Consider the following 112,486-nt stretch of genomic DNA (forward strand, 5'->3'; position numbering starts at 1 on the left):
GGCTGCCTCCCACTTCACACGACCCGCTACGACGGGCCATCGGCGAAGGCCTTTCACCTCCGCACGGTCAAACAGCGCCTCGTGGCGCACGCCGCGCCGCTTCCGGTGCTCGGGCGCCCGTGGCCCTGCGCTCCGGGTCGGCTTGCCGCCGGAGCACGGTGGCGCAGGTCCCGCTCAGGTGCTGTACAGCAACGCCTATCCGCTCGCGCCTGGCCCGCCGTACTTCGCTCCAGGTCTTTGAGGCTGAAGAGCGGCGCGTCAGCCCCGCTTGTTGTAGAGGTGGAGGGCGAGCGGCGCGCATACTGCGGTGATGGCAGCGGTCGCGATGAGCGACCAGGCGACAGATCCGCCGGTGCCGCCGGCGTTGTTCATCAGGCCCCTGGCTGCTGCGGCGACGTGACTGAGCGGGTTGACCTCGACGAAGGCTTGGAGCCAGCCGGGCATGGTGCTGGGCTGGACGAAGATGTTGCTGGCGAACGACAGCGGCATCAGCACGACGTTGGCGATGCTGATGACCACGGCCGGGTCGGGAATGATCAAGGCGACCACGGCCCACAACAAGGTCAGGGAGAGCCCGAAAGCGACAACCAGGGCTACCGCGGCGAGCACACCAGGTAGGCCACCATCGGGCCGATAGCCCATGATCAGTCCGAGGGCCACCACGATGCCGGAAGCGAACAGGTAACGTGCGGCATCGCTCAGCAGGCCACCGAGCACGAAGGCGCCGCGCCAGACGGACAGGGAGCGGAAGCGATCGAAGGCTCCCGTTGTCACATCCTTGGCGAGACGGGCACCGCCGTACATAGTGACGATGGCGATGCTCATACTCAGCGTGCCGGGCAGGAGGAACATGAGGTAGTTGCCTGGCGAGCCGCTGATAGCGCCGCCGAACAGGTAGGTGAACAGCACGGTGAACAGGATCGGGATGGCGACCGAGTCCACAAGCTGTTTGGGGTCGTGCTTGATCTTGAGCATGGCTCGCCGGCCGAAGGTTGCGGAGGCGGCGAGTGCCCCGGCACGGCGGCGTGCTGGGCTTGTGGTGAGCAGGATGTCGATCCGGTCGGTCTCCGCCGCGGCGGGGCGCGTGATGGCGGCGGGGGTGCTCATGCGTTCACGTCCTGGTGGCCGGTCAGGCTGAGGAAGGCCTCGTCCAGGCTGGGCTGGCCGAGAGTGATCTCGGCGACACCCACCCGGGCCTCGGCGAGCTGGGTCAGGGCGTGCCCGACGAGTCGGCCCATGTCTGTCGCGTCAGCCGGAGTGGCGAGCAGCATGGACAGGGCGAGCGGGTCGGTGGCGGGATGGACCGTTCCTTCCAGGGCGCCGGCCAGGACCTGTTGCGCTTGCCGACGCTGCTCGCCGTCGAGGAGCCGGACGTGCAGGGTGCCCGAGCCGACTCGGGATTTGAGCTGGGCGCTGGTGCCTTCGGCCACGATCCGGCCGTGGTCGATGACGGCGATCTGATCGGCGAGTTGGTCGGCCTCCTCCAGGTACTGGGTGGTGAGCAGCACCGTGGTGCCGGCCGCGGCGATGTGGCGGACCAGCTCCCACACCTGGCTACGGCTGCGCGGGTCGAGCCCGGTGGTCGGCTCGTCGAGGAACAGCAGGTCGGGGGTCACGATCAGGCCGGCCGCGATGTCCAGCCGACGGCGCATCCCGCCCGAGTATCCGCCTACCGGGCGGCCGGCCGCGGCGGTCAGATCGAAGGCGGCCAGCAGGTCATCGGCTCGCCGTTTGCCGGCGGCGCGGGACAGGCCGTGGAGGCGGCCGAGGATGTTCAGGTTCTCGTACCCGGTCAGGTCCTCATCCAGGGCGGCGAACTGGCCGGTCACGGCCGCCCGAGCCCGGATCGCATCCCGCTCGCTGATCACGTCGTGACCGAGGACACGGGCGGTGCCGCTGTCAGGCCGGGTCAAGGTGGCCAGGATGCGGATCGTGGTGGTCTTGCCCGCTCCGTTGGGGCCGAGGAACCCGAACACCTGACCACGCCGGACCGTGAGGTCGATCCCATCCAGTGCTCGGTTCTCGCCGTAGACCTTGACCAGGCCGTACGCCTCGATCGCCGGCTGGTCGCCGTCCATGCTGTTCTTTGACATGCCGTAAGACTTATTTATCTCTTACGGATTGTCAAGGTTATGGCTGAGCAGATAGCATCGCTGCGATGGTTGACACACTCGACCCCGCCACGCCGGCCCGCCGTCGGCGGTCCGACGCTCGGCGTAGCATCGACGCCATCCTCAACGCGGCCCGCATCGTGCTCGGCGAGCGATCCGACGCCAGCATGGAAGAGATCGCCACCACGGCCAACGTCACCCGCCAGACCGTCTACGCGCACTTCCCCTCACGCGACGCCCTCATTGCCGCCCTCATTGAGGCCGCAGCCGCCGAATACTCCGCCCTGCTCGACGCCGCCTGCCTCGAGACCGCCCCACCCGCCGACGCGCTGGCCCAGTTCCTCGACGCCGGCTGGCGGTTCCTGCGCCGCTACCCCCTCCTGCTTGACCCCACCACGACCTCGATCCATCGGCCCAAGAGCAACGACCCCCACGACGTGGTGCCACCGCGGCTCGAACGGCTCATCCGGCGAGGCCAGGGCACGGGCGACTTCGACCGGTCGCCCCCGGCTGCCTGGCTCGCCGCCGCCGTCATCGGACTCCAGCACGCCGCCGCGGCAGAAGTCGCCGACGGGCGCCTCACTGCCGGTGAGGCGGCGGCTCTGTGCCTGGAAAGCACGCTGCGCCTCTGCGGCCGGCCGACTGCGAGCCGCTAGGTCGTGTTTTGCGGATCTCAGCTGAGCCATAGCAGCAGGCAGGCGATGGTGACAGCTGAGGGGTAGTGGGCGGCGAGCTTGTCGTAGCGAGTGGCGATGCCCCGGAACTGGCTCCGCATCTCGATGGTCGGATTCCGAGGGTCCGGATCGTTGGCCCTACCACGAGACGCCCGAGTACTGGGCGCAAGCCATCTTGGAACAAACCGGCTAAGGCAGCCTGCAAGTCTGAAGCCTTGGTAGTCGATCTTGCTACCGGATCTGCTGACAACGACTCTGGATGACCATGGATTGAGGTGGACAGACCAGCGGCGACAGCACTGTGACGCTCGCAAGGACTTCCATGGACGACGTTGACCCTGCTACGGATCAGCAGGTTACGGGTACGACTCCTGTCGGCCGCGCGCCAGCTCAATGGCTCATTCCGATCATCGGAATGGGCCTTTCTGGTATCCCTACAGCAACGGGTTCTGACGACCGTGCGCATCGACGATCTCTTCTCGGCCGGGGACCGGGTGGCCGTGGCTTTCACGTTGACCTACACGCACGACCGTACGAGGAAGGACTTGACCATGACGGGGGTCAAGTCGTACCGACTTCAGACGGCAGGATTGTCGAGTTCTGGGGTGAGACCGACTTGTACGGTCTCCTCCGTCAGGCAGGCCTCGTCCCCGAGGAAATCCCTGGCTTCTAGGGTTACCCGGGGCCCCGCGGCTCCAGAGGCTTCCAGCGGCCTGTATCGAGTCTGGTGGTGCGGGCGGAAAAATGCTTCGCAGGTGCTCGGGGACATCGTCGAGGATGGCCCTCGTGACCCATGTACTCGAATCTCCCCATGCCGACGATGCCGCGACTCTCGGCCCTCTGCAGTTGAGGGTCTGGCTGGAGACGTATCCCTGCGAGGACGCGGGAATCGATGAAGCCTGGATCCATGAGCAGCATGGCTCCTCCGCCACCACGGAGGGAATCGCCGGGTGGCGGGACTTCATCGAGGCGGCGAGGCGGCAGCCGGACCTGCTGTTCTGCCGTGTCGTCCGCTCCGGGACGGAGATCGTCGGCTTCCTCTGCGGCCGACGGGACGAGGCGGTCACCCTCGGGCCGATGTACCTACTGAACGAAGCCCAGGGCCGAGGCATCGGCGACCGAATGATGCGCGAGTTCCTCGCGTGGGCGGGAGACGCTCCGATGCGCCTGTGGGTCACCGACTACAACAAACGTGCGATCCGCTTCTATGAACGCTACGGATTCGAGGCCACGGGCGAGCGAGAGCTCTGGCGAGGAAAGCTGCCGAACATACGCATGGTCCGCGACACCACGTTGAGCCACACTCCCAGTTGAGTCGGCATGGGGCCAGATCGCCCGCTGAGAAGATCTCCGTTGGCCGTAACGCGCGTGCGGCGAGGTCGGCGGTGTCGACCTGCGCGGCGCCCGAGGGACCCGCTCGTCGAGCGACCCGACGAATCAGGAGGTGCTCAGCAAGCCGCGTGACTATTCCTGCTGCGGAGATATCGCGGCTATCTGGGAGACTGGGTGTCTGTGACGCGCTCTGACCTAGCTCGCAGAATTCATTCCGCAGCCCACCTCACTGGCCACTTCGTGCTCCGCTCAGGACAGATCGCCACCGAGTACTTCGACAAGTACAAGTTCGAGGGCGACCCCATTCTGCTGGATGACATCGCTCGGGCGATGACTCCCCTGGTTCCGGGGGATACCGAGGTGTTGGCCGGGCTCGAGATGGGCGGGATCCCTGTGGTCACTGCCCTCGGTCGGCATACCGGCTTGCCGTGCGCGTTCGTTCGTAAGCAGGCCAAGACGTACGGGACCTGCCGCCTGGCCGAGGGTGCCGATGTGGCGGGACGGCGGGTTCTGGTCGTTGAGGACGTCGTCACCAGCGGCGGCCAGATTGTCCTGTCCACCGCCGACCTGCGTGGGCTGGGGGCCCAGATCAGCGAGGCATTGTGTGTCATCGACCGCGAACAGGGAGGTGTGGCAGCGCTGGCCGCAGAAGGCATCCGCCTTTCGTCATTGTTGACGGCCACCGACCTGCGCACGTCCAGTTGATCCACAGCGGTTGGCCGCGTCGGCTCTGGCGGATGTGGGCGCGAAGTATCCCGCACGTCCAATCGGACGGGTGTGGATCGGGATACGTGAACCGGAGGTCCCCGAAGGGGGTGCCGCTTGGCGAACAAGAGGTGGTGTTCGATGGCTTCGCCGTACCACGTGATGATGTACGGCCTGCAGTGACGTGAGGTTCTTGGCGGCGATGCCCGTTGATCGTGGCGGGGCGGTCATTGAGGAGTCTCCGTGCGGAATGCGAACGCGACATGGCTGTCTCAGGCGGTACGAGGCCGTAGCCATCTTGGCTGCGGCCTCGTAGTTCTGCCTGGCCCCCGTCGCCAGCGCCCACGCCTGCTCTCGACGGGCTTCCGAATCCGCCGGGGCACCGCGAGGGCGCTGAGCCCCAGCCTTGGCACACGTCCAGGTCACGGTTGTCTTCACCGTGTCCAGAACGTGCGTGGCGGGCTGGGTTTCTCAGCGCGGTCGTGCGCCGGTGGAGCTGGGGCTCAGGGGGTTTTGCTGTAGCCGAGGGCTTCGATGATGCGTCCGTCGCGGATGTGCATGAGGTTGACGCCGGCCACCGAGGTGGACTGCGCGTGCGCGTCGCCGAACACTTCGTTCACCTGACCGTGCTGGAAGTTGACGTGCCACTTGATGACCGCCCGGTCCCCGAAGACGAAGACCTCGTCGGGGGCGAAGCTGGTGTTCTGGTGGGCGGCGAGTTCCTGCCAGAAGGTCAGGCAGGCGTCCTGGCCCTCGTACCGGGCGCCCTCGGGTGCCGGCTGGACGCTGACCATGACGCAGTCGTCGGCGACCAGCCCGGCGAGCAGCGCCGGGTCGTGCTGGGTGAACGCGTCGTTGAACTGGGCGATGACCTGGGCGGTCGTTCTGATATCCGACATGGGATGCTCCTTTTGAGTGAGGTGACACATTCAGCGGCGGGCGGTTCTGGTGCCCCAGACCGCCAGCGAGGCGAGGACGCTGAGGGCCGCGCCGAACCAGAGGACGGCGGTGAGGGCCACACTGTCGGCGACGATGCCGCCGAACAGCGCCCCCAGGGCGATGGCCAGATTGAACATCGAGGTGTTCAGCGCGGTGGCGGCTTCTGTGGAGCCGGGGGCTGCCTTGAGAATCCAGGTCTGGACACCGACCGGCACCCCGCCGAAGGCCAGGCCCCAGGCGATCAGCAGGGCCACGCCGCTGACCGGGCTGCCGCCGGCGATCGGGAACAGGGCCAGGAGTACGGCGAGCAGCACGCTGATGGTGGCGATCGTCGCCCGGATGTTGCGCCCTGCGGCCGCGCCGGTGACGAAGTTGCCGACGATCCCGGCCAGGCCGAAGGCGAGGAGTACCGGACCGATCATGCCCTGGTCGATGCCGGCGATGTTCTGCATGATCGGGCTGACAAAGGTGAACGCGGCGAAGTGGCCGCTGACCAGCAGGAACGTAACCAGCACTCCGGCTCGTACGACGGGATTGCCGAACTGCCCGGCCAGCGTGCGCAGCCGTACGGGATCTGTGGCGGGCATCTGCGGCAGCAGCAGAAGCAGCGCGACGACCACCAGCAGGCCGAGCCCGCCCAGAATCGCGAACGCGACCCGCCAGTCGCTGAGCTCGCCGATCAGTGTCCCCGCAGGGACGCCGAGCACGTTGGCGGCGGTGGCCCCGCCGAAGGCGATGGCGGTGGCCTGAGGGATGAACCTCTCGGGCACCATGCGTACGGCGATACCGGCGGCCAGCGCCCAGAACCCGCCGATGCTGACTCCGACCAGGAATCGCGAGGCGAGGAGTACGGCGAAGTTGGGGGCGACGGCCGACAGCACGTTGGCCGCGACCATCAGGCTGATCAGGCCGAGCAGGACGACGCGGCGGTCCAGGCGCCCGATCGCCACCGGGAGGACCGGCGCGGCGGCGGAGGCGACCAGGCCGGGCACGGTCACCATCAGGCCGGCCGTACCTTTTGAGACCTCCAGCGCACCGCCGACCGACGTCAGCAGGCCCACGGGCAACTGCTCAGCGGTCACCACGGAGAAGGTCCCCACGGCCACCGCGGCGACGGCGAACCACCTCTTGAGCGGCACATGGTCGGATGCCTGTGCCAGGGGTTGGGCGACGCTGGCCACGTCCATCACTCCTTCATTAAGAATATTAATGTTAAGTAGATGAACGTTGAGGTTATTCCGGGCGAGCGAAGTGTAACGTTCTGTAGCGGATCGCACTCGACCTGTGTACAGAGCGCCCTTACAGCGCAGTGATCATGTCGGCCGCCAGGGCGGGCTTGGTGGCGGTACGCCACGGGGCGCCGGGCGCGGCGGTGAGCAGGACGTGGTCCCGCTCTCGGCCGGCGGCGGCAGGGCTGGCTGTCTGGCGGATCTACTGTCTGCGCATCAGCAGACGGCCTTGGCGGAACCGCTCGTCTTCGTGGGGCTCGCGCAGCATTCGCCCTACTTCGACCAACCCTGCCTTGCGCGCCAACTCGGCGAGGTCTTCGATCGGCCACCGGTAGGCAGGCGTTACCTTGTGATCGAATGCCACCACCGGCTCGCCCTCAGATTCGAAGAAGCCGAGCAGGAGGTAGCCGCCCGGGGCCAGCAGCCTGCGGAACTCGGCGAAGTACGGCGGCAGTTCTTCCGGCGGAGTGTGGATGACGGAGTACCAGGACAGGATGCCGCCCAGCGCACCGTCGGCCAGGTCGACGGCGTCCATCGAACCGACCTCGAAGCGCAGGTCAGGGTAGGTCTCACGGGCAAGCTCGATCATCACAGGGGACAGGTCGACGCCAAAGGCGTCCAGCCCCAGATCCCGAAGGTGCGCCGTCATGTAGCCGGGGCCGCATCCGACCTCGGCGACCAAGGGCCCGGCGCCGCCGGTCCGCACGAACTCTGCGAACGCGGCGAGCACTGCGCGATCCAGAGGCTGGCGGTCGAGTGCGCCTCGGACAAACTCGGCGTAGCGGACGGCGACGGCATCGTAGGCCTCTGCCGTCGTAGTCAGATAGGAGGGGGTTTCGGTCACGGTGGATGACTCTAGAGCTCGACCGGCGCCGCCGTACGACTCCCGGAGGCCAGAGGACGGGACTGGACTCCCGGGGCACCCAGTTGGGGCTCACCCACCCCAGACGTCTGCGGACCGGCGCACTCGTCCGCAAGTTGTACGGCCAGCCGTAAGGCTGCGCAGTGAGGCGCCTGTGAGGGCCAGGTAGGCCGCTCACCTCGCCCACGCCGGCGTTCTGAGCGGGAGATCTGAACCGCCAGCCAGGCGTGTTGGGTGGCGCTCGGTCAGTCCCAGCCGGTCATGGTGGAGGTACTCGTCACACAGAACTCGTTTCCTTCTGGATCACGCATCACCGTCCAGGTGTCGGGGTTGTCCAGGAAAGCCGGATCTTGCCGCACTTCAACCAGCTGGGCTCCAGCCTCAACCAGCCGTGATACCTCGGCCTTCATCGAGCCTGAAGTCACCAGGTCAAGGTGTAGCCGATTCTTGCCCACCTTGGGCTCGGGCACCTTCATGAAGTACAGCGATCCGCCGACACCACCTGGGTCGCTGACTTGGAATTCGTCGGGATTGCGCTGGTTGACCTTGTACGCCAGCGCCTGCGCCCAGAATTCGGCCTGGCTGCGCGGATCGTGGCAATCAACGACAACAGTCAGCAATGAAACCGACACTCTGACCACCCCATCAACAACTGGGTACTCTGCCAAGTGTAATCAGGCGCAAGAAATCACGCGTAGCGCCTACGCCGCCCCCGAGGAACGCCAGGGGCAGCAAGTCGGGGTACCAGCGGGACTCATAGGAGAGGTCGCAGGTAGCGGCTTGAGCGGTTTTCACGCGCGGCCGTGATCGGGCCGCGGTTCTGCGCGTGAACTAACATCTCCCGCGTGACCATCCCTCAGGTCGTCAAGGTGATCGGTTCGTTTATGGTATGGACAGTCGGCGCCTACCTGGGTGCTGTCGTGTTCCAGATATTCGTCAAGGGCCTACCGATCACAGCTGCGCTCATCGCGTCGGCAGAAGTGCTCCCTGGGGCGTTCATCGGCGGGACCATACTCGCCATCCTTATGGCCATCCGAAGCCGTCGAACCAGCCTCCGGCGGGGGCCTCAGGCTCCGAGATGATCGCTCGAGAGGGGCGACATCGGAGGTAACTGAGGCGCCAAAGGCGCATGATCTGTCCGTGCAATATATGCGCGGAGGAATTCGCTATGAGCTTCGGCTGACCGCGTGACGGGCTGGGCGCAAGTAGGCTGCGCACGTGAGTCGGGACGTGCGGGTGGTGGTCCGGTATCGCAGGGCTGTGACGTACGGCGTGCACGCGCTGCTGGCCGCGCTGCGGACCGCCGGGGTCGACGGCGAGGTACGGCTGGGCGCGACGCCGGAGGAGACCGCGGCGCACATCGCCGAGCCGGGCGCCGACCGGGTGCTGGTGTTGTGGTCGTTCTACTCGCCCGACGCCGAGGCGATGGCCGCCGAGCTGGCCACGGTGAGGCGGCTGGGCGGCGACGGCGGGCACGTACTGCACATCGCGGGCGGGGTGCACGCGACGGCCGAGCCCCAGCAGGTCATCGACGCCGGATGGGACCTGGCCGGCATCGGCGAGGGCGAGTCCACGATCATCGCCCTGGTCGAGGCGCTGCGAGAGGACGGCGAGCTCACCACCGTGCCCGGCCTGGCGATCAAGGACCATGACGGCGTCGCACTGCGTACCCGGCCCGTGCCGCAGCTGCCGCTCGACGCGTTCCCCTCGTTCCCCTACGCGAAGGGACGCTTCGGGCCGATCGAGATCACGCGTGGCTGCCGGTACACCTGCCGCTTCTGCCAGACGCCGTTCATGTTCGGCGGCCAGTTCCGCCACCGCTCCGTCGCCAGCGTCCGCGAGCACGTCCGGGCCATGGCCGAGCACGGCCTGCGCGACGTCCGCTTCATCACACCCACGTCTCTCTCGTACGGCTCGGCGGGTCCGGATCCCGATCTCGACGCGGTCGAGGAGCTGCTCGCCGGGGTGAAGGAGGAGCTGCCGCCACGCGGCCGGGTGTTCTTCGGCAGCTTCCCCTCCGAAGTGCGCCCCGAGCACGTCACGCCCGAGGCGATGAAGTTGCTCAAGCGGTACGTCGCCAACGACAACCTGATCATCGGAGCTCAGTCGGGTTCCGACGCGATCTTGGCGGCCTCGGGGCGCGGGCACGGCACCCAGCCGGTCCGCGACGCCGTGCGGATCGCCACCGAGCAGGGCTTCCGGCCGAACGTGGACTTCATTTTCGGCATGCCCGGCGAGTCGGAGCAGGACCAGGCGGCCTCGATCCAGCTCGCCGCCGACCTCGCCGACCTGGGCGCCCGCATCCACACCCACACCTTCATGCCGCTGCCCGGCACCCCATGGCGCGACGCCGAGCCCGCCTTCATCCCGCTCACCACGATGCGCGAGCTGGACCGCCTGGCACAGCGCGGCGACGCCTACGGCCACTGGCGCAAGCAGGCAGAACACTCCCAGCGCCTGGCGGAAACGGCCAAGGCCTACCCTCGCCGCACCCAACGCCGCCGAACCACCTAGAACCCTGCGAAGGCGCGCTTCCCTGCCATGGGGTCCGCGATCAGCCAGGAGGCGGTACGGCAGGCCTGCCGTTCGAATACCAACAGCGTCCCGAGCGAGGGCGCGTGCCGAAGGCATAGAGCTGTGGGGAGATGATGGCCAACAATGGGGGTGTGAGGGAGCTCGTCGAACTCGTGGGTACGGGTGGGGTGGTGGTGCTCAGCGGCGCCGGGCTGTCCACCGAGTCGGGCATCCCGGATTACCGGGGGCCTACGGGGCGGGCCAGGCGGGCTACGCCGATGACGTATCAGCGGTTCACCGGGTCATCCGAGGAGCGGCGGAGATACTGGGCGCGCAGCCACGTCGGCTGGCGGCAGATGGGCCTGGCACGGCCGAACTCCGGCCACCGGGCCGTGGCCGAGCTGGAACGCTGCGGCCTGCTGTCCGGGATCGTGACGCAGAACGTGGACGGGCTGCACCAGGCCGCGGGTGCCCGCCGGGTGATCGAGCTGCACGGCGGCCTGGACCGGGTCGTGTGCCTGTCGTGCCGCCGCCGGACGCGCCGCGCCGAGCTGGAGACGCGGCTGCGGCTGGCCAACCCGGGCTGGGAGGCGAGCGGCCTGATCAACCCGGACGGCGACGCGGTGCTGACCGACGAGCAGGTCGCGGGTTTCACCGTGGTCGACTGCGCCGCCTGCGGCGGCCTGCTCAAGCCCGACGTGGTGTTCTTCGGCGAGAACGTACCCCGGCCCCGGGTCGACGAGTGCTACGCGATGATCTCCAGGGCCAGGGCGCTGCTCGTGCTGGGCTCGTCGCTGTCGATCAGGTCGGGGCTCCGGTTCGTGGAACGGGCCGCCGAGCTGGGCATCCCGGTCGTGATCGTGAACCAGGGACCCACGGGCGGCGACGGGCTGGCCGTACTGACCATAGACGCCCCGCTCGGGGAGACGCTGACAAGCCTGGCCAGAGCGACGGCACCCGGTGCGGCCGTGTGATCGCGGCAGGAGCGCCAGCAGGCCGGTCGCCCGGGCAGGTGATCATGCCTGATGGGCGAGTTACGCTGGCCTTATACGGAATGCCGCTTCTTGGAGGCAGGCCATGCCGAGCGATCCTGACCACGTGCTCGACGCCATCGACGGCGCCGTCGAAGACTGGGAGGCGCTGAGCGCCGACGCCATGCGGTGGGCGCCTCCGGAGAAGAGACGCGACGACCTGCTGGGGGAGATGACCGACATCTTCGGCCCGCTGGCCAACGCCCTCACCCAGGCGTTTCGCCCTATGGGTGAGGCGCTGATGCGATCCATCGAGAGCTCACCGGTGGGCCGCCTGCTGGAGTTGACCAGTGGCGAGGAGGAGGACGACGAGCGCTAGGACGACTTGGTGTGCCACCAGCCGGTGCACCGCCACGAGCCGCCCACGTTCTTGATGCACGCCCGGAAGCTGCGGCCGCCCGGGTCGTCGACGCCGAAGCTGGTGACGCTGTCGTTCCCGGGCTTCACCGTGGCGTGGCAGGCGTGGTAGACGCCACGCCGGTCGGACCAGTCGAGCGACACCTTGTCGCCGCCGCGCAGCCCGGAGCCCCATACCCACCAGACGTCGCGGTATTTGTACGCGTCGCCGACCGTGTACAGGTGCGCGGCGCCCCTCCGGCCGCCGACGCTCGTCATCCGCTGCCACTGGCTCTTCGGCATGCTCTGGGTCGGCCGCAGCGCCGGACCGCAGGAGAAGTTCACCGGGCCCTGCGCGTTGGCGGCGGTAGCGGGGATGGCCAGCCCGCCGGCCACGGCGGCCGCGGCCACGAGCACCTTCAGCGTGGACATGAGCACCTCGTTTCGTCGCATGCCGCAGACGCTAAGCCGCCCCTTGTTGAGGATCTGTTGAAGATCCGTTGGATGGGGCTTCCTGTGCTCGTCGAGCGCGGCATCGAGCCGTACCGGGGCGCGCGCCCTGCCCGTCGGTTTCCTCCGCGACCGGGAGCTCGCGGAAGAGGCCGGCCTGGCCGAGGTGCACCTGGAGCAACTGGCGGTGTACGGCGAGCCGGGGCCCGGGTGAGGGCAGGACCGTTTGGCGAAGCTGGCGGACGCGACCGGTGGGGTCTTTGGCTAGGCGGGGACGGAGATGCCGAGGCCGCCCTTGGTGTGGGCGCCGAAGCGGGCCTTTTCTGTGGCGATGTCCAGGGGGCGGATGCCCTTGCGGGCCTTGATGATGTCGTCCGTGAGGAGCGAGGCGGGCACCAGCCAGGAGACCTCGAACTCCAGGCCGTCCGGGTCCTGGGCGTAGAGCGCCTTGGTGGTGGAGTGGTCCGAGGCGCCGACGAGGGCGCCGAGCTCCGAGAGCTTGATGGCGATGCGCTCGAGCTCGTCGAGTGTGTCGACCTCCCACGCCAGGTGGTACAGGCCGACCGTGGACCTGCCCGCACCCGAGGGGCCCGCCTGGTCGCCGATCTGGAAGAGGCCCAGGTCGTGATCGTTGGTGGAGCCGGAAGCCTGCAAGAACGCCGCCCCTGGCATGCCCATGACGACCTCGAAGCCGAGGGCGTCGCGGTAGAAGGCGACGCTGCGCTCCACGTCGCGCACGTACAGGACCGCGTGGTTGAGCCGCTGGACCGGCATGGTGATCCCCTTTCAGCAGAATCACCACCAAGTATATGAGAGTTCAAGTAAAATGCGAGCATGACCCGATGGCTGGACGCGGACGAGCAACGCACCTGGCGCACCTTCCTGGCCGCCACGCAGCTGGTGAACGAGGCCCTCGACCGCCAGCTCCAGCGCGAGTCGGGCATCCCGCACACCTACTACATGATCCTCGTGGCGCTGTCGGAGGCGCCTGAGCGCGCCATGCGGATGAGCGAGCTGGCCTGGAAGGCGCAGAGCTCGCAGTCGCGCCTCTCGCACGCCGTCGCGCGCCTGGAGGAGCGCGGCTGGGTCCGCCGCGAGCGCTGCCACTCCGACGGCCGCGGCAACATCGCCGTACTCACCGACGAGGGCTTCGCCGCGCTGGCCGCCGCCGCGCCCGGCCACGTCGAGGAGGTACGGCGCAGCCTCTTCGACGCCCTCACCCCCGCTCAGGTCCGCCAGCTGGATGAGATCTGTACGGCGGTGCGGAACACGCTGGAGCCGTAGCGCGAAAACTGTCGCCGTGGCGTCGTACGGTTCTCCCCGGAGTCGAACAAGGAGACGGGGATGCACGACACGAATGAGGCGCTGTTCAGGACCGTCCATGGGATCGCGGGTCGGATGGCGGGTCAGCCGGTGCCCGTGGTGATGGACGCGTTGCTGCGTCACCTGCCCAAGGCCCCCGGTCTGGAGGCCACTGAGATCCGCCGCATCGCCGAGGAGATCAGCGTCGGCCGCGACCCCTCCGGCCTGTAACCCCGACCCCGACCCCGACCCCGACCCCGGGTGCTTTCGGGAGGCACCCGTACACCTTCTCGCCGACGCGGCGCCGGGGCGCGGCCAGAGAAAGTCGCCTCGCTCCCGCAGATGCAGGGGTTGCCTCGCTGGGTAGCAGGCACCGGACTCCGCGGGACGCCTGTGCGCTGACGTGATGCCCTGTGCGGCGTGCCGGGTTGGTGGGCGCCCGCATGGCGGCCGGGCGGTTCGTGAGGGGAGCGTGGGGAGATCCTGCGGGTGGTGGGTGTGGGTGGGTCTCGGGGCTCCCGGAGGGGGGTAGGGGGCGGCGTTGCGGTGGTCGGCTGTCTTCGCCGGAGAAGCGTCTCCCTGGACAGGGTCCGGCCGAAGTGCGGTGACTGGCGGTGGGGCGGCTTGCCGTACAGCAGTCGAGTGCGCCAGAGCCGTACAAGTGAGTGCGACAGAGCCGCACAAGAGAGCCCGGAAGCAGAGAGTCGGGGTAGGGGTGGCCTCAGGGTCAGATCGGGGGAGGGCCGGATGTCCCGCAGAGGGGCGCGGCGGCAGGGTGGAGATATGACCGCAAAGAGGCTCTATCCCCTCCTCGCCTGCGCCGCGATAGCCGTCGCGGTGGCGGCGCTCGTCGTGGGCCAGCTGGACGCACAGGACCTGCTGAACACCGGCGTGGGGGATGGCGTCCCGATGGCGGTGCTCGGCCTGGGTTCTGTGGCGTTGCTCGGGGGATTGCGGGCCGCGGGGGCGCCCGTAAGGGGAACGCCGGAGAGGCTGATGCTCGTGTGGGCCGTGACGATCGGGGTGAGCGCGTTCGCGCCCGTCCCGCTGGAGATCGTGGCCTTCGGGAGTCTGGCCGGGGCAGCGGCGCTGCTGGTGCCCCGGCTTCGGGCCGACGAGGCGTGGCGGGGGATCGCCAGGGCCGTCGAGTGGCTGGCGCTGGCCGGCGGGCTTGGGGTCCTGGCGTTCACCTACGTGGCGCTGCCCGGGCAGGGCGTGCTGATCGGGCTGGTGGAGCGCGCGCTGCTGGTGTCCGGCGTGGCCCTGCTGGCCGTGCTGGCCGGCTGGTTGACCAGAGTCGTGTGGGCGAAAGCTGTCAATTTCCCGACTTATCACAGATTTATCGCTAGTGGATCTTAACCACACCAGTTTCGGTGCTAGTCTCTCCCGCGATCTTCTATCCGGGAGCAAGGTATGGCAACGGGCAGATCCATCAGATTCAAGATCCTGACGCTGCTCGTCATCCCACTGATCTCCCTCGTCGCGCTGTGGGGCTTCGCGGCCAGCACCACCTTCGGTGACGCGCTCAAGCTCCTCAAGGTGCAGACGATCTGGACGGGGATCATCAACAACGCCGACGGCCTGGTGTCGGACCTCCAGGGAGAACGGCTGGCCTCCGCCGAGAAGCTGGCGGGCGCGGGAGGTGACCCGACCGCGCTGGCCAGCGCCCGCGTCAAGGCCGACAAGATGCGCACGACGCTCGTCGAGCAGGCCAACTCCGAGGACGTGCAGGCGGCGCTCACGCCGGAGATGAAGGCGCAGGTGCAGCAGGCCCTCGGCGCGATCGACCGGCTGTCCGACATCAGGCAGCAGGTGGACGATGGCAAGCTGAGTGCCTCCGGCCTGGTGGGCGCCTACTCCGCGATCTCCGACGCGGTGCACCGCATGTACGGCTCGTTCGCCATGAGCACCGACGTCGACCTGTTCCGTCAGGCCCGCGGCCTGATCACCGCCGACGAGGTGCGCGAGCTGCTCAGCCGCGAGCACGCCCTGGTGGTCGCCTCGGGCGGCAGATTGTCGATGGGCGACATGCACCTGCTCGCCCGCCTCGACGGCGCCAGGACCTACCTGTTCCCCAAGGTCCTGGCCGACCTGGACGACGACCTGCGCGCGCCGTTCGCCAAGCTGGCCGCCTCGCAGCACTACACGTCGATGGAGCGGATGCTGCAGCAGTACATCGGCGGCGAGCGCGTCGACATGCAGCTGTGGCGCGGCACGGCCGACCCCGCGCTGAAGGAGTACACGCAGGGCATCTGGGCCGCCGGCGACGGGCTGCTGGGCAAGATGCAGCCGGCCGGCATGGCCATCATCGTGCGCGCCGCGATCGCCGGGGCGCTGGGCCTGATCGCGGTCGTCTTCTCGGTGTTCGTCTCGATCCGGGTGGGCCGCCGCATCACCCGCGAACTGGCCACGCTGCGCAGGAGCGCCCTGGACCTGGCCGAGATCAGGCTGCCCGACGTGGTGACCAAGCTGCGCAGGGGCGACGAGGTCGACATCGAGGCCGAGGCCCCGCCGATCATGGTGGTGGCGGGCGCCACCAGCGAGGTCACGGACCTGGCCAGCGCCTTCGACACCGTGCAGCGCACCGCGGTCGACGCGGCGGTCGAGCAGGCCAGGCTGCGCGAGGGCGTCTCGGAGGCGCTGCGCAACCTGGCCAGGCGCAGCCAGTCGCTGCTGCAGCGCCAGCTCAAGCTGCTCGACGACATGCAGCGCCAGACCGAGGAGCCGGATGCGCTCGAGCGGCTGTTCAAGCTCGACCACCTGACGACCCGCATGCGCCGCCACGCCGAGGGCCTCGTCCTGCTCTCGGGCGGCTCGGCTGGCCGCAGGTGGCGGGGCACGATCCCGATCGAGGACGTGCTCAACGGGGCGGCGGCACAGGTGGAGGAGTACACCAGGATCCGCGTCTACCCGATGCCCGAATGCGGCATCTCGGGCGCGGCGGTGGCCGACCTCATGCACCTGTTCGCCGAGTTGATGGAGAACGGGGCCGCCTTCTCCTCACCCGGCAACGAGATCTCCGTCCGGGGAGAGCTCGTCGGCCGGGGCTTCGCGGTGGAGGTGGAGGACCGCGGCCTGGGCATGCCCCAGGCCGAGCGCGACGAGGTCAACCGGCGCCTGTCAGGGCCACAGGAGTTCGACCCGTCGCAGACGGAGCGGCTCGGCTTCGCCGTCGTCGGCATGCTGGCCGCCAGGCACGGGATCAGGGTCACACTCAAGCCCTCCCCGTACGGCGGGACCACGGCGATTGCGCTGATCCCCGCCACCCTGGTGCAGCAGGTGACGCCGCCGGAGGTGTCCGTCTCGGTCATCCGCACGTCGGAATCCGAGTTGCCGCGCCGGGTCCGCTCGGCCAAGCGCAGTCCCGAGCAGTCCTCGGAACTGCCCCGCCGTGTACGGCAGACCAACCTGCCGCAGCGGCTCAAGCAGACGCCGCCTTCCCAGCCCCAGAGCGATGAGCGCTCTCCCGAGGAGACCAGGGCGTTGCTGTCCTCGCTCCAGTCGGGCTGGCAGCGCGGGCGGCAGGACAGCGATCAGGATGGGGGATCTCAGTCGTGAGTCGCGAGCCCGAGTGGGTGGACGAGGAGGCAGGGCCTGTCGTACGGCCCTACGCGGTCGCCCGCGGACGCACCAGGTCCTCCTCGACCGCGCTCGACCTGCTGGCGACCGTGGTGTCCACGGGGTCGCCCGTGCCGGCACAGGCGGAGCTGAGCGGCCAGCACCGGCGCCTGCTCGGCGTCCTGGACGGCAGGACCCGGCCGGTCGCGGAGGTGGCCTCGGAGCTGGACCAGCCGGTGGGGGTGGTCAGGGTACTGCTGGGGGACCTGCTCGACCACGGGCTGATTCGGGTACGGCCGCCGATGGACAAGACGAACTCTCCCACGGAGAGCCTGCTCCGCGAGGTGATCAACGGGCTGAGGGCGCTCTAGCCGGTCGCGGTCAGCGTCCGCAGCGAGTGCTCCACCAGGGTGATCATGACCTCCTTGGCGGAGGTGCGGCGCCGCACGTCGCACAGCATCACCGGGACGTCGTCGTCCAGGTCGAGCGCGATGCGCACGTCGTCGATGCTGTGCGTGGCGGCCCCGTCGAAGCAGTTGACGGCCACCACGAACGGGGTGCCGCGCTGCTCGAAGTAGTCGATCGACGGGAAACAGTCGGTCAGCCGCCGCGTGTCGGCGATCACCACGGCGCCCAGCGCGCCGTGGGACAGCTCGTCCCACATGAACCAGAACCGCTCCTGCCCGGGGGTGCCGAACAGGTAGACGACCAGCCCGTCGCGGATCGTGATGCGGCCGAAGTCCATCGCCACGGTCGTGGTGGTCTTGCCCTCGACGCCGTCCAGGTCGTCGATGCCGACGCCGCGGTCCGAGAGCACCTCCTCGGTCTTGAGCGGCTTGATCTCGCTGATCGATCCGACCAGCGTGGTCTTTCCGACGCCGAAGCCCCCCGCGATGAGGATCTTCAGTGCGACGGGGTCCTCAGAGAGCCCGGAGTCCATTGATCACTTCCTTGAGAATGCGCTCGCTCGGGCGCGGCCCGGCCGCGCTGGGGGATGTCACCGAGATGAGGCCCTGGTCGCGCAGGTCGCCCAGCAGTACGCGGACGACGCCGACGGGCAGGTCGAGCTCGACGGCCACGTCGGCTACCGAGATCGGGGTACGCGCCGCCCACAGGATCCGCTGCTGCTCGGGGCCGAGGTGGGCACGAGTCTCCCCGACAGCGCTCACGGTCGCGATGAGGTCGAGGAGCTCTCCCGACGACCTCGTGCGCCCGCGGGTGAGAGCGTAGGGCCGCACGAACGGCCCCGCGTCCTCATCCAGCCACTGCGGGGTGTCGCTCATGACGCTCTCGGGTTCGTCGTGATGTGCTGTCCGACCCGCTTGACCAGCATCGCCATCTCGTAGGCGATGTGGCCGACGTCCACGTTGGCGTCGGCGATCACGGCCAGGCACGTGCCCTGTCCCGCCGCGGTGACGAACAGGAACGCCGACTCCATCTCCACGATGGTCTGCCGCACGTCCCCGCCGCCGAAGTGGCGTCCTGTGCCTCGGGCCAGGCTCTGGAACCCGGCCGCCACGGCCGACAGGTGCTCGGCGTCCTCGCGGGTCAGGCCATTGGAGTAGCCGACCGCCAGGCCGTCGGTGGACAGGATGACGGCCTGCCGTACCGCGGCCACCCGGCTCGTCAGGTCGTCGAGGAGCCAGTTGAGCTCCCCGTTGGTCGTTTGCACGCTCATGCGTCGTCCCCCTTGTGGTCGGCTTCTTGTCGGGCACGCTCTGTTCCCCGTTGGAACGCGGAGAACAGGTCGCGTACCTCGTCGGGAGATCGTTCTTGCGGTGGTTCAGGGGGCTCCTTGAGCTGGGGCGGCAGGTTGGTCTGCCGTACCCGTTTGGGGAGTCCCGCGTGGGTTCCGCCGCTCACCACGGCGAGCGGTTTCTTCCTGTTACGGCTCGGCAGCGCCGGCATGTCGTCGTCCGCGGCCGGCAGGGCGACCTGCTCGGCCACGAGCGCCCTGGGCACCAGCACGATGGCCGCGGTGCCGCCGAACGGCGAGCGGCGCAGCAGCACCTGGATGCCGTGGCGCTGCGCCAGCCTGGCGACCACGAACAGCCCGAGCCGGTCGCTGTCGGCCAGGTCGAACTCGGGGGGGTTGGCCAGCATCGCGTTGAAGGACGCGTACTCCGACTGCGACAGCCCGAGCCCGCGGTCCTCCACCTCGATCACGTAGCCGTTGCTGACCAGGTCGCCGCGGATCTGGACGGTGGTGGTGGGCGGCGAGTAGATCGTGGCGTTCTCCACCAGCTCGGCCACCAGGTGGGTGACGTCGGCGGCGGCGCCGCCGTCCAGCGAGCCGTTCGGCATCGACTCGACGGTGACCCTGGTGTAGTCCTCGACCTCGGCGACGGCCGCCCTGACCACGTCGACCACGGGCACCGCCTTGCGCCAGGAGCGCCCGGGCACCGAGCCCGACAGGATGATCAGGCTCTCGGCGTGCCTGCGCATGCGGGTGGTCAGGTGGTCGAGCTTGAACAGCTCCTCCAGCCGGTCGGGGTCGTGGGTGCGTCGCTGCATGCTGTCGAGCAGCGCCAGCTGGCGGTGCAGCAGGCCCTGCTTGCGCCTGGCCAGGTTGAGGAAGACCTGGCCGATGCCGCGCCGCAGCGCCGCCTGGCCCACCGCGGCGCTGACGGCCGTGTTCTGCACCGAGCCGAAGGCCCTGGCCACGTCGGTGATCTCGGCGGAGCCGCTGACCCGCAGCGGCTTGCCCTCGGCCTTGACGTCGACCTCCTCGCCGCGGCGCAGCTTGGCCACGATGGCCGGCAGCCGGCGCTCGGCCAGCTCGAGCGCGACCGTACGCAGCCCGGCCAGCTCGCCGGCCAGCCGGCGGCCGAACCGCACCGAGATGATGATCGAGGCGAGCACCGCGATCAGGCCGAGGACCCCGGCGACGCCCATCTTGATCAGCGTCCCTGTGGCCCCGTCGGTGGCGCGCGTGGCCAGCGCCTGCGAGGAGGCCACGCCCAGCTTGTCCAGCTGCGCGGCGAGCCTGTCGACCGTGGAGTTCCACTCGCCGGCGTTCGCGGGTGGCGTCCCGGTCCTGACGATCCGGTCCTCCATCGCGCTGAAGTCGCGGAACGGCTCGTCGTCGAAGATCTTCTCGTACGGCCGGCGGAGCTCGTCGTCGAGCCCGGCCAGCCCCCGGGAGTCCAGGAACTTCCTGGTGGCCACGTACTCGGTGAAGGCGCCGACCTCGGGATCGGTCATCCGGCCGTCCAGCAGGGCGCCGCCGACCAGGGCGCTCTCCCTGGCGAGGATCTCGCGGGCGTTGCCCATGGCCTGCAGCGCGGAGGCCTGCTGGAACAGCTGCAGGTCGGGCACCGAGACCAGGTGGTCGTAGAGGCGGAACAGCGAGTCGAGGATCCGGTTGTACTCGTTGAGCGTGGCCAGCCGGCTGATCATGCCGCCGTCGATGGAGATCCGGATGGAGCTGAGACGGTCGAGCTCGGTGGTGAGCGTGTCCAGCGATCCGCGCATGTCGGCGGTGATCGCGCCGCCCGCCTTCACGGCGGACTTCTGGAAGGCGGTGACCGCGACGTCGGTGCGGGCACGCTGCGTGCTCAGATCCTGGGCGGACTTACGGGTCGTGATGGCCATGGAGGTGCGAGCGCGCTCGGCCTGCAGCTGAAGTCCCAGGTCGGTGGAGGTCACACCGATCGTCTGGTACAGCGTGTTGGCCCTCAGCAGGGCCTGGCCGTCACCCACGGTGAGGTTGAGGGCGAACCCCCAGAGCGCGCTCAGAGACAGGAGAGGTAGCAGCAGCAATAAGAAGATCTTGAACCGAATTGACCGGTTTCGAGCGCCCATGTCCCAACCTCGGAGTCGAGGCCGATTTCCACACTTTGTGTAAATAGCCTCCGGAAGATCGCACAGGAGACTAGCACCCATTAAGGTTCCGGCGCAGTGGGAGGAACGCGATGATTAGCGTGATTACTGGGGCCAGTGCGGGGATCGGAGCGGCAGCCGCTGCCGAGCTGTCCCGCCGTGGCCATCACCTGGTGCTGGTCGGCCGCGACGCGCGACGGCTCCAGAGCGTGGCGGAAGGGCTTCCGGGTTCCGGGGCCGACGTGCTGACCTGCGATTTCGCGCGGCTGGATGACGTGCGCCGGTTGGCGTCCCAGCTGCGCGAGCGGTACGACCGCTTCGCCGTACTGGCCAACAACGCCGGAGTGATGAGTCCTCGCAGACACATCACCGTGGACGGGAACGAGCTCATGGTTCAGGTCAACCATCTAGCGCCGTTCCTGCTGACCCATTCTCTGACAGACCGCGTTGACAGGGTGGTGACGACGAGTTCACGCGCGGGAGGCAGCGGGCGGATCGATCCCGGCGACCTGTCCCGCGAGCGGCGGCGCTGGAACGGCTGGCTGCAGTACGGCGACACCAAGCAGGCCAACGCCCTGTTCACGGTCGCCCTGGCGGCCCGCGGGACCACCGCGACCTGCTTCCACCCCGGCGTGATCCGCACCGGCTTCGCCGGAGAGACCTGGCTGATGCGGCTGTTCCTGATGGTGCCCGGCTACGCCAAGCCGCCGGAGTACGGCGCGCGGACGCTGGTCGAGCTGGCCGAGACCGAAAAGCCGGAGCCGTTCTACGCCGAGGGCAAGGCTAGGCAGGCCCCTGGGCGAATGGCGGACCCGGCGCTGGCCGAACGGCTGTGGGAGGCGAGCCTGCGGGCCGTGAACAGATGACCCGCAGTACAGCAGCGAGACCAGGGCTTCACGCCTGGAGCTCGCCCACGGCTCGGAAGGCGGCGGTGATGGCCGCGTCGGCGTAGGCGGCGGGGACCGAGTCGGAGTTGGCGATCGCGATCCGGCCGAACCGCCTGCGCGCCAGATCGGCCGGGAAGGGGCCGTCGGGGTAGAAGGCGTGCCAGGGCCTGCAGTACTCCGGCGCGTACCCGTGGCCCCACCGGTTGACCGTGATCGCCTCGATGTCCCTGGCCGGATCGAACCCGGCGCTCCCCAGCAGCCGCGCCAGCTGGTCCCTGATTGAATACTCCATATACGAAAAATCCGTCTTTATCAGGACGTGTCGCCCGGCGATCGCCCCATCGCTCGGACCCAGCTCCGACTGACACGGCGTGGCGATCATGTGCACGTTGATCGGCTCGCTCGGATCCTTCGGACACTCGTACCCGGGCATGCTCACCGGGTAGTCCAGCTCCGACACGCACCAGTACGCCCCGGTCCACCGGACGTGGTTGACGCCGATCTTCCGCCAGGCCTGCCAGTTACGCAGCTGCACCATCGCATACAGCAGCGGAAGCTTGACCGCCTCACGCATCGCCTTCTTCTGCGCGGTGGGCAGCTCGGGCGTCAGATACGGGATGACCATGTTCCAGCAGGCCATCACCACCGCCCCCGCGCGGACCGTGCGGATCCTGTGCCCATCGAAGTAGCCGACCGTGGCCGTCGTCGCCGTGTCGGGTGAGCCGTCGTTGTTCACCGACACAACCGGGCTCGACAGCCGGAACCTGACCTGGTTGATGGGCAGGTCCAGCCGGCCGTAGTCGAAGGAGGCGGTGGTGATGCCGTCCATGTCCACCGAGGAGGCGAACCCGGGGACCATCCGCCCCACCATCATCCTGACCAGTGCCTGGTTGCCCTCGGGGAAGTGGTAGATGTACGGGTCGTCGGCGCTCCACTCCTTCTTCATGCTCGGCGAGTTGAAGCGCGAGGGCTTGTCCGAGTTGAGCTTCAACCCCTGGAAGCCCGGATAGTTCCAGCCCTCGGCGCTGCCCCAGGCGTCGATCGCGCCGAAGGCCCTGGTGTCGTAGGCCCACTCGTCGCTGGACTGGGTCCGCAGGAAGCGCTCCGCGTCGGGATGGACCTTGCAGACCTTCAGCAGGAAGTCGGAGTAGGTCATCCCGGCCAGCCGCTCCTCCTTGCCCTCCTGTCCGAGCCCGGGGAACCAGTCGGGCGGGTTCCCGTAGAGCATGAGCAGGTCCTTCTTGGCCCGCTCCGCGATCGGCAGCCCGGCGACCCACTGCTCGGCCCTGATGCCCGGGGCGTAGCGGATGAGCGTGTCGCCGGAGAAGGTCTCCTTGTCGCACATCACGCCGTCGGACATGCCGAGCCGGGTGTAGAGCCCCTGGTCGAAGTACTTGTCGAACCTCTTGACCTGCACACCGAGCTGGTGCAGCAGGTCCTTGCCCTCCGGCGTCCACACCGACGGCGCCTCGATCGACTGCGAGCCGCCGTAGCCGATCAACGGCACCCCGCGGCCCGTGGGCTTGAACTCGTTGCGCCGGGCGTGGCCGCCGATCTCGTCGTGGTTCTCCAGGATCAGGATGCGGGCGTCGGGACGGCGCCGCAGCCACTCGAAGGCCGCGCTCACCCCGCTGATGCCGCCGCCCACGACCACCAGGTCGTAGTTCTCGCCGGTGGGCTCCGGCGTCCCGGCGTACTGCCAGAACCGGTCGTCGCGCATCGCGTGCGGCACGCTGAGCGCCGCGGCGGTGTTGCCCTGCAATCCGGTGAGCACGGGCGGGAAGTTCGCGTCCTGGGGCACCTCCAGAGTCGGCGTGCCGACCATGCCCGGCTCGCCCCGGTCCGGCCCGCAGCCCGCGACCGCGCCCAGAGCGGCGATCCCGGCTGTCACGGCGACCCCGTCGAAGAAGTCGCGGCGCGTTATGGGCCTGTCCATCCCGAGATCGCGTGCCCTGCTCATGGCGCGATCATCGGCAGTGTCCGAAAATGCCACACTGGGGCGCGCAGCGGATGGAGAAACATTTTGCGCGCCCTATTACCGCGAATGCCGTATTGGAGTAGCGTCCGGAATATCGCGACGGGGGGAGTCCAGTGGTTGGAAAGCAGGGCAGGGTCACGGGGAAGGTGGGCCCTGGTCTGGTAGGCGAGGTCATGGTTCCGGTCAGAGGCGGCGTCGAGGCCTTCTACGCTCATCCGACCCTGCCGGACGAGGAGATCCCCGTCGGATCCATCGTGATCGTCGTGGAGTATTTTCCTCCCCGAACGGTCTATGTGGCCCGTGCACTCGTCTAGCGCGTTGGAGGACCCGTGTCCCCTGAGCTCTACTTTCTCGGCGGGGGCATCCTCGTCGCCGTCGTCGTCATCATCCTGCTGTTCAAGGCCTTCTGGCGGGTCGCCGAGCCCAACGAAGCGCTGATCATCTCCGGCCTCGGCGCGCGCAGGCGCGACGCCGGGGTCGACAGCTTAGGATTCAAGATCATCACGGGTAAGGGCACCGCGGTGCTGCCCGGCTTCCAGACGTCCAGGCGGCTGCGCCTGGACACCAGGGCCGCCAACCTCCAGGTCGCCTGCGTCACCCAGCAGGGCATCCCCGTGTCCATCAGAGGCGTGGTGATCTACAAGGTCGGCGACGACCTGGCCTCGATCGCCAACGCCGCCCGGCGCTTCCTGGACCAGCAGGACTTCATGACCGGCGCCATCCACGAGCTGTTCACCGGCCACCTGCGCTCCATCGTCGGCAACCTCACCATCGAGGACCTCATCCTCAACCGCGAGCGGCTGACCAGCGAGACCAGGGCCTCGGCCGCCGACGAGATGAGCAAGCTGGGCCTGATCGTCGACTCGCTGCAGATCCAGGAGATCGACGACGAGACCGGCTACATCACCAACCTCGGCAAGCCGCACGCCGCCAAGATCGCCGCCTCCGCGCGCATCGCCGAGGCCCAGCGCGACCAGGAGGCCACCGAGGCCGAGCAGATCGCCGCCGCCAACAAGTCCGCCGCCTGGCGCGACTCCCAGATCAAGCAGGCCGCCTACCAGGCCGAGATCGACCGCGCCCAGGCCACCACCCGCCAGGCGGGCCCGCTGTCCGAGGCCACCGCCCGGCAGGAGGTCGTCGTCCAGGAGACCAAGGCCGCCGAGCTCGAGGCCAAGCTGTCGGAACAGCGGCTCCAGTCGCAGGTCCGCAAGCCCGCCGACGCCAAGGCCTACGAGACAGTCACGCTCTCCCAGGCCGAACGCGACGCCCGCATCGCCCAGGCCGAGGCCGAGGCCAGGGAGACAGAACTGCGCGCCACCGCCCAGGCCTCGCAGGTCAAGCAGGCGGCCGCCGCCGACGCGGAAGCCGTACGGCTGCGTGGAGAGGCCGCGGGCTCCGCCACCAAGGTCGCCGGCCAGGCCGAGGCCGAAGCCGCCAAGGCGCGCGGCCTGGCACAGGCGGAGGCCACCAAGGCGATCGGCCTGGCCGAGGCGGAGGCCGAGCAGGCCAAGGGTCTGGCCGAGGCCAAGGCCATCAGGGCCCGCGCCGAGGCGCTCAAGGACAACCAGGAGGCGGTCATCGCCCAGCAGCTGGCCGAGAGGTGGCCCGAGGTCGTCGAGGCGGGCGCCAAGGCGTTCGGCAACGTCGACCACATGGTCGTACTCAACGGCGCCCAGGGCGTTGAGGAGCTGCTGGCCAAGGCGCTCACGCTGGGCGGCACGGGCCTCGGGCTGGCCCGCGCGCTGCTCAACGGCGGCTCTCCGAACGGAGCCGAACCGGAGGTGCGCAAGACGACCTGAGCGGACGTATCTTCGTCACTAGGTGAGCCGGGAAGTCTGGTCGGCATTTCATGAAGAATCCCGACATAGGGAGCAGCCATGGACCTGGTTCTCGCCGGTGTGATCGCAGCCATCGCGGTCGTCGTCATCGTCGCCTTCAAACTCATCTGGCGCGTCGCCGAACCGAACGAAGCGATCATCATCTCCGGCTTAGGAGCCCGAGGCAGGGACACACTCGGATTCAAGATCGTCACCGGTAAGGGCGCCCTGGTCCTGCCGGGATTCCAGAGCGCACGCCGCATCTCGCTCGACAGCCGGGTCTCCGAACTCGAGGTCCGCTGTGTGACCCGGCAGGGCATCCCTGTCCACGTACGCGGCGTGGTGATCTACAAGGTCGGCGACGACCTGGTCTCGATCGCCAACGCCGCGCGCCGCTTCCTGGGTCAGCAGAAGACCGTGGACGACAAGATCCACCAGCTCTTCTCCGGGCACCTGCGCTCGATCGTCGGCAACCTCACCGTCGAGGACCTCATCATCAACCGCGACGCCCTCACCAACGAGATCCGCACCACCTCCGCGGACGAGATGATCAAGCTCGGCATGATCGTCGACTCGCTGCAGATCCAGGAGATCGAGGACGCCACCGGATACATCGCCAACCTGGGCCGCCCGCACGCCGCCGCCGTCGCCTCGGCCGCCAGGACCGCCGAGGCCCAGCGCGACCAGGAGGCCACCGGAGCCGAGCAGGAGGCCGAGATCAAGAAGGCGGCAGCCGTACGGCAGGCCAGGATCCAGCAGGCCGGCTACCAGGCCGAGATGGACCGCGCGGCGGCCAAGGCCGGCCAGGCGGGACCGCTGGCCGAGGCGGCGGCGCGCCAGGAGGTCGTGGTCCAGCAGACCTCGGCCGCCGAGCTGGAGGCCCAGCTGGCCGAGAAGCGGCTGGAGGGCGAGGTCCGCAAGCCCGCCGACGCCCGCGCCTACGAGAAGGTCACGCTGGCCGACGCCGACAGGCGCGCATCCGTCGCCGAGTCCCAGGCCGAGGCCGAAGGGATCAGGCTGCGCGGCGAGGCCGAGGCGGAGGCCACCAGGCTGCGCGGCATGGCGGAGGCCGACGCCGCCAGAGCGCTGGGCCTGGCCGAGGCCGACGCGATCAAGGCCCGCGCCGACGCGCTCGCGCAGAACCAGGAGGCGGTCGTCGCGCAGCAGCTGGCCGAGAAGTGGCCGGAGATCGTCGAGGCGGGCGCCAAGGCGTTCAGCAACGTCGACCACATGATCGTGCTCAACGGCGCCCAGGGGATCGAGGAGACGCTGGCCAAGGTTCTCACGCTCGGCGGCACCGGACTCTCGGTGGCGCGCTCGCTCCTCAACGGATCCGTTAATGGTGCAGATGCGGAGGCAATTATCAAATCCACTGAATCCCGCGAATAGCGACGTTACTCGGCTCCTTGCTCTCCACTTCCTCTAGCGTTTCGAGGAAATACCGCCAGAGCGAATTGGAGAATTCATGCTTAAGGCCGTTTCCGGGATATGTCTGAGCATGATGGTGATCGCGGGGTGCTCCTCCGGCCACGCCGCCGAGAAGGCCGCCTCGCCATCACCCACCCCCACCCCCGCGATCAACCTGCGCGCCGCCCTGCTGCAGGCCCCCAAGGGCATGCACGTCTCCTACGGGCCGGAAACCGGAGCCTTCGGCTCACTCAAATCCACCCAGCAGGGCCTGCAGGCCATGCACCAATCACTCCTCGACCACCCCGAATGCGCCGGCGCGGCCCAACTCGACGCGACCCAGCCCGCGATCGCCAAGTCCCCCGCCGCCGTCGTCGCCTTCTCCTCCGCCAACGGCTCGATCACGCAGGCGCTCGTCTCGCTGCCCACGACGACCTTCCCCGGCGCCTTGCCCAGCCAGTGCCGCCGCTACCAGGCCACCGTCCAGGGCGCCAAGGTCACCTACACCACCAAGGAACTCGCGATGCCCCAGCAGGGCGACCAGTCGCGCGCCTTCCTCACCACGGCCACGGGCGGCAAGAACAACGCCCAGATCGGCTCGGTCATCATCCGCCGCGGCAACGTCGTCATGAGCCTGCTGGTGGTCGGCCGCCGCGTCAAACAATCCGGCCTCTTCCAACTCGGCCACCAGGCCGCCACCTCCCTCTCCCGCATCGTCCACTGATCCGTCTTCGTCGCCCCCTCCTGTGTTCTGAGCGCCCTTGAGCGGCGTGCTCTCGTCCGGCGGGCGCTCTTGCACGGTGAGTGCTCTTCTACGGCCAGCGCTCTCGTCCGGTAGGTGCTCTCGTTCGATCAGTGCTCTTGTACGGCGAGCCGCCGCCACCGGCCGCCCGCCGTCGTGCGCTGAGGGCCCGCGACCGGCGCTTCCGGCGAGTCGGTGCCACTTCCCGCCGTCACGGCGCTTCGTGAACCACGTTCCCGGCCCCCGGGTCCCTCGCCGTACAGGGCGCCGCCGTCCGCCGACCCGCGTCTCGCCGCCCCGGCGCCTGGAGGGTGGGGTCGTGGGTCTGGGGGTCTGGGGGACTTGCTGGGGTTGTCGGTGGTCGCGGATCCGGTTCGCGAGGTCTTCGTGATCGGCGTCCCTCGTGGCGGCGAGCAACAGTCCTCGACTCGCCGGAAGCGCCGGACGCGGGTCCTCAGCACACGACGGCGGGCGGCCGTAGGGGGCGGCCCGCCGTACATCTGAAGCCGGTGCAGCCAAAGGGGCCGTGCAACAGAGGACCGTCCCATCGAGAGCCCTGCAGCGCCGAGGGCCGTTCAACCGAGGCCTGCCGTGCAAGCGAGGCCCGCCGTGCAAGCGAGGCCTGCCGTGCAAGCGAGGCCCGCCGTGCAAGCGAGGCGCGGGAAGAAGGAGATCAAGTGTGTTGGAGGAGGGGTGGGATGGTGCCGGGGCAGGGGGGGTGGTTGTGGTGGGGGCTGAGGGGTTGGCGGGTGTGGGGGGCGGGGTGGCGGTGGCGGAGGGACGCGAGGGCCGCGCCCGCCGTGAGGGCGATGACCGCGAAGCCGTAGCCGTAGGCCGTGGGGAAGAGGCCGACCCGGGTGACGGCGATGCCGGCGGCGACCGCCGGGAGGCTGAGCGCCAGGTAGGACACGACGTAGATGGCGGCGATGACCTGGGCTCGGGAGGCGGCCGGGGAGAGGCTGGTCAGGGTGCGGAGGGCGCCGGAGAACGACGGGCCGAAGCCCGCGCCCGCGACGACAGTGCCCGCGAAGAAGAGCGCGGTCGAACGGGTGGCCAGCGCCAGGAGTGCCACGGTCACGCCGGTGACGAGCAGGGCCGAGCCCGCGTACAGGCAGCGCTCGGGCGACCAGTCGCGGCCGAGCAGGGTCATGGTGACGCCGCTGCCGTTCAGCGCGAGGATGACCAGCCCGCCGATCAGCCGGCCCGGCGAGTGCGTGAGCGTGCCCACGATGGACGGCCCCAGCGACAGGTAGAGTCCGCCCAGGGCCCAGCAGGCCACGATCGACGGGATCAGCGCCAGGAAGGCGCCGCGCACCTGCACGGGTACGGTCGCCCGCGGGCGCAGCGAGGAGCGCCAGGCGCCGTCAGGGGAGACGGTCTCCGGAAGTACCGCGGTCAGCGCCACCAGCACGGCGAACGCGGCCAGCAGCAGCCAGAAGATCAGGTGCGTCGGCGCAGGACCGAACTGCACGAGCAGCCCCGACACCAGCGCACCTAACGCGATACCGCCCGAGGCGGACATGTTCGTGACGATCGACGGCAGCTTGGACGAGGCGCCCCTGAAGTCGATCATCATCGCGCTGATCGCGCCCGACGCGATGCCGGTGGCGATCCCCTGCAGGATCCTGCCCGCGGTCAGCCAGGCCACGTCGCGCGCGGCCACGAACACGGCCATCGCCGCGAGCTCGATCACGGCCGCCGCCAGCAGCACGGGACGGCGCCCCACGTGGTCCGACAGCGAGCCCACGAACAGCAGCGTCACCAGCAGCGCCAGCGCGTTGGCCGCGTACACCGTCGTCAGGACGATCGGTGAGAAGTGCCAGGCCTGCTGGTAGAGCCCGTACAACGGCGACGGCGCCGACGCGGCGCTCTGGATCAGGCACAGCAGTACGGCAAGCGACCAGAAGGCCCCCGTGTTCGAAAGCCGGAACGGTGCGGCCATCGCGGATCCCCCTTCGACCAAGAGGAGATCTCAACATGATGTGCCGCGAATATCAACGTTCACCTAGATAAGTACGTGATCGGCCGGATGCCCCACGAAGGAGAACTGCGCGTTCCTGGTCAGCTTGATGTGGTCGGCCTGCCAGGTGTGCATGGAGGTGTCGGCGCTGCGCCAGTAGACGAAGTTGAAGCGGTCGGCGGAGTAGATCTTGACCCCGTCCTCCTTCAGCCGGCGCACCAGGTGGGTGTCCTCGCCGCGGGTGATGTCGGCGAAGCCGTAGGAGCGGAACATGTCGGCCTTGCCGAGGAACGTCCCGCCCTGGACCAGGAACGAGTACCGGTGCTCGAGCCCGGGTAGGCGGAGCATCGTGGTGTTGGCGCCCTCGAAGTAGCTGTAGTGGGCGCCCTTGCCGACCAGTTCGGCCTCGGTGTAGTCGAAGGCGCGGGCCAGGTCCGACAGGTAGTGCTCGCCGTACAGGTTGTCGTCGTCCATCTTGGCGATCAGCTCGCCCTCGGCGGCGGCGATGCCGAGGTTCATGCAGGCGCCCAGCGACAGCTCCGGCGAGGCGGGCAGCACGGTCACGTCGGAGATCCCGGCCATGCGCGCCTTGTCCGCCACCACGACGGGGTCGATGTCGAGGCCGTGCAGCACCATGACGAGCTGGAGCGGGCGGTGGATCTGCTTGGCCACCGAGGAGATCGCGTGCTCGATCTGGGAGGCCCGGTTGGTGGGCAGCACGACCGAGATCGACCGCTCCCTGGCCACCACCGGCCGGCCCAGTGCCTGCAGGATCTGGTCGACCCGGTGCGAGAACAGGTGCTTGTCGAACACCTCGCGCATGGCCAGATGGCCCATCCTGGCCCGCAGCTCCGGGCTGTTGATCAGGTGGAGCACCTGGTTGTAGGACTCGACCGGCTCTCTGGCGATCGGGACCAGCTCACCGAACGTCTCCTCGATCGCGCGCGACCACCCCGACACGACCGGCGTCGAGCAGGCCGACAGCTCGAAGACCCGGCGCGCGCACATGGTCGGCGAGTCCAGCACCGAGTTGACGTTGAGGAAGACCTTGTACATGCGGTACGCGGCCAGCATCTGGTCGTAGGGCAGCTCGCCCACGATGTGCGGCCGGTACTTCTCCGGCCAGGCGTACTTCTCGTCCACCTCGCCGTTGCGGGCGAAGATGTGCAGCCCGAGCTCCCTGATCGGGTCGATCACGGTCTCCATCTGCTCGCGGCGCTCGGGGTGCTTGTCGCGGAAGTACATCCCGGCGAACACCACGTCGTGCAGGCGGCCCTGCTTCTGCTGGATCGGGTTGTGCACGCGGGGCTGGGCGGCGAACTGCAACGCATCGACCCGATCATGACCCAGTACTTCACGATATTTCGGGATCATGTCGCCGTCGCACGTGAACACGTAGTCGAACAGCCTGGCCGTGTCGATGAAGAAGTCGAAGTTGGGCGGGTCCTCCTTGTTCCAGAAGACCGTGGGGATGCCCTCGGATTTGCACCAGGCCACCAGCTCGCGCAGCGGCTCCTTGGGGGCGTTCGTCCCAGTCATCTGGTAGCGCCAGCGGCCCTGGTTCCCGTGCCAGGCGGACTCGCAGAACAGCAGGTCGGGACGCCGCTCGGCGAAGATCTCCGGCCAGTCCTTGAGCCCGAACTCGATCTGGTCCCACTCGTAGCGGAAGGCCATCCGCGAGAAGTCGTCCAGGATCACCGCGACCTTCAGATCGGGCCGGTTGACGGGCCCCAGCGGCCACTTCACCGCCGGAACCTCCACCAGCGGCGGCCGGTGGTTGGCGATCTCCGTCGCCTCGCTCACCGGCACAGGCGCCTTGGGTGCCTTCTCCTTGGACCGGACCGCCTGGACGATCTTCCCCGGCGACTTGGAACCCAGCGCCTCGCCCAGCTTGAAGGTCCGCTTGGCCTGCGTGGCCTCCAGCTTCCACGTGGCGTAGGCGGCCTTGGCCTCGGCGATCTCCAGGCGCCGCCGCAGCTCCCTGACCTCGGCCTCGTAACGCTCGACGAGCTTGCGCTCCTCCGGCAGCCAGTTGACGGGTCCGAGCCGCTGGTACTTGGGCTCTTCGGGGGTTTCGGCCATGCTGCTCGCCTATCGCTCAGGTCTGTGCATCGTACGGCTCAGCCGTACCGACATGTCGGGAAATGGGCTATTCGGCCCTGGTGCCCTGGGAGGCAGGCGACAGGTTGTCGCCCTTGAGCCACGAGGCGATCACGCGGGCGATGCGCGGCCCGGCGGCGCCGTCCCAGAGCGGAGGCAGCTCGCCGGAGGGTGTCGCGGCCCCGTCGGCCAGCGCCTTCCCCGCGGCCGCAGGCAGCAGCGCCGGGGTGACCAGGCGGTTCGTGCCGTGGGTGATCGTGACGGGGCGCTCGGTGTTGGGCCGGACCGTCAGGCAGGGGACGCCGAGCATCGTCGTCTCCTCCTGCACGCCGCCGGAGTCCGTCACGACCAGGGAGGCGCCGCGTACCAGCGACAGGAAGTCCACGTACCCGAGCGGGTCGACGACCTTGACCGTCGAGCCGTCGACCAGGCCCGCCTCCGCAAGGCGGGTACGGCCGCGCGGGTGGATCGGCACCACGATCGGGATCTGCCGCGAGACGTCGAGCACCGCGTCGACCAGCTCCTTGGCCGCCTCCGGGGTGTCCACGTTGGCCGGGCGGTGCAGCGTGGCCACGGCATACCGAGCCGGTATGGCCAGACGCTTCACGATCGGCGCCGGGTCGAGGGCGGGCAGCGCGGAGAAGAGGCTGTCGATCATCGGGTTGCCGACGAAGTGCACCTTGTCCGGGCTCACGCCCTCGCGGGCCAGGAACGACAGCGCCTCGGGAGAAGTCGTGAACAGCAGGTCCGACAGGGAGTCGGTGACGATCCTGTTGACCTCCTCGGGCATGCCCCGGTCGAAGGACCGCAGCCCCGCCTCGACGTGCGCGGACCTGATCCCGAGCTTCGCGCACACCAGGATCGCGGCCAGCGTCGAGTTGACGTCGCCATAGACCACGACCAGGTCCGGCTCGTGCTCCTGGAACACCTCCTCCAGCCCCACGAGCAGCGCCGCCGTCTGCTTGGCGTGGGTACCCGAGCCCACACCCAGATTCGCCACCGGCTCGGGCAACCCGAGATCGGCGAAGAACACGTCCGACATCAGCGCGTCGTAGTGCTGACCGGTGTGGATGATGCCCTGCCGCACGCCGAGTTCGCCGAGTGCTCGCACCACCGGGGCTGCCTTCACGAAGTTGGGCCGCGCCCCCAACACGTGCAGGACCAGGGGGTTCTCCCTCATTGACCTCGCCTTTCATAGCGGAAGGGGAAAAACGTTGCCTATGGTACGGTCACCGCGTGGTAACCGAAGACTCCCGGAAAGTCTCGGCCAAGTCCGCACGAGCAGGCGTCGGCGGGCTCCTGAGGGGCTTCGTCCAGCACCCGATCATCGTCACCCGCGTCGTGGTGACCAAGGTCAAGTCCGACCCCGTCAGAGTGGCTCAGGCCGCGGCCGACGCGCTGCCGCCGAGCCTGCGGCCCCTGGTCGGTAGCGTCGCCTGGCCCGCCGCGCGGCAGGTCCGCCGGGTCGTGCGCAAGATCGGCATGCGGGCCGTCCAGGCACCGTGGAACGAGGCCAAGGGGCACTGGGACGCCGGCCGTATCGACGAGGCGGCCGCCGTGCTGGACGCGCACGCCAAGTACCCCTTCGTCAAGCGCCGTGCCGCCTACTACCGCGGCGAGAAGGCCGCGATCAGCCCGAACCCGATCCCGCCCGGTCCGAAGGTGGCCGTGGGCGAGCGGATTGAGGGGCGGGTGCTGCACTGCGTCACCAACGCCCTGCCGTACACGCAGGCCGGCTACACGGTCAGGACGCACCGCATCGTCACCTCGCAGCAGGCGGCCGGGCTGGACCCGCACGTGGTGACCAGTTGGGGCTGGCCGATGCTGCAGGGGCACGCGCAGGCCGCGCCGTTCGAGGAGATCGACGGGATCCCGTACTACCGGCTGCTGCCTGATGGGCGCGGCGAGGTGCCGTTCGAGATGCGCGGCCGCATGATCAAGGGCGCCGAGGGGGTCACCAAGCTCGTCAGCGAGCTTCGGCCCCAGGTGCTGCACGCGGCCACCGACCACCGCAACGGGTCCGTCGCGCATGCCGTACGGGACAGGACGGGCACGCCGTTCGTGTACGAGGTGCGCGGGTTCCTGGAGGAGACCTGGGTCTCGCGTGACCCGGAGGTGCGCACGGGCAGCCAGCGGGCGGTGCTGCAGCGCGAGCGCGAGGCGTTCCTGATGCGTGAGGCGGACGCGGTCGTCACGCTGGCCGAGACGATGGCCACGGAGATCGCGGAGCGGGGCGTGCCGCGGGAGAAGATCTTCCTGGCGCCCAACGCGGTGGACGACTCGCTGCTGACCGCTCAGTACGACGGGGAGTCTTTTAGACGAAATTTCGGGATCAAGCCCGAAGAGGTCGTCGTGGGTTCCGTGTCGAGCATCGTGGGCTACGAGGGGTTCGCCACGCTGCTGAACGCGGCGGCGATCATGCGCGACCAGGGCACCCCGGTCCGGGTGCTGATCGTCGGTGACGGCGCCGAGCGTGACAACCTGCTGGAGCTGGTCAAGGAGCTCAAGCTCAGCACCGCGATCCTGCCCGGCAGGGTGGGCCCCGAAGAGGCGCTGCAGGCCCAGTCGGCCATCGACATCTTCGCCTGCCCGCGCGAGGACCTGCGCGTCTGCCGACTCGTTACGCCATTGAAACCCGTCGAGGCGATGGCGCTCGGCAAGCCCGTGGTGCTCAGCGATCTACCCGCGCTGTCGGAGCTCGTGGGTTCGGATGGCGCCGGCATGCTGGTGCCTCCCGGCGACCCGGCCGAGCTCGCCAAGGCGCTGGCCGGGCTGCGTGAGGACCCGGAAACCCGGCGTGTGATGGGTGAGGCCGGACGGGCGGAAGTAGCGGCGAAGCGGACTTGGAGCCGCGTTGCCGAGACATATCGGTCTCTCTACCTCTCACTTACCTAATGATGACCTTCAAGTTGCCTGTCTGTTGTGACGGGTTCGGTCGCATTAGGCGTGAGCTAGGTGGACTTGAGATAACCTTTGCGACCATGAAGTGTTGTTTCCGGTCCGCCAAGGTACTCCTGTGACAGCAATCGACTTGGCTGTCATCGGCCTCGGGTACGTCGGCATGCCACTGGCCAAGGAGGCTGTGGCTGCGGGCCTGCGGGTCGTCGGCGTGGACGTCGACCCCCGCAAGGTCGACGCGCTCAACGCCGGGCAGTCCTACATCGATGACCTGACGGATGCCGATCTCGAGCACATGCTGGAGAACGGTTTCACCGCCACGCTGGACGAGTCGGTGCTGGCCAGAAGCAACACGATCGTCATATGCGTGCCCACCCCGCTGGATGAGGACCACCGCCCGGACCTGTCCGCGGTGGAAGGCGCGACCACGACCGTCGCGCGCAACCTGAGCAAGGGCACGCTCGTCGTCCTGGAGTCCACGACCTGGCCGGGTACCACCGACGAGGTGGCGCGCCCGCTGCTCGAATCCTCGGGCCTGGTCGCGGGGGAGGACTTCTATCTGGCCTTCTCGCCGGAGCGGATCGACCCGGGCAACCCCAAGTTCGGGCTGAGGAACACCCCGAAGGTCGTCGGCGGTTACACGCCGACCTGCCGTGACCGCGCCACCGCCTTCTACGGGCAGTTCATCGAGCAGGTCGTGCCGGTCTCCGGCACGCGCGAGGCCGAGATGGCCAAGCTGCTTGAGAACACCTACCGGCACGTCAACATCGCGCTCGTCAACGAGATGGCGATCTTCTGTGACGAGCTGGGGATCGATCTGTGGGAGGCCATCGAGGCCGCGGCGACCAAGCCGTTCGGGTTCCAGAAGTTCCTGCCGGGCCCCGGCGTCGGCGGGCACTGCATCCCCGTCGACCCGTCGTACCTGTCGTACACGGTCCGCAAGCTCGGCTACCCGTTCCGGTTCGTCGAGCTGGCGCAGGAGATCAACGAGCGGATGCCGTCGTACGTGGTCAACCGCGTACAGCGGCTGCTCAACAGGCACAAGAAGGCCGTGAACGGCTCGCGGGTGGTGCTGCTCGGCGTCACCTACAAGCCGGACATCGCCGACGAGCGGGAGACGCCGGCGCTGCCGGTGGCGCGTGCGCTGCTCGAGCTGGGCGCCGAGCTGTCGTTCGTGGACCCGCACGTGAAGGAGTGGAAGGTCGACGGTACCCCGGTGCCGCGTCAGGAGGAACTGGCCGAGGCTGTGGCGAATGCCGACGTGACGCTGCTGCTGCAGCAGCACGCCGCGTTCGACCTCGACATGCTCGAGGACAGGGCCAGGCTCGTGCTCGACACCCGCGGTGTTCTCACCGAGGGTGAACGCGTCGAGCGGCTGTAGCGACGGAGGGCTGCGCGCAGTGCACGTGCTCGTCATGACGGTGGTGCATCACCCCGAAGATGCGAGGATCCTGCATCGGCAGATCCGCGCGCTGGTGGATGCCGGTCATGAGGTCACGTATGCCGCCCCGTACACGGCCAGGGGCGTCGTGCCGAGGTCCTGGGTGACCGGGGTTGATCTGCCGCGTGCCGCCGAGCGGCGGCGTTTTTCGGCTGTCCTGGCCGCGCGCCGGCTGTTCAAGAAGATGCGCGACAAGGTCGATCTGGTGCTGATCCACGATCCCGAGCTGCTGTTCGCGATCTGGGGAGTACGCAGGCGGCCGCCGGTGGTCTGGGACGTGCACGAGGACACGCCGGCCACGCTGTCGCTCAAGCCGTGGCTGCCGTCGTTCATGCGCCCGCCCGTCCGCTTCCTGGCACGCATGCTGGAGGGTACGGCGGAGCGGCACCTGCACCTGCTGCTGGCCGAGACGGCGTACGCGGGGCGGTTCAAGCACGCGCACCTGATCGTGCCGAACGAGACCTGGGTGCCTGACGCGGTGGCGCCGGCCGGCGACGACCGGGTGGTGTACCTGGGCTGGCTGTCGTGGGCGCGCGGCGTGCGCGAGGCCGTCGAGGTGGCCAGGATCCTGCAGCCGTACAAGGTCGCGGTGGAGCTGATCGGCTACGCCGACCCGCAGAGCCGTCCGATGCTGAACGAAGCCGTGGCGGAGGGCGTGCTGGAGTGGCGCGACTTCATGCCGAACGACGAGGCGCTCAAGCGGCTGGACGGCGCGCTGGCGGGGCTGTCGCTGCTGCACGACGAGCCGAACTACCGTCACTCGATGCCCACGAAGATCGTGGAGTACATGGCGCACGGCATCCCGGTGATCACCACCCCGTCGCCCCGGGCGGTCGAGCTGGTCGAGCGCTACGAGAGCGGCGTCGTGGTGCCGTGGGAGGACCCCAAGGCCGTGGCGCAAGCCGTACTGACCTTAAGGGACGACATTCAGGAACGGCGCGCACAGGGAGCTCGTGGGTACGCCGCCGCCCGGGCCAACCATCACTGGCCGAGCTCAGCGAAGCGGTTCGTGGCACAACTCGAATCCTGGGCCAGCGTCAAGTAATTTCCGGCTTATCACGAGGGCGGTAGGTTCCTGAACGTGCGGTGGCTCTTTGTGCTCTTGGGCGCCCTCATCATCGCCGCCGTCGCGGCAGTGGTCGTCGTCCTGCCCCACGACAAGCCCTCGAAGACGGCGAGCCAGGCCAAGGCGACCCCCAAGCGGACCAACCCCACGCCCAAGGTCAGCGAGTTCACCGACCCCTGCGGCACCTTCGAGACCAAGGAGAAGGCGCCCTACGCCGTCACCGGTTACTGGATCATGCCGAAGTCCAACCCGTGCACCTGGCGCCGCCAGCTGAAGGAGATCCACGACCTGGGCGGCGACACCGTCATCAGGGTCGGGTACGGCCTGCAGTTCCGCACCGTCGACGACCAGGGCCGCATCAAGTCCCGCGACGGCCAGCTCGACTCGCTCTACAAGGACTGCGAGGAGAACGGCCAGAGCTGTGAGGCCGCCGCCGTGGCCGATCTGGAAGCGGCCAACCCCGGCAACAAGATCTCGCGGATCTACGCCTATCGCACCGACGAGTCGTACGGGCCGGACATCTTCCGCTGCCCCGAGCTGGAGAAGAAGATCGAGGTCGGCAAGCGGGTCTACTTCCGCCTGCTGTCGCGCACCGACGGCTCCGACGACGCCACCTGCGACTTCAGCAAGCCGGAGAAGTACGACCTGATCCTGGTCGCCGCCGCGCCCAAGGACAGCCTCAAAGAGCTGCTCGACCTGGGCGACCAGTTCGGCGTGCGGGTTTACCCCGCGCTGCCGCTGGCGCCGCGCGACCCGAAGACGCCGACCAGGGCCAACCCGCGCCACATCAACCCGCTGACGACGCTGACCAGGCGCGTCGTGCAGGACTACGGCTCGCGTTTCGCCGACAGGGAGTCGCTGGGCGGCGTCTACCAGCCGTTCGAGGTGCAGATGGCCGCCACGCTGAGCAGCAACCCGACCCTGTCGGTGTACGCGGGCCAGCACGACATCGTCCAGCAGGTGCTGCCGGGCAAGCCCATCCTGATCAGCCCGTACATGGACGCGCGCAAGCGCGTCGGGTTCGGCCAGACGCCCGCCCAGGTGGCCGAGGCGTTCAAGCTGCTGGCCCGGACCGGGGTCGGCATCATCGCCCCGCAGGACAGCCGCGGCACGGGCAAGGTCGGCCTGTTCTGGCCGGACCAGCGCGACTCAGAGGTCGACGACCGGCTCAAGCCGGTGGTCGGGGAGACGACGTACGGCGACGCCTACCACGGCTCGACGCGCGACTACTACCGCGAGATGGCCAACGCCCGCGAGCAGATGGTCCAGCAGGGCTACCAGGTGCAGCTGTGGGCCAACGTGGAGGCCTTCGAGCCGTCGGGTGAGCAGCCGTGCGCGCCGCAGGGCACCCGCGGCAAGACGGACAAGAAGCGTCTGGACCAGGCCGTCACGATGGCCGGCCGATACGTCCAGAAGGTCGTCTCCTACATGTGGAGCGACTTCTACAGCTGCGGCACGCCGTCGCTGCAGGACGAGATCGCCAAGGACTGGCAGCGCCCGATCGCCGTGGACGCCGTCCGCCAGGGCCGCGACATCCAGGACGGCGTTGAGGTGCGCGGCTACAACTTCACCGGCTCCTACGTCACGCTCGAGTGGTCGGCGGGCACCAAGGAGATCAGCGTGGCGGGCGCGGGCTGGCTGGACGAGCATCCGCAGGACCTGCCCGAGGGGATGATGACGGCCTGGGTTCCCTTCGACTGGACCCAGGTTCCGCCGGGCGAGTGGGTGAAGATCGGCGTAAAGGGACCTTCCGGGCAGGAGGCCACGGAACCCCTGCATGTACGGATAATGACCTGAGCTCGCAGCGTGTAACGTGCCTGGCATGGTTCCGAGCATCCCGGTCAGCGTTGACCTGGTCGTGCTCACCGTGCGCTGCAATGCTCTGAGCACGCTCGTGTGGCGCCGCGACAACCCTCCCTTCATGCGCCGCTGGTCGGTCCCGGGCGGTTTCATCCAGCTGGATGAAGATCTGCCCGACGCGGCCCGCCGTATCCTCTCCGAGCGTGCCGGCATGCCCACCCCGATCCACCTCGAACAGCTGCAGACGTACGGTTACCCGGACCGTGACCCGCGCCAGCGGGTGCTCAGCGTCGCCTACCTGGGTCTCGCGCCCGACCTGCCCGCCTCGGAGAAGGCGCACATGGCCTGGGTACCGGTGTCGGAGCTCACGGTGATGGCCTTCGACCACCGCCGCATCCTCCTCGACGGGATCGAGCGGGCGCGGGCGAAGCTGGAGTACACCTCGCTGGGCGCGGCCTTCTGCCCGCCGGAGTTCACGGTCGCGGACCTGCGCAGGGTCTACGAGATCGTCTGGGGCCGTTCACTGGACCCCCGCAACTTCCACCGCAAGGTCACCAAGGCCGAAGGCTTCCTGCTCGAGACGGGCGACACCACGACCAGGGACGGCGGCCGCCCCGCCAAGCTCTACCGCCGCGGCCCCGCCGAACTCCTCCACCCCCCAATGCTCCGCTCCCTCAAGGAGTAACCCCAAAGTTCCCGCGCTCAAAGGCCTTCGCTGCGCTCAGACGCTCTTCGCAGGCCCACCCGTTGCCCATCTGGGTAGTAGGCCATCTACCGCCCGCCCTGCTCTAGGGCCTTCGCTGCGCTCAGACATCGCTCCCAGTCGGGCCGGGGCCCCGACCCCTGCAGGGCTTCGCTACCGCTCAGACGTTCCTATGAGGGCGGGCTGACGCCCGCGCTTCGCCCCCATGGGCACCGCTGCCTGGAACCTTGCAAGCGACGTCACGCAAGCAACAGACGGACCTCCAGAGCATGCCACGCAGGGCCCGATAGGACCCGAGGAGGATTGAAGCTCAGGAAAGGGCGAATATATCCGCCGCCGTGATGCAAAGCGTGTCAGGCGAGGAGTGAGTGACCTCTTCTCTGGCACAGACCGCATACCTGAGGCCTTCGGGTTCGCGAGTGAGCTGCGTGGCCTTGGCCGCGAGGCCCGCCGTAATCCGTGCGGCGTTCACATTCCTGGCCCACTTCGCCTCTCCGACCAGAATGGGGCGCCGGGACCGGCCGCTGAGTGCGACCGCGTCGATCTGGTTCTGTCCGTCGGCCTGCCACCATGAGCCGATGGCCACGACTTCCGGTCCGATATCAGCCGCTCGGAATCGCAGGTGGTCCCGGAATGCCTCCTCCCACGCCATGCCGAGATGATCGTTCAAGGCCTCCATGAGTACAGGCATGATCGTGTCGCCAAGACCCCGGTCGATTTCGGGGAGGACGCGCGACAGCGTTCCCAGATAGAAGGCGAGGAAGTTGTCCGCGATGCGATAGATCTTGCGACGGGTCCGCTGGGTCTCTGTGACTGGTTGAATTCGTTCGACGAGGCGCAGGGTGAGCAGGTCGTTGAGCGTTCTGCTGGGGTCGGCGCGAATAACGTCCGCGATCTCGTTGTGTTTTGTGTAGCCCTCGGCGATGGCTTGGAGGACGGCGGCCAGGTGCACGCCTTGGCCCGCTTCGGTCGCCAGGACCAGATCTCCCTCGCGGATCATCTTGGCGTCCGGATGTCCGGCCAGCCGGGCAAGGTTTCGCTCGGTGGAGAGCTCCGGCCGCCACCATGAAAGGTAGAGGGGCATGCCGCCGACGATCCCGTATACCAGCGCGCGGTCGACTGGATCGAGTTCGGGCAGCATCTCTGCGGCCTCGTGAGGGCGGAAGGGGTGAAGTTGCATGGTCAGGTCGAAGCGTCCGTAGAGCGGAGAGCGATATTCCTGAATGGAGCGCATGATCCGGACCGCGGAGCCACACACGATGATCCTCAATTGTGTTCGACCGTGTGAGTGATCGAGAAAGGCGCGTAGGACTCCCTCCAACTCGGGGGCGTTGGTGATCAGCTCAGGAAACTCGTCGAGTATGAGAAGCAGCGGCTCGGCTTCTGCTTCCCTGGCAAGATGATCGAGCGCTTCATCCCAGGTCTGATAGGGGCGTGCCAGGAGATCACGTGTGGGAGAAGCGAGGGTGGCCGCCGCTCTGAACGAGAGTTCGGCAAGTTCTCGACGGGGGGTGCGCCCGCCTCCTGTATGAAAGATCGTCCGCTTGTTCTCAGCGAAGTGCTGAAGCAGGGCGGTCTTGCCGACGCGCCGACGCCCCCAGACGAGTGCTGGGCGAGGGTGTGTCTCCTCCCACCAGTCATTGAGGGTGAGCAGTTGCGGCCTTCGCCCGACGAATTCCATGACTTCAATGTAACCGACATCTATGTCGGCGACGTAGATGTCGCTGACATGGATGTCGGTAACCCGATAGCGGAGTGGGCGGCCGCTTGGATGGTGATGCGGGTACCGATCGGCAGCGATCACGGCTCCCGGGCAGCGAGGGGGCGCCACAGGTGGCGCTCGACGATGGCCTCCAGCAGGCCGGGCTCTGAGGTGTACAACCCTCGGCTTCGGCGAACGCAGGTCGTCGTGAGTCGGACAGTTTTCTGGTTGCCCGATCAGTTTTCTGGTCGCGCCGGGTAGTTTTCTGGTCCCTCTGATCAGTTTTCTGAGCGCCTCGGTCAGGCTTCTGGCGTCTGCTGTACCGCTCCCGTGGAAGCCCCGGCTATCCGCTCAAGGAAGCTTTCAGGTGATCACTTCGCCGGGGTGCTGGGTGTCCCAGGTCTCGCGGGACGTGGCGATTTCGTCCTTGTGCGCGCGGGACCAGTCGGCGAGGCCGGTGATCGTGGCCGCGAGGCTGCGTCCCATGGGGGTCAGGCGGTACTCCACCTGCGGCGGGATGGTCGGGTACGCAATGCGCTCGACGAGGCCGTCTCGCCACAGGCGCTTGGTGGTGAGGGTGAGCATGCGCTGCGAGATGCCGGGGATGGCGCGCTGGAGTTCGCGGAAGCGGCGCACGCCCTTGGCCAGCTCCACGACGACCAGCACGGTCCACCGGTCGCCGAGCCGGTCGAGGACGTCGCGGATCCCGCAGTCGTCGTCGCCGCAGGGGCCGTCGACCTGGGGGGTTACGGCCGTGTTCGTGACTGACACGAAAGTGCCTCCTTACGGTGGCGCCCGGGGAGCGCGAATGCTGTTGTACAAGCAGCAACACAGGGAGCGTTCTGATGATTCTGGTAACCGGTATTTCCGGCGCGCTGGGCGGCCTGGTCTTCCAGGGGCTGACGGCGATCGACGGGCTCGACGCGGTGGGCGGGACCCGGGCGGGCGGTACGGCACGCCGTATCGACTTCGACGACCCGGCGAGCCTGGCCGAAGGGTTCGCCGGGGTGGACGTGCTGGTGTTCGTCTCGGCCGGGTACGCCGAGGACGACGTGGTCCTGGCGCGGCACGGCGCGGTGGTGGACGCCGCGGCGCGGGCCGGGATCAGGCACGTGATCTACACCAGCCTGGCCGGCTCCGGCGAGCTGATGACGATCGCGCTGCCGCACCGCTGGACGGAGTCACGGCTGGCCGAGGCTCCGTTCGACGTGACGATCCTGCGTAACGGCCTGTATGCCGAGGTCCCGGCGGGGCTGGCGGCGGCGGGCGCGGGGAGCGCGGTAGAGACCGGGGTTTTCGCGGCGGCGCTCGGCGAGGGGCGGGTGTCGGTGGTGGCCAAGCAGGACCTGGCGGACGTCGCCGTCAGGGTGGCCGCCGAGGTCGAGCGGGACCTGGCCGCCCACGGCAGCAGCCGGCACGCGGGTCAGGTCTACGAGCTGGAGGGCGTCACGGCGATCGGCGGCCGGGAGATCGCCGAGGTCCTCGCCGAGGCGCTCGGCAGGCAGGTCGCCTACCAGGACATCCCGTTGTCCGGCATGCGGGCCGCGCTGGCGGGCAGCGGGCTCGAGCCGTACCAGGTGACGCACACGATCTCGCTGTTCTCCAACGCCAAGGCCGGGCTCCTGGAGGCCCGCTCCAGCGACCTGCCCGCCCTGCTGGCGGCCGAGCCCAGGCCGGTCATGGAGGCCGTCGCCGAGGCCGCCAGGGCCGGCTACCGGTCCCAGTCGGTCACCGCCGTACGCGCCGGATAACCTCCGCGAACTGCCGTATCACCCCCAGACAGAACTCGCCCCTGGGCACCTCGAGCACCCGCAGTGCCACTCCGTGGTCCACCACGACCGCCAGGGCCGCCGATAGGCAGACAGGCCAAACCCGACCCGGCGCGGAAACGTCGACGCTTCGGCCGCCAGGGCGGGTCTGCCGGGGATTCGGGCTCGGTGTCAGCCGTCGATTGCCTGGTAGAGCGTGGTCCAGAAGTCGTGGATCAGCCGCGCCGGATCCGGGACTGACATCCCGACCTGGGTGAGCAGGATTCCGGTGAGCTGGTTGTCCGGGTCGGCGTAGGTCGAGGTGCCGCTTCCGCCGTCCCAGCCGAACTGGCCGATGGGCGCGTAGTCGCCGCGGTAGGTGCGTACCGCCATCCCGAAGCCCCAGCCGCCGTGCTGTCCTTGGCCGAATGACAGATGGACGTTGTCGGTGGCCATGGCGTGTCGGGCGGCTTGCTGCTCGGGCGTGAGGCGGTTGGTGGTCATCAGCTGTACGGCGGGCCGGGACAGGATCCGTTCGCTGCCGTGCGTCCCGCCATTCAGCAGCATCTGGAAGTAGGCGTGGAAGTCATCGACGGTGGAGACCAGTCCGCCGCCGCCGCCCTGGAACGCCGGAGGCTTGCTCCAGCGTCCGCCCTTGGCCTCGTCCCACTCGTGGAACTGCCCGGTCTGCGGGTCGGGGGCGTAGAGGGTCGGCAGCCGGTCGATCTTGTCGGCGGGCACGTGGAAGGCGGTGTCCTTCATCCCCAGGGGGTCGAAGATGCGTTCACGCAGGAACGTCTCAAACGACTGGCCGGTGACCCTGGCGACGAGCACGCCGAGGAGATCGTTGCTGATGTGGTACTGCCAGCGCTCTCCAGGCTGGTGCATCAGCGGAAGCGCGCCCAGGCGGCGCATCCACTCATCCGGCTCGGGCATCGGCACCGGCAGATCGGGCGTGAGCCCCTGCTCGAAGATCGCGCCCATGATCGGAGTGCCTAGCGCCGTCATATCCATGCCGAGCCCGAACGTGGAGGTCAGCACGTCCCGTACGGTGATCGGCCGCCGCGCCGGCACGGTGTCGTCCAGCGGGCCGTCGATCCGCTTCAGCACCTGCCGGTCGGCGAGTTCGGGCAGCCACTGCTCTACCAGGTCATCCAGTCGCAGCCGGCACTCATCCAGCAGGACCATCGTCGCCGCCACCGAGACCGGCTTGGACGTGGACGCCATCCGGAAGATCGTGTCCCGGCGCATCGGCGCGCCACCGTCATGGCGCATCGTCCCGATCGCTTCGACGTGCGTCTCACCGCCCCGGCTGACCAGGGCGACAAGCCCGGGAATCTTCCCGGAATCGACATGCCGTGCCAGCACCTCACGCAGTCTGCGCAGCCCTGCTTCAGAGAAGCCGCTGTTGCCCGTTCCCATCATCAATCTCCTTACATACAGTGTTCGATCTGCGAGACCCGTCTCGACGCACGAGGGGCGGGGGTGAGCTCGTCGTGACCCAGTTCGCAGCCCTGAGGCCGCAATCGCTCAACCGTTCATGGCGTCCACCATCGCCGCCCGCTCTGATGCCGGGCCGTTGCCGTCCTGACACGGCCGCTGACACGGCAGCGCATGGTCGGCGGTAGTGGTGATGGTGATGGTGAACGACACGACCAGGTCAGCCGGTGCGGAGTCATCCCGTGATCGGGGAGATCCACTCGATGAGCTGGATCGCCACACCGTTGGGGTCGGTGAGTTGCATCAGCAGCTCACCCCACGGCTCCCGCCGGAGCGGGATGGTGGCGGTGGCGCCTTCACCGTGCAGCCGCTCGTAGGCTCTGCGTCAACCCCTGATGCACCTGGCGCAGGTCGTCGCGGAGCTGCTCACCCATCGGCGTGAGCCCTACATTGCGGCGGTCACGGGCGAAGAGCTCGACGCCGATGGGACCGTTCCTGTTTCTTGATCGCCTTGCTGACCGCCGCCACGGAGACGTGCAGCCGCTCTGCCATACGGCCGAAGTGCAGCTCCTGGGCAAGAGTCAAGAAGATCTCGATGTCGCGCAGCTCCACAGGGCACTCTCCCCACCCCCGAGTCACCCTGAAGGTCAAACCGGTTGAAATAGCTCATTTGCCGGGCAAGTCTGACATAAGTATCAAGGTCGGGTCACCGCCGTACGTGCCGGACAGCCGCCGCGAACTGCCGCATCACTCCCAGGCAGAACTCGCCCCTGGGCACCTCGAGCACCCGCAGCGCCACCCCGTGGTCCACCGCGACCACCAGGGTCACCGCAACCAGCAGCACCCACCAGCCGCAGAACGCCGCCACCCGCGCGGGCAGGGGCAACTCGGCGAACGGTTTGAAGGGTTACGGCAAAGCCGCAGCCACGCGCCGCCCGCCGCACTTCGGCTGAGGGCCTGCGACCGGCACTGCCGGCGAGTCGGGGACGCTCGCTCGCCGCCAAGCAGCACGGGATCCCGCCACCTCTGGCGCTCCTGCCCGCCGTACAGTGCAGCAGCGCCTCGAATTCCTGGGCTGAAGTCGCGCACGCCGGCTGTGCAGAAGCAGACGCCCCGTGTAGAGGTCCTGGGCAACGTTCTACAGTTGGGCCATGCCTCGTTTCCGCGCGATCCTGGACACAATGCCCGCCTACAAGCCGGGCAAGGCCGTCGTCAGCCCCGATGGGCGCTCCTACAAGCTCTCCTCGAACGAATCGCCCTACGATCCGCTGCCGTCCGTGGTCGAGGCGATCGCGGACGCGGCGCGGCAGATCAACCGGTACCCGGACGCCGGCGCGCTGAAGCTGACCGAGGCCATCGCCGAGCGGTTCGGGGTGCCGGAGAGCCACATCGCGCTGGGCGCCGGCTCGGTGACGGTGGCGCAGCAGCTGTTCGAGACCATCGGCGAGCCGGGCGCCGAGGTGATCTACGCGTGGCGGTCGTTCGAGGCGTACCCGCTGCTGGCCGACCTGGCGGGCGTCACCTCCGTCAAGGTCCCGCTCAAGGACGAGGAGCACGACCTGGGCGCGATGGCCGAGGCCATCACCGACAGGACCCGCATGATCTTCGTCTGCAACCCCAACAACCCGACCGGCACCAGCATCCGCCGCGACGACCTGGTGCGCTTCCTCGACCGGGTGCCGGACAACGTGCTCGTGGTGCTCGACGAGGCCTACCGCGAGTACGTGCGCGACGCCGACGTGCCCGACGGGCTCGAGCTGTACCGTGACCGGCCCAACGTGTGCGTGCTGCGCACGTTCTCCAAGGCCTACGGGCTGGCCGGGCTGCGGGTCGGGTTCGTGGTCGGCCACGAGCCGGTGGCGGCCACCGTACGCAAGACGATCATCCCGTTCGCGGTGAACTCCATCGCCCAGGCGGCGGCGATCGCATCGCTGAAGGCCGAGGACGAGCTGCTCGAGCGGGTCGACGCGGTGGTCAAGGAGCGCACCCGCGTGCGGGAGGCGCTGATCTCCCAGGGCTGGACGGTCCCGTCCACGGATGCGAACTTCGTCTGGCTGCGCCTCGGCGACGACACGCTCGACTTCGCCGCGGCCTGCGCGGTCGAGGGCGTCGCTGTCCGCCCGTTCGCGGGCGAGGGCGCCCGCGTCTCGATCGGCGACCCCGAGGCCAACGACACCTTCCTGACGGCCGCCGCGGCCTTCAAGAAGCGCTGAGCGGTACGGCGAGCCCCGCTGCCCAGAGCGGGGCGCTCAGGCCATCTCGTGGCTTGCGACCTTGCCGAGTGAGGTCTTCTTCTTCCTCTTGCGTTCGGTCGAGACCACCAGGACGACGCCCGCCACGATCACCAGACCGCCGATGATCATGCGGGTGGTGACCTCTTCGTTCAGGACCAGCACGCCCAGGAGCACCGCGACCACCGGGTTGACGTAGGCATAGGTGGACACCAGTGAGATGGGCGCGTTGCCGAGCAGCCACGAGTACGCGGTGAAGGCCACCAGCGAGCCGAAGACGACCAGGTAGGCCAGCGCCACCCACGACCTGGTCGACACCGCCGCCAGGTCGAGCCGCTCGTGCGTGGCCAGGCCGATCACCACCAGCCCGGCGCCGCCTGCCAGCATCTCGATCGTGCTGGCCGCGAACGAGTCCGACGGCATCGGGATCCGCGCCGACAGGAACGACCCCAGCGACCACGACACGGCCGCGATCAGCACCACCGCGATGTCGCCCGGGCTCGCCTGCCCGCCGGAGCCCAGCGAGAGGGCGGCCACGCCGCAGAACCCGACGAGCACGCCGGCCAGCGTCAGCACCTGCGGCCGGTCCCTGACCACGAGCCGCATCACCACCAGGCACAGCGGCACCGAGGCGATCAGCAGCGCCGCCAGCCCGCTCGGCATGTGCTTCTCCGCCACCGACAGCAGCCCGTTGCCGGTGGTCAGCAGCAGCAACCCGACCAGCGCGGCGCCGAAGAACTGCCGCCCGGTCATGCGGAACGGCGTCCACCCCTTGTGGATCAACCGGATCACCGCGAGCACCGCCGCCGCGATCAGGAACCGCAGCGCCCCGCCCAGCAGCGCGGGCAGCGTCTCCACCGCGATCCGGATGCCCAGGTAGGTGGAGCCCCACACCACGTAGACGATGGCCAGCGCCCCCCAGACGAGGAACGTGGCGCGGCGGTCAGTGGTGTTCGATGTCATGGCTCCTTACCATAGCCGTCCGCATAGTGAGACCACCTGCGGGTATCGGACGGCGAGGTGGCGGGATCTTAGCGCTGTACGGCTTTCGCGCCACTGTTGGCTCTAGCTGGGGAAATGTCAGGATTCTGGCATCGTAACCGACATGAGAGGAGCCCCGATGTCCGCCGTCACCGCGGTACCCGCCGCAGCCAACGCCGATGCCGTCGCGCACTTCGCCGCCCGCCTGGCCTTCGAGACCGACGTGTCCGACGTGGCGGCCGATCTGGCGGCGGGCGCGCCCGGCGTCGTGGTGGTCGACTCGCGCAGCAAGGAGTCGTGGGACCAGGGCCACATCGAGGGTGCCGTCCACCTGCCCACCGCCGAGATCGCCACCCGCGCGCGCGACCTCGTCCCGCAGGACGTGACCGTGGTGACCTACTGCTGGGGCCCCGGCTGCAACGGCGCCACCCGCGCCGCCCTGGAATTCGCCCGCCTGGGCTTCCGCGTCAAGGAGATGCTGGGCGGCTTCGAATACTGGGCGCGCGAGGGATTCACCGTCGAGACCGCCTCGGGCGTCACCAGAAACCCCGTGGACGCGCTGACGGCTCCCGTCTCGGGAATCGCCTGCGCCTGCTAGAAGCTGGCGCCCCCGTCCGAAACACGTCGATCGGGGGCGAAGAAAAACATACCCCTAACCACGGCCGTCAACCAATAACTTCACCGCACCTAACTCCAACATGTCACCACCAGACCCCCATAAACCCCCCACCCCCACCACCCCAAACCCCCCACCCGACCAACACAACACAGCCCACCCACCCAACAAGAACAACCCACCCAAAGAGCCCAAGAAACGCCCCACCCGAACGGCTCAGCCCATCCCCCGCGCGGCCAAGAAGCATCCCACCCGAACGGCTCAGCACATCTCCGGGTCATGGAGCATCCCGGCCAGGCGGCGGCTAAGCACCTCGCCCGGGCGGCCTCGGAGCGTCCCGCCCTGGGCAGCTCGGCACATCGCCCGGGCGGCCAAGGAAGTATCCCGCCCAGGCGGCCAAGATCGGAGTCGTGGCGGTGGGCAAGCGTCACCGACTCGCCAGAAGCGCCGGTCACAGGCCCCGAGCCGGAGTGCGGCGGGCGGCCGTAGGGGCGGCCCGCCGTAAAAAAATGAAGCAAGTGAAGTGGTGGTCCGCCGTCCTGGAAGGGGAAGGGGACGGCGGACCGGATCGTGGGCGGTCAGCGGGGGCCGAGTTTCTCCACGATGAGACGGTAGAGCTGGCGCGGCCGCCCGGGCTGGGGAGTCCGGTTCGGCGGGAGCGGCCACGCGAGTCCCTCGTCAACCAGCGTGCGCAGCAACCGCCTAGCCGTCCGAGGCGTGACCCCGAGCATCTTCCCCGCGCCCTCGGCATCGACCACCGTGTCGCCGCCCTCCAGCTTGGCCGCGAGCCTGGCCAGCACTTCCACGCCCTTGGGTTTGAGCGTGGTGGCGCCCGCCGGCGGCATCCTGGGCGCTGGGATGAGCGCCCGGCCCTCCCTGTCTACGGCGAAGCCCTGCGCCTGCTTGCCCGCCTGGCTACGGGCCAGCGCGGCCCTGGCGTGCGACTCGGCGTCGTGCGTCGTGCGGCCCATGCCCACGCCCACCTCGACCGCCAGCCCCAGCTCGTCGCGGATCCTGGCCGCGAACGGCAGCACGCGGAACCCGTCCGTCGCGGCGGCGATCGAGCCCCTGGTCGCGGTGACCAGGTAGCTGTGGTCGTCGATCGGCCAGACCGTGGCGTTGATCCGGTTGGCCTCCTGGACCAGCAGCCGGTGCAGCGACAGGCGCAGCTCGTCGCGCCAGTAGCGGGGCGCGGCGCGGCGCACGGGCTCGCGCAGCGTCGGCACCTCCACCAGCACCACGGTGAGCTGCGACTCCTCCAGCCGGTGATGCGCGCCGAGCAGCGCCGCCGTGTGCAGCGCGCTGCGCACCGCCGCCGAGGTAGGCCTGATGCGGATGACGGGCACGCCCGCCGCCTGCAGGCGTTCCCCCACCTGGGGCAGACACGTCAGCGCGCCGGTGGTGGCGCCCTGGCGGGCCAGCCGTTCGTGGAAGGCGGCGATCGTCCCGGTGGCGCCGGGTTCGTCGCGGCTGTGCACGTCCGTGGCGGCGATGCCGAGATCGGTGTACGCCTCCTCGACATCGGCACGCGAGACCACGTCGATGCTGACCCGCTGTGGATCGATCCGCGCGTCCAATGCTGCCTTGGCCAGCGCCGCCACCAGTGCCGCCCCGCCGAGCTGCACGTAGGTCGCGGGCATGGTGAGCACGCCCGATCGCCTGGCCAGGTCGTAGGGGACCGGGCTGGCGAACAGGCACGCGTCCACGCCGGGACCGAGCCGTGTCACCTTGTCCGGCGCCTCCTGCTCGTCGCGGTAGGCGGCTGCCACCAGGCGGCAGGGCAGGGGCGCCGCGGCGTGGCCCATCAGCATGACGCGCTCGACAAGGTCGTGCGGTCCGACCACGCCGATAGTGAGGTCCGGTGTCATGGCGCCCGGGCGTGACACTCGGGGAGTTTCTTCGGCCCTCTCGACCAATGTTCGTCCCATCCTGCCGTCCGTTTACGGTGCGAATGGTGGAGTCCGCCGCACCCTCCCGCAGACGGGGTGCGGCATCTACACCATGCTCTCTTTTGGAACGATCGCTCGCGGGGGCCGTAATGTCACGCCCGACTTTTCCGGAAAGCCGTTCTGGTTGGCCGCCCAGGAAGGTATTTCAGCAGCTCAGCGGGGTTTTCCCGGTGTTTTTCAGTGCCCGGAAATCTCTCTCGTAATGTCCGCTCCGAGTGCCCGCATTCGATCGGCGAGGTAGGCGTGGCCGCGGTCGATGAGATAACCCGACTCGATGACCGTCTCACCATTGGCCGCCAGTCCCGCCAGCACCAGAGCTATCCCGGAACGCAGATCGTGCGCGGTGACCCGGGTGCCGTTCAGCGGGGTGGCGCCGCGCACCACAGCCCGGCTGCCTTCGACCTCCACGTCGGCGCCCATCTTGTTGAGCTCTCCCGCCAGCGCGAAGCGGCCGTCGAAGATGCGCTCGTGGATGTAGCTGGTGCCGTCGGCCAGCGCCGCCACGGTCATCATCGGCGACTGCAGGTCGGTGGCGAAGCCGGGATAGGTGTCGGTGATGATGTTGATCGGGCGCAGCGGCCGGTCGCAGCGCACGTGCAGCACCGCGCCCTGCCGGGCGAAGTCGACGCCCATCTGCTCCAGCTTGTAGCGGACGACGCCCAGGTCCAGGCCGGTGCCGACGAGGCTGACGTCGCCGCCGGTGATCGCCGCGGCCATCGCGAACACGCCGGCGTCCAGCCGGTCGGGCATCACGGTGTGCTCGACGGCGTGCAGCTCGTCCACGCCCTCTACGGTGATGAAGCCGGTGCCGCCACCGCTGATCTTCGCGCCCATCTTGGTGAGCATGTCGATGACGTCGAGCACCTCGGGCTCGAGCGCCGCGTTCTCGATCACGGTGGTGCCCTTGGCCAGGGCGGCGGCCATGATGAGGTTCTCGGTGCCGGTGTGCGAGGGGGTGTCGAGGTAGAGCGTGGCGCCGGTCAGGCCGGAGGCCTTGACGTGGATGACGGTCTCCCCCTCGTCCACGATCGCGCCCAGCCGCTTGTAGCCCAGGTAGTGGAAGTCGAGGTTGCGGCTGCCGAGATTGCAACCGCCCACCCCCTCCACGATCGCCTCACCCAGCCGGTGCAGCAGGGCCGGGGTGAACAGCACGGAACCGCGGAAGCGCCGGGCGATCTCGGCCGGCAGCACCGGGCTACTGAGCCTGGAGGCGTCGATCACCAGCGTCCGCTCGGACTCGTGCAGCTCGACGTGGGCCCCGATCGCCTGGGCCAGTTCCACGGCGCGGCGGACGTCCTCGATGATCGGTACGTTGCGCAGGACTGTGCGGCCGCGGGAGGCGAGCAGAGCCGCACCGATCATGGGCAACACGGCGTTCTTCGCGCCCTGGATGAAGGCGGTTCCACGCAAAGCGTTGCCACCGCGCACGCGGTAACGGACCATTCGTGCGGCTCCTAGAAACGTATCGGTCAGGCTCGAACGGGCCAACAGTAGCCGCTAACCACACCTGACCCAGCCGATTCATCGGCTAAAGGGGACCCCCGTGAGCCGCTCGTACGCTTCCAGGTAACGGTCCCTCGTACGCCTGACCACTTCGTCGGGAAGCGACGGCGGAGGAGTTCCTCCGGATTTGTCCCATCCGGATTCGGGTGAAGTCAGCCAATCGCGGACGAACTGCTTGTCAAAGGAAGGCTGCGCATGCCCCGGCTCCCATTGGTCGGCGGGCCAGAACCGGGAGGAGTCAGGGGTGAGGACCTCGTCGGCCAGCGTGAGTACGCCGTGGGAATCCCAGCCCAGCTCGATCTTGGTGTCGGCCAGGATGATGCCCCGCGCGAGGGCGATCTCGGCGCCGCGCGTGTAGACCTCCAGCGTGATTCGCCGCAGCTCCTCGGCGGCCTTCCCCTGGGAGGCCTCGACCTCCTCGAAGGAGATGGGCTCGTCGTGCTCGCCCACGGGCGCCTTGGTGCTCGGTGTGAAGATCGGCTCGGGCAGCCGCGAGCCGTCCTCCAGGCCGGGAGGCAGCTCGACGCCCGACACGCGGCCCGTCGCGCGGTATTCAGCCAGTCCGCCGCCGGTCAGGTAGCCGCGGGCCACGCACTCGACGGGCACCATCTGCAGCGACTTGCAGATCACGCTGCGAGAGTCGGGCCCCTTGCGGATGATGTGGTTGGGCACGACGTCCGCGAGCTGCTCGAACCACCACAGGGACAGCTGCGTGAGGATGGCGCCCTTGTCCGGGATGCCAGGCTCCAGGACGTAGTCGAAGGCGGAGATCCGGTCCGAGGCGACCATCAGCAGGTCGCCCTCGTCGGTGGAGTAGAGGTCGCGTACCTTGCCGGAGTGCAGGTGTTTCATCGGGCGATGTCCGTCCTGTAGTGCGAGCCGCGCAGGCTGATCCTCGACACCAGGTCGTAGGCGTTCCGCCGGGCGGTCTCCTGGTCCGGGCCGGTGCCGACGACGCTCAGCACCCGCCCGCCGTTGGCCACGATGTCACTATTGTCCCGCTTTGTCCCTGCGTGGATGACATAGGCGGATTCAGTGGGTTCGAGGCCGGTGATGACGTCGCCCTTGACCGGGTCGCCCGGGTAGTTCTCGGCCGCGATCACCACGGTGACCGCGCACCCGTCGCGGAACGTCGGCGCGTCGGCGAGCGTGCCCGTCGCGCAGGCGTGCAGCAGCCCGCCCAGCGGCGTCTCCAGCCGGTCGAGCACGACCTGCGTCTCGGGGTCGCCGAAGCGCGCGTTGAACTCGATCACCTTCGGCCCCTTGGCCGTGATGGCCAGCCCCACGTAGAGCACTCCCTGGTACGGCAGGCCGCGACCGGCCAGCTCGTCCATCGTGGGACGCACGACCTCCCGCATGACCTGCTCGGTCAGGCCCTCCGGCAGCCACGGCAGCGGCGTGTAGGCGCCCATCCCGCCGGTGTTGGGGCCCCGGTCGCCGTCGTAGGCCCGCTTGAAGTCCTGTGCGGGCTGCAGCGGCACCGCCGTACCGCCGTCGCAGAGCGCGAACAGCGAGACCTCGGGTCCGTCCAGGTACTCCTCGATCACGACGCGCCCGCACACGCGCGCGTGCTCGAGCGCGGCCTCGCGGTCGTCGGTGACGACGACCCCCTTGCCCGCGGCCAGCCCGTCGTCCTTGACCACGTACGGCGGGCCGAAGGCGTCCAGCGCCTGCGCCGCCTCCGCGGCGGTCGTGCACACCCGGGAGTCGGCCGTCGGCACGCCCGCGGCCGTCATGACCTCCTTGGCGAACGCCTTGGAGCCCTCGATCATCGCCGCGTCGCGCGACGGGCCGAAGCAGGCGATGCCCGCCGCCCGCACCGCGTCGGCCACCCCTGCCACCAGCGGCGCCTCGGGCCCCACGACGACGAGGTCGGCGCCGAGCCGCTCGGACAGCGCCGCGACCGCGGCCGGATCGGTGGGGTCGACCGGGTGCAGGGTCGCGACGTCGGCGATGCCCGCGTTGCCCGGGGCGCAGTGGAGCTCGCTGACCTGGGGATCGAGGCTGAGGGAGCGGCACAGGGCGTGCTCGCGCCCGCCGGAGCCGATGACTAGTACGCGCACGAGACCCATTGTTGCAGGCCGCCAACTGCCGGAATGCAGGGCAATCTTTGTGGAGTTCTACCTGATCACAGGGCCAGATGACGAGTATCGTCATGTTGTTCATGTGCCATGTGGTAAGTTAGGGCGGCTTTAGGGCGTCTCTTGTGATTGGAGGTGGTCCGGGATGAAACCTGGTGATCCCAGCAGTACGTGCTCGTTCACGTACGCCCGACACAACCCGACCACTCCAATCGGCAGCCTGATCGTGCCTCCGCGCATTCTGTGAGGTGACCATTCGTCGCGCGCGGAGAGTACCAGGTCGGGCGGAAAGGGACTGCCATGCGCTCGTCCACGCTTTTCCGTCGTATCAACCGTCACCCGGTTCAGTCGCACGCCACGCGTCAGCTCACGTCGCCTGTGCGTGAGGTCTGCGTGCCACCGGTCGACTCCATCGTCGAGTACGGCGCCTACATCGAGGGCAAGAAGGTGTGCGCCCCCGGCATCGTCGAATCCCTCGACCTCGTCCGCGCGCACAACGCCCTCAGCGACGGCACCCCCGCCTTCGTCTGGGTGGGGCTGCACGAGCCGGCCGCGCCGGAGGTCGAGTGGCTGGCCGAGGTCTTCGGACTGCACCCGCTGTCCGTCGAGGACGCCGTCAAGGCCCACCAGCGGCCCAAGGTCGAGCGGTATGGCGACTCAATGTTCATGGTTCTCAAGACAGTCGCCTTCCTCGACCACGACGAGCTGACCGCGACCAGCGAGATCATCGCCACCGGCGAGATCATGGTCTTCCTCGGCGTCGACTTCGTCGTCACCGTGCGCCACGGCGAGCATTGCCCGTTGACCGAGGTCCGCGAGCGGCTGGAGGATCGGCCCGAACTGATGGACCGCGGGCCCGCCGGTGTGCTGCACGCCATCTCCGACCACGTGGTGGACCAGTACCTGCAGGTTGCCGACCTGATGCAGTTGGAGCTCGAGGAGGTCGAGGCCACCGTCTTCGCCGACGTCAGCTCCCGTGACATCAACCGGATCTACCAGCTCAAGCGGGAGATGCTGGACATGAAGCGGGCGGTGACCCCGCTGCAGGCGCCGATGGCCGCGCTGCCGCAGCGCCGGGTGATCCCGTCGGAGATGCGCGAGTACTTCCGCGACGTCGGCGACCACCTGTCCCGGGTGTGCGAGCAGGTGGAGTCCTCCAACGAGCTGTGCAGCTCGATCCTGCAGGCGGCGCTGGCCCGCTCGAACGCGCTGGCCAACGAGGACATGCGGAAGATCTCCTCCTGGGTGGCCATCCTGGCCGTGCCCACGATGATCGCGGGTATCTACGGGATGAACTTCGATTTCATGCCCGAGTTGCACACGATCTGGGGCTACCCGGCGGCCATCGGCGTGATGGTCACCGCGTGTCTGTTGCTGCACCGGGGGTTCCGCCGCAACGGCTGGTTGTAGAGGGCCTCTACACGCCCACGGGCCTGAGCGGGCCGACCGGGTCGGGCAGCGCCAGGCCGCGCTCGCGCCACAGTTCCCGCATCCTGTCGGGGTAGTCGGTGACGATCCCCGCCACGCCCAGGTCGAGCATCCTGCCCGCCAGCGCGACGTCGTTGACGGTCCACACCGCCACGTCCAGCCCGGCCGCGGCCGCCTGAGCCATCAGCTTCTCGTCCACCATGACGTGCTCGGGCGAGAGCGTGGTGCCCCCGGCCTCGCGTGCGGCGGCCGGGATGTCTTCACCCAGGCAGCCGTGCCAGTGCAGCGTGTCGCGCTCGATGAGGGCGAAGCGCCGGGTGCCCGGCGCCAGCCGGGCCGCGTGGCCCAGGATGCGCCAGTCGAAGCTCAGTAGCGCCGCGTTGTCCAGCCGGCCGTGCCGGTCCAGTTCGTCGACCACCATCTCGGTGAACAGGTCGGGGTCGGCGGTCAGCTCGGGCCTGGTCGGATCGGACTTCAGCTCCACGTGCAGCCGGACGCCCTCGGCGTCGTAGGCGTTGACCAGCCCCAGGACCGCGCCGAGTGTGGGCATCCTGGTCTCCGGCATCGCCACCTGGGTCAGCGCGAACGGGTCGTCGGGATGTCGCGGCAGCCGTACGCCCACCTCGAGGGTGCGGAGCTGGGCATAGCTCAGCGAGTTGATCGGCTTGCCCACGTAGGGGTAGTGGGGGTCGCCGGGTGTCAGCGGGCGCGTGTCCGCGCTCGTCACGGCCGAGACCGTGAGGTCATGTGTCAACACCAGGCGCCTGTCGGCGGTGAGCGCGACGTCGAGCTCCAGGGCATGCACCCCGAGCTCCATCGTGCGGCTCAGCCCCGGCAGGGTGTTCTCGGGCCACAGGCCTCTCGCTCCCCGGTGACCGTGAATCTCGACGCGCACACCCGGGACACTACCGAACGGGTCGCGTCATCCCCAGGTGCCACGCCGTGTCCTTTTTGCACCGTTAACCGGTATGTCGGAGCGTTGCCGTAGCCTGTCCGTTATGACGCAGGCTGTCAGGACCGTCCGGCCCGAAACGGTGCGGGCGTGGGTGGCCGGCTGGGTCGTCTCGCGGCAGGCGCCCGCGCCCGTCGAGGAACCCTGGGGCCTGCGCGTGGACGTCGGCCTGCCCGGCCACGTGGCCAGGCACATCCTGCCCAACCCTGACCCGGCGACGCTGCGCCACCTCGCCGAGACCATCACCACACCCGGCACCTGGCTCAAGCTCTGCGCGCCCGTCGGCGCGGTCGCCCCCTACCTGCCTGAGGGCTGGTCCATCCAGGCGCCCGAGTACATGATGACCGCGCCGCTGAAGCGCGAGCCCGTGCGGGTGCCGCCGGAGTACACGATCGCCGTCACCCCCCGGGCCAACGTCACCGTCGCCCGGCTGCTCACCCACGACGGCGAGATCGCCTCGCGCGGCCAGATCGCCATCGCCGGGCGGTACGCGGTCGTCGATCAGGTCGAGACCGCTCCCGCCCACCGCAGGCGCGGGCTGGGGCGCGTGGTGATGATGGCGCTGTCCTCGGCCGCCGCCACCCGCACCGGCCTGCTGGTGGCCACGCCCGAGGGCGCGGCGCTGTACGGCACGCTCGGCTGGACCCACGTCACCGAGGTCACCGCAGCGGTTCTTAGATGATCTTTCTTGGATGATCCTGTACGGCGAGGCCGCCCCACCGGCCGCCCGCCGACGTGCGCTGACGACCCGAGCCCGGCGCTTCCGGCGAGTCGGTGACGCTTGTTCGCCGTAACGCCGCACGGAATCGCCTCCCGCGGTCTCGGGTTTCCCGCCGTACAAGGCGCCGACTTGCGAGACGTCGTACGGCGAAAGTCGGCGCCCTTTACGGCGGGAAACCCGAGACCGCGGAAGGTGGGTTTCGGGCGCCGTTACGGCGACAAACCATCCCCGACTCGCCAGAAGCGCCGGTCACAGGCCCTGAGCCGGAGTACGGCGGGCGGCCGTAGGGGCGGCCCGCCGTACAGAATCCCTAAACGAGTGAACGAACGACCAATGTCTGGTCGCGGCCGGGGCCGACGCCGATGGCGGAGATGGGGGCGCCGCTCATCTCCTCCAGCGTGCGGACGTAGGCACGGGCGTTGGGCGGCAGGTCGTCCAGCGACTTGGCGTCGCTGATGTCCTCCTGCCAACCGGGGAACTCCTCGTAGATCGGCTTGGCGTGGTGGAAGTCGGTCTGCGTCATCGGGATCTCGTCGTGGCGCACCCCGTCGACGTCGTAGGCCACGCAGACCGGGATCCGCTCCAGCCCCGACAGCACGTCCAGCTTGGTGAGGAAGAAGTCCGTCACGCCGTTGATGCGCGTGGCGTAACGGGCGATCACCGCGTCGAACCAGCCGCATCGCCGGTTGCGGCCGGTCGTGACGCCGTACTCGCCGCCGGTCGTGCGCAGCCAATCGCCCATCTCGTCGGTGAGCTCCGTCGGGAACGGGCCCGAGCCCACGCGGGTCGTGTAGGCCTTGAGGATGCCGATGACCTTGGTCAGGCGGTTCGGCGGGATGCCCGAGCCGGAGCAGGCGCCGCCGCTGGTCGGCGAGGACGAGGTGACGAACGGGTAGGTGCCGTGGTCGAGGTCGAGCAGCGTGCCCTGGCCGCCCTCGAGCAGCACGAACTTGCCCTCGTCCAGCGCCTTGCTGAGCACCAGGGACGTGTCGGCGATGTGCGGCTTGAGGCGTTCGGCGTAGCCCAGGTACTCCTCGAGCACCTTCTCCGGTTCGATGCTGCGGCGGTTGTAGATCTTGGTGAGCACCTGGTTCTTCTCGACCAGCGCCGCCTCGATCTTCTTGGCCAGGATGCCCGGGTCGAGCAGGTCCTGCACGCGAACGCCGATGCGGTAGACCTTGTCGCCGTAGGCGGGCCCGATGCCGCGGCCCGTCGTCCCGATCTTGTTCTTGCCCAGGAAGCGCTCGGTGACCTTGTCGATCGCCTTGTGGTGGGGCATGATCAGGTGCGCGTCGGCCGAGATCAGCAGGCGCTCGGCCGAGATGCCGCGGGCGGCCAGGGTGTCGATCTCCTCAAGCAGGACACCGGGGTCGATGACGACACCGTTGCCGATGACCGGGATCACGTGCGGCGACAGGATCCCGGTGGGGAGCAGGTGCAGCGCGTATTTCTGGTCACCGATGACCACGGTGTGACCCGCGTTGTTGCCACCCTGATATCGGACGACGTAGTCGACGTCGCCACCGAGCAGGTCGGTGGCCTTGCCCTTGCCCTCATCGCCCCACTGGGCACCCACGAGTACGGCAGCCGGCATGGTTCTTGTCTCCCGTGCACAAAACGAAAACCCCTGGCGCAAGCGCGACAGGGGCTCTTGCGTAGAGATGCTACCCCACGAGGGCGTTATAGCCGGATTCGCTGCTGTCCTTGAGGAACTGCAGGCACCGTTCGGCCTCATCCTTCTCGCCGATGGCCTGGGCGGCCCTGTGCAGCGCGTACAGGCAGCGCAGGAAGCCCCGGTTCGGCTCGTGCTCCCAGGGGATCGGACCGTGTCCCTTCCAGCCGCTGCGCCGCAGATGGTCCAGCCCGCGGTGGTAGCCGGTGCGGGCGAAGGCGTAGGAGGTCACCGCGTGTCCGTTGGCGAAGTACTCCTCCGCGAGCGCGGCCCACGCCGCCGGGTAGGCGGGGAAACGGGCGGCCACGTCGGCGGCCTTGGCGCCGGATTCGAGCGCCTCTCGGGCTTCGGGCAGGTCCGGCAGATGGGTCGGGGGCGGCCCGGCGAGAAGGTTATCCATAGAAATAGTCATACCCGCCGGGCCACGCCCGTGACTAGGTGATCTTCGTCCCTGCGGACTTGAGGTCCTGGCACGCCCGCACGATGCGGGCGGCCATGCCGGCCTCGGCCGACTTGCCGTACGAGCGCGGGTCGTAGACCTTCTTGTTGCCGACGTCGCCGTCGACCTTGAGCACGCCGTCGTAGTTCTTGAACATGTGGTCGGCGATCGGCCTGGTGAAGGCGTACTGCGTGTCGGTGTCGATGTTCATCTTCACCACGCCGTAGGAGATCGCCTCGTGGATCTCCTCGAGCAGCGAGCCGGACCCGCCGTGGAAGACCAGGTCGAACGGCCTGTCCTTGCCGTACTTGGCCCCGACCGCGTCCTGGATCTCCTTCAGTACGGCCGGCCGCAGCTTGACGTGGCCCGGCTTGTAGACGCCGTGCACGTTGCCGAACGTGGCGGCCAGCATGTACCGGCCCTTGTCGCCCAGGCCCACGGCCTCGGCGGTGGCCAGCGCGTCCTCCGGCGTGGTGTAGAGCTTCTCGTTGATCTCTCCGACGACGCCGTCCTCCTCGCCGCCGACGACGCCGATCTCCATCTCCATGACGATGTTGGCGCGGTGGCACTTGTCGAGGAGTTCCTTGGCGATCTCCAGGTTCTCCTCCAGCGGCACGGCCGAGCCGTCCCACATGTGCGACTGGAAGATCGGGTCGCCGCCACGCTCCAGGGAGAGCTCGACCAGCGGGCGCATGAACCCGTCGAGCTTGTCCTTCGGGCAGTGGTCGGTGTGCAGGGCCACCGTGACCGGGTAGTTCCTGGCCACGACCCTGGCGTAGTCGGCCAGCGCCACGGCACCGGACACCATGTCCTTGATGGTGGCGCCGGACAGGAACTCGGCGCCGCCGGTGGACACCTGGATGATGCCGTCGCTTTCGGCTTCGGCGAAGCCGCGCAGCGCGGCGTTCAACGTCTGAGAAGAGGTCACGTTGATCGCCGGGTAGGCGAACCCGCCTGCTTTGGCCCGGTCGAGCATCTCGGCGTAGACCTCTGGAGTCGCTATAGGCATGGTCCATCTCTCCCTGAGAAAGTACGGCTTCGCGCAGCCCCAGTATCCCGGGTCCCTACCCGCCGTGGTAGGCACAACGCACCTGCTTGATGATCGCGCCCGCTCCGGCGCTCGTCGGCATCGCGCGCTCGTACTCTTCCCTCGAGCTCCTCCGGGTAGAGTCACGGCGTGGACTGGCTTTCGAACCTGCTCGACCCGACGTGGTGGCTCACGCTGCTCGGCGCCTTCGCGACCGTGGGCACGCTGGCCATCATCTTCGCCGAGACAGGCCTGCTCATCGGGTTCTTCCTGCCCGGTGACTCGCTCCTGGTCGCCGCGGGTATCTTCAGCTCCGCGGCCGCCGCGAAGGGGATCGGCATCGAGCCGCTGTCCTTCCCCCTGCTGCTCATCGGCGCGCCGCTGTGTGCGATCGCCGGTGCCCAGCTCGGCCATCTCATCGGGGTGAAGGTGGGGCGAAGGCTGTTCGACAAGCCTGACTCGCGGCTGTTCAAGCGCGAGTACGTGGAAAAGGCCGAGCACTTCTTCGTCAAGTTCGGCCCCGCCAGGGCGGTGACCATCGCCCGCTTCGTGCCGATCGTGCGCACGTTCATGAACCCGGTTGCCGGCGTGCTGGAGATGCCCGCCCGCAGGTTCTTCCTCTGGAACGCGGTCGGCGGCGTGCTGTGGGTCGAGAGCATGCTGCTCATCGGCCACTTCCTGGGCAACCAGGTGGACCCCGCGAAGATCGACAAGTACATCCTGCCCGGTGTCTTCATCATCGTGGCGATCTCGCTGATCCCGATCATCGTCGAGGTCGTCAAGAGCCGGAAGGCGGGCAAGAAGCCGCCCACGCCGACGGGCAAGCATCACAGGGTCACGGACACTCACCGATAAGGGTTACTGGCGGGTACGCTCCCTCTGTGGGACGCCACAGGTCAGATCCGATGGGCCTCGCCCGCCTCGCGCTCGTCGTCCTGGCGGTCGCCGGCCTCGTGACGCTCCTGGTCATCGGTGGGCGGGCGCTGATCAGCACGCTCGACACGCGGCAGACGCCCGCGGCCGAGCCCTCCTCAGCCGCGCCCTCGACCAGCGCCCAGGTGCCGACGGTCCGCATCGAGTGCGTGGCCGACACCTGCCCGCTGGTCACCGTCCGCGTGCCCGGCGGTGACGTGCTGCAGTATCGCGACATGAGCAGGGGCGAGGAGGTCAGCTACTTCGACCCCGAGCTCGACGTGGTGCTCAGCGACGCGGGCACCGTCCGCGTCACGGTGAACGGCAAGCAGCGGGCGGAGGGCAAGCCCGGCGCCCGCGAGGCGTTCACAGTTCGAGGTCGTTGAGGGTGTAGGCGTAGCGGTACTCCAGGCCCTGCTCGGCCAGCCGCGGCGCGGCGCCGCGCTCCACGATGGTCACCACCGCCACCACCTCGGCCCCCGCCTCGCGCAGCGCCTCGACGGCGGTCAGCACCGAGCCGCCCGTGGTGGAGGTGTCCTCCAGGGCCAGCACGCGCCGCCCCTGGACGTCGGGACCCTCGATCCTGCGCTGCAGCCCGTGCACCTTCTGCGCCTTGCGCACCACGAACGCGTCCAGCGTCCGCCCGCGCGCCGACGCCGTGTGCAGCATCGCCGCCGCCACCGGGTCGGCGCCCAGCGTCAGGCCGCCCACCGCGTCGTAGTCGAGGTCCTCGGTCAGGTCGAGCAGCACCTTGCCCACCAGCGGCGCGGCCACGCCGTCCAGGGTGATCCTGCGCAGGTCGACGTAGTAGTCGGCCTCCTTGCCCGACGACAGCACCACCTTGCCGTGCACCACGGCCTTCTTCTTGATCTCTGCCAGCAGATTGTCGCGATCCGTCATGCGCTCAAGCTTAGGGTCCGCACCAGCGTGAGGGCCTGCCCGTATGCCTCGGGCAGCGTCCTGACGGTCACCCGCGGGCGCATGCCATACCCGATCCTGGACGTGCGCAGGCGCGCCACCCGTGCGGGCAGCTCGCCGCCGGCGCGGGCGAGCGCGCCGACCCGGGCGGGCGCGAGCACCGCGAGCGTCTCGTCGCCGGTGAACACCTCGCGCAGCGTCGCGGCCAGGCTGAGCATCGCCGCCAGCCGCTCCGCCAGCTCGCCGAGACGCTGGTACGGCTCGGCCACCACGAGCCGGTGCGAGCCGCCGGCCGAACCCCGGTAGAGCTCGCCCAGCCGGGTGCGCAGGTAGGCGGCGGTGACCAGCCCGGTCAGCGGGTCCTCGCAGGCGAGATCGGCCATCGGCGCGAAGCTCGCCTCGGTCCAGCCCGTGGCGAATGAGCGCACCGCCGCGAACGGCGGCTCGCCCCTGTCCAGCGCCGTGAACAGCGCGGCCAGGTCCGTCATGCCCTCGGCGATGCCCACGCCGGCGCGGGCGCGGGCACCGCCCAGCGCCAGGCACGCACGGGAAAGGTCGTGGCCCCTGTTCACGGCCTTGATCGCGTGCTCGACGGCGGGCGTCCACCAGTCCTCGGGCATGGACCAACCGGCCGCCAGGCTCCTCGCGCGCCACCGCGCCAGCAAAGATCCAGGAATGTCCTTGTCCATCTGTCCTCCGAAGGGGATTCCGAAGGTAAAGACGGCGCTTCGGTTTAGTCATGACGCGGAATGCGGAATGATTCCGCGGGGCAACCCCGCGTAATCGTGAGGTCACTATGAGTGTCGAATCGCCGCAAAGCGACGCAGATCTGCTCGAAGCCGTACGAGGTGGAAACGCTGCCGCCTACGGCGAGCTCTACGAGCGGCACGTGGCAGCCGCGCGTTCCATGGCCAGGCAGCTCGTCAGGGGCGAGTCCGAGGTCGAGGACGTGGTGGCGGAGGCGTTCACCAAGATCCTGGATCTGGTCGGCCGTGGCGGCGGGCCGGAGTCGGGCTTCCGCACGTACCTGTTGACCGTGGTGCGCAGGACCGTCTACGACCGGACCCGGGTGGAGAGCCGGCAGGTGACCACCGGCGAGATCGAGGAGTACGACCCCGGGGTCCCCTTCGTCGACCCCGCCCTGGCCGGGCTGGAGAGGTCGCTGATCGCCAGGGCGTTCCTGTCGCTGCCCGAGCGGTGGCGGGCCGTGCTCTGGCACACCGAGGTGGAGAACGCCAAGCCCGCCGCCATCGCGCCGCTGCTCGGCCTGTCGGCCAACGGCGTGGCCGCGCTGGCCTACCGCGCCAGGGAAGGACTGCGCCAGGCCTACCTGCAGATGCACCTGGCCACCTCGCCGCAGCAGGACTGCACGCCCACCCTCGGCCTGATGGGCGCCTACGTGCGGGGCGGGCTGGCCAAGCGCGACATCAAGGCCGTCGACAACCACGTGAACGGCTGCGACGAGTGCCACTCCGTGCTGCTCGAGCTGACCGACGTCAACGGCGGCCTGCGCGTCATCGTCGGCCCGCTCATCGCCGGGCCGGTCGTCGCCGGATACACCGCGGCCGTCATCAAGACCGGCGGGGCGTCCGGGCTGCTGCACGCGCTCGGCTGGATCAAGCGGGCGCCGAAGCACCAGCAGGTCGCCGTGGCGGGCGGCACCGCGGTCGCCGTCGCCGCCGCGGCGGTGCTCATGCTGGTGTCCGGCAAGGAGCCGATGCGCAAGCCGGCCCCCACGCCCCCCGTCGCGCTGCCCCCCGTCACGCAGGAGCCACCGCTCGCCAAGCCCTCCAGGAAGCCGACCAAGCGGGTGGTGCCGCCGCCCTCGCTGAACGGGAAGCCGGCCCCGAAGCCCGCCAAGGCCCATCTGCGCGCCACGATCGACCCGCTGGGCGCGCTGGTGCGGGCCCGGCCGGGCATCGTCGGGATGCGCCTGCGCAACGCGGGCAAGGGGCCGAGCAAGGACCTCGAGGCGGAGATCGCGCTGCCGCCGGGCGTCACCCTGCTCGCCTCGGGCAGCCGCGGCAGCGGTGTGGCCATGGTCGAGCCGGTCGGCACCGTCGACGGCTGGTCCTGCCGCCCGGCCCCGGTGGGCGCGCTCTGCGCCAGGGGACCACTGGGCGCGGGCCAGGGCACGGCGGTGTTCCTGCGCGTCCAGGTGTCGTCCGCCGCCCCCGAGGGTGCCGGTCCCGCGGTGCGGATCACCGCGGGCGGCGTGCGGGCGCAGGCCCAGGCCGCCCAGGGCGTGCGGTCGGCGGGCGCGCCGGCCAGGTTCGCCGCCGACGGCAAGGTGGTCGTCAGCTCGATCGGCAACTCGCTGCTGACCTGCCCGGCCGACCGCGCCGGGTGCGCGGAGACGCTCCAGCGCCAGGGCGACCGCCGCGACAACGACCTGTGGCCGATGGTCCGCCGCGACCAGGACCACGACGCGCACACCGCCGCCTCCAGTGCCGCCCGGCTCGAGCTGCCCAAGGGCGGCCAGGTCGTGTGGGCGGGGCTCTTCTGGTCGGCCAGCGTCACGGCGGCGGGCCCGATCAAGATCAAGGCGCCGGGCCACAGGAGGTACCTGGTCATCCGGCCTACCGAGGTGAAGGTGCGCGACCTGCCGGTGGGCCCCGGCTACCAGGCCTACGCCGACGTCACCGCACTGGTCGGTACGGCCCGCCGCAAGGGCACGTGGTGGGCGGCCGACGCACCCATGACCCCCGGGGTGTCGCAGCACGCCGGGTGGAGCCTGGTGGTCATCGCGACCGACCCGGCGCAGCCGTACAGCCAGGCGGTCGTGCTCGACACGGCCACCGTCGTCGGCGGCGCGCACTCCACGGTGGAGTTGCCGCTCGGCGGGCTGATCCCGGCGGCCTCGCCCGCGCGGGTGGAGCTCGTGACGTGGGAGGGCGACGCCGACCTCAAGGGCGACAAGGTCTCGCTCGGCACCGGGCCGCTCACGCCCGCCGGGGGAGACAAGGACCCGCGGGACGTCTTCGACGGCTCTTCCGACGGGGTATCGGAGATGACGTTCGGTGTCGACGTGGACACGTTCAGTGCGATGCTGGGTGCCACGCCGAGGCTGTCGATCGTGACCAAGAAGGACGTGGTGCTGCTCGGAGTCGCCGCTGTGAGCGTGCAAGCACGCTCGTGACCATAACGGGACAAACTGGTACGGTCTGCCTATCTGGTCTGGCGTAACGTCGCGCGAGGGGGGAATCGTCGGGATTAACCCTCGCACGATCACCTGCTTCATTACCCTGAGAGAGGGCCGCCGAGTCCGGCTCTGACGGTGCAGAGCCAGCAAGGCCGGACCACCAAGAAAGGGGCGGTGTCAGTGGATCGCTGCGCGCTGTTCGTGGACGCTGGCTATCTGCTGGCCGACGGCGCGATGGCCGTGCATGGGACCCGCCATCGTGAAGCCGTCTCCTGGGACTACCCCGGCCTGCTGCAGCTGCTGACCAACCTTTCGCGCGAGCGCGCCGGGCTGCCGCTGCTGCGCTGCTACTGGTACGAGGCGACCGTCGAGGGCCGCCGGACGCCCGAGCACGACGCGCTGGCCGACATCCCCGGGCTCAAGCTGCGCCTGTCGCGCATCAGGCCCGGCCGCCGCGAGGGCGTGGACGCGCAGGTCCACCGTGACCTGATGACGCTGGCCCGCAACAGCGCGATCTGCGACGCGGTCGTGGTCAGCGGCGACGAGGACCTGGCCCAGGTCGTCTGCGACGCCCAGGACCTCGGCATCAGGGTGACCGTCGTGCACATCACCGCCGACGGCAGCTGGGCCGTCTCGCGCACGCTCAGGCAGGAGAGCGACGACCTCATCGAGATCGGCGGCGGCCACCTGCGGCCGTACGTGAACCTGGTGACCGGCTCGGCCGAATCGGCCAACGGGCACCAGCCGGTCAGCAACGGGCAGGCCGTCCATTCGCTGCCGCCGGTGCCACCGCCGCCGGCTCCGCAACCGCCCAGCGGGGGTCACTCCATCGCCAACGCGCCCACGCAGAGCCAGCCCACCTCCAACGGGCCCGCGCCGACCTCCCGCACCCCGGCCACGCCGCCCGCGCTGCCGTCCTACCCCAGCTACCAGCAGGAGCCCCCCTCGGCGCCGCAGCAGCCCGCCCCGCCGCCCGCCGCGCCCCCCACCGCGCCCCTCACTGGGCCCATCCAGACGCCGTCGGCCTCGCCCTCGACCGGGCAGTTCGCCTCCCCGCCCGGCACCTCCTACGGGCCGTACACCGGGCCGCAGCCCGCGCCCGTCTCGCCGCCGCCCGCGGCCACCGCCGGCGCCACCACGCTCGCGGACGCGGTCAAGGCGGCCCACAGGGAAGGCCACGACTTCGGCGAGTCGGTCGCCCGCGACGCGCCCGCCCTCTGGCTGGAGGCGGTCCTGGCACGCAAACCCCGCATGCCCTCCGACCTGGAGGCCCGCCTCCTCCAAGGATCGTCACTGCCGATCGACTTCCTCCTGCACGACGAGGTCCGCCACGCCCTGCGCCGCGGCTTCTGGGACGCCCTCGAACGCGCCCGCCACTGACCCTCGCGCCTCACCCCCTCCCCCATCGCTCCCACACGCCCATATCCACCCTGCTCTCAGGCGGGGGCGCTCATAGCCAGTCGATCCTCTGATGGTGGAACCGGCCCAGCCCTGCTACGGCGAGCAGGGAACGCCGGGTCACCAGCGGAGGAGAGCGGCGACCGCGCCGTAGTCGGCCAGCTCGGTGGCCGCCTCCCCGGCGAGGATCGTGACCTCCGCGCTGCTCTCCAGCGCCCGCTCGATCATCCGCTCCCCGAGATCGGGCACCTCGACCACCTCGACCCCGTCCGGCGCCTCCTCGGCGGCGTACAGGTACCCGTCGGGTCCGCTGTCCCCGCGCCACTGCCCCGACTCGTCGAGTAGGAGCCGCTCCACGCGCCCCTCGTTGAGCAGGGCGAGCGTCTGGTTCAGCCCCAGCACCCCGCGGCCGCCCGAGAGGGCCGCGTCCTTGGCCCGGCTCACCAGCGCCAGATCCCGCCGGGTCCTGGCCTCGGCCAGCTCGTCGGCCACGTGCCTGACCACCTCGGCCGCCGCCAGGTTGTCGATGATCGAGTCCACCTGGACCACCTCCAGGGGACGCAGCGCGACGGCCATCGTCTCGGTGAGACGCGCGTCACCGACGAGCAGCACGTCGGTCCAGCCCAGCGACTCGCCCCGCCCGGCGATCTCGGCGGCCTGAGCGTACAGGTAGCGGTGCATGTTCTCGTCGATCCTGCGCTGGAACTTGTCGACCTGGAACGCGGCCACCTGAGACCCACCCGGGCTCCCGGGGGAGCGCATGGACCGCCAGTCCTCGTTGTCGCGCTTGAAGGACGAGCGGAAGACGTCCTCCGCTATGCCGTGCCGGTAGTCGACCAGTCGCAGTCCATCCCTGGAGATCACGACGACGCCGGCCGGGGTGCTGGTGGCCATGGCCGTGACCAGCGGCCTCAGGTACGCGGTCGGCTCCAGCATGGCCTTGTCGCCCATCGGGAGCTGCAGCGAGACCTTGCGCACCTCGCCCCCGCTCAGCGGTGCGAACATGGCGCGACCGATCCCGGGCACGCGCGGATCGATGAGCTCGCGGATATCCGGCTCCAGCGACTCCAGCGCGTCCAGCACGAGCTGGCGCCGCTCCCTGTCGCGCCAGGTCGAGACGTGCTCGCGGATGGCCGTCAGCTCGTTGTGGAGCCGGATGTCCCAGGCGGGCCTGGCCGAGGCCTCCTCACGGGGGTCGGCGGTGGCGAACAGGGACAGCACGCCCAGCTCGTCCTTCATCGCGACGAGCTCGCGGAGAATTGCCTGATCGAATACCACGTCGGTTCTCCCTTGCGGTCGGCTCACTGCCGAGCCTAGGGATCGAAATACCCCCAAACGTCACCCCGAACGGACATTTCCCCTGACTTTACGGACCCCGGTCACGCCCGTTGCCCACCCACCCCGATCCGCCGAGCACGCCGCCCGCCGTACAGCCTTGCCGCCGTTCAGGAATCGCACGCCTTGCCCGCCGTACCAGGAGATGTACGGCAGGCCACGGCGTTCACGAGAGCGCGTCGAAGCCGGAACGCAGGTGGGCGATGCGTTCGGCGAGATCCGCCAGCGGGCCCGCCAGCGCGGGATCCTGGGACTTGCGGGCGAGCTCCCGCACCCGCCCCAGCTCGTCCTCCACGGCCGTCAGCCGGCGCGACAGCTCGGGAAGGATCACCCCCTGGTCACCGGCGCCGGGAGGCAGCTCGGCGCTGACCCGGTCGCGCAGCATCGCGGACTGCTCGGTCAGGCGTTTGTTCATGTTGTAGAGCTCGGTGAACACCGACACCTTGGCCCGCAGCACCCACGGGTCGAACGGCTTGGTGAGGTAGTCGACGGCCCCGGCGGCGTAGCCGCGGAAGGCGTAGTCGGGCGCGCTGTCGACGACGGTCAGGAAGATGATCGGGATGTTCCTGGTGCGCTCGCGCCGCTTGATGTGGGCCGCGGTCTCGAAGCCGTCCATGCCGGGCATCCGCACGTCCAGCAGGATCAGCGCGAACTCGGTGTTGAGCAGCGCTTTGAGCGCCTCCTCGCCCGACCGGGCGCGCACCGGCACCAGGTCGAGCGAGCTGAGGATGGCCTCGAGCGCGATGAGGTTCTCTTCGCGGTCGTCGACGAGGAGGATCTTGGCTCGGTCTGGCATCGATCACGACCCTTCCGCTGAATCGGGCGTGGCCGCCCGACCACGGCTGAGCCAACCGCGCAGTCGTTCGAGCAGACGGTCCACGTCGACCGGCTTGGGCACGTAATCGGACGCGCCCGAGGCGATGCTCTTCTCACGATCGCCCCGCATGACCTTAGCGGTCAACGCGATGATCGGCAGATCCGCGAACTGCGGCATGCGCCGGATGGCCGAGGTCGTGGCCCAGCCGTCCATCTCCGGCATCATGATGTCCATGAGCACCAGCGCGACGTCCTCGTTGCGTTCGAGCTGCTCGATGCCCTCCCTGCCGTTCTCGGCGTAGACCACGGTCGCGCCGTGCCGCTCGAGCACGCTGGTCAGCGCGAACACGTTGCGGATGTCGTCGTCGACGATGAGGATCTTCCTGCCGTTGAGCGGGTCGTCGCCCTGCCACTGGACGGCCTCGACCGGCGGCTCGACCAGCTCGGGCAGCGGCAGCTCGAGCGGCGGCTCCGGCGGCACGGTGGCGATGGGCTCGACCTCGATGGGCGAGGTGAGCAGCTTCCTGCGCGCCACGCCGCCGTCGGTGGCGGCCAGCGGGCCCAGGTAGGTCGCGGGCAGGAACAGCGTGAACGTGCTGCCGTTGCCCACCTCGCTCTCCACGTGGATCTCACCGCCGAGCAGCCTGGCGATGTCGCGGCAGATCGCCAGGCCCAGCCCGGTGCCGCCGTACTTGCGGCTGGTGGTGCCGTCGGCCTGGCGGAAGGCCTCGAAGATGACCTCCCGCTTGTCCGGCGCGATGCCGATGCCCGTGTCGATCACCTGGAAGGCCAGCACGTCGTTGGCCTCGTAGAGCGTCTCGTCGTCGTAGTCGGTGCCGGGCACGGCGGGTGCCACGCGCAGCTTGACCTCGCCCTTGGGGGTGAACTTGACCGCGTTGGCCAGCAGGTTGCGCAGCACCTGCTGCAGGCGCTGCTCGTCGGCGCGCAGCTCCTGCGGCACGCCCTCGTCCATCTCGACGGTGAAGGCCAGCCCCTTGTCCTGGGCCAGCGGCGCGAACGAGGCCTCCAGGTAGTCGACCAGCTTGTGCAGCGACAGCTGGATCGGGTGGATGTCCATCCGGCCGGCCTCGACCTTGGACAGGTCGAGCATGTCGTTGATCAGCTGGAGCAGCGCAGAACCCGAGCCGTGGATGGTCTTGGCGAACTCCACCTGCTGCGAGGTCAGGTTGCCCTCGGCGTTCTCGGTCAGCAGCTTGGCCAGCACGAGCAGGCTGTTGAGTGGCGTGCGCAGCTCGTGCGACATGTTGGCCAGGAACTCGTTCTTGTACCGCGAGGAGACCGCCAGCTGCTCGGCGCGCTCCTCCAGGGTGCGGCGGGCCTGCTCGATCTGGAAGTTCTGGATCTCGATGGCCCGGTTCTGCTTGGCCAGCAGCGCCGCCTTGTCCTCCAGCTCGGCGTTGGACCTGCGCAGCTCCTCCTGCTGGCGCTGCAGCTCGTCGGAGCGCTCCTGCAGCTCCCGGGTCAGGCGCTGCGACTCGGTCAGCAGGTCCTCGGTGCGGGAGTTGGCGATGATGGTGTTCATCGTGACGCCGATGTTCTCCACCAGCTGGGTCAGGAAGTCCAGGTGCACCTCGCCGAACGGGGTGAACGAGGCCAGCTCAAGCACGCCGAGCACGCGGCTTTCGAACAGGATGGGCAGCACCACGATCTGGGCGGGCGTCGACTGGCTGAGCCCGCTGTCGATGGTGATGTAGCGGGGCGGGACGTCGTCCAGGATGATGTGGCGGCCTTCGGCGGCCGCCTGGCCCACGATGCCCTCGCCGATGGCGAAGCGCTGGCGCGGTCCGCGGTCGGGACGCACGCCGTAACCGCCGATGAGCAGCAGCTCGTGCTCGCCCTCGGGATCCACGCCGTAGAAGGCGCCGTAGCGCGCCGACACCAGCGGCGTCAGCTCGCTCATCGTCAGCTTGGCCACTTCGAACAGGTCGCGGTGGCCCTGCATGAGGCGGGAGATACGGGCCAGGTTGGACTTGAGCCAGTCCTGCTCCTGGTTGGCCTGGGTGGTCTCGCGGAGGTTGGCCACCATCGAGTTGATGTTGTCCTTCAGCTCCGCCAGCTCGCCCTGCGCCTCGACGGCGATCGAGCGGGTCAGGTCGCCGCGGGCCACCGCGCTGGTGACCGTGGCGATCGCGCGCACCTGGGTGGTCAGGTTGCCGGCGAGCTCGTTCACGCTTTCGGTCAGGCGCTTCCAGGTGCCCTCGACGCCCTCGACGCGGGCCTGGCCGCCCAGCTGGCCCTCGGAACCCACCTCGCGGGCGACTCGGGTGACCTCGGAGGCGAACGACGACAGCTGGTCCACCATGCGGTTGATGGTGGTCTTCAGCGCCAGGATCTCGCCCTGGGCGTCCACGTCGATCTTGCGGGTCAGGTCGCCGTTGGCCACCGCGGTGGTGACCTCGGCGATGTTGCGCACCTGGCTGGTCAGGTTGTTGGCCATGAAGTTGACGTTGTCGGTGAGGTCCTTCCACACACCGGACACGCCCTGCACCCGCGCCTGGCCGCCCAGCTCGCCCTGCGTGCCCACCTCGCGGGCCACGCGGGTCACCTCGTCGGCGAAGGACGACAGCTGGTCGACCATCGTGTTGAGGGTGTCCTTGAGCTGGAGGATCTCGCCCTGCGCGTCGACGGTGATCTTCTTGGACAGGTTGCCCTGGGCCACCGCCGAGGAGACCGCCGCGATCTGCCGCACCTGGTTGGTCAGGTTGTTGGCCATGAAGTTGACGTTGTCGGTGAGGTCCTTCCACACGCCCGACACGCCGCGCACCTGGGCTTGGCCGCCCAGCTGGCCCTCGGTGCCCACCTCGCGGGCGACTCGGGTGACCTCGGAGGCGAACGACGACAGCTGGTCCACCATCGTGTTCATGGTCGACTTGAGCTCCAGGATCTCGCCCTGGGCGTCGACGTCGATCTTGCGGGTGAGGTCGCCGTTGGCCACGGCCGTGGTCACCTGGGCGATGTTGCGCACCTGGTAGGTGAGGTTGTTGGCCATGGAGTTGACGTTGTCCGTCAGCTCCTTCCACACGCCGGAGACGCCCTTCACCTCGGCGCGGCCGCCCAGCTTGCCCTCGGTGCCCACCTCGCGGGCGACCCGGCTCACCTCGTCGGCGAAGGACGACAGCTGGTCCACCATCGTGTTCATGGTGTCCTTCAGCTGCAGGATCTCGCCCTCGGCGTCGACGGTGATCTTCTTGGACAGGTCGCCCTTAGCCACCGCGGTCGCCACGGTGGCGATGCTGCGCACCTGGCTGGTGAGGTTGTTGGCCATGAAGTTGACGTTGTCGGTGAGGTCCTTCCAGACCCCGGACACGCCGCTCACCTGCGCCTGGCCGCCCAGCTGGCCCTCGGTGCCCACCTCGCGGGCCACGCGGGTGACCTCCTCGGCGAACCCCGACAGCTGGTCGACCATGGTGTTGACGGTGTTCTTCAGCTCGAACATCTCGCCCACGGCGTCGACCGTGACCTTGCGCGAAAGGTCGCCCTTGGCCACCGCGGTGGTCACGACCGCGATGTCGCGCACCTGCGCGGCCACGCGCGAGGACATCGTGTTCACGGCCTCGGTCAGGTCGCGCCAGCTGCCCGACATGCCGCGCAGGTTCGCGCTGCCGCCCAGCCGGCCCTCCGTGCCCGCCTCGCGGGCCACCCTGGTCACCTCGGAGTTGAACAGGGACAGCTGGTCGACCATGCCGTTGATGGCCTTGCCGAGCCGGCGCACCTCGCCCCTGGCGGAGCGGTCGAGGTCGATCCGCCGCGACAGGTCGCCCTTGGCCACCGCGTCGATGACGTCGGCGGCACCGCTGACCGGGCTCACCAGCGCGTCGATCAGCATGTTGACCGACTCGACGCTCTCCGCCCAGGCACCCACACCGGGACCCGGCGTCAGCCGCTCGCCGAAGCGCCCTTCCTTGACAACGTCCTTGCGCACCCGGGCGAGCTCGTTCGCCAGGTGCTCCCGCCGGTCGGCGACCTCGTTCAGCAGCAGCCGCACCTCACTCATGATCCCGGGAGGGGCATGCGGCACGCGCCGCCTGAAGTCGCCGTCGCGCCACGCGAAAAGGGTCTCGAGGATCGGGACCAGATCCGATTCGGTGTACGTCCTGTCTTCAGACGTGGGCGCGGTCTTGGCCGTTGCCATGGGGCCTCCTTCACTCCCGGGGTGCCGCCGCGAGTGATTCAAGTTTGTCACGATGGGTAGCCCGTAGTCCTGTCCTTGGATTTACCCCAAGTCAGTGGGAAGTGTGGTAGGCACGTGTGGATGACGTCTTCCCATGCGGTGCTTGCTGCCACCTTCGCCCCCGGCGAGACCGCTGTGCCGTCCGCGATCAGGTTCACCCGCGAGGTGATGACCGCGTGGGCGGCGGCCGGAGCGCTCCCTGTCGCGGAGCAGATCGCGGCGGAACTGGCAGGACAGAGCGTCGACGAACCTTTCGAAATCATCTGGAAGCATTTTGGCGACACGGTGCAGGTCGAGCTGAAACAGCGCGGCCTGCCGCAGGGCGATCCGAAGGCTCCCTCTGTCGAGGTCGAGGAGTGGGGAGTCACCTTTGCGGGTGAATCCCGTGTCCGATGGGCAAGGCTCACGCTACCTGGCTCGAGCGACAGAGTCGCATCCGAATGGCTGGAAGAGTCCGCCAGGGGCCCCCACTGGCTCGGATTCCTGGCGGATGCGAGCGACCTGCTGGCCGGGACGCTCGACCCCGACATGGTGCCCGCGATCATCGCCCAGATCGTGGTGCCCAGGCTGGCCAGCTGGTGCGGGGTCTACACCTCCGACTCGGCGGTCGGCCCGCTGCGCCTGGTCTATCTCTGGCACGCCGACGAGGCCAGGATCGACGGGCTGCGCGAGGAACTGAGCGAGCTGGACGTGTCCACCCCCGACACGACGGTGACCGCCACCTTCCACATGGGCGACTCCCAGGTCCTGGCCGTGCCGCTGACGGCGCGCGGCCGCGGGCTGGGGATGATGTGCCTGGGCCGTCCCGACCGCTTCGCCGACGATGTGATCCAGTTCGCCGAGGACATCGGCAGGCGCGCCGCGCTGGCCACGGACAACGCCCGCCTGTACGCCCAGCAGGCCGCCGCGAACCGGGCCCTGCAGCGCAGCCTGCTGCCGCCCAACGAGCCCGAGGTGCCCGGCCTGGACTACGGCGTCGTCTACGAGCCGGCCGGCGAGGCCAACGAGGTCGGTGGCGACTTCTACGACCTGTTCAAGGCCGGCGACGAGTCCTGGCGCTTCGCCATCGGCGACGTCTGCGGCACGGGCCCCGAGGCCGCCGCCGTCACCGGCCTGGCGCGCCACACGCTGCGGCTGCTCGCCCGCGAGGGGTACGGCGTGGCCGCGGTGCTTGGCCGCCTGAACCAGGCGATCCTGGAGGAGGGGGAGCGGGCCAGGTTCCTGACCCTGCTGCACGGCGACATCACCCCGGTGTCCGACGGGCTGGAGGTCAGGCTGGTGTCCGCCGGCCATCCGGAGGCGCTTCGGCTCAGCCAGGGAGGCGTCGTGGAGATCGTGACGACCCCGCAGTCGCTGCTGGGCGTCTTCTCCGAGGTGGTGTTCGAGGCCGACACCATCCACCTCGACCCCGGTGACGTGCTGCTGGCCGTGACGGACGGGGTGACCGAGCGGCGCTCGGGCGGGCGGCTGCTCGACGACGACGGCGGGCTGTCCAAGCTGCTCGCCGAGTGCGCGGGGCTGTCGGCCAGAGCCGTCGCGGAGCGGATCCGCAGGGGCGCGGCCGACTTCGCCGCCGAGCCGAGCGCCGACGACCTGGCGATCCTGGTACTGCGCGCCCGCTGACAGCGGTACGGCACGCCGCGTCGGGACGCGGCGTGCCGTAAGGAAGGGGGCGGGGGTCAGTTGCGCTCGACCGTGTCCTCCAGCACGATGCGGCCGATGATGGCGTACTTCTGCGGGTTGCGGGCCTTCAGGTACAGGGCCGTGCCCGCCCCCGCCAGCGCCAGGACCACGACGATCCACGGGATGGCGTGGAAGAAGGCCGTGTTGGACGCGACGTCACCGGCGGCCGCCTTCTGGTTCTGGAACAGCAGGAAGACCACGTAGGCCATGGACAGGCCGCCGACCAGCGGCGCTACCAGGGTGCGCCAGAAGTTGGCGGTCTCCGGGTGGCGCTTCTTGATGTGGAAGTAGCCGATCACCGAGAACGAGCAGAGCGTCTGCACGATCAGGATGGCCAGCGTGCCCAGCACCGCCAGCAGCGTGTAGATGTGCTCGTAGGGCAGCATCCCGGCGAAGAAGAACGCCAGCACGATGACCACCGAGACCGCCGTCTGGACGAACCCGGCGATGTGCGGGGAGCCGTGTGTCGGGTGCGTCTTGCCGAGGGTGCTGGCCGTACCGGGGATGAGGTTCTCCCTGCCCATCGCGTACAGGTAGCGGGCGGCGCAGTTGTGGAAGGCCATCGAGCAGGCGAACGAGCCGGTCAGGATGAGGATCTTGAACAGGAGCACCGCCCAGTGGCCGACGAGCGTCTCGGTGGGGTTGAAGAAGATCCCGGCGAACTCCTTGGCCGCGGTGGCCGGGGCGGTGTGGCCGTTGGCGGCGACCGTCATCCACGACACGAACGTGTAGAACAGGCCGATGCCGACCACCGAGACAAGCGTGGCGATCGGGATGATCTTCTTGGGCTCGCGGGACTCCTCGCCGTACATGGCGGTGGATTCGAAGCCCACCCACGACCAGAAGCACATGAACAGGCCCAGACCCACCGAGCCGACGTCCATTCCGGTCACCCGGAAGGCGTTGGCGGGGTTGAGGGTGCCGGCCATGAGGCCGTCGGGGCCGCCGCCGTGCAGGAGCGTCACGACAGCGGTCAGGCCGAGCATGAAGATCTCGGTGATCAGGAAGACGCCCAGCACCTTGGCGGTGAGGTTGATGTCGAAATAGGTGAGAAGCATGTTCAGCGCCAGGCCGAACATGGCGAACCAGAGCCAGTGGATGTCAAGCCCGAACAGGGTCTTGAAGGTGTCGTTGGCCTGGTAGGCGAAGAAGCCGATGATCGAGGCCTCGAAGACCACGTAGGCCATCGTCGCCAGCAGGCCTGCCACCATGCCGACGACCTGACCCAGGCCGTGGGAGATGTATCCGTAGAAGGCGCCGGCCGCGGTGATGTGCTTGGCCATTGCGGTGTAGCCGACTGAGAAGATCGTCAGCACGATCGTCGCGAACAGGTAGGCCGCCGGGACGCCGGTCCCGTTGCCGGCCCCGACCACGATCGGCACGTTGCCGGTCATGGCGGTGATGGGGGCGGCCGTGGCTACGGCCATGAAGATGACGCCGATCAGGCCGACGGCGTCCTTCTTCAACCGGCTGACGGGGGCTGTCTCGGTTGATGTGGTGCTCAATGTGCGCCCTCCTGCTGACAGCGCTGGGGAGTTTGGGTCGCGATGCTGTCACAGTGTTCAGGGCGACATACAAGAAGGTTGGAACGCCCAACCTCTTACGACATGTCAGTAGATAGTCCAATAACGGCGTGAATGTAATTGCCTATTGGGACTTTAGGTGCTTTCGTGCGAAATCGAGCTGGACGGCGATCTGAGTGATCCTTTCGGAGACCACCAGCGATCCGCGCACCGCGTCGTAGGTGTAGACCTCGTGCTCCAGGCCGTGCTCGGCCAGCTTGGCCACGTACTTCTCGATCTGGCGCAGCGGGCAGCGGGTGTCGTTCTCCCCGGCCAGGATCAGCACCGGCGCCTCGACGCGGTTCACGTAGGTGATCGGGGAGCTGGCCGCGTAGCGTTCGGGCTGTTCGTCGGGGGAGCCGCCGAGCAGGGCCCGGTGGTAGGCGCGCAGGCTCTCGGCCTCGTCCTCGTAGGAGGTCTCGTGGCAGGCGATGGGCACCGCGGCGATGCCCGCGGCCCACAGCTCCGGCTGGGTGCCCAGGCCGAGCAGCGTCAGGTAGCCGCCCCAGGCGGTGCCCGCCAGCAGGGTCCTGGCGGGGTCGGCGATGCCGCGGGTGACCACCCACTCGCGCACCGCCGCCACGTCGGCCAGTTCGATGTGCCCGACCTCGCCGCGCAGCGCGTCGCGCCAGGCCGAGCCGTATCCCGTCGAGCCGCGGTAGTTCACCCTGACCACCGCGAACCCGGCGTCCACCCAGGCCGCGACCTCGGCCGAGAACGAGTCGCGGTCGTGCAAGGTGGGCCCGCCGTGCAGCAGGAAGACCGCGGGGAACGGCGCCGTGCCGCCCTCGGGCCGCGAGATCAGCGCGTGGATGCGGCCACCGGGTCCGTCGACGTCGACGTCCTCGACGGGGACGCTCGGCGGGGCGGCGGGGCCGCCGGAGTTGATCACGACCTGCCCGTTGCTCGAGCGGATCACGGGCGGGCGGGAGGCGCTCGACCAGGAGTACTCGACGTTGCCGCCGGGCCTGGGCACGGCCTCGTCGATCACGCCGTGCGGCGTCTCGATCGGCATCAGCCCGCCGCCCGCCAGGTCGTAGCGGTGCAGGTAGCTGCGGGCCCGGTCGTCGCGCAGGATCAGCAGGCCGCGGCCGTCGTCGTACCATTCGGCGGCCAGATCGCCGGCGTCCCTGAGCCAGATCTCGCGCTGCTCGCCGGTCACCGGGTCCCACACCAGCGGCTCGTGGCGGTGGCGCCGCTCGTGCAGCGCGAGCAGCCGCCGGTCGCCCATGACGGGGGCGAAGCGGAGCCCGATCACGCCCTTGCCCTGGCCGTCGTACAGCTCGCCGACGATCTCACCGCACTGCTTGACCACCCTGAGCGCGGGGTGCCGGAAGTCGCCGTACTCCCCGTGGTTGATCGCGATCAGGGAGCCGTCCAGGGACATGTCGGTGACCCAGGCGGCCTCCACGTTCTCGTACAGCAGCCGCGACGGCTCGCCGTGCTGGATCACGTGGATGCGGAAGGCGCCCTCGCTGGCCAGGCTGAGCGCCGCGGTGCCCGTCGTGGAAAGCGCGATGCCGCCCGGCTGGCCGGGCGGCAGGTCGGGGGCCACCAGTTCGTCGGGGCCGCCGCCGAAGGGCTGGCGCCACCAGCTGCCGAACTCGTCGCCGTCGGTGTCGGCGAACCAGTAGATCCACTGGCCGGTGGGCTCGATCGCGGCGTGTGCGGTCCCCTTGGGCTGCTCCGTGACCTGCCGGGTGATGCCGGTGGCACGGTCCCACGCGTAGACCTCCCAGGTCCCGGTGGCGTTGGAGCGGTAGACCGAGCGGTTGGGGGCCTTGCGCGCCCACATGGGCAGCGTCGCGCGGGACGCGCGGAACCTGGCCTGCCAACGTTCTTCGGCTTTCATCCTGCGCGCCCCCCTCCCTCTCGCACCCCGCCTCCCAGGCGTGGGTTGCCGTCCAGTATTGCGCCTGTCTCGCGGAAATTATCAGGGAATGTGAGGGAATTTCGGACTAAATGCCTCATCAGTAACACGAGCCTCAGATGTCCGTCAAGGAACAGCGCTTGCCGACGGCGCCGTTTCGAAGATAGACAGGTTGAACTCTGCTGTCACCAGCACTTTCTCTGGATTTCCCGCGGCGTTCTGAGAGATATATCCGGAGATTCGCCTCTCGAGTTCGGCCGCATCAGTGTGCCACGCGCTCGGACCCATCCCGACCACCTCGCTCACCTCCGCTCCGGTCAACTCCAGATCGAAGGCGACCTCGCGGCGGGAGATCTCGCTGAAGCCGGGCAGGCTGCGGGCCAGCCTCCGTTCCTTGTCCTCGTCCACCGACAGCAGGCCGAGCTCGTCGACCAGCGGCCGCAGGTGCCCGGGGCCCGGCGTCACCACGACCAGCGCGCCGCCCGGCCGCAGGATGCGCGCGAACTCGGGCCCGTTCCTGGGAGCGAACACGTTCAGCACGGCGTCGGCCACCCCGTCGGCGATCGGCAGCGGCTGCCACACGTCGGCGACGAAGGCCCCCACACGCCCGGGGATCCGCGCCGCCCGCTTGATCGCATGCTTGGAGACGTCGAAGGCGATCCCGGCCGCGTCGCCGAGTACGGCGTGCAGGTAGTAGCCGGTGCCCGCCCCGGCGTCCACGATCACACCGGCCTGGCCCACCGTCTCGGCGAGCGCGCGAGCCAGCGGCGCGTAGTGCCCGGCTTCGAGGAAGGCGGCCCTGGCGGCGACCATCTCGGCGCTGTCGGCGGTGCCAGGCGGGCGCGATCCCACGAGCAGGCTCACATAGCCCTGCTTGGCGATGTCGAAGGAGTGCCCGGCGGCGCACCGCACGACGCCGGCGCCCATTGCCAGCCCGGCTCGGCAGACGGGACAGACCAGGTATCGCGTGATGTCGGACAGCATGTACCAAGGATCCCGCGCGCCGTGGCGGCGGGCGACCGTCCCCGACTCGCCGTGAGCGCCGGACGCGGGTCGTCAGCCGAAGTGCGGCGGGCGGCGGGTGGTGTGGCCTGCCGTACGAGATCTCTATGCGGTCAGGGCGGCGGCGCGGAGGAACGCGGAATTGCTCGGGGTTTCGCGGAGCTTGTCCACCAGGAGCTGGAGCCCCTGCTGCTTGTCCAGCGCGCCGAGCATGCGGCGCAGTTTCCACACGACCTGCTGCTCGTCGCGCGGGAGGAGGATCTCCTCACGGCGGGTACCGGAGGCGTCCAGGTCGACGGCGGGGAAGATGCGGCGCTCGGCCAGGTCGCGGGTGAGGTGGATCTCCATGTTGCCGGTGCCCTTGAACTCCTCGTAGAGGCTGTTGTCCAGGCGGGAACCGGTGTCGACCAGGGCGGTGGCCAGGATGGTGAGGGAGCCGCCGCCCTGGACGTTGCGGGCGGCGCCGAAGAAGCGCTTGGGCGGGTAGAGCGCGGTGGCGTCCAGGCCACCGGTCAGCACGCGCCCACCGCCGGGGGCGAGGTTGTTGTAGGCCCGGCCCAGCCTGGTCAGCGAGTCGAGCAGCAGGACGACGTCCTTGCCGGATTCGACCAGCCGCTTGGCCCGCTCGATGGCGAGCTCGGCGATGGCGGCGTGGTCGCGGTCGGGATGGTCGAAGGTGGAGTGGAACACCTCGCCCTGGATGGAGGCACGCATCTCGGTGACCTCCTCGGGGCGTTCCCCGACGAGCAGCACCATGAGGTGCACCTCAGGGTGGTTGCCGGCGATCGCGGCGGCCAGCGCCTGCAGGACCATGGTCTTGCCGGCCTTGGGCGGGGCCACGATCAGGCCGCGCTGCCCCTTGCCGATGGGGGCGAACAGATCGATGACGCGGGTGCTGAGCGACTCGGTCTCGATGTGCAGGCGTTCTGTGGGGTGGATGGGGGTCAGGTCGTTGAAGCTCGGCCGCTCGCGCCAGGACGTGGCGCCGTTGACGGCTTCGACCTGGACCAGCTTGTTGCCGGCGACCAGCGCTTCGACCTGGTCTCCCGGGCGCAGGCCCAGCTGCTTGACCCGGTCGGGAGGCAGCCGGACGTCGTCAGGCCCGGGCAGGTGCCCGGTTCTCAGGAACGCGGACTTCTCGCGCACGTCGAGCAGGCCGCTGGCCTGCCTGGTGGGCGCGTTTTCACGTGGTTTGGGAATGGTGGAAACAGACATGATGGAACCCCTTGAGGGTGCGCCGAACCGGTCGGCGTAGGGTGGAAAACGGCGAACGAGCCCTCAACACGGGCAGGTTTGCCGGATGGATCAGCGGAGCTAAGGCTCAACGCTGCTCGAAACGTATCACACGTTTCGAGCTATGCAACGCCTAGCCCTCCTGGGCTATTCCCGGGCGGTTTCCGGCTGGTTCGACCACGGGGTCGATGACCGGTTGCGCAAAATGTTTCCCCCATCGGTTTGTCAAGCAGGCTGCAGGGCCGCTGCAAACCGTTGAGGGTTACATAGGGACAACGAAGTCCAAGGGGGATGCCATGAACACCAACACCCGCTGTCCGCGGTGCCACGGCGAGCTCGACGAGGGCCCGATCATGTACCGGTGCAACCACTGCCGGCGTGCCGTGTTCGCCGCCGACCTCGAGAACGAGTACGTTCCGCGCGAGCCCGTCGCGGCCTAATCTGGGCGGATGCCGCACAAGCCAAGAATCGTGGCCGGCGTCGAGGTGACGCCTCTCTGCGACGCCACGGGCCCGATGGGCGATGCGATCCGCCGTCCGCTCGCCGAGCTGTTTCCCGGCTCGAATGCGCCGGACGAGGCCTGGGTCCTGCACTTCCACTGCTTCCTGCTGCGCGACCCGCGCGGCCGCACCACGCTGGTCGACACCGGCATCGGCGCGGCCGACTCGCCCGCCGCGAGCTGGGCGCCGGTGCCCGGTACGCTGGCCGCTGAGCTGGCCGCCGCGGGCGTCACGCCCGCCGAGGTCGACACCGTCGTCCTGACGCACCTGCACAGCGACCATGCCGGCGGCGCCGTCGCCGACGGCCGCCCGGTCTTCGGCAACGCCAGGTACGTCCTGCAGCGCGATGAGCTCGACGCGGCCCGCGGCCCGATGCTCGACCATGTCATCACGCCGCTCAAGGACCACCTGCACGTGGTCGAGGGCCAGTCCGAGGTCGCGCCCGGCGTGCGCGTGCACCTGGCCCCCGGGCACACGCCCGGCCACCAGATCGTCCGGGTGGGCGAGGTGGCCATGACCGGCGACCTCGTGCTCCACCCCGTCCAGCTGGCGGACCCGGCCGTCCGCTACCTCTACGACGACGACCAGGTCCACGCCGCCAGGACCAGGTCAGAGCTGCTCGAGGCGCTGCGTGCCGAGCACGCCGTGCTGGCCACCGCCCATTTCGCCGACCCGTTCGTGGAGCTGTGAGCGTGGACGATTTCTGGTCTTCTGTGCACCGCGTGGTGACGGGAGCGGGCGCCTACATCACCGATGAGCGGGGCAGGGCCCTGCTGGTCAAGCCCAACTACCGCGACCACTGGAGCTTCACCGGCGGGATCATCGACGAGGGCGAGCACCCCGCCCAGGCTTGCGCCAGGGAGATCGGCGAGGAGATCGGCCTCGACCTCCCGGTGGGCCAGTTGCTGACCGTCCAGTGGTCGCACAACCTGGCCCACATCCCGTATGCGCTGGTCAACTTCATGTTCGACTGCGGCACCATCCCCGCCGACACGCCCATCCGGCTGCAGGCCGAAGAGCTGGACGACTACGGCTTCTTCAGTCACGAAGAAGCCAAGGACCTGATGATCGACTTCGCCCACGACCGCCTGCTGGCCGCTGCCAGGGCGCGCCAGACCGGCGAGCTGGTCTACCTACCGCCCGCTGAGGGCGGGCTGATCGGCTAGCAGCCCGTACGGCAGAGCCACGCTGGCCGACAGGCCCCCGTACGGCGAGGGCATCAGCCTGACCTTGATGCCGTGCCTGGCGGCCAGCCGCCCGACCACGAACAGCCCGAGCCGATCGCTCTGCGCCAGGTCGAACTCCGGCCTCTCGGCCAGCCGGGCGTTGAGCTGGTCGAGCTCCTCCTTGGCCAGCCCCAGCCCGCGGTCCTCGATCTCGACGGTCACGCCGTAAGGCGACGTCGTGGTCCGCAGGTCGACCCTGGTCTGCGGCGGCGAGAACAGCGTGGCGTTCTCCACCAGCTCGGCCACCAGGTGGGCCACGTCGGTGACGCACGCGCCCGTCAGCGCCACCGGGGGAGGCGGTAGCACCTCGACCCGTGGGTACTCCTCGACCTCGGCGACCGCGGCGCGCAGCACGTCCAGCAGCGGCACCGGGTTGCGCCAGCCGCGGCCGGGCGCCTGGTCGGACAGGATGATGAGGCTCTCGGCGTGCCTGCGCATGCGGGTGGTGAGGTGGTCGAGCTTGAACAGCTCCTCCAGCGTCTCCGGCTCCTCCGTGCTGCGCTCCATGCCGTCCAGCTGCAGCAGCTGGCGATGCAGCAGCGACTGGTTGCGCCTGGCCAGGTTGACGAAGACCTGGCTGACGCCGTGCCGCAGGCGGGCCTGGCTCACCGCGGCCTCCACCGCGGTGGTCTGGACGCTGTTGAAGGCGTGCACGATGTCGCGCACCTCGGACGTCTCGACCTTGACCTCCAGCGGCGGCACCTCGGCGGCCACGGGTGCGCCCGGGTTGGCGTGCAGCCGCTCGACGAGGCCGGCCAGCCGTACCTCGGCCAGCTCGATCGCGGCGTCGCGCAGGCCGGCCAGCTCGCGCACCAGGCGGCGGCGGAAACGCAGCGACAGCAGGATGGAGGCCACCACGGCCAGCAGGCCCAGCCCGCCGGCGACGCCGATCTTGACGAGGATGCCGGTGGCGGCGGGCCGCATCCTGGCCTGGACCGCCCGGTCGGCCGCGGACTGCTCGCGCTCGACCAGTGCCCACAGGTTGCTGCCGTCGACCGGCCAGGTGGCGGCCGCGGCGGGCAGGCCGTTGGTGGCGGCCTGGCCCTTGATGGCGTCCTCGGTCGTGAGGAACTCGCGGTAGGCGGGCGATTCGACCAGCCGGTCGTAGGCCCCGCGCAGCCGCCCGTCGAGGTGGGACATCGCCTGGGCGTACAGCAGGCGCCGGGTGGCGACCATGCCGGTGAACGCCTCCCGCTCGAGCCTGTCCACCCTGGCCTCGGCGAGCACCTCGACGATGATGGCCCGCTCCCTGGACAGCTGCTCCTTGGCCTCGCGCAGCATCGCGACGGCCCGCGCCTGCCGGTACAGCGACACGTCGGGCACCAGGATCATCGCGTCGTTCAGCCGGAACGCGGCGTCGAGGATCTGGTTGAACCCCTCGATCACGATGATCATGTCGGGCCTGCCGTCGGTCGTCCCGCGGACCTTCGGCAGCGTGGCGAGCTTGCCGTACAGCTGGGTGAGCCGGTCACCCAGCTCGGGGGAGTTGCCGGCGAGCCTGCGGAAGGTGGCGATCGCGGCGTCGGTCTGCGCGCGCTGCTTGGTCAGCTCGGGCCTGGCGCGCGTGCCCGCCAGGAACTCCACCGAGGCCAGGCGCTCGTTCTGCAGCTGCTCGGTGACCTGATCCGCGGGCGTGGCCAGGTTCTGCCGCATGTCGTCGATCTGCAGCAGCCGCAGCCCGTCGCCGCCCGTGAGCCCCGCCGCGAACGCCCACAGGCCGACCAGCGACATGAGCGGGACGAACAGCAGGACCAGGAGCTTGACGGCGATGGGGCGACCACGCTTGGGGGGCATGCGACCTCCTGAGATCGCATCGCAGCGTACACCCCACGATCAATGGGTGTCGTCAGCTCCGCCCGCCACGAGCCGATCGCTCGCCGGTTGCGGTTTGCGCTTCTCGTACGCCCGCGCGGTGCGCAGCGCCCGGTGCCGCCTGACCGAGCGGACCGACCCGGAACTCATCATCCACAACCCCAGCGCGAGCAGGAACATGGCCAGCGCACCCGCCAGGAACATCTCCTGTCCGGTCGGCGCGAGGGTGTAACCGAAAGCCGTGTAGGCGGGACCCGGCTGCGTGATCACCAGGAAGACGCCGCCACACGAGACCAGGACTAACAGCAGACCAATTACGATCATCGAACTCACTCCTCGTGGTCAAGAGCCAATCCCCTCTGCCCACGCGGAATCGGTGTATGCACGTCTTCATGAGACCCGACGCAGGCCAGGTGCTGCACTTCTCCGAAGACCCGACGATCGAGCGCTTCGACCCGCACGTGGCGACGACATCCGCGCTGTCCGAGCCGTACGTCTGGGCCGTCGCCGCCGACCGCTGTCCCGACTACTGGTTCCCGCGGCAGTGCCCGCGCGCGATGGCGTGGAAGGGGCCGCACACGACCGGCGAGGACGCCGACCGGATCATCGGCGCCGGCTGCGGCGACCGGGTGCACGCCGTCGAGTACGGCTGGCTGAAGGCGATCATGGACGTCCGGTTGTACGCCTACCGGCTGCCCGCCGAGCACTTCACGCCCATCGGCGACCCGCCGCACGCGGTCGTGGCCCGGATACCGGTGGAGCCGCTCGGCCCGCCAGAGCCGGTGAGCGACCTGTTCGACCTGCACGAACAGGCCGGGATCCAGCTGCGCGTGCTGGACAACCTGTGGCCGTTCTGGAACGAGGTGACGGCCAGCACGCTGGAATTCAGCGGGATACGGCTGCGGAACGCTCGTCGATGAGCGCCTCCAGCGCCTCGACGCTGATCGAGCCGGGCGCCAGCCTCTCCTGCGCCGCCCGGTTGGCTTCCCGCTGCAGCACCTCGTTGACCGGTGTGGGCAGGCCGAGCTCGCGGCCGATCAGCACGATCTCGCCGTTGAGGTAGTCGGCCTCGATCGTGCCGCTTCCCCTGGCCAGGCTCTGCCAGGACGAGCCGCCGCCGCGGGGTGTGCCCTCGATCGGGCGTACGTCGACCTCGTGGCCGCGGTGCTCGACCTCCTCCTGCGGGGTGGAGAAGGGGATCCGCGCCTCCTCCAGGATGGCGTGCCCCTCCGCCTTGACCCGCTCGAAGAGCCGGTCCAGGCCCTGGACCCGGCCGCAGAGGGCCTCGGCGGCGTTGCCCAGGTTGTTCATGAGCTTGCCGTACTTCCAGTACATGGCGTCGGGGGTGGCGCGGGCCAGGAAGCCGCTCTTGGCCAGGTCGGTCGCCATCTGCTCGGCCAGTTCGTCCACACCCTGTGGATAACGTCCGAGGTGCAGCATGCCCAAGCGCGGGTAGCCGTGCGCGGCCACCACGCCGGGCTCCAGGTGCTGGGCGGGCAACCACACGCACATGCCGTAAACCCTCTCGAAGCGCCGCAGCACCGTGCGCTCGTTGGCCACGCCGTTCTGCGCGCACACCACCGGCAGGTACGTCGGCCACGGCGCCAGCGCGGCGATCGTGTCCTGCGACTTGGTGGCCAGGATCAGCACGTCGCCGTCCCGGGTGGGCACCGGGCGGTCAGCAGCCGGGATGTCCAGCACCTGGTCGGAGTCGGGTGTGATCAGCCGCAGCCCGCCACGCCGCAGCGCCTCGTAGTGCGCGCCGCGCGCCACCAGCACGACCTCGTGCCCGCCCTGGAACAGCCGGGCTCCGATGGTCCCGCCCACCGCACCCGCCCCAACGATGATGTAGCGCATAAAACGGACTCTAGTCGGCTAACGCCAGCTCGGCCTGAGGGGCGGCCGTCGTGCGCACGCGCTCGCGCAGGATGGTCCGCAGCACCCGCCAGCCGTCGCGTACGGCGTGCAGGTTGCTCTCCCCGTGGATGCGCAGCCGCTCGTGGCTGGGCACCTCGGCGATCGACAGCCCGGCCCTGGCTGCCCGCACGTTCATCAGGGTCTCGATCTCGAAGCCGTCGCAGTCGAGCGCCAGCGTGTCCAGGTGCTTGGCCCAGAAGGCGTTGTAGCCGTAGCACAGGTCGGTGTACCGCGTGCCGTACAGCAGGTTCGTCAGCGCGGTGAGGGTGCGGTTGCCGAGCGAGCGCAGCGGCGAGATGTCGTCGGACCCGCCACCCGGCAGGTACCGCGAGCCCTTGGCGAAGTCGGCGCCGGACTCGAGCTCCTCGACGAAGGCGGCGATCTCGTGGCCGTCGGTCGAGCCGTCGGCGTCGATCATGACGATGATGTCGCCGGTGGCCGCGGCGAACCCCTCGATGAGGGCGTTGCCCTTGCCGCGCCGCGTCTGCGTGACGACCCGCAGGCCGGGGCGCAGACGGCGGGCGACGGCCACCGTCTCGTCGGTGGAGTTGCCGTCGACCAGGACGACCTCGTCGATCCATGTGGGCAGAGTCGCGAAGACGTGGGGCAGGTTGTCCGCCTCGTTCATCGCGGGAACGACGACGGTGACGCTCGGGTTCATGCAGTCAAGGTCCCCTGTCACACTAGACAGCCACTTAACAGCGCCTTGACCTGGGAGATCACAAGCACGCTTCTGGGGGCCTTTGCAGTATTTCGTCCGCCGTCTGGCAGCCGCTCGGCCAGTGCTTGGGCCACTGTGGACTTGCCGGATGCGGAGATGCCGGTCAGTAGGATGATCACGCCTGGGTCAGCTTCCTGACGCGGTCGGCGCCTACGGCGAGCAGCAGCGTCGGCAGCCTCGGGCCGGTGTCGCGGCCCACGAGTAGCCGGTAGATCAGTGCGAAGAAGGCCCGCTGCGCTGCCTTCAGCTCGGGGGTCGCCTTGGCCTCCGGGTCCAGCCCCGCCTGGGTCTTCGGCACGCCGTACACCAGCGTGGTCAGCCCGTCGAGCGACCAGTGCGTGTCGAGGCCCTCGCCCAGCAGCCGCAGCGCCTCCCGCTCGCCCTCGCCCAGCGAGGCGAGCAGCTCGGCGTCGGGCTCCCGCAGCACGTGCGTGCGCTGGTCATCCGCGAGCTGCGTCTCGACCCAGCGCTGCGCCCTGTCCAGCCGCGGCCGCGCCTCCTCCAGTGCGGCGACCTCCATGTCGCGCAGGATCCGCAGCTGCTGCTCCTCGTCGCCGGTCGTGACGTCCACGATCGAGGCAAGAGTCCGGTACGGCAGGGGCCGCGGCGTGACCGGCAGCGGCCCTGACGCGGTGCCCACCGCCCGCTCGTAGGCGGCCTGCTCGGCTGGCAGCCGTTCGGACTTGCGGCCCAGGGCGTCCCACTCGTCGTAGAGCCGGTGGATCTCCTGGTCGAAGGCGATCTTGAAGGACTGGGCCGGCTTGCGCCTGGCGTACAGCCAGCGCAGCACCGGCGCCTCCATGATCTCCAGCGCGTCGGACGGCGTCGGCACGCCGCCCCTGGAGCTGGACATCTTGGCCATGCCGGTGATGCCGACGAAGGCGTACATCGGCCCGATCGGCTGCTCGCCGCCGAAGACGGGCCCGACCAGCCGCCCGCCGACCACCCACGCCGAGCCGGGCGAGTGGTGGTCGACGCCCGACGGCTCGAACACCACGCCCTCGTGCGCCCAGCGCATCGGCCAGTCGACCTTCCACACCAGCTTGCCGCTGTCGTGCTCGGCCAGCCTGACGGTCTCGCCGAACCCGCAGGCGCAGGTGTAGGCCAGCTCGGTGCTCTCGTCGTCGTAGGCGGTGACCCTGGTCAGGTCGCGGCCGCAGTCGGAGCAGTAGGGCCGGTAGGGGAAGTACTCGCCCGCCGGTTCCTTCTCCTTGGTGCGGTACTCGGCCAGCACCCCGTCGATCGCGCTGCGCTCGCGCATGGCCAGCAGGATCTGCTCCCGGTAGGCGCCACCGGTGTACTGCTCGGTCTGGCTGATCCCGCGGTACTCCACGCCCAGCTCGGCCAGCGCCTCGATCAGCGGGGCCTTGAAGTGCTCGGCCCAGTTGGCGTGCGGGCTGCCGGGAGGCGCGGGCACCGAGGTGTACGGCTTGCCGATGTGCTCCTCCCACGACGGGTCGACCCCGGCGGGCACCTTGCGCAGCCGGTCGTAGTCGTCCCAGGACAGCAGGTGCACGCACTCGCGCCCGCGCCGCCTGATCTCGTCGGCGACCAGGTGCGGGGTCATCACCTCGCGCAGGTTGCCCAGATGGATCGGGCCGGACGGGCTCAACCCCGAGGCGCAGACGACGGGTTTGCCCGGCGCGCGCCGCTCGGACTCGGCGATCACCCTGTCGGCGAGCTCGGAAACCCAGTCGTTCATGGTAGCGGCGGAGCCTTTCTCGCTGAACCCCGATAAAGGTCGGCATCGTAGCGGATCTCGCTCTCATCCAGCTTGCCGTGTGCGGCCTCGATCAGGTTCACGTCCAGCACATCCGCCAGCCGTACCAAGTAGAGCAGAACGTCGGCGAGCTCGCCGCGCACCCTGTCGGGGTCGGCGGGCTCGTCAGGCGCCAGCCACTGGTACTCGGCCACCAGCTCGCCGACCTCCCCCGACAACGCCATCACCAGGTTCTTGGGCGTGTGGAACTGCTCCCAGTCCCTGGCCCGGGTGAAGTCGCGATAGCGGGCGGCAAGCTGCTCGAGTTCGGTCACATCAAGCGACCCTACTCACCATCCCCTTGATGTCCTGCGGATGGCGGATCAGGTCGTGCTCATGCCAGCCTCACCTGCCCCTGGGGAGTGTCCAGTACGGCCTGCAGCCCGACCTCCTGGCCAGGCTCCACCTCGAGCTCGGCGCCCACCGCGGCCAGGTCCTTCCGCAGCGCCTCCGGGTCCGGGTGCGTGGCGGTGAACGACACCAGCGCCAGCTCCGGCAGGCCCGAGGCGGCCGGGTGCTGGGTCTGGCCCCAGTCGATGAGGAACGGCACCGGGCGCACGGCCGCCGGGTCGTCCCTGCGTGTCAGGCGCCACTCCAGCAGGGTGCCGTCGGGCTTGCGACGCGACAGCGGCGCCACCTCGCCCGGGTCGTAGCCCGCTTGCCTGGCCTGCCGGACCGTCTCGTCGAGGTCCTCGGGGTGGATGGCCCAGGCGGTCAGGCGCGGCTCGGTCAGGTCGGCCAGACCGAAGGCGCGGGGGCGCTCGTCGGAGTCCGGGTCGGGGCCGATGATCTCCAGGTAGGCCGTGGGACCGAAGCCGACCAGGTAGTTCGCCGTGCCGCCGGGATGGCTGCCGCCCTTGACGGGCGTCACGCCGGTCCGCTCGGCGAAGTCGGCGACCGCGGCCTCCAGGTCGGGCACCGCGTAGACGAGATGATCCAGGGTCATGAGGGTTCTCCCAGTGAGAGCATGAGCCGGTTGGCCCAGTTGAAGAAGGCGGCCGCCTGGATCGCGTCCAGGATGGCCAGGTCGTCCAGTCCGGCCTCGCGCAGCGCCCGCAGGTCCGGCTCGCTCGGGGTGGCGGTCAGCGTGGCCGAGAAGTCGATGATCGCTCGCCAGCGTGCGTCCTGCGGCGCGTCCACCCCCTCATCCAGCAGCCGCTGCACGTCCTCGGTCCGCTTGGAGTGGTGCGAGGCGAAGCGGGAGTGCACCGAGGCGCAGAAGACGCAGCCGTTGCTGCGCGAGGTCGCGGTGGCCGCCAGCTCGCGCTCGGCGCGCGGCAGCCCGCCGTCGGCGTTGTAGAAGATGTCGTTGTCGGTCTTGGTCCGCGCGTGCAGGATCGCCGGGTCGCGCGCCAGCAGCCGGAAGTACGGCGAGCCGGCCCTGGCCTTGTCGACCAGCGCCTGCTTGTGCGCGTCGGTGAGCTCGTCCTCGGCGAGCGGTTCGAGCCACGGCTCCCAGCCGAGCTGGTCCTGGGTGAAGGCGGTCATGCCGATGGTCCCTTCTCGAGCAGGCGCAGGCCGGCCACGACCCGCACCTGGAAGCTGAGGAACGCCACGAGCTGCGAGATCGTCACGATGCCGGTGGTCGTCCAGCCGGCGTCCTGGAGCTTCCGCAGCGCCTCCGGGCCGGCCTCGCGGGGGCGGAACACCAGCAGATGCGTGTGGGTCAGAGCGGCTGCCAGCCGCTCGTCGGGGACCCGGCTGTCGAAGCGTGGCCCGTCGACGTCCTCGGCTTTGAGCTCTTTTTCGCGATATTTCCCGTAAGGTCCGGTGGTCTTGCCCGCCTCGATCTCCTTGGCGATCACCTCGCGGAACTCTTCGGGCAGCCGGTCGGTGTAGAACTCCGCGACCACGGGATCCTGGTGCAGGCCGGTCACGAACGCCGCGATGGCGTGCCGCTCATCCAGGCTCACATCGTCGCTCGGAGTGAAGAGGGCCTCGAAGCTTCGCTGGGCGTGCTCGCGGGCCTCGGGCCGCCTGGCACGCAGCGCGTCGAGTGCCGATCCCGGCTCGATGCCCACCAGCTCGTCGATGACGTCGGTGCTCAACGGTTGCTCAACTCCCTGGAGGGCGCCCAGCCGAGCGCGGGCGCGACCTCGGCCGCGAGCAGCTCGATCGAGCGCAGGATCAGCGGATGCGGGGGATCGATGGAGTGGACCTGGAAGACCAGGTCGGTGACCCGTTCGAGGGTCGGGTCGGCGCTGAGGCTGGTCACGATGTCCTCGGGTGTGCCGACGTGCGCGTCCCAGGCCGCGATCAGCTGGTCGACGCCGCCGCCGTCGGGCTGCGGCAGTCCCGCCTTCGCCGGTCTGCTCAGGCCGATCTCCGCCTGGCGCAGCGCCTCGGCCCTGGTGTCGGCCACGAACGCGGTCCTGCTCGCCGCGATCCTCGGCTCGACGCCGGGCGGCAGGTTGTCGAGGTAGGCGTCCACGATCGGCCGCTGGATCTCGGCCAGCGTGGCGTGCGGATCGTCCTCGGGCCGCGGCTGGGTGCGCGACAGCATCAGCCCGTGGCCCGCCCTCCCCGCGCGGGCCCCGCCGCTGACGGAGAACGTCGCCTCCCAGACCCGGTCCGCCAGCCGCGGGGCCGCCGGATAGAGCCGGTTGCCGCCGCCCAGGTCCTGCCCTGCCCAGGCGTCCAGCAGGATCTTCAGGTGCTCGGCGTAGATCTCGTGACGCCGCGCCGGATCGTGGCCGAAGGCCGCGAACGCCGAGGGCGTGCCGCCGCCGGCCACCCCGACCTCGAGCCGCCCGCCCGACAGCAGGTCCAGCACCGCGGTGTCCTCCGCCACCCTGACCGGGTGCTCGAGCGGCAGCGTGATGATGCCGGTGCAGAGCCTGATCCGCTCGGTCACCGCCGCCACGTGCGCCAGGAACACCAGCGGCGCGGGCAGCCCGCCCTCCTCGCCGTCGAAGTGGTGCTGCGCCACCCAGGCCGTGTCGAATCCGGCCCGTTCGGCGTGCTTGATCTGTTCCAGGGCCAGCCGGTAGCGCTCGCCGGGAGGCACCTCGTCCAGCAGTCTGGTGAAGAAGCCCAGCCTCATCGCACCGCCTCCGGTATCGCTGCCAGCAGCTCGCGGGTGTAGTCGTGCCGCGGGTCGGTGAAGACCCGCTGTGTGGTTCCGAATTCCACGATGCGTCCCTTGTTCATGACGGAAACGGTGTGGGAGATCTGCCGGACGACCGCCAGGTCGTGGGAGATGAACAGGTAGGTGAGCCCCAGGTCGCGCTGCAGCTCGGTCAGCAGGCCCAGGATCTGCGCCTGCACGGTCACGTCCAGCGCGGAGACCGCCTCGTCCAGCACCACGACCTCGGGATCGACGGCCAGCGCCCGGGCGATCGCCACCCGCTGCCGCTGCCCGCCCGACAGCTCGCGCGGCTTGCGGGTGAGCACGTCCGCGGGCAGCGCGACCTGGTCGACCAGGTCCCTCACCCGGGTACGGCGGGCGGCCCTGTCGCCGAGTTTGAAGTTGCGCAGCGGCTCCTCCACGATCTGCGCGATCGTCTGGCGGGGATCCAGCGACCCGAACGGGTTCTGGTAGACCAGCTGCATGTGCCGGCGGAAGCCGTTCTCCGCCCCTGCGACGGTGACCGTGCCCGCGGTGGGCTCGGCGAAGCGGGCCACCATGCGGGCCGTGGTGGTCTTCCCCGAGCCCGACTCCCCGACCAGGGCGTGCGTGGTGCCCCGCGGTACCTCGAAGGACACCCCGTCCACCGCGCGGAACGGCTTGCGCCCGACGCGGAACTCCTTGACCAGGTCGCGGGCCTCGATCGCGATGTCCGCCGTCTCGGGCGGGATCAGGAAGTCGCGCACCGACAGGGCGGGGGCGTCGCGGAGCAGGCGCCCGGTGTACTCGGCCCGCGGAGCTGCCAGCACCGACGCGGTCTCTCCCTGCTCCTCGATCACGCCGTCCTTCATCACGACCAGGCGGTCCGACCGGCTCGCCGCGACGCCGAGGTCGTGGGTCACCAGCAGGACGGCCGTGCCGTACTCCTGCCTGAGGTCGTCGATGAGGTCGAGGATGCGGCGCTGCACGGTGACGTCCAGCGCGCTGGTCGGCTCGTCGGCGATGATCAGTCGCGGCCGCAGCGCGATGGCCGCGGCGATGAGGACGCGCTGGCGCATGCCGCCCGACAGCTCGTGCGGGTACTGCCCGAAGCGGATCTCCGGATCCGGCAGGCCCACCCTGTGGAGCAGCTCGATGACCCGCTCCTTGACGCCCGCCCGCTGCTTGTGGATGCGCAGGACCTCGCCGATCTGGCTGCCGATCGTCTTGACCGGGTCCAGGGAGTTGGACGGGTCCTGGGGGACCAGGCCGATCTGGGCGCCGCGGACGGACCGCATGCGCCTGTCCGGCCAGCGCGTGACGTCGGCGGAACCCAGGAGGATCTGCCCGCCCTCGACGTGCCCGTTCTGCGGCAGCAGCCCGATGATCGAATGGGCGGTGGTCGTCTTGCCCGAGCCGGACTCGCCGACCACCGCGACCACCTCGCCGGGTTCGACGGAGAAGGAGACGCCGCGGACCGCGGGGCGCCCGCCGTACGACACCCGCAGGTTTCTGACCTCGAGCAGGCTCATGCTCCCTCCTTCGCGATCGACCGGCTGATCCTGCTCGCGGCGAGCACCACCGTCACCACGACGATTCCCGGAAGTGACGTCAGCCACCACGAGGTGGCCAGATAGTTGCGGCCCTCGGAGATCAGCAGACCCCACTCGGGCGTGGGCGGCTCGGCGCCGTAGCCGAGGAAGCCGAGCGTCGAGATCGCCAGGATGGCCACCCCGAACTGCAGCGCGGCCAGCGCCACCACCGGGCCGAGCGAGTTGGGCAGCACGTGCCGCCACAGCACGCTCAGGAAGCGCCCGCCGCTGCCGAAGGCGGCCTCCACGTAGTCGGTGTGCCTGACGCGCACCACCTCCGAGCGCGACAGCCGGGCGAAGGCGGCCACCGAGCCGATGCCCACCGCGATCGCCACGTGCACCGTGCCGGGGCCGAGCAGGATGATCACCGTCAGGGCCAGGAGCAGTCCCGGCACCGACAGCAGCACGTCCACGACGCGCATCACGATCGCGTCGAAGATGTGCTGCGTCGATCCGGCGATCAGCCCGAGCAGCGTGCCCAGCACCAGGCCGACCGCGACCGCGACGACCGCGCCCGACAGCGAGTGGACCGAGCCGTGCACCACGCGGGCGAACAGGTCCCGCCCGACCGCGTCGGTGCCGAACAGGTGCTCGGCGCTCGGCGGCGCCAGCTTCTGCGCCGGGATGCCCGACAGAGGGTCGTAGGAGGTGAACACGCCGGGGAGCAGCGCCCACGCGATCACGAGAGCGACCGCCAGCCAGGAGACGATCAGGCCGATCCGCTTCACGTCGCCGCCTTCAGCCGGGGGTCGAGCACCGGGAACAGCAGGTCCACGACCAGATTGATGATCACGAAGGAAGTGGTGGCGAGCACCACCACGGCCAGCATCACCGGCGTGTCCTGGGCGTTGACCGCCTGCTCCGTCAGCCGGCCGACGCCGGTACGCCCGAAGACGGTCTCCGTCACGACCGAGCCCGCGATCAGCTCGCCGAACATCAGCCCCGCCACCGTCAGCGTCGGCAGCAGCGCGTTGCGCGCCACATGCCGCCACAGGATCCAGCCACGCGAGGCGCCCTTGGCCGCCACGACTGCCACGAACGGCTGCGTGGCGACCTGGTCCAGGCTGCGCGCCAGCACCTGCGCGATCGGCGCGGAGATCGGTACGGCGAGCGTCAGCACCGGCAGCACCAGCTGCTGCACCTCGCTCCCGCCGATGACGGGCACCAGGCGCAGCCGGAAGGAGAACACCTGGATCAGCAGGATGCCCAGCCAGAACGCCGGGACCGAGATGAACAGCGACGGCACCGACAGCAGCGCCCCCCGGATCCAGGCCGGCCTGCTGTAGCTCGCCGCGAACGCGATCAGCACCGCGATCACGACGGCCAGCGCGAAGCCCGCCGAGGCCAGCTTGGCCGTCTGCGGCAGCGCCTCGCCCAGCCGCTCGATCACCGGCGTGCCGGTGTCGATGGAGTAGCCGAAGTCGCCGTGCAGGAAGCCGAGCAGCGTGTGCAGGTAACCGGCGCCGTTCTTGCCGTAGTCGGCGCGGATCTCCGCGATCTGCTGCGGTGACAGGCCCAGCTCCGGGTTCTGGAACTTGATCAGGATCGCGTCGCCCGGCAGCAGCTGCAGGAGCACGTAGCCCACGGTGAAGGCGACCCACAGCACCAGCAGCGCCTGGCCGACCCTGCCGAGCATGTACCTCACTTCGACAGCCACACCGAGTAGAGGCTGGGCCTGCCCACCGCCTCGAAGGCCACCCCCTGGATGTACGGCGCGCCGCCGTACACCTGGGGCTCTTCGAACAGCGGGATCGCGTAGCCCTGGTCCAGCACGTAGCGCTGGATCTCGGCCACCTTGGCGTTGCGCTTGGCGACGTCCGGCTCCGACGACTCCTCGCCGAGCAGCTGCTCGAGCTTCTTGTCGTCGGACAGGATCACGTCACGGTTCTCCTTGGAGAAGTGGCTCTTGATCACGTCCTGGTCGGCGCGGCCCACCATGCCGTGCTGGATGGCGGTCTTCTCGGCGTTCTTGATGTCGACGGCCTGGGTGCCGGAGTCGGCGGGGCGGATCTCCAGCTTCACGCCGATCTTGGTCCACTGCTGGGCGACCAGCTCCAGGGTCTGCTTGGACAGCGGCTGCGGGCCCGAGACGAACACGCCGAGCTGGAGTGGCTTGCCGTCCTTCGTCCTGATGCCGTCGGAGCCCTTGGTGGCCCAGCCCGCCTCGTCGAGCAGCTTGTTGGCCGCGTCCGGGTCGTAGGTGAGCCGGCTGGAGAGGTCGGTGTAGCCCTGTGCCAGGTGGCTGAGAACGCTGGTGGCGATCGGATAGCTGGGCGTGAAGAGGGTGTCCACCACCTCCTTGATGTTCGTGCCCTTCTGCAGCGCATGGCGGACGCGGACGTCGCTCAGGATGCTGTTCGTCGGGCGGAGGTAGAGGCCGTTGTTGACGCCCCTGGTGGGTTCGGCGTAGATCGTGAAACCGGCCGCCTTCACCGTCTTCTCGTCATAAGCCTGGACGTAGCGGACGAAGTCCGCCTGGCCGGAGGTCAGGGCGCCCACCCGGACGTTGTCCTCGGGGGTGACGATGACCTTGATCTGGTCCAGGTAGGCGCGGCCCTGGTGCTTGGAGGCGGGCGGCGCCCAGTTGTAGTCCTTGCGGGCCGCCAGGTCGACCTCCTTGTCGATCACCTGCTTGGCGACCGTGAAGGGGCCTGAGCCGATGACGTTCTTGAGCTGGCACTGCTGCTCGTAGGGCAGCGTGATCGTCTTCTTGGAGACCAGGCCGGCGCCGATGACCGAGGTGCCCTGCAGGAATCCCGGTGAGGGCTTGTTGAAGAAGAACTTGACCGTGTGCGGGTCGATCACCTGGCTATGGTCGTAGTTGTTGACGAACTCGGCGGGCGGCAGCTTCAGAGTGGTGTCGCCCTTGCCGTACACGTCGAAGTCGGCGGCCACGCTCTCGGCGTCCAGCGGCGTGCCGTCGCTGAAGGTGACGCCGTCACGCAGGTGGAAGGTGTACTCCGTGGCGTCGTCGTTGATCTCCCACTTGGTGGCGATCCACGGCTCGATCTTCAGCGTCTTCGGGTCCTGCCAGGTGAGCTTGTCGGTGAGCTGGTTGAGCAGGCCGCCGTTCGGATAGAACCCGGCGGCGGGCAGGTAGAGGCAGGTCGGCGGCTGGTGTTCGAGGTAGGTCAGTGTGCCTCCGTACGCGGGCTGCCCACCGGCCTTGGCGCCGCTGGACGCCTCGGTCGAGCCACAGGCGCACAGGAGCCCGGTGGCGGCGAGCAGGGCAGCTGAGACGCGCAGTCTGGGTGAAGGCATGGGCGTACAACCCTTTCGGGGCATGCGGGGATGAGTGGTACTCGAGCTATAAAACCATAATATCCTACCAATTTAGTAGACAAATCCCCGAGACCTGGCTCACAACGACGGTCCCGGGGGCGGGTTAGGGGCGGCGGTGGTAGGCGAGGGCGGCGGCGGCTGTGTAGGCCGTGCCGTACCAGAGGGCGTGGGTGGCGGTGCCCGTGAGGAGGGTGGCGAGGCTGAGGGCGGCGACCAGCGCGAGCATGGTGGTGGCCAGGAGGCGGGCGCCGCGGGCGAGGGCGACGACCGCGAGGGCGCCGAGGACGCCGGAGGCCGCGAGCAGGTCGAACAGCAGCCAGAGGTCCAGCAGACCGGCCCGCGCCAGCGGGTGGAGGACGGCGCGCGGCAGCGCCTGGGTCCACAGCGGGCGCAGACCGGTCAGGTGGTTGGCTACGGGAGGTATCGCTACCAGCACCGAGGCCAGGAGCATACGGAGGCGGCTCAACGAACCCGCGACAGCTGGTAGGCGGAACCGTCACTCCACACCAGCCAGTCGCCGGCCGCGTACGCGGAGCCGGTCAGCCGGTAGGTCGTGAGAGTGGCCGGGTCGAGGACGACCGACTCGGTGCCCGTGGTGTAGGCGATCAATCTGTTACCCGCGGTCATGCGTGCCCCCTTGGCGGATTGCGGGATCTTGATCCGGACGATCACCTGGTCCAGGGCGTTTCTGGCGGCCAGGCGGAGTACTCCGTCCGCCGCCCAGGCGAAGTGGTCCTTGGTGGCCGCGCCGTACCAGCGCTGGTCCGGCTTGTCCATGGTCTGCACCCGGACCCCCTCGGGCAGCTCATGCTTGACCGTGACGTAACCGGTGTCGACGTCGTACTCCAGCAGCTTCTTGTCGTTGGCCGCGTCGACCAGGAACAGCGTCGGATACGAGAACGCCACCGCGTCGAGGGTCCCCGCGACCTTGCCGGGGGCCGAGCACCCCTTGGCGACCCAGGGCTGGCGCATCACGTCGCTGCCGACGACCACCCCGTGGTCGACCCAGATCTGCCGCGCGGGGTCGGTGCCCTGAGGGCTGATGACGTGGTCGACGTCGTTGGGGGCCCTGCACAGCTGATCGGCGGACTTGCCGGTCTTCCTGGTCCAGGTGATCAGGCCGTCTCCGGCGCCGAGCCCGGTCACCGACTTGATCCCCACGTCCGTGAGCTCGCCGTCCGCGCTGAACGCCTGCACCCCGTGGTCGGAGAAGAATCCCACGACAGTGCCGTCGGTGCCGACGGCCTGGGGCGTGAGCTCCATGGGGAGGGGAGTGGAATCGCCGAGCAGCTGATCGATGTCCGCATTGCCGGGCATCGGGGTGACGGTCCGGGTGGGACCGATGTGGGCCATGGTCGGAGCGTCCCCGCCCCTCAGCGAGAGGGGCACCGCCACCGCCAGGGCCAGCACGCCGCCCACCGCCGCGACCAGCGCTGCCCGCCGGCGCACCCGCCGTACTCTGACCGCCCGGTGGATCCGGCCGGTCAGTTCGGTCGGCGGCCCGCCGTCGTCGTCCATCGGCTCGCGCAGGATCGTGGCCAGCCGCTGCTCCAGGTCATCCATGCTCCACCTCCTGTGTGTCGAGCGCGTCGCGAAGTCTGGCCAGCGCCCTGGAGGCCTGGCTCTTGACGGTCCCCTTGCTGCATCCGAGCAGCTGGGCGATCTCCTGCTCGCTGCGTTCCTCGACGTAGCGCAGCACCAGCACGGCCCGCATCCGGGGCGGCAGCGCGGCCACCCGCGTGCGCAGGCTCGCGTCGGACAGCAGCCGGTCCACCGCCGCGTCCTCGAGCGAGGGCTCCGGCGGCGCGGCCACGCTCACCTCCCGCATCCTGCGCCTGCGCCGGTTGGTCAGCAGGCGCAGCATCGCCGTGCGGACGTACCCCTCCGGGTCGTCCTTGCGCCGCACCGACCGCCACCGCGCCCCCGTCCGCGTCAACGCCTCCTGCACCAGGTCCTCCGCGTCATGCCGGTCCCGGGTGAGCGCGAGCGCGTACCGGAACAGGGCCGGCAGGCGCTGCGTCACGAAACTCTCGAACGTCGGATCGTTCACCTCCCCAAGGACACATCACCGACGCGAGGGGTTGACTCGAAAAGGCAGACTCTGGACATGAGCCTGATCACCCGCCTCCTGGCCTGGCGCTACCGCCTGCCTCGTGCTCGTACCTACAAGGTGTTCGCCGATCGAGGGGTGAAGGTTCCGATGCCCGACGGCGCCGTGCTGCTCGCCGACCGCTACGGGGAGCCGGGCGCACCGGTGATCCTTGTCCGGACACCGTACGGCAGGTCAGGGGCGTTCTCCGTGATCCCCACGCTGTTCGCGGAGCGGGGATTCCAGGTACTCGTGCAGAGCACGCGCGGGACCTCCGGCTCGGATGGGCGGTTCGAGCCTTTCGTGCACGAGCGGAGCGACGGGCTGGCCACGATCGACTGGCTCGTCAAGCAGCCCTGGTACGGCGGCAAGCTGGCCACGTGGGGTGCCAGCTATCTGGGCTTCACCCAGTGGGCGATCGCCGACGCGCCCGAGATCAAGGCCATGTCCATGCAGGTCACCGCGGCCTCCTTCGAGGACCACTTCTACCTGGGCGGCGGCTTCGCGCTCGGCGACGCGCTCGGCTGGGCGGTCAGCACCGCCCTCCAGGAGCGCCCGCTGAACGCGCTGCGCTCGCCGTTCACCAGACGCCGGCTCGAGCAGATGTACGGCGAGCTGCCCCTCGGCGACCTCGACGGGATGATGGTCGGCCACCCGATCCCGTACTACCAGACCTGGCTCGACCGGGATCCCGCCTACTGGGCCGCCATCGACCACCGCAGGATCCCCGCCGCGCCCGTCCAGACCATAACCGGCTGGTACGACCTGTTCCTGCCCGAGCAGTTGCGCGACTACGCCGACATGAAGGCCGCGGGGCGGCAGCCGTACCTGACCATCGGCCCGTGGAGTCACGGCGCCCCCATCGAAGCCATGATGATCATGGTCGGCGAGTCGCTGCGCTGGTTCCGCGCGCACCTGCTCGATGAGCCGGGCGCGCTGCGGGAGCGGCCGGTGCGGATCAACGTGACCGGCGGTGGCGGCTGGCGCGACCTGCGGGAATGGCCGCCGCCCTCGACCGGGCGGCGCTGGCATCCGGCCCCCGGAGGCAGGCTGTCGGAGCGCCCCGGCGACACCTCCGACCGCTACCGGTACGACCCCGACGACCCGACGCCCTCGATCGGCGGCCCGACGCTCTACGACAAGGGCCTGCCGGTGGACAACCGGCCGCTGGAGGCCCGCCCCGACGTGCTGGTCTACACGGGCGAGCCGCTCGCGGGCGACCTGGAGGTGATCGGCGAGGTCCGCGCCGAGCTGCGGGTCCGCTCCTCGCTGGCGCACACGGACTTCTTCGTACGGCTCTGCGACGTGGACCCGTCAGGCGTCTCGACGAACGTGACCGAGGGGATCGTCCGGCTCGACGACCACCAGGAGGAGGTCGTGATCCGGCTGAGGCCGGCCGCGCACCGCTTCCGCAGGGGTCACCGGCTCCGCTTCCAGATCTCCAGCGGCGCGCACCCTCATGTAGCGCGCAATCCGGGCACGGGGGAGCCGCTGGCGACCGCTGCCCGTTCGGCGGTCGCGGAGCAGGAGATGATGCACGCCTCCTGCTTCGTCATCCCGGAGGCCTCGTGAGGTTCACGCTCCGAGGTCCCGTACGACGTTGTCCAGGCGACTCGCGACCTGGTCGAGGTCGTCATCGGTGAAGTCCTCGCCAGGAAGCAGCTTGGCCACGTCCGTGCGATGAACGACGACCAGGCTCCGGTGCGCCTCGTCCACCCGCGCCGCGGGGACGACCAGGCACTCGCCCTCGACGAACATCAGGACGGCATCGGGATCCGTGGCCTCGAGCAGCCGCCGGACGCATTCACGATCGATGAGCAGCATGGCCAGTCCACCCCTTCCTAACAGGTCCCGTTACCCGTTCACGGAGTGTGAAACTCCCTTCGCGACGATGGGAGGGCGAGCAGCACGATCACCGCGACGGATCCGGCTGTGGTCAGGACGAGCTTGGCCACGGTGGCGTAGGGCAGCCAGCCGGGCATGACGCCGGAGGCCGCCTCGACCAGGGCGTGCACGTCGAGACGGGCGAACGCCGGCACCTGCGCCAGGAGCTTCTCCGTGAACAGCTGGCTCGGGATGATGACGACGCCCATGACGAGCAGGACGGGCTGGAAGATCCACGACAGGATCGGGCCGATCCGCTTGCCTGCCAGGTTGAGCAGCGCGAGGACCACCAGGATCAGGGCGAGCACGATGGCCAGCCCCTCGCTCCCGCCGAAGCTGACGCCGTTCTCGGCCAGGATCCCGGCGGGGAACCCCTGCCTGACGACCTCCGCCTCGGCTGCCCGCTCCGCGCCGGCGCCGTAGGTCAGCACGACGAAGGTGCCGAGCAGGAACGGCACCACGGTCAGCAGTTGCACGGTGGCGGCGGCGATGACCTTCTTCACGACGGCTCCTCTGGATTTGAACTTAGTGCAAATGTAGGCATCGATTTGAACTAAGTGCAAGTGCTGCTCGATATCCTGGGACCATGCCGCGTGACACCCTCACCAGGGGCCAGATCGTCCGTGCCGCCGTCGAGGTCCTGGACGCCGAGGGCGTCAACGGGCTGAACATGCGGCGCCTGGGCGCCCAGCTGGGCTCGGCGGCGACAGCGATGTACCACCACGTCAAGGGCAAGGACACGCTCGTCGTGCTGGCCGCCGACCACGTCTTCGGCGAGATCGAGCTGCCGGACCTCGACGCGCTCGGCTGGCGGGAGGCCGCCGCCGCGCTGGCCAGGGGCGCCCACGCGATGATCACCCGGCACTTCTGGCTGATCCCCGCCATGAGCACGCACCTCATCTACGGCCCCAACAAGGCCCGCTACGACGAGCACTGCCTGACCGTCTACGAGAGCGCCGGCTTCTCCGGCGGTGACGCCGACCAGGCCGCCGCCACGGTCCTGATGTTCGCCATCGGCGCCGCCCAGGGCGAGGCGGCGGAGTCGGCCTGGCGGGCTCGGCTGCGCCGTACCGGGGCCGACGAGGAGCAGCAGGTGCGCGACACCATCGCGCAGATCACCGAGATCGCGCAGCAGTACCCCAGGCTGCGCGCCCGCGCCACCGCCATGGACGACGGGCAGGACCCCTTCGAGTTCGGGCTGAAGACGATCCTCGACGGCCTTGACTCCGCCCTCAGAGGCAAGGGTTAGCGTCGCAGGTGATGAGAGGCACGCGGATACACGAGGCCGCCATCTCCAGGAGGAGCCGATGACCTACCTCTCGCTTCCCGCCGACCTGCCCGTCCCCGAGGACGACGGCGCCGCCGACCACCTGCCCGGCACCCGGCTGCCGCACCTCGGGTTCCCCGCTACGGCCGGCCTCTCCGTGTCCTTCGACGCGCTCGGCCCCGGCCGTACCGTCCTGTACATCTATCCCCTCACCGGCCGCCCCGGCGTCGACATGCCCGAGGGCTGGGACGCGATCCCAGGGGCCCGCGGCTGCACGCCGGAGGCATGCGGCTTCCGCGACCACCACCAGGACCTGCTGGCCGCCGGGGCTTCGGCGGTGTACGGCCTGTCCAGCCAGGACACGGACTACCAGCAGGAGGTCGTCGACCGCCTGCACCTCCCGTTCCAGATGCTCTCCGGCGGACCTGTCCGTACGGCAGATCCTGCGGCACAGCGACATCGAGGTTTTGTGCCACCATGATCGCATTGTTCCGACGAAGGAGGCTGCTTGGTCGTTTTCGCCTGTGCGGGGTGCGGCGCCGTGACGACCGAGAGGGTGGCGCGGGTGGTGCTTCCCGACCATTCTCGCCAGAAGTACGGCCATGGCCTTCTCCCCGGTCTTCTGGAGCCAGGAACGTACGTGGTGGACCCTGGAGACGGCCGGCCTTGGGAACCATTGAAGCCCGAGCCGCAAGAGCATGGCGTCCGACTGCTGACATACAGCATCTCGGGCCCCCCGAACAGGATCGGGATCGCGCCGGGCGACGTCCGCGGAACCATCTTCATCCCGGAGCGGTTAGGTGGCTGCTGCTGTGGCTGGGACGGGCAGTACGGTCCCAACCTGGCGTGCGCGGGGTGCGGCTGTCCGGTGGCGACCCGCATCGACGACTGCGGGTTCTGGCAGGTGGTGTGGCTGGAGCCGGGCGCCGTGTGTCCTGTCGCAGTCGATGGCCCCGTCCAGCGGGTGATTGACTGGGCGGAGCTGCCGAGCGCGCCGCCCGTTGATCCGCCTGGTTTCTGGAGCCCGCTGTGGGAGGCCGCGGTCGCGGTGGCACTGGCGCACCTGCTGGCGGTCTCGGATGGTAAGCGCGTGTCCGTCCCTGAAGGGCCGGTCGCAGAGGCGTTTCGCCGGGCGATCGACAGTCTGCTCCCTCCGGGGCCACCGGAACGACACCTCGTCCTGGCCGGGCCCGGCCTGTCCGCCGCGATCACGGACATCGCCCTGGTGCCGCGGCATCCGCAGACCGGTGCGGTATGGCCGTGCGACGCAGGAGCGGTGGTGCCGCTGGCCGCGGACGTATGGACGTACATGGCCTTCAACGATGATCGGCGGCTCATCCCGGCGGCGTACGGGATGCCTGCAAGCGTTCGCCGTGATGATCCGCCGCTGCTGCCGCACAGTCCCTTCCGTCCTGATGGGCGGGTGTTCCTCAGCACACTAGAGCGACTGGCGTCGGTTCGGCAGCCGTGGTTGCGCCGCATCTATGACCGGGTGAAAGACCGCCCGTACATGGACCCGTTCTCGTAGAGGTCAGGCCTCCGACACCTTGTCTCAGCACGTCGCCCGCTCTATGCCTGGCATCTGGGAACAGCAGGAGCGGGGCCCGCGCACGCCCCGGTGGTCACCGTCACCGCGCAGGTGTCCGGAGATGGACAGGGTCCGGCTGGTGACCCGGCGGCCGGGTCGGCGGATGCTGGGGAGGCCACACCGTGAGGACGAGCGGGGTCGCTGCGCCTGCCTGCCAGGGTTTCCCGCAGTGCCCGGTTCTTCCTCGCCTAGTGAGACCCGTTCCACCCACCCGAGCGGCAATTTCCATCCAGGAAAAGGGAGGCGATCATGGCGCTGAAGGCAGCCGATCTGGCAGCACTCGGGGACACGCCGATCACGATCCAGTCCGCAGCCTTTCCCAACGTGCATCTACGCATGGACGGCTCTGCGGTGACCACCGCCACCGACGACGGCAGCGGAACAGTCAACGGCCAGTACGGTCCCCCAAGTCCATGGGAGAGCTACCGGGTCCACAGCCAGGCCGACGGTTCGGTCGCGCTGGAGTCGGTCGCCTTCCCGAAGGTTCACCTGCGCATGAACGGCTCTGGCGTGACCTCCTTCACCGCCCCGGGCAGCGGGAGGGTCAACTGCCAGTACGGCGGCGCCGGGCCTTGGGAGAAGTACCGAGTACGCGACCAGGCCGACGGTTCGGTCGCGCTGGAGTCGGCCGCCTTCCCCAACGTGTACCTGCGGATGGACGGCTCTGCGGTGACCTCCTACACCGGCCCCGGCGGTGGAACGGTCAACTGCCAGTACGGCAGCCCCGGGCCGTACGAGAAGTTCTTCCTCGCCCTGGGCGATCAGCGCCTCAACTTCGCGATGCAGCACCAGCAGCAGACCCAATGGTGCTGGTCGGCCACCTCGGTCAGCGTCGCGGTCTTCTACGACCCGGCCACCGCGTGGACCCAGTGTTCGCTGGTCAACGCCGAGCGCGGCCTCAACACCTGTTGCGGCCCGGCCGCATCCGATGCCAACAGCTGCAACCAGCCATGGTTCGTGAACACGGCGCTGACCCGGGTCGGGCATTTCCGTGACGTCTTAGCGGGCGCACTGAGCCTCGACCAAATCCGCGCCGAACTGCTGGCGACCAGCCCGATCGGGGTACGTATCGGATGGGCCGGCGGCGGCGGCCACGCCGTGGTCGTACGCGGACGCTTCCACGACGCCAACGGGGTCGAGTACGTCAGCGTGGCCGATCCCTGGGCCGGCGACTCCGACGTGCCGTACGACACCTTCCGCAACAACTACCAGGGTGCGGGAACCTGGACCCACACCTACCGGACCCAGCGGTAAGGAGAAAGCCAATGCCACTGCACATGCCTGCTCCCCCGGCCGGCGTCCCCGAGACAGTCCAGTCCAAGCTCCGCGCGCTGGCCGGCGACTCCCGGTTCTCCACCCAGGCGTTGCGCCTCGCCGAACGGGACCAGCTCGAGGTATCCACTCCGCACCAGGTCTTCACGATCGGACTCGACGACATCGAGTCCGGCGCCGGCCTGGACGCAGCCCAGCCGGTGGGCTGGCGCTACCTGGTCACAGCCGGCGGAGACGTGATCGCCAGCGCCGAGACCACACAGGCCCCGGACGGCACCCCGCAGCCGGCGCAGTTCACCGAGGGCCGGTTCGTGGGCGCCACCGCCACCGCCGTACAGGCCGCCCGGGCGCTGCCGCAAGTGGAGAAGGGCCCATTCGAGCTACGGCTGCTGCGGATCCCCTCGCTGTACCTGATGGCGCTGTGGCTGCACTCACCGGCCACCGACCTGCTGGTACCGCTGGCGCCCTCACCGATCGGCAAGGAGGGCCAGATCGTGCCGCCGGCGCAACTGTTCGGCGACCTCGCCCGGCAGGCCCGCGCCCGCTCGGCGGCTGCACCCCACCGGCCCGGGGCTGCGGAACCGCCCACTCCCTGACAGATCGAAGCCGGACTCGGCTGAGCAACAACGGAACGGCCAGTGACGACAGTGGTCTGAAGGCCGCTGGGTTGCCGCCATTGGCCGTTCCATGTGGTTCGCAGGTCATACTCGCGACCACGACGAAGCGTCCACAGCACTGGTGCTACGTGCGGACCAGGCCTCACCAGGCCGAGCATGGTCGCCCGTCGCGCTGGAGCACGAACCGCAGCGTAAGTCAGAGCAGCAGACGCTGTCCGGAATCTCCGAGGCCCCTCAGACACTCTCTCCGCCCCCGCGTCCCTCCGAAGGATCTCCCGCCCGAGGATCACACCCTCGGAGCCACCCGCGCGGCCATCATGCGCCATCTCCGCCAGCACCCGTCATCGCCGAAGCGCTGGCCATGCCGTACGAGACCGTCAAGAAGGCATGTCAGCGCATGGCCAACGACAGCCAACTCTGTGCCGACGCCGCCGGACGCTACCGCCTCCCAGGGATGGGGGCTCCCGGAAGCGTCCCCGGCGTCCCGCAAGTCCCCGGACCGGTATTGAACAGGTCCGATGCGGCCGGACCCGCAGGGACATCGCACCTCGACAGCCGTACCCTCCGTCCCTGCCGATGAGGAGAAGCCTCAACGGAAGAGGATCCGGCTCGACGACACCCAGCTCTACCGCGTGACCGACGCGATGCGGCTTCTCCGCATGAGCCGCACGGTGATCTACGACCAGATCCGGACGGGACGCCTTCCATCAGTCACGCAGGGACGCGCCCGCCTCATCACGCCCAACGGCATTCGCGCCTACATCGCCCTACTCGAAAAGGAAGCAGAGGAAGCAGCCTGATGACCAAGCGACGCAGCAGGGGAGACGGCGGTCTCCACTGGGACGACAAGCGCCAGCGCTGGATCGCAACCGCCAGCCTTGGGTTCGTGCCCGACGGAAAGCGCATCGTGAAGCGGGGGAGCGGCAAGACCAAGAGCGAGGCCAAGGCCAAGCTCAAGGAAGTGCTGCGTGACTACGAAGACGGCCTGGCCATTGCCCCGAGGGCTACTACTTGCGGTACTTCTTGCGAGGGCGTGGTGGACCGGTGCGGTACCGGTTCACAAGCCAACCGGTTGCCAGACCGAGAGCGATGCAGGGATAGAAAAGGACCTCGCCGTGGTCCAGCGGATTCCCAAGCGGGATAGCTGCGAGACGGATACCGATGAGCGAGAAGCCGATGATCGTAGCGATGTTGACGGCCCTACGCTGTCGCCGCCGACTAGGAAGCGAAGGATTCCCCACGAGCGGAACTACATCAGGACATCCCGCGCGATGTCCAGCCGGCGCATGCGGCTGTCACGCCAGCGTCACGGAAGCGGTCTACCGGCACCAGCTCAAGCCGGTGATCACCAAGGGCGCCCACACCATGAACACAATCTTCGGCGACAAGCCGACGGGTTGAGTCCGAGTGAGGTGGCTCCCCGATTGGCTCCTATCGACTTCCAGATACGGAAAAGGGCCTGACCCGCTTAGCGGATCAAGCCCTCTACCTGGCGAAAACCTGTCGGGGTGGCGGGATTTGAACCCACGACCTCTTCGTCCCGAACGAAGCGCGCTGCCAAGCTGCGCTACACCCCGGTGCACGCCCTACTTGCGCGTGCTTGGGAAAGTCTAGCGGACTCCGGCGGTACTTGTGACCGCCTCAGCGCCGGGGAACGAGGGTCAGCAGGGACGCCTCCGGGTAGCAGGCGAAGCGGACCGGGGCGTAGGGCGAGGTGCCGAGCCCGGCCGAGACGTGCAGCCAGGCCGAGTCGTGGCGGTGCAGGCCCTTGACGCGTGCCCGGTCGAGGCCGCAGTTGGTGACGAGGGCGCCGTAGAAGGGGATGCAGAGCTGCCCGCCGTGCGTGTGGCCGGCGAGCAGGAGCTGGTAGCCGTCGGCGGCGAAGCGGGTGAGGTTGCGAGGCTCGGGGGAGTGCATGACGCCCAATCGGAGGTCCGCGTCGGCGGGGGCGGGGCCGGCCACCAGGTCGTAGCGGTCGCGGTCGATGTGGGAGTCGTGGATGCCCGCCACCGCGACGTCGAGGTCGCCGACCTTGACGTTGGCGGTGGTGTTGTTCATGTCGAGCCAGCCCTCGGCCGCCATGCCGGCGCCGAGCTCCTCCCACGGCAGCGTGGGCACGTGCTGGCGGCGGTTGGTCTTGGAGGTGCGGTACAGGTAGCGCACCGGGTTTTTGGGCTTGGGCGCGTAGAGGTCGTTGGACCCGTACACGAACAGGCCGGGGCGCGACAGGAGCGGCTCGAGCGCGTGCAGCAGTGAGGGAACCGCGTCGGGGTGCGCGATGGAGTCGCCGGTGTTGACGACCAGGTCCGGCTCGAGCGCGCCGAGCGAGCGGACCCAGTTGATCAGCATGGTCCTGCGCGGCGTCAGATGCAGGTCCGACAGGTGGAGAATGCGCACGGGACGCTGCCCCCTGGCCAGCACGGGCACGTCGAATCGGCGCAGCCGGAAGGTGTTGCGCTCGATGACGGAGGCGTAGCCCAGCCCGGCCACGCCGAGACCGAGCAGGGACAAAGGCACAGCTACGGCTTTCCTCACCCACTCATGATGCCTGACATCCGGCACGAAGGGGTCCGGTCACGCGGCAAGATGGACCGCATGAGCGCATTGAAGGACAAGCTGAAGGCCGACCTGACGGTCTCGTTGAAGGCCAAGGACGAGCTCCGGCTCCGCACGATCCGCATGGCCCTGGCCGCCATCAACGTGGAGGAGGTCGCGGGCAAGGAGGCCAGGCAGCTGTCCGACGACGAGGTCGTCAAGGTGCTGACCAAGGAGGCCAAGAAGCGCCGCGAGGCCGCGGAGGCGTTCGGCAACGCCGGTCGCACCGAGCAGGCCCAGGCCGAGCTCGACGAGCAGGCGGTACTGGAGGAGTACCTGCCCGCCCAGCTGTCCGACGATGAGCTCGGCAAGCTGGTGGACGAGGCCATCGCCGAGACGGGCGCCTCCGGCCCGCAGGCCATGGGCCAGGTCATGAAGGCCGTCAACCCCAAGGTCGCCGGCCGCGCCGAGGGAGGCAGGGTGGCGGCTATCGTCCGTGCGCGGCTTTCCGCTTGACGCGGAGGTACGGCAAGCCACCCCACCGCGCACGCGCCGACGTCAGCGGGCCTCTGTCCTGGCCGGTCGTGAGGGCTCACGGCTCGCTCGCCGTGACGAGCGCACGGTAGGCCACCCAGGTGGTTCGATCACAGGCCCGCCGTAGAGAAGAGAGAAGGCCTCCGCGGAAAGCGGAGGCCTTTCGCGTCGGTCAGTTGGCCGGGGTGATCGGGGTGGTGCCGCCGTGGCCGTGGCCGCGACCGTGGCCGTTGCCGTTGGGGTCCGCGTTGGGGTCGCCCAGGTTGAACGGGTCGAACGGGTCGGCGTTCGGGTCGTGCGGGTCCTTCTTCTTCGGCTCCTTGGGCGCGCAGTTGTCGCCGCAGCCGCCGAAGCGCGACTTGTCGACCGGCGTGAAGCTGGCGGGCTCGACGTCCTGCAGAGCCTTGAGCATCGCGGCCTTCCAGATCGGGCCGGGGATGGAGGCGCCGAAGACGCTGCCGTAGTACTGCCCGCCGATGGTGACGCCGCGCAGCGGGTGCTTGTAGGCGCCGCGGGGGTCGCCGACGCTGACCGCCGAGGACAGGTTCGGCGTGTAGCCGGCGAACCAGGCGGTCATGTACTCGTCGGTGGTCCCGGTCTTGCCGGCGGCGTCGCGGCCGATGCCGCCGACCCCGCTCATGGTGCCCTTGGTGAACACGCCCTGCAGGATGCCGCTGACGGCGTCGGCGACTTCGGGCTCCAGGACCTCCGAGCACTTCGGCTTGTACTGGGTCACCTTGCCGTTCCTGTCGGTGACCTCGGTGATAGCCAGGGGCCTGCAGTACTGGCCGCGGGAGGCGAAGACCGCGTAGGAGTTGGCCACGGTGACGGGGTCGACCTCGTTGATGCCGAGCGTGAACGTCTCGTACTCGCCGAGCTTCTGCCCGTCGGAGCGGTGCAGTCCGAGTCGCTTGGCCATCTTGACGACCTTGCAGAGCCCGACCTTCTGCTCCAGGCGCATGAAGAAGGCGTTGACCGAGCCCCAGGTGCCGGTCTGGAGCGTCTTGAAGCCGCCTTCGCTCTCGCTGGAGTTGTTGATCGTGGCCGAGGGGTCGCCGACCCGGTCGCCCTTGCAGTTCCTGAAGTCGCTGTAGCCGCCGGCCCGGAAGGAGGAGGCGGGGAAGCCGTCGTTGTACTTGTAGCCGTCCTCCAGCGCCGTGGCCAGCGTGTACGCCTTGGCCGTCGAACCCTGCTGGAAGCCGCCGCCTCCGCCGTGCGCCGCGTCGGCCACGACGTTGTAGCTGATCTCGTTGTCCTTCTTGTCGCGCCCGAAGGGGCGCGAGGCCGCCATCGCCTTGATCTCGCCGGTGCCGGGCACGATCATCGCCTGCGAGGCGACCTGCTTGTCGGACTTGAAGACGTACTTCTTGATCGCCTTCTCGGCCGCTTCCTGCATCTTCGGGTCGATCGTCGTCTTGATTGTCAGACCGCCGCGCTGCAGCAGGCGCAGCCGCTCCTTGGGCGTCTTGCCGAAGTCGTCGTTGTTGAGGATGTCGTTCTGGACGTAGAGGCAGAAGTAGGGGTACTGGCTGGCCTCGCACCCGCCGGCCACCTTGACGTCCTTGAACCCCAGCGGCTTGGCCTTGGCCGCCGCGGCGTCCTGCGGCGTGATCTTGCCGAGCTGGGCCATCCTGTCGAGGACGACGTTGCGCCTGGCCAGCAGCAGCGCCCTGGACTGCTTGCTGACGTTGGGGTCGGTCCTGTTGGGGTTCTGTACGGCTCCCGCCAGCGTGGCCGCCTGGGACAGATCCAGGTCCGCGGCGGACTTGCCGAAGAAGCGCTTGGCCGCGGCCTGGACGCCGTGCGCGCCGGCGCCGAAGTAGGCGATGTTGAAGTACTTCTCCAGGATCTGGTCCTTGGAGTACTTCTTCTCGATCGCCATGGCGTAGCGCAGCTCGTTGAGCTTGCGGGAGAGCGTGGGGGCGATGGCCGCCGCCTGCTCCTCGGGGGTCTCGGCCGCGTTGAGCAGCACCTGCTTGACGTACTGCTGCGTGATGGAGGAGCCGCCCTGGACCACGCCGCCGCCGGTGAAGTTCTTCATCAGGGCGCGACCCGTACCCTCGACGTCGATCGGGCCGTGCTGGTAGTAGCGGAAGTCCTCGATCGAGATCAGCGCCGTGCGCATGATCGGGGCGACCTTGTCCAGCGTCACCGACTGGCGGTTCTCGTAGTAGAACTCGGCGATCTTCTTGCCGGTGGCGTCGACCAGCTTGGTGCGCTCGGGCAGCGGAGGCTCGTTGAGGTCCTCCGGCTTGAGGTTGAGCTCCTGCATACCGGTCTTGGCGGCCACTCCGGCGCCGCCGACAGCAGGAAGGGCGATGGCAGCCGTCAACACGCCCGCGGCCGCGCCGGCGGCGACCAGCCGCACGACATTCAAGACGGGTGAGGAACGATCTTTGCCCTGAGCTTGCACAGACCCTAGGGTACGCGGAAAGAGTGGCGTTATCGGTAACCGAACCCCATTTCGCCTTGACTGACGGGGGTGACTAGTCATTCCCGGTCAACAGACGGGCGAGAAATTGGTCCTCTGGGGTCTGTCGGCCCGAACGTGTAGTTGCGTACGTTCTCCTCTGCGGCAACTGAATACGGAGGCTCGGCGCCCGCGCCCGTCGGCCCCAAATGACGACTGACCACCTAAGGGGAGTGGGGTCGAAAAATGTGGATCACGGATTGGACCTCCCGTGCCGCCTGTCGAGGTGCGGACCCGGACGCTCTGTTTGTCCAGGGCGCCGCACAGAACAGGGCGAAGCTGATCTGCCGAGGGTGCCCGGTCCGTACCGAATGCCTCGCTGATGCGTTGGACAACCGCATCGAGTTCGGGGTGTGGGGCGGTATGACTGAACGGGAGCGACGGGCCCTGCTGAGGCGGCGGCCTGACGTGGACTCGTGGCGTGAGCTGCTCGAGTCCGCCAAGGAAGAGTACGAACGGACCAACGAGCTGATCGCGGGCTGAGCCGGCCTAGGCGGTGCGGCCGGGGGCATGCCTCCGGCCGCACCGCTATGCCTGGGCCAGGAGCTCGCCGATCTCGCGGAGGCCGTCGAGATCGTGGACGTCACCGGACATCGCCTTCACCTGGGCGACCGGCACGGTGGGGTGGGCGGAGACGAAGTGCTCCTGCTCGCGTGCCTCCCGAGCTGCCAGCTGCATCCTGCCGGTGTGCAGGCGCAGCACCGCGGCGGTGAGCTCGTGCTCGCCGCGCGACTCCAGGTCCTCGGCCGCCGCCGCGCTGCGGGCCGCCGACAGCTTGGTCGCGGGCGACAGGTGCACCCGGTTGACCACCAGGCCTGCCAGCGGCATGCGCTCTTCGGCCAGGCGCTCGACGAAGTAGGACGCCTCGCGCATCGCGTCCCGCTCCGGCGCCGCGATCACCACGAACGCCGTCCCGGGCGCCTGCAGCAGCTTGTAGGTCATCTCGGCGCGCTGCCTGAACCCACCGAACACCGCGTCGAGCGCGGAGACGAACGTCTGCAGGTCCTTGATGACCTGGGCGCCGAGCAGCTTGGTCATGGCCCCCGCCACCAGCCCGAAGCCCACGTTGAGCAGCTTGAACGCGCTGCGCCCCCCGGCCTTGGCCGGCGCGGTCAGCAGGCGGATGAACCGGCCGTCCAGGAAGCGGCCCAGCCGCTCGGGCGCGTCGAGGAAGTCCAGGGCCGAGCGCGATGGCGGGGTGTCGACGATGATCAGGTCCCACTCGTCGGAGCGGCGCAGCTGGCCCAGCTTCTCCATGGCCATGTACTCCTGCGTGCCCGCGAAGCTGGACGACAGCGACTGGTAGAAGGGGTTCGACAGGATCTGCTTGGCCCGCTCGGGGTCGGCGTGGGCCTCGATGATCTCGTCGAAGGTCCGCTTCATGTCGAGCATCATGGCGAACAGCTGCCCGCCGTTCTCGCTCTCCACGACCAGGCGCGGGGTGTTGTCGAGCTCGGTCAGCCCCATCGACTGCGCCAGGCGCCGCGCGGGGTCGACGGTCAGCACGACCGCGCACCTGCCGCGTTCGGCGGCGCGCAGGCCCAGGGCGGCCGCCGTGGTGGTCTTGCCCACGCCGCCGGCGCCGCAGCACACCACGATCCGGGTGCCGTTGTCGTCCAGGATCGCGTCGATGTCGAGGACCGCGGGCTTCTTCACGCTGCTCCTTGGGTGCGCATGCTCTCGGCCAGCTCGTACAGCCCCGCCAGGTCCACCCCGTCGGCCAGCAGCGGTAGGTCGTAGCTGGGCAGGTTCGCCGCGGTCAGTGACTCGCGCTCGTCCTTCTCCAGCTCGGTACGGCGGGCATGCTCGGCCACCTCCTCCGCCAGGGCCTCGGCGACGGCTGCCGCGTCGTGGCTGTCTGCCAGACCCGCAGCCTTGAGCCCGAGGGCGAGCTCCCCAAGGTCGAATCGGCCCTTGACAGCCGTGTCAAGAGCAGTTTGGGGAAGCAGAGAATCCCGCACCATATTGATGAATATCCCGCCGGGAGGCAGTCCGGCCGAGCGCAATTCGGTGAGCCCGTCGAGCGTCTCCTGGACGGGCATCTCTTCGAGCAGCGTGACGAAGTGCACGGCTGTTTCCGGGGATTTCACGACCTTGCTGACCAGGTCGGAGTGGTTCTTGATCGGGCCCACCTTGGCCAGCCCGGCCACTTCCTGGG

At 69.3% G+C, this 112,486-nt stretch carries 109 protein-coding genes, 1 tRNA gene and 1 pseudogene (1 of these 111 cut by a window edge); 45 read left to right on the top strand and 66 right to left on the bottom strand.

The window, feature by feature from the left end:
• Nucleotides 1–258: 258 nt before the first annotated feature.
• Complete coding sequence (locus ACIBHX_RS35895) at nt 259–1,107, bottom strand: ABC transporter permease (RefSeq protein WP_397071881.1); 849 nt, start codon at nt 1,105–1,107, stop codon at nt 259–261.
• A complete protein-coding gene (locus ACIBHX_RS35900) occupies nt 1,104–2,078 on the bottom strand; it encodes an ATP-binding cassette domain-containing protein (RefSeq protein ID WP_397072113.1) in 975 nt (324 codons plus the stop codon). The genes ACIBHX_RS35895 and ACIBHX_RS35900 overlap by 4 nt, the downstream gene beginning before the upstream one ends.
• 80 nt (nt 2,079–2,158) lie before the next feature.
• Between ACIBHX_RS35900 and ACIBHX_RS35905 the strand changes: the two genes are divergently transcribed.
• The gene (locus tag ACIBHX_RS35905; RefSeq protein WP_397071882.1) at nt 2,159–2,767 is read left to right on the top strand and encodes a TetR/AcrR family transcriptional regulator; all 609 of its coding nucleotides are present in this window, start codon (nt 2,159–2,161) and stop codon (nt 2,765–2,767) included.
• 17 nt (nt 2,768–2,784) lie between these two features.
• On the opposite strand, the pseudogene ACIBHX_RS35910 reads toward ACIBHX_RS35905, so the two are convergent.
• A pseudogene (locus ACIBHX_RS35910) lies at nt 2,785–2,877 on the bottom strand (IS5/IS1182 family transposase); the annotation flags it as partial.
• 694 nt (nt 2,878–3,571) lie between these two features.
• Here ACIBHX_RS35910 and ACIBHX_RS35915 point away from each other — a divergent pair.
• Nucleotides 3,572–4,099 (top strand): GNAT family N-acetyltransferase, encoded by a 528-nt coding sequence (locus tag ACIBHX_RS35915; protein WP_397071883.1) that lies wholly within the window; start codon nt 3,572–3,574, stop codon nt 4,097–4,099.
• A 258-nt stretch (nt 4,100–4,357) separates the two neighbouring features.
• Complete coding sequence (locus ACIBHX_RS35920) at nt 4,358–4,822, top strand: orotate phosphoribosyltransferase (protein WP_397071884.1); 465 nt, start codon at nt 4,358–4,360, stop codon at nt 4,820–4,822.
• A 503-nt stretch (nt 4,823–5,325) separates the two neighbouring features.
• Here the strand turns inward: ACIBHX_RS35920 and ACIBHX_RS35925 are convergent.
• The 4 genes from ACIBHX_RS35925 to ACIBHX_RS35940 form a co-directional block, all read right to left on the bottom strand.
• The gene (locus tag ACIBHX_RS35925; RefSeq protein ID WP_397071885.1) at nt 5,326–5,721 is read right to left on the bottom strand and encodes a nuclear transport factor 2 family protein; all 396 of its coding nucleotides are present in this window, start codon (nt 5,719–5,721) and stop codon (nt 5,326–5,328) included.
• Between the two features lie 30 nt (nt 5,722–5,751).
• A complete protein-coding gene (locus tag ACIBHX_RS35930; RefSeq protein WP_397071886.1) occupies nt 5,752–6,948 on the bottom strand; it encodes an MFS transporter in 1,197 nt (398 codons plus the stop codon).
• A gap of 244 nt (nt 6,949–7,192) precedes the next feature.
• The gene (locus tag ACIBHX_RS35935; protein WP_397071887.1) at nt 7,193–7,834 is read right to left on the bottom strand and encodes a class I SAM-dependent methyltransferase; all 642 of its coding nucleotides are present in this window, start codon (nt 7,832–7,834) and stop codon (nt 7,193–7,195) included.
• A 263-nt stretch (nt 7,835–8,097) separates the two neighbouring features.
• Entirely contained in the window at nt 8,098–8,484 is a 387-nt protein-coding gene (locus ACIBHX_RS35940) for a VOC family protein (RefSeq protein WP_397071888.1), read from the bottom strand.
• Between the two features lie 586 nt (nt 8,485–9,070).
• Here ACIBHX_RS35940 and ACIBHX_RS35945 point away from each other — a divergent pair.
• The 3 genes from ACIBHX_RS35945 (at nt 9,071) to ACIBHX_RS35955 (ending at nt 11,716) form a co-directional block, all read left to right on the top strand.
• Nucleotides 9,071–10,366, top strand: coding sequence for a TIGR04013 family B12-binding domain/radical SAM domain-containing protein (locus tag ACIBHX_RS35945; RefSeq protein WP_397071889.1), 1,296 nt, complete (start codon nt 9,071–9,073; stop codon nt 10,364–10,366).
• A gap of 152 nt (nt 10,367–10,518) precedes the next feature.
• Nucleotides 10,519–11,340, top strand: coding sequence for an NAD-dependent protein deacetylase (locus ACIBHX_RS35950; protein WP_397071890.1), 822 nt, complete (start codon nt 10,519–10,521; stop codon nt 11,338–11,340).
• Nucleotides 11,341–11,443: 103 nt separating this feature from the next.
• Nucleotides 11,444–11,716 carry a hypothetical protein gene (locus ACIBHX_RS35955; RefSeq protein ID WP_397071891.1) on the top strand — a complete coding sequence of 91 codons (273 nt, stop codon included), beginning with the start codon at nt 11,444–11,446 and terminating at the stop codon, nt 11,714–11,716.
• Here ACIBHX_RS35955 and ACIBHX_RS35960 read toward each other — a convergent pair.
• Together ACIBHX_RS35960 and ACIBHX_RS35965 are read right to left on the bottom strand one after the other, a co-directional pair.
• Nucleotides 11,713–12,186, bottom strand: a complete 474-nt coding sequence (locus tag ACIBHX_RS35960) for a hypothetical protein (RefSeq protein WP_397071892.1) — start codon at nt 12,184–12,186, stop codon at nt 11,713–11,715. The two genes, ACIBHX_RS35955 and ACIBHX_RS35960, sit on opposite strands and share 4 nt — an antisense overlap.
• A 261-nt stretch (nt 12,187–12,447) precedes the next feature.
• A complete protein-coding gene (locus tag ACIBHX_RS35965) occupies nt 12,448–12,957 on the bottom strand; it encodes a VOC family protein (RefSeq protein WP_397071893.1) in 510 nt (169 codons plus the stop codon).
• A gap of 60 nt (nt 12,958–13,017) precedes the next feature.
• Here ACIBHX_RS35965 and ACIBHX_RS35970 point away from each other — a divergent pair, with 60 nt between their 5' ends.
• The 5 genes from ACIBHX_RS35970 (at nt 13,018) to ACIBHX_RS35990 (ending at nt 17,414) form a co-directional block, all read left to right on the top strand.
• The gene (locus ACIBHX_RS35970) at nt 13,018–13,467 is read left to right on the top strand and encodes a MarR family winged helix-turn-helix transcriptional regulator (protein ID WP_397071894.1); all 450 of its coding nucleotides are present in this window, start codon (nt 13,018–13,020) and stop codon (nt 13,465–13,467) included.
• Nucleotides 13,468–13,527: 60 nt separating this feature from the next.
• Nucleotides 13,528–13,716 carry a hypothetical protein gene (locus ACIBHX_RS35975; RefSeq protein WP_397071895.1) on the top strand — a complete coding sequence of 63 codons (189 nt, stop codon included), beginning with the start codon at nt 13,528–13,530 and terminating at the stop codon, nt 13,714–13,716.
• Nucleotides 13,717–14,268: 552 nt separating this feature from the next.
• A complete protein-coding gene (locus tag ACIBHX_RS35980) occupies nt 14,269–14,844 on the top strand; it encodes a DUF998 domain-containing protein (RefSeq protein WP_397071896.1) in 576 nt (191 codons plus the stop codon).
• A gap of 54 nt (nt 14,845–14,898) precedes the next feature.
• Nucleotides 14,899–17,043, top strand: coding sequence for a nitrate- and nitrite sensing domain-containing protein (locus ACIBHX_RS35985; protein WP_397071897.1), 2,145 nt, complete (start codon nt 14,899–14,901; stop codon nt 17,041–17,043).
• Complete coding sequence (locus tag ACIBHX_RS35990; protein WP_397071898.1) at nt 17,040–17,414, top strand: DUF742 domain-containing protein; 375 nt, start codon at nt 17,040–17,042, stop codon at nt 17,412–17,414. Before ACIBHX_RS35985 ends, ACIBHX_RS35990 begins: the two co-directional genes overlap by 4 nt.
• Here the strand turns inward: ACIBHX_RS35990 and ACIBHX_RS35995 are convergent.
• From ACIBHX_RS35995 to ACIBHX_RS36010, 4 genes are read right to left on the bottom strand one after another with little or no spacing between them, the layout of a single operon-like run.
• Complete coding sequence (locus ACIBHX_RS35995) at nt 17,411–17,983, bottom strand: GTP-binding protein (RefSeq protein ID WP_397071899.1); 573 nt, start codon at nt 17,981–17,983, stop codon at nt 17,411–17,413. The two genes, ACIBHX_RS35990 and ACIBHX_RS35995, sit on opposite strands and share 4 nt — an antisense overlap.
• Nucleotides 17,964–18,326, bottom strand: a complete 363-nt coding sequence (locus ACIBHX_RS36000; RefSeq protein WP_397071900.1) for a DUF742 domain-containing protein — start codon at nt 18,324–18,326, stop codon at nt 17,964–17,966. The genes ACIBHX_RS35995 and ACIBHX_RS36000 overlap by 20 nt, the downstream gene beginning before the upstream one ends.
• A complete protein-coding gene (locus tag ACIBHX_RS36005) occupies nt 18,323–18,721 on the bottom strand; it encodes a roadblock/LC7 domain-containing protein (RefSeq protein WP_397071901.1) in 399 nt (132 codons plus the stop codon). Before ACIBHX_RS36005 ends, ACIBHX_RS36000 begins: the two co-directional genes overlap by 4 nt.
• Complete coding sequence (locus ACIBHX_RS36010) at nt 18,718–20,805, bottom strand: nitrate- and nitrite sensing domain-containing protein (protein WP_397071902.1); 2,088 nt, start codon at nt 20,803–20,805, stop codon at nt 18,718–18,720. The genes ACIBHX_RS36005 and ACIBHX_RS36010 overlap by 4 nt, the downstream gene beginning before the upstream one ends.
• Before the next feature lie 152 nt (nt 20,806–20,957).
• Here ACIBHX_RS36010 and ACIBHX_RS36015 point away from each other — a divergent pair, with 152 nt between their 5' ends.
• Nucleotides 20,958–21,731, top strand: coding sequence for an SDR family NAD(P)-dependent oxidoreductase (locus tag ACIBHX_RS36015; protein WP_397071903.1), 774 nt, complete (start codon nt 20,958–20,960; stop codon nt 21,729–21,731).
• A gap of 28 nt (nt 21,732–21,759) precedes the next feature.
• Here the strand turns inward: ACIBHX_RS36015 and ACIBHX_RS36020 are convergent, their stop codons facing one another.
• On the bottom strand, nt 21,760–23,712 hold the full coding sequence (locus ACIBHX_RS36020; protein WP_397071904.1) for an NAD(P)-binding protein: 1,953 nt from the start codon (nt 23,710–23,712) through the stop codon (nt 21,760–21,762).
• Nucleotides 23,713–23,903: 191 nt separating this feature from the next.
• On the opposite strand from ACIBHX_RS36020, the gene ACIBHX_RS36025 reads away from it, so the two are divergent.
• From ACIBHX_RS36025 to ACIBHX_RS36040, 4 genes are all read left to right on the top strand, one after another.
• On the top strand, nt 23,904–24,044 hold the full coding sequence (locus tag ACIBHX_RS36025) for a hypothetical protein (protein ID WP_397071905.1): 141 nt from the start codon (nt 23,904–23,906) through the stop codon (nt 24,042–24,044).
• A 15-nt stretch (nt 24,045–24,059) separates the two neighbouring features.
• Nucleotides 24,060–25,529, top strand: a complete 1,470-nt coding sequence (locus ACIBHX_RS36030) for a flotillin family protein (protein ID WP_397071906.1) — start codon at nt 24,060–24,062, stop codon at nt 25,527–25,529.
• A 78-nt stretch (nt 25,530–25,607) separates the two neighbouring features.
• Nucleotides 25,608–26,936 (top strand): flotillin family protein, encoded by a 1,329-nt coding sequence (locus ACIBHX_RS36035; protein ID WP_397071907.1) that lies wholly within the window; start codon nt 25,608–25,610, stop codon nt 26,934–26,936.
• A 76-nt stretch (nt 26,937–27,012) separates the two neighbouring features.
• On the top strand, nt 27,013–27,678 hold the full coding sequence (locus tag ACIBHX_RS36040; protein WP_397071908.1) for a hypothetical protein: 666 nt from the start codon (nt 27,013–27,015) through the stop codon (nt 27,676–27,678).
• A 691-nt stretch (nt 27,679–28,369) separates the two neighbouring features.
• On the opposite strand, the gene ACIBHX_RS36045 is transcribed toward ACIBHX_RS36040, so the two are convergent.
• The 3 genes from ACIBHX_RS36045 to wecB all read right to left on the bottom strand — a co-directional run bounded on the left by ACIBHX_RS36045 (nt 28,370) and on the right by wecB (nt 32,936).
• Nucleotides 28,370–29,638: an MFS transporter gene (locus ACIBHX_RS36045; protein ID WP_397071909.1), complete on the bottom strand. Its 1,269-nt coding sequence runs from the start codon at nt 29,636–29,638 to the stop codon at nt 28,370–28,372.
• Between the two features lie 63 nt (nt 29,639–29,701).
• Nucleotides 29,702–31,738: a glycosyltransferase gene (locus ACIBHX_RS36050; RefSeq protein WP_397071910.1), complete on the bottom strand. Its 2,037-nt coding sequence runs from the start codon at nt 31,736–31,738 to the stop codon at nt 29,702–29,704.
• 67 nt (nt 31,739–31,805) lie between these two features.
• The gene (gene wecB, locus ACIBHX_RS36055) at nt 31,806–32,936 is read right to left on the bottom strand and encodes a non-hydrolyzing UDP-N-acetylglucosamine 2-epimerase (protein ID WP_397071911.1); all 1,131 of its coding nucleotides are present in this window, start codon (nt 32,934–32,936) and stop codon (nt 31,806–31,808) included.
• Nucleotides 32,937–32,992: 56 nt separating this feature from the next.
• Here wecB and ACIBHX_RS36060 point away from each other — a divergent pair, with 56 nt between their 5' ends.
• The 5 genes from ACIBHX_RS36060 to ACIBHX_RS36080 all read left to right on the top strand — a co-directional run bounded on the left by ACIBHX_RS36060 (nt 32,993) and on the right by ACIBHX_RS36080 (nt 39,646).
• Nucleotides 32,993–34,651, top strand: coding sequence for a glycosyltransferase family 4 protein (locus ACIBHX_RS36060; protein ID WP_397071912.1), 1,659 nt, complete (start codon nt 32,993–32,995; stop codon nt 34,649–34,651).
• 121 nt (nt 34,652–34,772) lie between these two features.
• Entirely contained in the window at nt 34,773–36,035 is a 1,263-nt protein-coding gene (locus ACIBHX_RS36065; protein WP_397071913.1) for a nucleotide sugar dehydrogenase, read from the top strand.
• A 19-nt stretch (nt 36,036–36,054) separates the two neighbouring features.
• Nucleotides 36,055–37,140 (top strand): glycosyltransferase, encoded by a 1,086-nt coding sequence (locus tag ACIBHX_RS36070; protein WP_397071914.1) that lies wholly within the window; start codon nt 36,055–36,057, stop codon nt 37,138–37,140.
• A gap of 36 nt (nt 37,141–37,176) precedes the next feature.
• Complete coding sequence (locus ACIBHX_RS36075) at nt 37,177–38,958, top strand: DUF4434 domain-containing protein (RefSeq protein ID WP_397071915.1); 1,782 nt, start codon at nt 37,177–37,179, stop codon at nt 38,956–38,958.
• Nucleotides 38,959–38,983: 25 nt separating this feature from the next.
• Nucleotides 38,984–39,646, top strand: coding sequence for an NrtR DNA-binding winged helix domain-containing protein (locus ACIBHX_RS36080; RefSeq protein ID WP_397071916.1), 663 nt, complete (start codon nt 38,984–38,986; stop codon nt 39,644–39,646).
• Between the two features lie 328 nt (nt 39,647–39,974).
• On the opposite strand, the gene ACIBHX_RS36085 is transcribed toward ACIBHX_RS36080, so the two are convergent.
• Nucleotides 39,975–41,468, bottom strand: a complete 1,494-nt coding sequence (locus ACIBHX_RS36085) for an ATP-binding protein (RefSeq protein WP_397071917.1) — start codon at nt 41,466–41,468, stop codon at nt 39,975–39,977.
• Between the two features lie 261 nt (nt 41,469–41,729).
• Complete coding sequence (locus ACIBHX_RS36090) at nt 41,730–42,137, bottom strand: winged helix-turn-helix transcriptional regulator (protein WP_397071918.1); 408 nt, start codon at nt 42,135–42,137, stop codon at nt 41,730–41,732.
• 74 nt (nt 42,138–42,211) lie between these two features.
• On the opposite strand from ACIBHX_RS36090, the gene ACIBHX_RS36095 reads away from it, so the two are divergent.
• Nucleotides 42,212–43,117 (top strand): NmrA family NAD(P)-binding protein, encoded by a 906-nt coding sequence (locus ACIBHX_RS36095; RefSeq protein ID WP_397071919.1) that lies wholly within the window; start codon nt 42,212–42,214, stop codon nt 43,115–43,117.
• Between the two features lie 189 nt (nt 43,118–43,306).
• On the opposite strand, the gene ACIBHX_RS36100 is transcribed toward ACIBHX_RS36095, so the two are convergent.
• The 4 genes from ACIBHX_RS36100 to ACIBHX_RS36115 form a co-directional block, all read right to left on the bottom strand.
• Entirely contained in the window at nt 43,307–44,536 is a 1,230-nt protein-coding gene (locus ACIBHX_RS36100; RefSeq protein ID WP_397071920.1) for a serine hydrolase domain-containing protein, read from the bottom strand.
• Between the two features lie 253 nt (nt 44,537–44,789).
• The gene (locus ACIBHX_RS36105) at nt 44,790–44,921 is read right to left on the bottom strand and encodes a hypothetical protein (RefSeq protein WP_397072114.1); all 132 of its coding nucleotides are present in this window, start codon (nt 44,919–44,921) and stop codon (nt 44,790–44,792) included.
• Nucleotides 44,922–45,013: 92 nt separating this feature from the next.
• Complete coding sequence (locus ACIBHX_RS36110) at nt 45,014–45,166, bottom strand: LysR family transcriptional regulator (RefSeq protein WP_397071921.1); 153 nt, start codon at nt 45,164–45,166, stop codon at nt 45,014–45,016.
• Between the two features lie 94 nt (nt 45,167–45,260).
• Nucleotides 45,261–45,440, bottom strand: coding sequence for a hypothetical protein (locus ACIBHX_RS36115; protein WP_397071922.1), 180 nt, complete (start codon nt 45,438–45,440; stop codon nt 45,261–45,263).
• A gap of 265 nt (nt 45,441–45,705) precedes the next feature.
• On the opposite strand from ACIBHX_RS36115, the gene hisC reads away from it, so the two are divergent.
• Complete coding sequence (gene hisC, locus ACIBHX_RS36120) at nt 45,706–46,767, top strand: histidinol-phosphate transaminase (RefSeq protein WP_397071923.1); 1,062 nt, start codon at nt 45,706–45,708, stop codon at nt 46,765–46,767.
• Nucleotides 46,768–46,803: 36 nt separating this feature from the next.
• Here hisC and ACIBHX_RS36125 read toward each other — a convergent pair whose 3' ends face one another.
• Nucleotides 46,804–47,748: an EamA family transporter gene (locus tag ACIBHX_RS36125; protein ID WP_397071924.1), complete on the bottom strand. Its 945-nt coding sequence runs from the start codon at nt 47,746–47,748 to the stop codon at nt 46,804–46,806.
• 157 nt (nt 47,749–47,905) lie between these two features.
• Here ACIBHX_RS36125 and ACIBHX_RS36130 point away from each other — a divergent pair, with 157 nt between their 5' ends.
• Nucleotides 47,906–48,364 (top strand): rhodanese-like domain-containing protein, encoded by a 459-nt coding sequence (locus ACIBHX_RS36130; RefSeq protein WP_397071925.1) that lies wholly within the window; start codon nt 47,906–47,908, stop codon nt 48,362–48,364.
• 596 nt (nt 48,365–48,960) lie between these two features.
• On the opposite strand, the gene ACIBHX_RS36135 is transcribed toward ACIBHX_RS36130, so the two are convergent.
• The 4 genes from ACIBHX_RS36135 to purD all read right to left on the bottom strand — a co-directional run bounded on the left by ACIBHX_RS36135 (nt 48,961) and on the right by purD (nt 53,897).
• Nucleotides 48,961–50,250: a transcriptional regulator gene (locus ACIBHX_RS36135; RefSeq protein WP_397072115.1), complete on the bottom strand. Its 1,290-nt coding sequence runs from the start codon at nt 50,248–50,250 to the stop codon at nt 48,961–48,963.
• Between the two features lie 258 nt (nt 50,251–50,508).
• Complete coding sequence (gene murA, locus ACIBHX_RS36140; protein WP_397071926.1) at nt 50,509–51,774, bottom strand: UDP-N-acetylglucosamine 1-carboxyvinyltransferase; 1,266 nt, start codon at nt 51,772–51,774, stop codon at nt 50,509–50,511.
• 78 nt (nt 51,775–51,852) lie between these two features.
• Nucleotides 51,853–52,686, bottom strand: a complete 834-nt coding sequence (locus ACIBHX_RS36145) for a phosphoribosylaminoimidazolesuccinocarboxamide synthase (RefSeq protein ID WP_397071927.1) — start codon at nt 52,684–52,686, stop codon at nt 51,853–51,855.
• The gene (purD, locus tag ACIBHX_RS36150) at nt 52,683–53,897 is read right to left on the bottom strand and encodes a phosphoribosylamine--glycine ligase (protein WP_397071928.1); all 1,215 of its coding nucleotides are present in this window, start codon (nt 53,895–53,897) and stop codon (nt 52,683–52,685) included. Before purD ends, ACIBHX_RS36145 begins: the two co-directional genes overlap by 4 nt.
• A gap of 411 nt (nt 53,898–54,308) precedes the next feature.
• On the opposite strand from purD, the gene corA reads away from it, so the two are divergent.
• Nucleotides 54,309–55,325: a magnesium/cobalt transporter CorA gene (gene corA / locus ACIBHX_RS36155; RefSeq protein ID WP_397071929.1), complete on the top strand. Its 1,017-nt coding sequence runs from the start codon at nt 54,309–54,311 to the stop codon at nt 55,323–55,325.
• Between the two features lie 7 nt (nt 55,326–55,332).
• Here the strand turns inward: corA and ACIBHX_RS36160 are convergent, their stop codons facing one another.
• Nucleotides 55,333–56,238, bottom strand: coding sequence for a glycerophosphodiester phosphodiesterase family protein (locus ACIBHX_RS36160; protein WP_397071930.1), 906 nt, complete (start codon nt 56,236–56,238; stop codon nt 55,333–55,335).
• A gap of 103 nt (nt 56,239–56,341) precedes the next feature.
• Here ACIBHX_RS36160 and ACIBHX_RS36165 point away from each other — a divergent pair, with 103 nt between their 5' ends.
• Nucleotides 56,342–56,977, top strand: a complete 636-nt coding sequence (locus ACIBHX_RS36165) for a GNAT family N-acetyltransferase (RefSeq protein ID WP_397071931.1) — start codon at nt 56,342–56,344, stop codon at nt 56,975–56,977.
• Nucleotides 56,978–57,326: 349 nt separating this feature from the next.
• Here the strand turns inward: ACIBHX_RS36165 and ACIBHX_RS36170 are convergent, their stop codons facing one another.
• The 3 genes from ACIBHX_RS36170 to fbaA all read right to left on the bottom strand — a co-directional run bounded on the left by ACIBHX_RS36170 (nt 57,327) and on the right by fbaA (nt 60,136).
• Nucleotides 57,327–58,610: an adenylosuccinate synthase gene (locus ACIBHX_RS36170; RefSeq protein ID WP_397071932.1), complete on the bottom strand. Its 1,284-nt coding sequence runs from the start codon at nt 58,608–58,610 to the stop codon at nt 57,327–57,329.
• Nucleotides 58,611–58,680: 70 nt separating this feature from the next.
• Complete coding sequence (locus ACIBHX_RS36175; protein ID WP_397071933.1) at nt 58,681–59,088, bottom strand: DUF3151 domain-containing protein; 408 nt, start codon at nt 59,086–59,088, stop codon at nt 58,681–58,683.
• 34 nt (nt 59,089–59,122) lie between these two features.
• Complete coding sequence (fbaA, locus tag ACIBHX_RS36180; protein WP_397071934.1) at nt 59,123–60,136, bottom strand: class II fructose-bisphosphate aldolase; 1,014 nt, start codon at nt 60,134–60,136, stop codon at nt 59,123–59,125.
• A gap of 168 nt (nt 60,137–60,304) precedes the next feature.
• On the opposite strand from fbaA, the gene ACIBHX_RS36185 reads away from it, so the two are divergent.
• Together ACIBHX_RS36185 and ACIBHX_RS36190 are read left to right on the top strand one after the other, a co-directional pair.
• Entirely contained in the window at nt 60,305–61,009 is a 705-nt protein-coding gene (locus ACIBHX_RS36185; RefSeq protein ID WP_397071935.1) for a DedA family protein, read from the top strand.
• A 26-nt stretch (nt 61,010–61,035) separates the two neighbouring features.
• The gene (locus ACIBHX_RS36190; RefSeq protein WP_397071936.1) at nt 61,036–61,452 is read left to right on the top strand and encodes a hypothetical protein; all 417 of its coding nucleotides are present in this window, start codon (nt 61,036–61,038) and stop codon (nt 61,450–61,452) included.
• On the opposite strand, the gene pyrE is transcribed toward ACIBHX_RS36190, so the two are convergent.
• Nucleotides 61,433–61,966 (bottom strand): orotate phosphoribosyltransferase, encoded by a 534-nt coding sequence (pyrE, locus tag ACIBHX_RS36195; RefSeq protein WP_397071937.1) that lies wholly within the window; start codon nt 61,964–61,966, stop codon nt 61,433–61,435. The genes ACIBHX_RS36190 and pyrE overlap by 20 nt on opposite strands.
• Nucleotides 61,963–62,673: a hypothetical protein gene (locus ACIBHX_RS36200; protein WP_397071938.1), complete on the bottom strand. Its 711-nt coding sequence runs from the start codon at nt 62,671–62,673 to the stop codon at nt 61,963–61,965. The genes pyrE and ACIBHX_RS36200 overlap by 4 nt, the downstream gene beginning before the upstream one ends.
• 107 nt (nt 62,674–62,780) lie before the next feature.
• Here ACIBHX_RS36200 and ACIBHX_RS36205 point away from each other — a divergent pair, with 107 nt between their 5' ends.
• Together ACIBHX_RS36205 and ACIBHX_RS36210 are read left to right on the top strand one after the other, a co-directional pair.
• Nucleotides 62,781–65,123, top strand: a complete 2,343-nt coding sequence (locus ACIBHX_RS36205) for a sigma-70 family RNA polymerase sigma factor (RefSeq protein WP_397071939.1) — start codon at nt 62,781–62,783, stop codon at nt 65,121–65,123.
• A 177-nt stretch (nt 65,124–65,300) separates the two neighbouring features.
• Nucleotides 65,301–66,506 (top strand): NYN domain-containing protein, encoded by a 1,206-nt coding sequence (locus tag ACIBHX_RS36210; RefSeq protein WP_397071940.1) that lies wholly within the window; start codon nt 65,301–65,303, stop codon nt 66,504–66,506.
• Between the two features lie 138 nt (nt 66,507–66,644).
• Here the strand turns inward: ACIBHX_RS36210 and ACIBHX_RS36215 are convergent, their stop codons facing one another.
• The 3 genes from ACIBHX_RS36215 to ACIBHX_RS36225 all read right to left on the bottom strand — a co-directional run bounded on the left by ACIBHX_RS36215 (nt 66,645) and on the right by ACIBHX_RS36225 (nt 72,828).
• Nucleotides 66,645–67,802, bottom strand: a complete 1,158-nt coding sequence (locus ACIBHX_RS36215) for a VLRF1 family aeRF1-type release factor (protein ID WP_397071941.1) — start codon at nt 67,800–67,802, stop codon at nt 66,645–66,647.
• 223 nt (nt 67,803–68,025) lie between these two features.
• Nucleotides 68,026–68,655 carry a two-component system response regulator gene (locus ACIBHX_RS36220; protein ID WP_397071942.1) on the bottom strand — a complete coding sequence of 210 codons (630 nt, stop codon included), beginning with the start codon at nt 68,653–68,655 and terminating at the stop codon, nt 68,026–68,028.
• A 3-nt stretch (nt 68,656–68,658) separates the two neighbouring features.
• Nucleotides 68,659–72,828 carry a HAMP domain-containing protein gene (locus ACIBHX_RS36225; RefSeq protein ID WP_397071943.1) on the bottom strand — a complete coding sequence of 1,390 codons (4,170 nt, stop codon included), beginning with the start codon at nt 72,826–72,828 and terminating at the stop codon, nt 68,659–68,661.
• A 120-nt stretch (nt 72,829–72,948) separates the two neighbouring features.
• On the opposite strand from ACIBHX_RS36225, the gene ACIBHX_RS36230 reads away from it, so the two are divergent.
• Nucleotides 72,949–74,490 carry a PP2C family protein-serine/threonine phosphatase gene (locus ACIBHX_RS36230; protein WP_397071944.1) on the top strand — a complete coding sequence of 514 codons (1,542 nt, stop codon included), beginning with the start codon at nt 72,949–72,951 and terminating at the stop codon, nt 74,488–74,490.
• Nucleotides 74,491–74,546: 56 nt separating this feature from the next.
• On the opposite strand, the gene ACIBHX_RS36235 is transcribed toward ACIBHX_RS36230, so the two are convergent.
• The 4 genes from ACIBHX_RS36235 to rho all read right to left on the bottom strand — a co-directional run bounded on the left by ACIBHX_RS36235 (nt 74,547) and on the right by rho (nt 80,199).
• Complete coding sequence (locus tag ACIBHX_RS36235) at nt 74,547–76,055, bottom strand: APC family permease (RefSeq protein ID WP_397071945.1); 1,509 nt, start codon at nt 76,053–76,055, stop codon at nt 74,547–74,549.
• A 142-nt stretch (nt 76,056–76,197) separates the two neighbouring features.
• Nucleotides 76,198–77,964: a S9 family peptidase gene (locus ACIBHX_RS36240; protein ID WP_397071946.1), complete on the bottom strand. Its 1,767-nt coding sequence runs from the start codon at nt 77,962–77,964 to the stop codon at nt 76,198–76,200.
• A 144-nt stretch (nt 77,965–78,108) separates the two neighbouring features.
• The gene (locus ACIBHX_RS36245; protein ID WP_397071947.1) at nt 78,109–78,966 is read right to left on the bottom strand and encodes a putative RNA methyltransferase; all 858 of its coding nucleotides are present in this window, start codon (nt 78,964–78,966) and stop codon (nt 78,109–78,111) included.
• A gap of 123 nt (nt 78,967–79,089) precedes the next feature.
• Nucleotides 79,090–80,199, bottom strand: coding sequence for a transcription termination factor Rho (rho, locus tag ACIBHX_RS36250; protein ID WP_397071948.1), 1,110 nt, complete (start codon nt 80,197–80,199; stop codon nt 79,090–79,092).
• Between the two features lie 314 nt (nt 80,200–80,513).
• Here rho and ACIBHX_RS36255 point away from each other — a divergent pair, with 314 nt between their 5' ends.
• The 3 genes from ACIBHX_RS36255 to ACIBHX_RS36265 are packed head-to-tail and all read left to right on the top strand — an operon-like array spanning nt 80,514 to nt 81,883.
• Nucleotides 80,514–80,657, top strand: coding sequence for a hypothetical protein (locus tag ACIBHX_RS36255; RefSeq protein ID WP_397071949.1), 144 nt, complete (start codon nt 80,514–80,516; stop codon nt 80,655–80,657).
• 9 nt (nt 80,658–80,666) lie between these two features.
• On the top strand, nt 80,667–81,407 hold the full coding sequence (locus ACIBHX_RS36260; RefSeq protein ID WP_397071950.1) for an MBL fold metallo-hydrolase: 741 nt from the start codon (nt 80,667–80,669) through the stop codon (nt 81,405–81,407).
• Nucleotides 81,404–81,883: an NUDIX domain-containing protein gene (locus tag ACIBHX_RS36265; protein ID WP_397071951.1), complete on the top strand. Its 480-nt coding sequence runs from the start codon at nt 81,404–81,406 to the stop codon at nt 81,881–81,883. Before ACIBHX_RS36260 ends, ACIBHX_RS36265 begins: the two co-directional genes overlap by 4 nt.
• On the opposite strand, the gene ACIBHX_RS36270 is transcribed toward ACIBHX_RS36265, so the two are convergent.
• Nucleotides 81,851–83,737: a nitrate- and nitrite sensing domain-containing protein gene (locus tag ACIBHX_RS36270; RefSeq protein WP_397071952.1), complete on the bottom strand. Its 1,887-nt coding sequence runs from the start codon at nt 83,735–83,737 to the stop codon at nt 81,851–81,853. The two genes, ACIBHX_RS36265 and ACIBHX_RS36270, sit on opposite strands and share 33 nt — an antisense overlap.
• Nucleotides 83,738–83,776: 39 nt before the next feature.
• Entirely contained in the window at nt 83,777–84,079 is a 303-nt protein-coding gene (locus ACIBHX_RS36275) for a hypothetical protein (protein ID WP_397071953.1), read from the bottom strand.
• 68 nt (nt 84,080–84,147) lie between these two features.
• Between ACIBHX_RS36275 and ACIBHX_RS36280 the strand changes: the two genes are divergently transcribed.
• On the top strand, nt 84,148–84,675 hold the full coding sequence (locus tag ACIBHX_RS36280; protein WP_397071954.1) for a DUF6886 family protein: 528 nt from the start codon (nt 84,148–84,150) through the stop codon (nt 84,673–84,675).
• Here ACIBHX_RS36280 and ACIBHX_RS36285 read toward each other — a convergent pair.
• The 16 genes from ACIBHX_RS36285 to ACIBHX_RS36360 form a co-directional block, all read right to left on the bottom strand.
• Entirely contained in the window at nt 84,641–85,612 is a 972-nt protein-coding gene (locus ACIBHX_RS36285) for a ketopantoate reductase family protein (protein WP_397071955.1), read from the bottom strand. The genes ACIBHX_RS36280 and ACIBHX_RS36285 overlap by 35 nt on opposite strands.
• 10 nt (nt 85,613–85,622) lie before the next feature.
• Nucleotides 85,623–86,333 carry a glycosyltransferase family 2 protein gene (locus ACIBHX_RS36290; protein WP_397071956.1) on the bottom strand — a complete coding sequence of 237 codons (711 nt, stop codon included), beginning with the start codon at nt 86,331–86,333 and terminating at the stop codon, nt 85,623–85,625.
• A 17-nt stretch (nt 86,334–86,350) separates the two neighbouring features.
• Entirely contained in the window at nt 86,351–86,512 is a 162-nt protein-coding gene (locus tag ACIBHX_RS36295) for an adenylyl-sulfate kinase (RefSeq protein ID WP_397071957.1), read from the bottom strand.
• Nucleotides 86,509–88,095, bottom strand: a complete 1,587-nt coding sequence (gene lysS / locus ACIBHX_RS36300) for a lysine--tRNA ligase (RefSeq protein WP_397071958.1) — start codon at nt 88,093–88,095, stop codon at nt 86,509–86,511. The genes ACIBHX_RS36295 and lysS overlap by 4 nt, the downstream gene beginning before the upstream one ends.
• Nucleotides 88,092–88,427, bottom strand: coding sequence for a nucleotide pyrophosphohydrolase (locus ACIBHX_RS36305; RefSeq protein WP_397071959.1), 336 nt, complete (start codon nt 88,425–88,427; stop codon nt 88,092–88,094). The genes lysS and ACIBHX_RS36305 overlap by 4 nt, the downstream gene beginning before the upstream one ends.
• A 59-nt stretch (nt 88,428–88,486) precedes the next feature.
• A complete protein-coding gene (locus tag ACIBHX_RS36310) occupies nt 88,487–89,098 on the bottom strand; it encodes a VOC family protein (protein ID WP_397071960.1) in 612 nt (203 codons plus the stop codon).
• Nucleotides 89,095–89,640: an alkylhydroperoxidase domain protein gene (locus ACIBHX_RS36315; protein ID WP_397071961.1), complete on the bottom strand. Its 546-nt coding sequence runs from the start codon at nt 89,638–89,640 to the stop codon at nt 89,095–89,097. The genes ACIBHX_RS36310 and ACIBHX_RS36315 overlap by 4 nt, the downstream gene beginning before the upstream one ends.
• Nucleotides 89,637–90,200, bottom strand: coding sequence for a CMD domain protein (locus tag ACIBHX_RS36320; RefSeq protein WP_397071962.1), 564 nt, complete (start codon nt 90,198–90,200; stop codon nt 89,637–89,639). The genes ACIBHX_RS36315 and ACIBHX_RS36320 overlap by 4 nt, the downstream gene beginning before the upstream one ends.
• The gene (locus ACIBHX_RS36325) at nt 90,197–91,195 is read right to left on the bottom strand and encodes a putative FMN-dependent luciferase-like monooxygenase (RefSeq protein ID WP_397071963.1); all 999 of its coding nucleotides are present in this window, start codon (nt 91,193–91,195) and stop codon (nt 90,197–90,199) included. Before ACIBHX_RS36325 ends, ACIBHX_RS36320 begins: the two co-directional genes overlap by 4 nt.
• The gene (locus ACIBHX_RS36330; protein WP_397071964.1) at nt 91,192–92,730 is read right to left on the bottom strand and encodes a dipeptide ABC transporter ATP-binding protein; all 1,539 of its coding nucleotides are present in this window, start codon (nt 92,728–92,730) and stop codon (nt 91,192–91,194) included. The genes ACIBHX_RS36325 and ACIBHX_RS36330 overlap by 4 nt, the downstream gene beginning before the upstream one ends.
• On the bottom strand, nt 92,727–93,518 hold the full coding sequence (locus ACIBHX_RS36335; protein ID WP_397071965.1) for an ABC transporter permease: 792 nt from the start codon (nt 93,516–93,518) through the stop codon (nt 92,727–92,729). Before ACIBHX_RS36335 ends, ACIBHX_RS36330 begins: the two co-directional genes overlap by 4 nt.
• The gene (locus ACIBHX_RS36340; protein ID WP_397071966.1) at nt 93,515–94,447 is read right to left on the bottom strand and encodes an ABC transporter permease; all 933 of its coding nucleotides are present in this window, start codon (nt 94,445–94,447) and stop codon (nt 93,515–93,517) included. The genes ACIBHX_RS36335 and ACIBHX_RS36340 overlap by 4 nt, the downstream gene beginning before the upstream one ends.
• Nucleotides 94,432–96,051, bottom strand: coding sequence for a TIGR04028 family ABC transporter substrate-binding protein (locus tag ACIBHX_RS36345; protein WP_397071967.1), 1,620 nt, complete (start codon nt 96,049–96,051; stop codon nt 94,432–94,434). The genes ACIBHX_RS36340 and ACIBHX_RS36345 overlap by 16 nt, the downstream gene beginning before the upstream one ends.
• Before the next feature lie 124 nt (nt 96,052–96,175).
• Entirely contained in the window at nt 96,176–96,508 is a 333-nt protein-coding gene (locus ACIBHX_RS36350) for a hypothetical protein (protein ID WP_397071968.1), read from the bottom strand.
• Between the two features lie 26 nt (nt 96,509–96,534).
• Complete coding sequence (locus tag ACIBHX_RS36355; RefSeq protein ID WP_397071969.1) at nt 96,535–97,635, bottom strand: hypothetical protein; 1,101 nt, start codon at nt 97,633–97,635, stop codon at nt 96,535–96,537.
• Nucleotides 97,628–98,122 carry a SigE family RNA polymerase sigma factor gene (locus tag ACIBHX_RS36360; protein ID WP_397071970.1) on the bottom strand — a complete coding sequence of 165 codons (495 nt, stop codon included), beginning with the start codon at nt 98,120–98,122 and terminating at the stop codon, nt 97,628–97,630. Before ACIBHX_RS36360 ends, ACIBHX_RS36355 begins: the two co-directional genes overlap by 8 nt.
• Before the next feature lie 57 nt (nt 98,123–98,179).
• On the opposite strand from ACIBHX_RS36360, the gene ACIBHX_RS36365 reads away from it, so the two are divergent.
• A complete protein-coding gene (locus ACIBHX_RS36365; protein WP_397071971.1) occupies nt 98,180–99,733 on the top strand; it encodes a CocE/NonD family hydrolase in 1,554 nt (517 codons plus the stop codon).
• A gap of 3 nt (nt 99,734–99,736) precedes the next feature.
• Here the strand turns inward: ACIBHX_RS36365 and ACIBHX_RS36370 are convergent, their stop codons facing one another.
• Together ACIBHX_RS36370 and ACIBHX_RS36375 are read right to left on the bottom strand one after the other, a co-directional pair.
• Nucleotides 99,737–99,985: a hypothetical protein gene (locus ACIBHX_RS36370; protein ID WP_397071972.1), complete on the bottom strand. Its 249-nt coding sequence runs from the start codon at nt 99,983–99,985 to the stop codon at nt 99,737–99,739.
• A 38-nt stretch (nt 99,986–100,023) separates the two neighbouring features.
• The gene (locus tag ACIBHX_RS36375) at nt 100,024–100,548 is read right to left on the bottom strand and encodes a hypothetical protein (protein ID WP_397071973.1); all 525 of its coding nucleotides are present in this window, start codon (nt 100,546–100,548) and stop codon (nt 100,024–100,026) included.
• Nucleotides 100,549–100,631: 83 nt separating this feature from the next.
• On the opposite strand from ACIBHX_RS36375, the gene ACIBHX_RS36380 reads away from it, so the two are divergent.
• The 7 genes from ACIBHX_RS36380 (at nt 100,632) to ACIBHX_RS36410 (ending at nt 105,933) form a co-directional block, all read left to right on the top strand.
• Nucleotides 100,632–101,294, top strand: coding sequence for a TetR/AcrR family transcriptional regulator C-terminal domain-containing protein (locus ACIBHX_RS36380; RefSeq protein WP_397071974.1), 663 nt, complete (start codon nt 100,632–100,634; stop codon nt 101,292–101,294).
• Between the two features lie 58 nt (nt 101,295–101,352).
• The gene (locus ACIBHX_RS36385; RefSeq protein ID WP_397071975.1) at nt 101,353–101,793 is read left to right on the top strand and encodes a hypothetical protein; all 441 of its coding nucleotides are present in this window, start codon (nt 101,353–101,355) and stop codon (nt 101,791–101,793) included.
• A gap of 387 nt (nt 101,794–102,180) precedes the next feature.
• Nucleotides 102,181–102,840 (top strand): hypothetical protein, encoded by a 660-nt coding sequence (locus ACIBHX_RS36390; RefSeq protein ID WP_397071976.1) that lies wholly within the window; start codon nt 102,181–102,183, stop codon nt 102,838–102,840.
• A gap of 309 nt (nt 102,841–103,149) precedes the next feature.
• A complete protein-coding gene (locus ACIBHX_RS36395; RefSeq protein ID WP_397071977.1) occupies nt 103,150–104,154 on the top strand; it encodes a papain-like cysteine protease family protein in 1,005 nt (334 codons plus the stop codon).
• 11 nt (nt 104,155–104,165) lie between these two features.
• The gene (locus ACIBHX_RS36400; RefSeq protein ID WP_397071978.1) at nt 104,166–104,768 is read left to right on the top strand and encodes a hypothetical protein; all 603 of its coding nucleotides are present in this window, start codon (nt 104,166–104,168) and stop codon (nt 104,766–104,768) included.
• Nucleotides 104,769–105,421: 653 nt separating this feature from the next.
• On the top strand, nt 105,422–105,589 hold the full coding sequence (locus ACIBHX_RS36405; protein ID WP_397071979.1) for a helix-turn-helix domain-containing protein: 168 nt from the start codon (nt 105,422–105,424) through the stop codon (nt 105,587–105,589).
• Complete coding sequence (locus ACIBHX_RS36410; protein WP_397071980.1) at nt 105,589–105,933, top strand: Arm DNA-binding domain-containing protein; 345 nt, start codon at nt 105,589–105,591, stop codon at nt 105,931–105,933. The genes ACIBHX_RS36405 and ACIBHX_RS36410 overlap by 1 nt, the downstream gene beginning before the upstream one ends.
• 359 nt (nt 105,934–106,292) lie before the next feature.
• Here the strand turns inward: ACIBHX_RS36410 and ACIBHX_RS36415 are convergent.
• Both ACIBHX_RS36415 and ACIBHX_RS36420 read right to left on the bottom strand, forming a co-directional pair.
• A tRNA-Pro gene (locus ACIBHX_RS36415) sits at nt 106,293–106,366 on the bottom strand.
• Between the two features lie 64 nt (nt 106,367–106,430).
• Nucleotides 106,431–107,324, bottom strand: coding sequence for a metallophosphoesterase (locus ACIBHX_RS36420; RefSeq protein ID WP_397071981.1), 894 nt, complete (start codon nt 107,322–107,324; stop codon nt 106,431–106,433).
• Between the two features lie 60 nt (nt 107,325–107,384).
• On the opposite strand from ACIBHX_RS36420, the gene ACIBHX_RS36425 reads away from it, so the two are divergent.
• Entirely contained in the window at nt 107,385–107,840 is a 456-nt protein-coding gene (locus ACIBHX_RS36425; protein WP_397071982.1) for a GatB/YqeY domain-containing protein, read from the top strand.
• 190 nt (nt 107,841–108,030) lie between these two features.
• Here the strand turns inward: ACIBHX_RS36425 and ACIBHX_RS36430 are convergent, their stop codons facing one another.
• Nucleotides 108,031–110,226: a transglycosylase domain-containing protein gene (locus ACIBHX_RS36430; RefSeq protein ID WP_397072116.1), complete on the bottom strand. Its 2,196-nt coding sequence runs from the start codon at nt 110,224–110,226 to the stop codon at nt 108,031–108,033.
• A gap of 288 nt (nt 110,227–110,514) precedes the next feature.
• Here ACIBHX_RS36430 and ACIBHX_RS36435 point away from each other — a divergent pair, with 288 nt between their 5' ends.
• On the top strand, nt 110,515–110,811 hold the full coding sequence (locus ACIBHX_RS36435) for a WhiB family transcriptional regulator (RefSeq protein ID WP_148036282.1): 297 nt from the start codon (nt 110,515–110,517) through the stop codon (nt 110,809–110,811).
• Between the two features lie 45 nt (nt 110,812–110,856).
• On the opposite strand, the gene ACIBHX_RS36440 is transcribed toward ACIBHX_RS36435, so the two are convergent.
• Nucleotides 110,857–111,984, bottom strand: a complete 1,128-nt coding sequence (locus tag ACIBHX_RS36440; RefSeq protein WP_397071983.1) for an ArsA family ATPase — start codon at nt 111,982–111,984, stop codon at nt 110,857–110,859.
• Nucleotides 111,981–112,486: the 3' portion of an ArsA-related P-loop ATPase gene (locus ACIBHX_RS36445; protein WP_397071984.1), read on the bottom strand. It continues 496 nt past the right edge of the window; 506 of the gene's 1,002 nt are visible here — the last part of the coding sequence; the start codon falls outside the window, past its right edge; the stop codon is at nt 111,981–111,983. The genes ACIBHX_RS36440 and ACIBHX_RS36445 overlap by 4 nt, the downstream gene beginning before the upstream one ends.

This window comes from Nonomuraea sp. NPDC050536 (assembly GCF_044457685.1).
Taxonomy (GTDB): Bacteria; Actinomycetota; Actinomycetes; order Streptosporangiales; family Streptosporangiaceae; genus Nonomuraea.

Coding starts and splice junctions, on each gene's coding strand:
- fbaA (WP_397071934.1), bottom strand. CDS start 60,136: ATGCCTATAGCGACTCCAGAGGTCTACGCCGAGATGCTCGACCGGGCC.
- ACIBHX_RS36385 (WP_397071975.1), top strand. CDS start 101,353: ATGACCTACCTCTCGCTTCCCGCCGACCTGCCCGTCCCCGAGGACGAC.
- ACIBHX_RS35960 (WP_397071892.1), bottom strand. CDS start 12,186: ATGCGACGAAACGAGGTGCTCATGTCCACGCTGAAGGTGCTCGTGGCC.
- ACIBHX_RS35980 (WP_397071896.1), top strand. CDS start 14,269: ATGACCGCAAAGAGGCTCTATCCCCTCCTCGCCTGCGCCGCGATAGCC.
- ACIBHX_RS36260 (WP_397071950.1), top strand. CDS start 80,667: ATGCCGCACAAGCCAAGAATCGTGGCCGGCGTCGAGGTGACGCCTCTC.
- ACIBHX_RS36400 (WP_397071978.1), top strand. CDS start 104,166: ATGCCACTGCACATGCCTGCTCCCCCGGCCGGCGTCCCCGAGACAGTC.
- ACIBHX_RS36275 (WP_397071953.1), bottom strand. CDS start 84,079: ATGATCGTAATTGGTCTGCTGTTAGTCCTGGTCTCGTGTGGCGGCGTC.
- ACIBHX_RS36245 (WP_397071947.1), bottom strand. CDS start 78,966: ATGCTGTCCGACATCACGCGATACCTGGTCTGTCCCGTCTGCCGAGCC.
- lysS (WP_397071958.1), bottom strand. CDS start 88,095: ATGAACGACTGGGTTTCCGAGCTCGCCGACAGGGTGATCGCCGAGTCC.
- ACIBHX_RS35970 (WP_397071894.1), top strand. CDS start 13,018: ATGACCCGATGGCTGGACGCGGACGAGCAACGCACCTGGCGCACCTTC.
- ACIBHX_RS36255 (WP_397071949.1), top strand. CDS start 80,514: ATGAACACCAACACCCGCTGTCCGCGGTGCCACGGCGAGCTCGACGAG.
- wecB (WP_397071911.1), bottom strand. CDS start 32,936: ATGAGGGAGAACCCCCTGGTCCTGCACGTGTTGGGGGCGCGGCCCAAC.
- ACIBHX_RS36355 (WP_397071969.1), bottom strand. CDS start 97,635: ATGGATGACCTGGAGCAGCGGCTGGCCACGATCCTGCGCGAGCCGATG.
- pyrE (WP_397071937.1), bottom strand. CDS start 61,966: ATGACGGATCGCGACAATCTGCTGGCAGAGATCAAGAAGAAGGCCGTG.
- ACIBHX_RS35975 (WP_397071895.1), top strand. CDS start 13,528: ATGCACGACACGAATGAGGCGCTGTTCAGGACCGTCCATGGGATCGCG.
- ACIBHX_RS36050 (WP_397071910.1), bottom strand. CDS start 31,738: ATGGCCGAAACCCCCGAAGAGCCCAAGTACCAGCGGCTCGGACCCGTC.
- ACIBHX_RS35900 (WP_397072113.1), bottom strand. CDS start 2,078: ATGGACGGCGACCAGCCGGCGATCGAGGCGTACGGCCTGGTCAAGGTC.
- ACIBHX_RS35985 (WP_397071897.1), top strand. CDS start 14,899: ATGGCAACGGGCAGATCCATCAGATTCAAGATCCTGACGCTGCTCGTC.
- ACIBHX_RS36220 (WP_397071942.1), bottom strand. CDS start 68,655: ATGCCAGACCGAGCCAAGATCCTCCTCGTCGACGACCGCGAAGAGAAC.
- ACIBHX_RS36125 (WP_397071924.1), bottom strand. CDS start 47,748: ATGACATCGAACACCACTGACCGCCGCGCCACGTTCCTCGTCTGGGGG.
- ACIBHX_RS36205 (WP_397071939.1), top strand. CDS start 62,781: ATGAGTGTCGAATCGCCGCAAAGCGACGCAGATCTGCTCGAAGCCGTA.
- ACIBHX_RS36165 (WP_397071931.1), top strand. CDS start 56,342: ATGACGCAGGCTGTCAGGACCGTCCGGCCCGAAACGGTGCGGGCGTGG.
- ACIBHX_RS36315 (WP_397071961.1), bottom strand. CDS start 89,640: ATGACCGCCTTCACCCAGGACCAGCTCGGCTGGGAGCCGTGGCTCGAA.
- ACIBHX_RS36345 (WP_397071967.1), bottom strand. CDS start 96,051: ATGCCTTCACCCAGACTGCGCGTCTCAGCTGCCCTGCTCGCCGCCACC.
- ACIBHX_RS35895 (WP_397071881.1), bottom strand. CDS start 1,107: ATGAGCACCCCCGCCGCCATCACGCGCCCCGCCGCGGCGGAGACCGAC.
- ACIBHX_RS36280 (WP_397071954.1), top strand. CDS start 84,148: ATGAGACCCGACGCAGGCCAGGTGCTGCACTTCTCCGAAGACCCGACG.
- ACIBHX_RS36330 (WP_397071964.1), bottom strand. CDS start 92,730: ATGAGCCTGCTCGAGGTCAGAAACCTGCGGGTGTCGTACGGCGGGCGC.
- ACIBHX_RS36200 (WP_397071938.1), bottom strand. CDS start 62,673: ATGGACAAGGACATTCCTGGATCTTTGCTGGCGCGGTGGCGCGCGAGG.
- ACIBHX_RS36410 (WP_397071980.1), top strand. CDS start 105,589: ATGACCAAGCGACGCAGCAGGGGAGACGGCGGTCTCCACTGGGACGAC.
- ACIBHX_RS36230 (WP_397071944.1), top strand. CDS start 72,949: ATGACGTCTTCCCATGCGGTGCTTGCTGCCACCTTCGCCCCCGGCGAG.
- ACIBHX_RS36035 (WP_397071907.1), top strand. CDS start 25,608: ATGGACCTGGTTCTCGCCGGTGTGATCGCAGCCATCGCGGTCGTCGTC.
- ACIBHX_RS36015 (WP_397071903.1), top strand. CDS start 20,958: ATGATTAGCGTGATTACTGGGGCCAGTGCGGGGATCGGAGCGGCAGCC.
- ACIBHX_RS36285 (WP_397071955.1), bottom strand. CDS start 85,612: ATGCGCTACATCATCGTTGGGGCGGGTGCGGTGGGCGGGACCATCGGA.
- ACIBHX_RS35905 (WP_397071882.1), top strand. CDS start 2,159: ATGGTTGACACACTCGACCCCGCCACGCCGGCCCGCCGTCGGCGGTCC.
- ACIBHX_RS36040 (WP_397071908.1), top strand. CDS start 27,013: ATGCTTAAGGCCGTTTCCGGGATATGTCTGAGCATGATGGTGATCGCG.
- ACIBHX_RS36000 (WP_397071900.1), bottom strand. CDS start 18,326: ATGAGCGACACCCCGCAGTGGCTGGATGAGGACGCGGGGCCGTTCGTG.
- ACIBHX_RS36095 (WP_397071919.1), top strand. CDS start 42,212: ATGATTCTGGTAACCGGTATTTCCGGCGCGCTGGGCGGCCTGGTCTTC.
- ACIBHX_RS36365 (WP_397071971.1), top strand. CDS start 98,180: ATGAGCCTGATCACCCGCCTCCTGGCCTGGCGCTACCGCCTGCCTCGT.
- murA (WP_397071926.1), bottom strand. CDS start 51,774: ATGGTCCGTTACCGCGTGCGCGGTGGCAACGCTTTGCGTGGAACCGCC.
- ACIBHX_RS35965 (WP_397071893.1), bottom strand. CDS start 12,957: ATGCCGGTCCAGCGGCTCAACCACGCGGTCCTGTACGTGCGCGACGTG.
- ACIBHX_RS35955 (WP_397071891.1), top strand. CDS start 11,444: ATGCCGAGCGATCCTGACCACGTGCTCGACGCCATCGACGGCGCCGTC.
- ACIBHX_RS36370 (WP_397071972.1), bottom strand. CDS start 99,985: ATGCTGCTCATCGATCGTGAATGCGTCCGGCGGCTGCTCGAGGCCACG.
- ACIBHX_RS36380 (WP_397071974.1), top strand. CDS start 100,632: ATGCCGCGTGACACCCTCACCAGGGGCCAGATCGTCCGTGCCGCCGTC.
- ACIBHX_RS36020 (WP_397071904.1), bottom strand. CDS start 23,712: ATGAGCAGGGCACGCGATCTCGGGATGGACAGGCCCATAACGCGCCGC.
- ACIBHX_RS36045 (WP_397071909.1), bottom strand. CDS start 29,638: ATGGCCGCACCGTTCCGGCTTTCGAACACGGGGGCCTTCTGGTCGCTT.
- ACIBHX_RS36170 (WP_397071932.1), bottom strand. CDS start 58,610: ATGCCGGCTGCCGTACTCGTGGGTGCCCAGTGGGGCGATGAGGGCAAG.
- rho (WP_397071948.1), bottom strand. CDS start 80,199: ATGTCTGTTTCCACCATTCCCAAACCACGTGAAAACGCGCCCACCAGG.
- ACIBHX_RS36225 (WP_397071943.1), bottom strand. CDS start 72,828: ATGGCAACGGCCAAGACCGCGCCCACGTCTGAAGACAGGACGTACACC.
- ACIBHX_RS36130 (WP_397071925.1), top strand. CDS start 47,906: ATGTCCGCCGTCACCGCGGTACCCGCCGCAGCCAACGCCGATGCCGTC.
- ACIBHX_RS36005 (WP_397071901.1), bottom strand. CDS start 18,721: ATGAGCGTGCAAACGACCAACGGGGAGCTCAACTGGCTCCTCGACGAC.
- ACIBHX_RS36435 (WP_148036282.1), top strand. CDS start 110,515: ATGTGGATCACGGATTGGACCTCCCGTGCCGCCTGTCGAGGTGCGGAC.
- ACIBHX_RS36175 (WP_397071933.1), bottom strand. CDS start 59,088: ATGGATAACCTTCTCGCCGGGCCGCCCCCGACCCATCTGCCGGACCTG.
- ACIBHX_RS36100 (WP_397071920.1), bottom strand. CDS start 44,536: ATGGGAACGGGCAACAGCGGCTTCTCTGAAGCAGGGCTGCGCAGACTG.
- ACIBHX_RS36080 (WP_397071916.1), top strand. CDS start 38,984: ATGGTTCCGAGCATCCCGGTCAGCGTTGACCTGGTCGTGCTCACCGTG.
- ACIBHX_RS36135 (WP_397072115.1), bottom strand. CDS start 50,250: ATGACACCGGACCTCACTATCGGCGTGGTCGGACCGCACGACCTTGTC.
- ACIBHX_RS36325 (WP_397071963.1), bottom strand. CDS start 91,195: ATGAGGCTGGGCTTCTTCACCAGACTGCTGGACGAGGTGCCTCCCGGC.
- ACIBHX_RS35925 (WP_397071885.1), bottom strand. CDS start 5,721: ATGTCGGATATCAGAACGACCGCCCAGGTCATCGCCCAGTTCAACGAC.
- ACIBHX_RS36290 (WP_397071956.1), bottom strand. CDS start 86,333: ATGAACCCGAGCGTCACCGTCGTCGTTCCCGCGATGAACGAGGCGGAC.
- ACIBHX_RS36310 (WP_397071960.1), bottom strand. CDS start 89,098: ATGACCCTGGATCATCTCGTCTACGCGGTGCCCGACCTGGAGGCCGCG.
- ACIBHX_RS35995 (WP_397071899.1), bottom strand. CDS start 17,983: ATGGACTCCGGGCTCTCTGAGGACCCCGTCGCACTGAAGATCCTCATC.
- hisC (WP_397071923.1), top strand. CDS start 45,706: ATGCCTCGTTTCCGCGCGATCCTGGACACAATGCCCGCCTACAAGCCG.
- ACIBHX_RS36025 (WP_397071905.1), top strand. CDS start 23,904: ATGGTTCCGGTCAGAGGCGGCGTCGAGGCCTTCTACGCTCATCCGACC.
- ACIBHX_RS36240 (WP_397071946.1), bottom strand. CDS start 77,964: ATGAAAGCCGAAGAACGTTGGCAGGCCAGGTTCCGCGCGTCCCGCGCG.
- ACIBHX_RS36395 (WP_397071977.1), top strand. CDS start 103,150: ATGGCGCTGAAGGCAGCCGATCTGGCAGCACTCGGGGACACGCCGATC.
- ACIBHX_RS36425 (WP_397071982.1), top strand. CDS start 107,385: ATGAGCGCATTGAAGGACAAGCTGAAGGCCGACCTGACGGTCTCGTTG.
- ACIBHX_RS36270 (WP_397071952.1), bottom strand. CDS start 83,737: ATGCCCCCCAAGCGTGGTCGCCCCATCGCCGTCAAGCTCCTGGTCCTG.
- ACIBHX_RS36145 (WP_397071927.1), bottom strand. CDS start 52,686: ATGAAACACCTGCACTCCGGCAAGGTACGCGACCTCTACTCCACCGAC.
- ACIBHX_RS35930 (WP_397071886.1), bottom strand. CDS start 6,948: ATGGACGTGGCCAGCGTCGCCCAACCCCTGGCACAGGCATCCGACCAT.